Raw genomic sequence first — 115,343 nt, forward strand, 5'->3', positions numbered from 1 at the left:
TTAAATAGACAGTTTATTATTGATAATAAAGATAATTTTAGAAGTTTGAAGAAAATAAAGTATTTTGAAGAAGGCAAGGATCCTTATTTTTTGGCTGAGAATTGTGTAGATAAAAAGCCCAATTTTGCAATGGAGATTCTGCTCAATAGTAAGGAAGAGAATGGTTTAGAGTTTTCTAATTGGGAGATTCCATTATACATAAAGGAAGGTTTACTATGGTTGAAGAACAGTTAGAAATCGAAGTTAGAGAAATATTTGAATGCGTTAAGGATAAAAAAAATTTCCTCTTAAGTGGTGGAGCTGGTTCTGGAAAAACATACTCATTAGTTCAAGTTATACGGAAAGCAATAAAGGACAATCCATTAGCTAAAATTTCTTGTGTTACTTATACAAATGCAGCAGTGAAAGAAATTGAAGAAAGAGTGAATCACCCTAATTTATGGGTATCCACTATCCATGATTTTTTGTGGGATAATATTAAAAATTATCAACGCGATTTGAAGAAAGCATTAATAAGCCTTTTGAATGATGAAGAGTCAAGTATAATAAGTCCTGACGGTGCAGTTGAAATGTCATATTTTAATAATTTAAAAGAAGGCATTCAGTATAAAGAATATAATCGAATCAAAGAAGGAATTATTTCTCATGACGAGATGCTTGTTTTAGCAAATGTTATGTTTAAGAATCATTCATTACTATGCGACATTTTAAAAGATAAATATCAGTTTATTTTTATTGATGAATACCAAGATACAAGTCCTTTGGTTGTAGAGATATTCTTGGATCATTTACGGAAAAGTAAGAAAGAAAACATAGTGGGCTTTTTTGGAGATTCAATGCAGTCTATTTACGATGGTGGCATCGGAGATCTAAATAAATATATCGAATCCGGTTTTATAACTGAAATTCGCAAGAAACAAAACAGAAGAAACCCCAAATTAGTGATAGAATTAGCAAATAAACTAAGACTCGATGGCTTGGTACAGGAGCCTTCTATTGATCCGAAAGCTCCTAACATGGTAAATGGTGGAATCAAGCAGGGTAATATAAAGTTTCTATATTCTGAAAATATAAATTTGGAGGAGATAAAGCAGACAGTTCATTTTATGGGGTGGGATTTTAACAATCCGAAGCAGACAAAAGAATTATATTTAACACACAATTTGATAGCATCAAAAGCAGGATTTCCAAATTTGATGGAGATTTATGATAAGGATCCTATAATAGGTTTAAAGAATGAAATTAAAGCCAAAATCAAAAAAAATGATATTTTAATAGATGAAAGTAGTTCATTTGATCAAATAGTAGATTTGGTTGCTCTAAAAAATAGACAGAGACAACTGAAAAAGGATCTTATAACTCAGGATTTAGAGCTAAATGCACTCTATAATCGATTAAAGGATAAACCTTACTCGGAGGTTAAAAATATTTATTTGGATAAAGAAGCACTAATTGACGACAAGAAACAAGATGAAGAGGATGAAAACAAAAAAGGCTCAAAGAGAGATCCTTTAATAAAACACCTTTTTAAAATTCAATCAATTGTTCATCTTTACAATGAGAAACGTTATAATGAATTTATTGGTAAAACAGAGTATGCTATTACATCAGTAGGTAAGAAGAAAGAAATTAGTGAAATCATTTCGGAAATTCACAAATTTTCGAGTAAAACAATTGAGGAAGTTATTGACTATTCTGATTCTAAATTAATTTGTAGAAAAGATGATAAATACAATAGATTTATTCAAGAGAATGACTATGTTTTTAATAGAGTTAAGGAAGTAGAATATAGAGAATTTCAAAATTTATTTTATTATCTGGAGGGATACACCCCATTTTCTACACAGCATAAGATTAAGGGTGCTGAGTTCGAGAATGTATTTGTAATATTAGATAATGGGAAGTGGAATAACTTTAATTTCGAGTACTTATTTTGTGATAGATCAGACAAAGAATCAATATACTTTAGAACAAAGAAAATTTTTTATGTGTGCTGTACGAGAGCTAGAGATAACTTAATTTTATTCTTTCATAATCCTAATGAAACTATTATTAATCAGGCGAAAAATTTGTTTGGAGAAGTAAATGTGCATAAAATTTAAATCTCTACGAATATATTAATCCCTAAGTTAGAACTATTTAATGTTTAAGATTTACTAACCAAAAGCAATATTGTAATAACTTAAGCTGGTCAAGGGTAGTTCACACTTTTTCTTTTCCGAGCGCCGCGGCGCACTCGAATGTAAAGAATATATATTTCAAGAAAGCCTTGTCTCGCAATGTCCCACAAGGCTTTCCTCTCTTCTTTTCTCTGGCCTTGATGAGATCGATTGTGATACAAAGAACCGCTGAAGTGAAAAGTTTCTGCCCTTAATATTGCTAACATATTTGCTAACATGCCTCCATATGCAAGTTCCTGAACCTACAAGGAACTGAACACAAAAAATAGCCTTTAACCCGCTTAGTTAAAGGCTTTTCGTCCGGTATTTCCGCAACGTAGAAGAACACCTATTAATGCCATTTCAGGACTTAAAATCCTGGGGTGGGTGACCACCGTGCGGGTTCAAGTCCCGCTCTCGGCATAAAGCAAAACCTCGTTCCTTTTTAGGAGCGAGGTTTTTGTATTCTTTGGGACTACTTCATCCTATCGGTGCTACCGTTGATCACTTATTGTGGCGCTGTTATTGTATTGTGACAGTGCGGTGGTCGGATCGTAAGGGGCTCCGGTCACGGTACCCACCAATAAGGCAATATCCACCGCATTTTGCGGAATACCCCATGAATTATCCGAAAAGACGAAGATTGCCCGGTCCACTACCCAGCCCCTTGTGTTGTACACCACATTATTCATGATCGTGCCTGTGGAGTTGGGATTGAGGTAGGCCGCCTGCCGAAGGGAATAGAATACATTATTGACTGCAATTAAATTAGTGACGTTGCCCTGGGTGAGAAATCCGCGGTTAACCACCCATCCAGAGGATGGTCCCGCTTGAGGCGGACCAAAGATGACACAATTCTCTATACGGTGATTCGAGCCGGCCAATTGGATGAACTCTACGGCATACGCCAAATTGCTTGTGATGGTCAGACCATCTAGAATCACACCGGTCCCGGTTACCAATAATGCAATGACCGCAGCCTGGAGCTGCAGCACCGTATTAGCATATCCACGGATGGTTACATTCGCTTTGTTCACCGTTATGGTGGTTGTAATCGGATAGGTTCCTCCCAGGATATTGACAATGCCCGTCGGCGAAACGGCCGCAATGCCCTCTTGGATTGTGCCGAAGGGACTGGCTTGAGTCCCATTGCCTCCGGTTGCTCCTGCCTGGACAAATACATTAAACGGGTTCGGCTCAAAAACCCCTGTAGCGCCAGTCGCTCCTGTGAAGCCCGTGGCACCTGTGGCACCTGTTGGCCCTGTGGGCCCTGTCGCACCCGTTGCTCCTGTAGCGCCTGTTGCTCCAACTGTTGCACCAGTGGGGCCGGTTCCCCCAGTCGTTCCTGTCGCTCCGGTTGCTCCGGTAAAGCCTGTTGCCCCGGTTGCCCCCGTCTCTCCTGTTGTTCCCGTATCCCCTGTTGCCCCGGGTTCCCCCGGTAATCCTGTTATCCCCGTCATGCCTGTAGGCCCTGTGGGTCCAGTTGGTCCGGTCAATCCAGTTCCTCCTGTTATTCCAGGCTGTCCTGTAGGCCCTGTCCCTCCCGTTGCTCCGGTGGATCCAACAGTTGCTCCCGTAGGTCCTGTCCCGCCAGTTGCTCCTGTTACGCCGGTCGCTCCGGTCACTCCTGTGGTTCCTGTTCCTCCCGTTGCTCCAGTTGCTCCGGTAATTCCCGCAGTTCCTGTCCCCCCAGTTGCACCGGTTGCTCCTGTAGCACCTGTTGTTCCTGTTCCCGAATCAACAGCCTGCATTAAAACTACTTCATCCAGCAGTGTGCTGCTTGTGCCCGCCACAGCAGCATTGCTGAAGGAAACCTGGGCGAAGGCAGCATTATTGGGAACAATGGATGTCACTCCTTCATAACTCTGCCAGACTGCATTGGACAAAGTGTTTGCGGGAACCAACAATGTAAGGCCCGTCATCAAAAAGACAAAACCCGCATTATAAAAATTGACTGTTGCCGCAATCTGCTTACTGGGCAAGGCCTGGGCATTTTTGAGCGAAAACCCCAGGTAATAGCCTTGCCCCGGAGTCACCGGTACAGCCTGCTGTAATGATGAAGAAATAGTCCCTCCTGCCATTTCGGCACAGAATGCCCCATCCTTAGCCCCGGTACTGATCGAGCAGTTCACGGGAAACCAGCCGCTGAAACCTGCTTCAAAATTAGGATTGACCAGCATGTTATTCAGTTGAACAGCCATCTTGCCCTCTCCTTTCTCTTCCAAATGGAATGATCCGTACTCATCATTTTGATATATTCTAGATAGGATATTCATTTTCTTAGAATGTTCTACAGAAAATAAGCATCTACCCCAGCACAAAAAATCCCCCTGGGACAGGTCCCAAGGAGATGTGGATTATGTTCCCTCAGCGCCTTAGCGCACACGAAATTCATAGGTTTGCCGGGGATAATGCTCCCCATCGTCATAACCGATGAAGACCTCGTCCTCTGTAATCTTGGTGATAGACCCGCCGCAATCGATAAACTTGCCGTCCTTCCAGATTTCCACCGCGACCGCAAAATATAAAGCATTGTCAAAATCGACGGACGCCGTCAGGACATCTCCTTTTTTAAACATAAGCCCCATACTCCCCTCGCAGAATTTCTCTAATCATAGAACAGAATGCGCATGTGATCAATCGTTCCGGCCAATATTCCCTAAAGCTCACCGGATCATAGTAGGCGGTGTCTGTCCCTGTACGAACGCAGTCAGATTCTCAGCCGCCAGCATGGCCATCTTCAACCGTGTTTCCCCTGTGGCCGAGCCGATATGCGGCGCCAGCACCACGTTGTCCAGCCGGGTCAACGGATGGTCTCCGGGCAGCGGCTCCTCCACGAACACATCCAGTCCCGCGGCATGGATGGTTCTCTTCTCCAAAGCCTCCACCAGCGCCGCTTCATCTACCGTCGCTCCTCTGGAACCGTTAATGAAGATGGCTGACGGCTTCATCAGGCTGAGCTCCCGCTTACCGATCAATCCGGCTGTTGACGGAGTCAATGGCGTCATCAAGCATACAAAATCCGCTTCCCCCAGCAGCTCATCCAATTCGAAGTACCTGGCGCCAAACCGCTCCTCCGCTTCCGGCTTCCGGCTGCGGTTATGGTACAGAATGTTCATGCCGAAGCCGAATTTGGCCCGCTGGGCGATGGCATTGCCGATGCCGCCCATTCCGATGATGCCCAGCGTTTTGTGATGCACATCCACCCCGTACCAGCTGTCGGAGGGCTCCGTCCCCCACAAATCCTTGCGGACGGCGGCATCCAGCTCCGGAATTCTCCGCGCTGCTGCCAGCATCAATGCGATTACTGTATCCGCCACGGTTTCGTTCAGCACCTCCGGGGTATTGGTGGCTACAATCCCCCGCCGCTTCAGCTCCTCTATATCCAGGTTGTCATAGCCCACCGAGGTGTTGCAGACAATCCGAAGCCGTGGAGCCTGTTCCAAGAGCGCCCGGTCCACCTTGAGCCCGGCACCCAGAAGGCCTTCTGCCTCCTTCAGGGCATCCAGGAAGCCGGGATACACCACATCCGTCAGCTTTTCAAAATAGGTAACCGTACAGGTTTCGGCCAAATACTCCAGTACCGCGGGCTCCACTTTTTTGTAAACGATAATGTTGGGTTTGGTCACACTCTCCACTCCTTCTGGGGTTTGCATGATTGTATGTAAAACAAAAAGCACCGGCTGCCACAAGGCGCCGATGCCTCTTATTGCTGCAGTCTAAAGTTTAATGCCGTCCCGAGCCGTGAGTGTCCAATGCACCTGCATGGATTTCCGGATAGGTAAGCAGGTTGTCTTCGTGAAAATCGCGAACTTCCGCCAGCTTATAGTCGCTCCACTGGTCCACAGCAAGCTCGTACAAGGGCAGCAGTCTGCCTTCGATGCTGGAATCCGCCTTGGCAATAAAACGGGCGCCGAACTTGCGGTAGAAGGACTCCGCATGGGGATCGGCGAAAAAATACAGCCGCGGAATGCCAAGCTTCCGGCATTGCTCCAGGGCATGCTCCATCAGCTTGGTGCCGATGCCTTGCCCGATATATTCCGGCCGGATGTAGTTATGCTCCAGCCAATAGCCTTTATGGATAAACACTCTTCCCGCCCAGTAATCCTCGTCGGCCTTCACAATTGCATAATAACCAAGTATCATGCCGCCGGTCCGAGCGGTGTAAACCAGATTCTTGCTGATATAATCTTCCGTAATGTTCAGTTCATCCCGCCAAATATCGTAATACCGGTCAGGATAGTTGCAGTACCGTTTCGAGCGAAAAGTAAGATCCGTCAATTGCATATGATCCGCTGCATGGGCTTTTTCAAAGGTTATCGTCATAAGAGCTCCCTCTCTATTATTTTCCCTTTAAGCTTTCAGCGCCAACTCCAAAATGATTCATTTTCAAACACAGTTGCATGTTTAAGAGGTCATTGGCTTGTGATAGGTATGAGGTTTTGGTGAAACGGATGAAAAGGGTGAGGTTTTTCGTGAAAGAGAATTTGGAAGAGGAAAAAGAAATGAGATTGTGAAGCTTAAATCCCGGGTTCCCCTATGTCAGCTCCTTTCTTTTATGAATAACAGTATTCCCCAGGCGGGGTCGTGCGCGGTTTTTTTCGAGTCTCCGGCGCTAATGGGCCGAAAGCTCCTTACTCCATTATATGCCGGAGACAGCGGAGAAAACCCTTCCGGATTGGTGCTTTCTGTGAACAAACTCCCCCACAGCGCACCCTCCATGTCTTACTCCTTCTCCACCAGAGGCGGGTTCTCCTCTATTTTCGTGAAAAAAGCTTCATACTTTTATTATAACGGAATATTCCGAAAATTAGCAAATGAAGTTTGCTGATTCGGTATACCCATTTTTTCCGTTCACCGGCAGGGCGGCAAAGGGTTATAATGGAAGTTACTGAAGAAAGGATGACTGAGCATGTCAACACCAAAAACCAATGCACTTCGTATGCTGGACAAGCATAAAATCGCCCATACTGTTCTGGAATATGACCATGAGGACGGACAAATTCATGGAACGGCGGTGGCCGTGAAGGTCGGCCGCCCTCCGGAAACGGTATTCAAAACGCTGGTGGCCCATAGCGGGAACCGCCTGTTGGTGTATGTGATTCCTGTTGGGGAAGAACTGGACCTGAAGAAGGCCGCCCGGGCAGCCGGGGAAAAGAAGATCGAAATGCTGCCCATGAAGGAGCTGCAGCCCATGACCGGTTATATCCGCGGCGGATGTTCGCCGGTAGGGATGAAGAAGCTGTTTCCCACTTTTATTGATAAAAGTGCGGAAACGCTGGAGCGGATAGCGGTAAGTGCAGGCCAGGTGGGCCTGCAGATGGAGCTGGCCCCCAAGGAGCTGGCTGGACTGGTGCGCGCATCATTCGTGGAGCTGGTGAAAGAAGCATCGGAGCAGGAGCAGGTGTGGGAGGAGTAGCTGGCGGGTAACTGGTAATGCTGAAAACCGTTGTTGGGGGACCTTCTTTCACTAATCTAAGTGGTCTCGTGACCGTATAGGTTGAAGTGGTGGCAGGTGGAATACAAATAGTGCTAGGCCCCTGCTTGTTCAAATAACGGAAACCTGTTTCCGTTATTGCGGCGGCCACCATCCCCGCTGCTCCAATAGCGGAAATCGGCTTCCGCTAAAGCCCTCCTTTAGACACTCAAACTCGCATTATCGGAAAATTGCTTCCGTTATTTCACAAGAGACTAGTTTGAGCCCCCCGCCCCTATCACATCGGCTTCCGGTAAAACAGTGGCGGATGCCCCGTCACCTGCCGGAATACCCGGCCGAAGTGGGTGACACTGCCGAAGCCGACCTTCCGCGCGATGAGACTTGCCTTCAGGTTGGTTTCCTCCAGCAGCTTCATGGCCTCCTTCACCCGTACGCTGTTTACATACTCCACAAAGGCGAACCCCGTCACCTCCTTGAAGAAGCGGCTCAGATAATACGGGCTAATAAAAAACCGCTCCGCCAGCAGCTGCAAGGACAGCTCCTCCATATAGTGCTCGTTGATATGCCGGACCACCGCGGATATCCGCTCATGCATCGGGCTGGGGTACTCCGGCTGCTCCTCCCCCTTCTCCGCCATCCGCCGGCAGCTGAACAGCAGCAGCTGCTGCGCCAGCGTCAGCGCGAACATCTCAAACCCCGGCTCCTTCCGCTGCACCTCCCCGATTATCCCCCGGGCCAGCTCATCTGCATACAGCCTCTCCTGCAGGCTGCACCGGACAATCCGGTAGTCCGCCCCGGACAAGGGGGCCAGCACCTCCCGTCCCCCCTCCTGTCCGGGCAGCATCAATTCCCGATGGATATTCACGATGAGCCGTTCATGCTGGGGCTCTGCCGCGTTGGTGGTGCGGTGCAGCACATTGGGAGACACAATCATCACATCCCCCTCCTGGATCACCAGGGTCCGGTCACGGATAAAAAACTCTCTTTTGCCCGAGAGCAAATAATAGATTTCATAAGTCGGATGAAAATGGCTTTTGGCCATATGATGGGATAACGCCTGCCGGTGGGTCAGGGAAAAGGTGCCCTCCCGATTCTGGTACGTCAAATCCTCCACACCGATCCCTTCCTTCTATAAACGGATAACCAAGCACTTGCTTCATGGTATAATTTTGCACACAAACCCGCAAGATATAAGAAGATTTCTGTCCGTTTCGCAAATAATGTGCATTTTCATATGGTATCATCATGAAAGAAGAGAATCAATCTCAAGGAGGAACATTCACACATGTCAGAAAAAACAGCTTTGACCCCCATCGGCTGGGCAGAAAAAGCCTGCGAAGCCCTGATGAACAAATTCGAGCCGGAGCAATTGCCTCCGGACCGCTTCCACTACCACCAAGGCGTCTTCCTCTCCGGCATGGAGAAGGTTTGGCAGCAAACTCATAAGAAAGAATATTTCGATTACATCAAACGTTGGGTGGATTCCCAAGTGCAGCCGGACGGCAGCGTTAAGAAGTTCAACCGCGACGAGCTGGACGATATCCAACCCGGCGTATTGCTTTTCAATTTGTACAAGGAAACCGGCGACGAACGCTACAAAACCGCTCTCCACACCCTCGTTCCCCTCCTGAAGGACTGGAATGTGAACGAAGAAGGCGGCTTCTGGCATAAGGGCCGTTATCCGAACCAAATGTGGCTGGACGGGCTTTACATGGCCGGACCTATCGCGACCATGTTCGGCAAAACCTTCGACCACCCGGAATACTTTGACATGATGACCTTCCAGGCCTTGCTCATGCACAAACATACCCATGACGAAAAAACCGGCCTGCTGTTCCACGGCTGGGATGCCAGCAAACAAACTCCTTGGGCCGATCCGGTTACCGGGCGTGCACCGGAGTTCTGGGGACGGGCTATCGGCTGGTATCCGGTTGCTCTTCTGGAAATGTTCGAATATATGCCCGAGGACCACAAGGACAAGGCCAAGCTGGTGGAGATCACCAAGGATCTGCTGATCGCCCTGACCAAGTTCCAGGACCCGGCTACAGGCCTGTGGTATCAAGTAATCGACAAGACAGACCGTCCGGACAACTGGCTGGAAAACTCCTGCACCGCCCTCTTCGTCCATGCCATCGCCAAGGCTGTCCGCTTCGGATACCTGGATGAATGCTACATGGAGTATGCTTGGAAAGGCTATCAAGGCGTCATCGACACCCTGAAGTTCGACGACAACGGCTTCGTGCGCATCGGCAATATCTGCATCGGCACCGGCATCGGCGACTATGCCCACTACATCGCCCGCCCCACCAGCGAAAACGACCTGCACGGTGCAGGCGGCTTCCTGCTCATGTGCGCGGAGATGAACCTGGCCAAGCCCCGCGGCTAAGCTTAAGGCTATATAAGGTAAGAGACAGACCTCTTGAACATCGGAGGTCTGTCTTTTTTATTGCGTGTTCATAATCCGGTACGCCTCCAAGGCCCGTTCCCTGGCAAAAGCATGGTCCACAACCGGCTTCCGGTACGGGCTGTCCGGGGCAAGCCCACACTGGTCCAGCACACCGGAAGCGACTTTCCACGGTTCATGGATAAGAGCGTCCGGAAGCTGCCTAAGCTCGGGAACCCATCTGCGGATATAGCTCCCCTCCGGATCAAACCTCCTGCTTTGGGCGCCAGGGTTAAAAATCCGGAAATACGGCGCCGCGTCAAACCCGCTGCCCGTTACCCATTGCCAGCCCATGGCATTGTTGGCCGTGTCCGCATCCACCAGCGTCTGCCGGAACCACGCCGCCCCTTCTGTCCAGGGAAGAAGCAGATGCTTCACCAAAAAGGATGCCGCCACCATACGCACCCGGTTATGCATCATTCCCGTCTCCCACAGCTCACGCATCCCCGCATCCACCAGAGGGTAGCCGGTCTGCCCGGCTTTCCAGCGGGCCAGCGCCTGAGGATCATCCGCCCACGGAAAAGCGGCATAGGCCTTCCGCATAGGCGAATCCACCATATGCGGGAAATGGACCAATTGATCATAAGCAAATTCCCGCCACACCAGTTGCCTCAAAAAAGCCCCGGTATCCGCCTCACAGCCATCAGCACCGCCAGACCTGCCAATACCGGACGATAATGCTTCACCGGCTTCACGCAGGACATGCCAAACCCTCCGCGCACTTACATTCCCCCAAGCCAGGTACGGAGACAGCCGGGAGGTGCACCCGGAATCCGGATAATCCCGCCCCTCCGCATATCCCGTTACATGCTCCCCTGCAAATTCCTCCAACTGCCGCAGCGCTCCCTGCTCTCCCGGCTGCCAATGAGCAGCCAGCTTGCCGTACCAGTTTGGGCCCTTCAATAGCCCCAGCTCCTCCAGGCTCAAGGAATCTCCCTGGACCGGACTGGGGGCAAGGGCCGTTGGAGGAGGCAAAGGCGGATACACCTGTTCCTGCGCCAGTCTCCGGTGAAACGCGGTAAAGACCCGGTATGGCTCACCGGCCCCGTTAACAATAGTCCCCGGCTCGAACAGCAGCCTGTTATGGAACCACACTACTTCCAATTGTATGGCCCCCAACCGCTGCGTAAGCTCATCCTCCATACGCTGACTGTCCGGCTCATAGCTCCGGCTTGTATAGATTTCCCTGGCCCCAATCCCTGCCGCAAGCTCCTCGAGAACTTCGCCAGGCTCTCCCTGCCGGAGAAAAAGTGGAGCACCCAACCGCCCCAGTGCTGCCGACAGCTCCTTCAGGGACTCATGCAGCCACCATCCCGAGGCCGTACCCGATAACCTCTGGTGCTCCTCTGCCGAGAGGATAAAAACAGGCACGACCCGGCCTAGGCTGGCTGCCCAAAAAAGCGGATCATAGTCCTGAACTCTCAATTCCTGGCGGAACCAAACGATTACTGTATTTTCACTCATGCTCCCATGGCTCCTATTTAAAAATTTGCATTAAAAAAGCATCCGTGCTATTGACCTTTTGTATAACTTTTGAGTAATATTTGTATAAGATTATACGGAGTTTTGTATAACTTGTCTATGCACCACAACCGATCCGTAAAGGAGAATCCGCTTCATGAAGAGAAAGGTTGCCATCGTCGGAGCAGGACCCGGAGGACTGGCTGCGGGCATGCTGCTTTCTGCAAACGGTTATGACGTCTCCATATACGAAAAACAGCCCTATATTGGCGGAAGATCCTCCCTGCTCCAGCTGCCCTCCTACCATTTTGACCGGGGCGCCACATTTCTCATGATGCCCCAAAAGTGGGAGGAGCTGTTCCTCCTTGCCGGGCGCCGGCTTGACGATTATGTCAAGCTTCTCCCGCTGGACCCTATGTACCGTCTCCAATTTGGGGAGCTCAGACTGGAGGCTACCACAGACCGTCAGGAGATGCGCAGCCGGATCGAATCGCTTTTTCCCGGAGAAGGTGCAGGTTATGAGCGGTTTATGAAAGAGGAAGCGGTGAAGTTTTCCCGGGTTGCCCCGCTGCTGGAGCGCCCCTTCGGAAGCTGGCGGGATTACCTGGGCGGCGATCTGTTGCGGGCCCTCCCCAGGCTGGATGCCACCACCACTGTTCACGGGCGGTTGTCCGGCTACTTCCGCGACGAGCGTCTCCGGACAGCTTTCTGCTTCCAGTCCAAATATCTGGGTATGTCCCCCTGGGAATGCCCCGGCACCTTCACGATCCTCTCCTATCTGGAGCATGCGTACGGCCTGATGCATCCCATCGGGGGCATCAACCGCCTCTGCGAGGCGATGGCCGAGGTTATCCGGGAGCATGGCGGAGCTCTATACACCGGTACAGGCGTAAGTCAGGTGCTGGTAAATGGAGGCCGTGCCCATGGGGTGCTGCTGGAGAATGGAGAGAAGATCGAGGCGGATGAGGTGATTATCGGGGCGGATTTCGCCCATGCTGCTGCAAATTTGTTTGCACCCGGCGTACTGAAAAAATACTCACCACAGAAGCTTAAGGAAAAGAAATATTCCTGCTCTACGTTTATGCTGTATTTGGGTATCGAGGGCAAGGTTCCACTCCCCCATCACACCATCCTGTTCGCAGAGGATTACCGCAGTAATGTGGATGACATCACCAAACATAAACGGTTATCCGAAGAGCCGTCCATTTACATTCATAACCCTAGTGCGCTGGATCCGACCCTTGCTCCGTCCGGCCATTCAGCCCTGATGATCCTGGTGCCGGTCCCGAATACACTGGCTTCGATCCCCTGGGAGGATGAGGCGGCAGCCTTCCGCCGGCGGGTGCTGGACCGGCTTCATACGATGCCTGAGCTTCAAGGGCTGGAGGGCCGCATCCGCATGGAGCACATGGTGACTCCTTGGGATTGGCGGGATCAGATGCACGTGTATAACGGCGCAACCTTCAGTCTGGCGCATTCTCTTGATCAGATGCTGACTCTTCGTCCCCATAACCGTTTCCAGGAGGTGGACCATTGCTGGCTGGTAGGAGGAGGCACCCACCCTGGCAGCGGGCTGCCCACCATTCTGGAGTCGGCGAAGATCAGCTGTGCGATGCTGATGAACGCCCGCAAACCCCATTTTACCGGCCTTGGCAGAAGCATCGGGAAAGGAGCGGCATCATGGGCGGCGCCAGAGCGTTGAATATTGCCGTCGCAGGCGGCGGGATCGGCGGAATCACCACTGCCCTGATGCTTGCGAAGAACGGCCACCGGGTTACGCTGCATGAGAAGTCGGACCGGCTGGGCGGACGGCTTTGCTTCGAGGAGCTGGGACGCTTCCGCATTGATCAAGGCCCGACCATTGTGCTGCTGCCCGACATGCTGCTGAAGCTCCTCAGAGAAGCGGGGATCGATACAAGCCGCATCAGCCTGCTGCCATGCGACCCCATGTACAAGATCCATTATCCCGACGGAGCCGTATTTGAAAAGTGGCACAACGAAGACAGGCAGCTGGCCGAGCTTACAAGGCTGTTTCCAGCCGATACCGACGGTTATCGGCGGTATATGCAGGAGCACGATGAATCCTTCCCGCTTGGCAAACGGGCTTTCCTGGACCGTCCGTTCCTCTCTACCCGCCAAGCGTTCACCACAGCGAATATACGGCTTTTGCTCAAAATGCGGGCCTACCGCAGTGTGCGCGCCAGAGCGGCTGCTTATTTCCAAGACCCGCGTCTGGCGGATGCCTATTCCCTGCAGACCTTGTATATTGGAGGAGCTCCGCGGCGGACGCCTGCACTTTATTCCTTTATACCTTACGCAGAGCAGCGTTTTGGCGTGTGGTACGTCAAGGGGGGTTACGCCTCCCTGCTTCCTGTTCTTCAGGAGGCCATGGCGGCAGCCGGTGTAGAGATGAAGCTGCGCAGTACCGTCACCCGCATTGTGGTGGAAGAAGGCTCCGTGAAAGGATTGGAGACCCAAGATGGCTTTTTACCCTATGATAAGGTCATATATAACGGCGATCTGCCCCTTCTGGCGGGACTGGTACCCGGTTACGGAGATAAGCTGAAGAAGCGCCGGTTTACCCCCTCTAGCGGCTGCCTGTTGGTCTTTCTCGGCACCAACCGCCGATGGGATCATTCCGTTTCCCACCAGTTTTTTCTTCCGCCTGACTTTGACCGGAACCTCCAGCGAATGTTCCGCGAGGGAATCATGCCGCAGACTCCCTCCTTCTATACCTTCCAGCCGACGGCCATTGATCCGGAGGCCGCCCCGGAGGGGGAGAGTATCCTGTATCTGATGATTCCTGCCCCTCCCGCCTGCGCTCCTTTCTGGCAGCAGAAGGATATCGAGAGCCGCATTCAATCGCTTGCCGATTGGGTAGTGGCGGAAGCGGAACGGCGGGGCTTTCCGGGCCTCCGCGCCTCCATCGTTGAGCAGCATGTGCGCACTCCGTTGGATGCGCAAGCCTCCGGCTTGTTCCAGGGCGGCAGCTTCGGCATTGCCCCCGTTATGGGCCAATCCGGATGGATGAGACCCCAGTTCAAACCTCTCCCTGTTCAAGGCTTGTATGCCGTAGGGGCATCCACCCACCCCGGAGGGGGTGTGCCGATTGTCATGCAAGGGGCAAAGCTTCTGGCCGATCACATACGAATGGAGTTGGAATTATGATGGACCGCAGCTTTCTGGACCCATGCGAAGACATTATCCGCATGTATTCATCCACCTTTTATAAAGCGTTCCGCTTCCTGGCCAGCCCCCAGCGGGAGGCCGTGTATGTCACCTATGCCTTCTGCCGGATGATTGATGATTCTGTGGATGAGCCGGAGCGCTCTTCTTACACGGTTGCAGAGCTGGAGGCCAATCTGCGCTCCCTGGAAACAGCCGATGGGCATTTTATCTGGCCGGCCCTGCGTTGGCTTTTCCGCAGCTTCCCGGTTACACCCGAGCCCTTCTACCGCCAAATGGAAGGCCAGCGGATGGACCTTAGTCTCAACCGGTACAATACCTTCGAGGAACTGGAACGGTACTGCTACCTGGTTGCCGGAACCGTCGGCGAGATGCTGGTCCCTATTTTGCAGGGGGATCCGGCGGGCAGAGAAACAGTGGAATCAGCGGTTCAGTTGGGCAAAGCGATGCAGATTGTCAACATTATCCGGGATGTGGGTGAGGATCAGCGGCGGGGACGCCGTTACATTCCCCTAGAATTGATGCAACGCTACGGGTATTCGGAAACGGAATTCGAGCATGGGCAGGTTACCCAGGGCTTCTGCGATACCGTGGATTGGATGATGACCGTTGCGCGGCAATGGATGCTTCAGGGGCTGCTCGGGCTGCAGGATTATCCGGTATCCAGCGCCTTCTGTATGGAGCTGGCCGCCCATTCCTACATGGCTATTCTGGATGAGGTTGTCCATAACCAATATGAGGTTTTTACGAAGCGGGCTATGGTTAATCCCTCCAAAAAGCTTGCTATCCTGCACAAAACAGTAAGGCGTTACCCCCATCTAACGGAAGAAGCCGCAAATCACGCCGTACTCTGACCGCTTCTCGAAACAGGGAATTGCAGAAAGCTGTCCCGCTTGATAAGATGGGTATTGATTTCTATGAATGACGTTACAAGGAGGTGGACGTATCTGTTGTATACCATCAGGAAGGTTTCCGAGCTCGTTAATATCCCCACGGTGACCATACGTGCTTGGGAGAACAGATATGGAATCGTCCATCCTCTCCGCACCGAAGGAGGCCACCGCAAATACAGCACGGCCGACGTAGAAACGTTAAAATGGCTGAAACGGCAAATCGAGGAAAACGGACTAAAAATCAGCGAAGCCGCCCGGCTCCTGAAGCAGCATAAGCGCGAGCAGCCCTCTCCGCCGGTACAGCTTATAGAGGAAACAATTGCCCCGGGGGAACGCCATACCGAGCTGGCTGAGGGTTTATACCGCCGACTCATGGCGTATGACCGTTTAGGTGCCAATGAATGGATCAATCTGGCCTTTTCCCTTTATAAGACCGACGATGTGTTCCACCGGATTATGGTCCCGGTGCTGCACCGTATCGGTGACGAATGGGAGCAAGGCAAGATCGCCGTATCCCAGGAGCATTTCGCCAGCGAGGTTATCATGAGCCGATTTCATTTGGTCATGCGTGCGCAGCCGGCCGGCCCTCACAAGGCCCGGGCTTTGGCATTCTGTCCGGAGGGCGAGCTTCACCAGATGGGACTGATGCTGTTCGGCCTGTTTATGCAGGGTAAGGGAATCGACGTCATCTATCTGGGCCCCAATACCCCGTATGCGGGATTGACAAGCCTCATCACGGCCAATGATGTGTCCATTGTTGCCATATCCGCCTCCCATGCCCGGCATCTTCCCGCTTTGAGTGAATGGCTCTCCGAATGCAGAGCGCAGTTTCCCCATTTGACCTTCGTCCTCGGCGGCAAGGCCTTTCTCTCTTGTCCGGCCCCGCTCCGTCATTTCGTACTGGACGGCAGTCTGGCAGCATGGAATCAGTGGCTGGAGGGGTTGGCGCTTACATCATCTACCGGTGATCGAGTATAGCCCTCACTGCTTGGTCCTTCAGTAAAATAGGATTTTTTGCTGTGTTCACCCCATATATAGTTATATTTTTTACAGAAAAAAAACCAAGTTCCCTATAACCGGGAACTTGGTTTTTATTAGCATTTATAGAAGTATAAAACGGCAATTCGTATGCCTGTTTTTGGACCCACGATTACAATATAATACTACGCCGGTCATTATAAGTATGAAAGACAACATCTCGGCAGGATCATTGGCAAGCTGGATGAAGCAAGCCAGGTTCTGGAAAATAAAGCAGCCAACCGGGTGGATATCTCACTGGCCATTGATCAAGGGGAAAAGGTTATCATCCCGCTTGCAGATGCCTCCACTTATAGTAACGAGATGGACAGAAGCCTGCTTTATATTGCGTATACCAGGGCGATGCATTCCTTAACCCTGACCTGTCACGGCGAACAGTCATCTTTTTATGTATAAATCCTGCATAATACTCCTAATTTGTGTTGAACATTTGAAGAGTTTGCTGCAATTCCCCTTGTAACGCAAATATGGTGACAAACAAGATGAAGATGAAAAAAACGCCTACCATCAATAAAACCGAACCTAAAATTTTAAAGAATACACTCTTTGTCAGACCTAATAATGTCTTCACGATTCATGACTCCCCATCGGTATTGTTAGCTGCGTCGGCAGCCGCCCTTCCGCTAATTGGCACCATTTCTAATTTGATCATAACCTGTGCAGGAAAAGTTGATAATGTCCGGAAGGGCATACCCTTTTGGGCAAATCAAAAAAGAAACCAGGCTCTGCCTTTAGGGGCGGCAAGCCTGGTTCCTTCGGAAAGAATTTATTTATTTCAACCACTTATGATCAGGATCATCATAGGGGTTGAGCTTGCGGCCGGATTCTCCTGCCATAAACCACAGGTAATACACTTCATAACCGCCCGCCGCGCTTACCGGATGGTAGCCCTTGTCGATGGCGAAGCTGTCGCAGTGCCGGATGATATGCGCATCGTCGATGCTGCCGTCCTTGGTGTAATGAACCTGGATGCCGAAGCCTTGGGAAGGATTGGTCTGGTAGTGGTAAACCTCCTCCAGATTGGGCTCCTCGGGAGCGAACTCACCGTCATGCTTATGCGGGGGATAGCTGGACCAATTGCCCGCTTCATTGAAGGTTTCACCCAGAATCATACGGTGCACCCGGCCGTCGGCATTGTCGGCGATAATATCATGCACCTCCCGCTTCCAGGAGTCCTTGCCCCGCTGGTGAACCACAACCTCGCCGGGGCGCACCACAAAGGGTCTATGCTTTTCCTCCGCCTTCACCTTGCACACGGCAATCACTGCTTTCCCTTCGGCGATCACCGTATAAGAGGATCGGCACGGGATGTACACCGTGGTTGCTTTCCCGACAAACACACTGTCCCGGCTGTCCAAACCGTCGAAGGTTACCCCTTCGCAGCTAACGGACATATGGCCGGACAACAGGACCAGCGCGGTTTCGTATGCGCCTGTGGATGCCGAATACTGTTGGCCTCCCGCCATAAACAGCTTGCCCAGCGCCAAGATCTTCAAATACGGATTATCCTCCGCAATGATATCCACATACCCTTGTTCTTCCTTTGCTTTTACAAAACGTGACAACGCCTTCACCCTGCTTTCGGAGCAATTATCGGAATTTGGTGCAACACCTCCTAAGCATAACAAATATCTGCATACGTGTGCAAAGTCTACCTCCACAATCTCCGGTTTTGTCAAAATACGCGATTGCCCAAGAAATATTTCCTGCAGAGCAGTCAAAAGCCTTTTTTGGAGCCGTATACATTGCCGGATAAGGTGAAGCCTGTGGTTCCGTTCAGCCAAATATCGTAGGAAACATTCTCCACAAGAGGGTTGCCCTGGGCCGTATTGTTCAAAAGGTAACCGTTCTTGCAATTCACCAGGTTAATGCCGGATTTCTGATTATTCAAAGCCTCGTTCCGCTCAAGGCGGATATTCTGCATGTGGTAAACGGCTATCCCCCGGTCGTAGTTGTTATTGAACTTGCTGTTGCGGATAATGATGCTTGCTTCATCATTAACATCATAAAAATCCGTCAGCTTCAGTCCCATCCCCGTTTTGGTGTTGGAGGCCTCCAGGCCGTCAATCAGGACATTGTCCACAATGCTGAGGTATAAACCGTGATAATATTTCTTCACCGCCCCGTTGTTGGTTACCAGGGCATTGAGGATGGTGACCCCTTTCGTGCGTCCCACATTAATACCCATGGAGCTGTTTCGGACCAGAACATGATCCACAACCGCTCCGTTGTTTTGTACATCCGAATGTTTATCCGAAAAATCGATCCCCAGCACATTCAGCCTGGCTGCTTCGATCTTAGCGTCCAAGGATTTCTTGGATTCAGCTCCGCTGGCAATCCGCTGATTATATTCATCCCCGCCCTTGTGGTAATACTCCGGATAATTCAGCTCCAAAGCGGATAATCCTCCGTCTATAATCAGATTCCGCGCTGCCACATTCGTAAACGGGACAGACGCGTTGGTCACAACCGGCTCATCCTTGCCGGAGGCCAGCTTCAGGACAGGCCGGTCTGTGGAGGATGCCCCTTGGAGCGTACAGTTATTGTAAATCTTGACGCCGTAGCCTACAACATAGGTTCCCGGATTCAAATACAAGGTGCCCCCACCCTGATTCTTAAGAGAATCCATAGCCTGCTGAATGCTTTGCCCCGGAGATATGGTCAGTGTTGCGGCTTTCGTTTGGAGTGACGGCAGGAAGGCTGCATAAACACCTGCGGCAATCAAAACCTTCATGAACAAGAAGGATTTACTCATTCCATATTGCTTCATCGCAGGAACCCCTCCAATTAGTTTATTTGCAGTACCCGGAACATCATGACGGCGGCCTGAGCGCGGTTCGCATGCAGGTAAGGGGCGAATGCCCCGTTTTCCATTCCTTCCACAATACCGTATTGCCCCAAATTCCGGATGGCCTCTTGTGCATAGCTGCTAATGGATGCCTGGTCTGGAAATACCACAGGGTTATGAGTCACGGCAGGCTCGGCAGGCTGCAGCTTCCTCACTTGAAGGGCGCGCTGCAGCATAACGGCCATATCCTGGCGGGTAATGCTTTCATCCGGACCGAAGGTATGATCCGGCTTGCCTTCCACGATTCCCCATTGTTGTGCACCGGCAATGGCGCTGTAATACCATTGATCCTTACGGATATCCTGGAAGGTAGAGTCAGCAGCAGCATCCTGCCAATCCAAGGCATTCATCAGCAAGGCTACAAACTCCGCCCGGGTCACATTCCGTCCCGGTTGGAACAATCCCTCACCCGTCCCTTCGGCTATTCCTCGGGCAGCCAGGCTTTCTATGGCCTCCTTGGCCCAATCCACGCTTTGCAAATCCTGGAAAGTGGAGTTTACATAAGCAGCCGTGTACAAGCTGAAGTGTTCCGGCCGGAATGTCAAGGCTCCTGCTTCCGGTTGGTACATCGCATTTTTGACAATTTCCAACCGCCCGTCATCCCGGATATGGTACAGAATCACCTTAGACGGACTTTGCCCGGGCTTAAGAGAATACGGAAGCTCAACCTCCACTTCATGTCCATCCAATGAGCTTTTGTGAATGCCATTAATAGTTAACTGCATATCATAAATGGCCGAACCGTTCTCCAGCTTCTCTCTGATGCCCGAAGGCAATGTCCGTGCATCGGCTTTGGCGATGACGAATTCCATAAGACCGGTGTTGTTCTTAAGGAATGCAGGAGTCAAATGAAGCTTGGCGAAGCCCGTATCCAACTGCAAGCCGTTGGGACTTTGCTCCGACCAAACCGCAAGCCCCTGCAAGGGAACAGAAATCCGGATTTCCTCCGTCTCCTCCCGGGGTTCTGCTTTGATGACGATGGGGCCATTTCCGCCGTAGGATACGGCTTGGGCAAGTTGATCTGCATGGACGGCGATCCTCAGGGACGGTGAATCCAAGACGGCCTTCATGATGATTTGTTTCCCCTCCACAATGCCGGCCGGCCCCTCAGACTTGCCTGAATCAACCGGATTAGCAGGAACAGACGGTGCCGTCTCTTCCTCCTCCGGTTCAGTGGGGGCAGCTGTTACAACAACCGTTGCGCTGGCTTGGAAACCTCCGTCCACGGAGCTTGCCGTAATAATGGCAGTACCCGGGCTAACGGCCGTTACCTTCCCGGTTGTGTCCACCACTGCTGTACCCGGATTGCTGGTAGTCCAGCTTACCTCCCGGTTGGTTGCATTGGCCGGTGTGATCGTGGCGATGAATTGAAGGGTTTGCCCTGCCGTAAGCGAAACCTGCCCGTGGTCCAGTTCTATTCCCGTCACCGGGATAACCTGCGGCTCTTCCGGTACTGTAACTGTAATGGTATGAGTTCCGCCGGGAGTCAAGGAAACCCAGGTTCCTGCCCCATCCGTTACCCCTGTACCTGATAAATATACTGTCCCGGTTACCGTAGAAGAGGGCAAAAGCGCTCCAAAACGAAGCTGCAAAAGCTCCATCGAGCCGGAATAACCCTGGCCCTGGCTTGCGGCTGCCAGCCTAACTTGACCGGGGGAAGCGTAGACTTCACCGGTTACAGAGAGATGCTCCGCTAAAGGAACTGCACCCTTATAGCTGAACAGGGAAGGGTCATAATGGACGGCTAAAGAGGTGGAATATACGCTGCCTGTCACTCCTGTGAACCCGTAAATCAAATCGAACTCTCCGCCTGCTGCTGTCTCATTCACGCCTCTGAGATAAGCCACGGGCTGCGTGGACGGAATGACGGTCACCGTTGTCCGGACTGTGAATCCGCCGTCCGCCGTCGTCGCCGAGATAACGGCCGTTCCTGCCGCTGCAGCTGTTACACGACCTTTGCTGTCCACAGCTGCCACATCCGTGTTGCTGGACTCCCAGCGGATCTCCCGGTTTGTCGCATCCGCAGGTGTTACGACAGCGCTTAATGGGTGCACTTCTCCCTCCGTTAACTGAAGGGTGGTTGCACTCATCTCCACTCCCGTCACCGGGACATGCTTTTCTTTTGCATGCAGCCTCAGCTCAGCCATATTCCCGAACCAAGCCCCGGAATTGTAGATGCGGAGGTAACGGTAGGATACTGGATCACTGACCGGGAAGGTTTGCCATTCCATTGTGGAGGCTGCTTGAACCGTAAGATCTGTCCACGCTTGAAGATCATTGGAGCCTTGAACCCGGGTTCCCTTAATCCGGGTATAATACTGGTCCTGCCGGGCCAGAAGCTCCACACGTGACAGCTGTACAGTGTTCCCCTCCTTAAAATCAAAAATAATGGAGCCTCCGGTTCCTGAGCTGCTGCCCAGCCTGAAATCCGAGCTGGTGGCGGCATCCCCGTCAAACAACCGGTTGACCTGATTGCGCGTATCGGCTGCCGTTCTTCCCGTGGTGGAATCAATCAGTTCCGTCATCTCTGCCAAATGGGACAACAGACCGATTTCATCGGCAATAAATAAAACGCTGGAATCTGAGGTAGCCGTAACCGGACTACCGGCCCCTCCATCCTCCCGCTTATATTGAATAGAGAAGGTCACCGGTCCTTCTGTAGCATCCGGTCCTATTACGGCTTCAGCTGTATAATGTATTCCATCTGTCGTGTGGACGGTTGCCGCCTGCCCCTGGATAACCGCCGTAACATCACGGATTGTTGTTTTTGCCGCTATATCCAGGGTAACGGTATTACCGGCCGTAATCCTGTTCTTTACACTTTGCTCCGAACGGATGGAAACGGACTGTATCTGGTTCAACGACACCACCGCTCCATGAAACTTGATTTCGGCCATATTGCCGAACCAGGAGCCTGAGTTGTAGATACGGAGGTAGCGGTAAGCTTGCTGGGATATCCCCTCTATATACTGCCATTCCTTGGTAGAGGCAGCGGCTTTGGTGAGGGTTTCCCAGGTCGCCAGATCATTGGAGCCTTGGACCACCGCACCTCTTAACCGGGTATAATATTGATCCTGTCTGGCCAACAGCTCCGCTCCGGTGAGCACTGCCGCATTGCCCTCCCGGAAGTCAAAGATAATATAGCTACCCGCCCCGCTTCCGTTGATGCGGTAATCGGAAAAGGTATTCGGCAGGTTATCAAATAAATATCCGGTTTGCTTCAATGTTTCCGCTGCTGTCCGCCCCGAGCCGGTAGTGGAATCAATTAATGTGGTGATTTGCAGCAAATTAGGAATTTCATTGGAGTTGTCTGCCAAATAAAACTTTGAGCCGTCGGTAGTCAAATAAACGGTATCTCCCCGGCCTCCGTTCTGATCCAAATAATCAATGCGGAAGGTGATATTGCCCACGGGAGTTTCGGCAGTGGTCTTGAGCTCCGCCGACCAATTCAGTCCGCCGTCTGTGGTTACCGCTGCTGCTGCCGTGTCCAAAATGCTGACCGCTACTTGACTAATGGCCTCTTTGGCATGGAACGATAACCGGATGGTATCGCCTCTGGCAATTCTGCCGTTAATCCCCTGCGGAGAGCTGAGCGATACCGATTCCAGCTTGTTGTTGGTCTCCTGCCGTTGACCGGTTATGCGGAATTCGCTTAATTCCAGCATATTGGAGATGTTTCCCCGGAGCACATCCGGCTGCGGATCGATCATCTGGATTTTTATCATCCGAAACGGCTTTTGCTTAAGCTCATCAGCCACTTCCAGCACCGACATGTCTGCAGTAAACTCCGTTTGCCCGGGAGTAAGCCGTTCCCAAGTCACACCGTCGTTAGAGCCGAACACAGTCGTTCCAGCCATCCGGTCATCAAAATTCATCCGCCCTTCCATGGCGAAGGCATCCGCTATAATTTTGTAATCGGCCCCAAAATCCAGAATATGAACCAGGTCAGGATAAGGCGCCAGGGAATACACGGGAAAGGTATTGTCGTTATCATCCACCAGAAGGGGCAAGGACGTGCCAAAGGTGGAGGTCACCAACTGGGAATAATCCATGGTGCCGTCCTTCAACAACGGAGTCAGCGGTTGAAGACGTTCGGCGGCATTCCGCAAGGCAAGCAGCTGCCGGGAAAAATCCTCGTTGGAAGCCGTACCGATTTGCTTCACGGTTTCCTCGTATGCAGATTCAAAGGCCAGACGCGATGCGGTGACATAGGGGGTATCCGGATTGTACAGAGAAGCAATGGCCGCTACCGCCCCGCTCCGGTCCGGGGCTACCGCGATGCGGATATTTTTCGTTTCCAGCGTGGTGCCATCCTCTGCCGTTACAGTAAAGAAGTAGATTCCCGCCCGGGCGGGCTGCCATACGAAAGCCCCGGTCACTGCATCAAGCCGCGCCTCTTCAGGCAATTCCGCAATCGTATAGCGGAGACTCTTACCGGCAGCGGAAGCGGATAGGTCCAGGCTAATGGAAGCACCGGCAAAAACGTCAATGCTCAAATCCTCTTTACCTTCTTTGAATACGGGAGGCGTAAGCTGCTCCTTGGCCAGCACGTTGAAGTGGTCCACATCCACCAGGGCTCCGTTTCCGGTTACATTCATATAAACCAAACTGAAATCCGTATCCAGCTGCCCATAGCTCACATGATTGATGCCCATATCGAAGGTGATATATCTCCACAGCCCCTCTGTATCCGGCAAGGTCAGGGTATGGTACGGTATTCCACCCAGCCGGGTGCTCAATTCCAGTGTGGCCGGACCGTCCGACCGGAACAGGAGTCCGACTAGTCTGGAGCTGCTGCGGTCGGCGAAAGAGAGATTCTGCACAGCAATATTGCTGCCGGAGGGAGTGGTATTAAATCTGACGTAGGAGGCGCTCCCTTCCTGCCGGGTTTCGCTCCGGCTGTCAAAGGCGGTATACCGCTCCTCCAGCTCCACCAATGCCGGGTTAGTCTGCTCCTTGGGAAGGTACTTGGCTCCTTCGGCAGCCGCCTCCCCGGGAATATAGATCCAGAAATCCCCGCCTCCGTCCACACTCTCCCAGGCCTGTGTCAGGACGCCTTTATAGTAATAATTGGACGGGCTCCGTTTGGTGAAGGCTTCATGGAAGTACGGGGCTTTCTCCTCCAGATTGAAACCCTTCGTATACGTATAGTAGTAATACATATCCCAGAACAGAGCGGTATTGGTCCTGCCTTTGTAGAGATCGGAAATTTTATAGTAGATGCCCTTAACCTCTCCATCCCGAATGGAATGCGCTACAGGCGTCCAGGGGGTATCGTAGCCCAGCATGAACTGCCAGAAGTAGTCGGTTGCCGCTAGCACCCGGTCATTCAGGAACTCATAATAGCCCACTGCATCGGCCTGTTCGGATACGGTTCCCTCTACAGGGTCCACCTTGGTATTCTGGGCCAGGAACATCCGTGCCAATATTGCAGAATTGGTCAGATCACCGGCGCCGTGGGCTTGGTCACGCCCCATCTCCACATGTTGAACCACCGGTTTGTCCAGCCTTTCGCCTGTTGCCGCGTTGGTATCCACCAGCCTATAAAGCTGTTTGATGGAGCCGTTAAAACCCTGGTTCAAGGCTGTTTTATTAACGGTGGCCCATTCCACTGCCTCTTCATACCGCTCCATGTTCCCGGTAAAAATATAACCCGCCATAGCGCCCAGCAGCGGATAATTATGCTGGTTCATGAATTGGTTATTGTCATGCAGGAAAGTCTCAATGACCGGATTGATCAGATTGGTGGTGAAATTGGCCGTATCCTCTTCCGTCCATTGAAGCGAGGCATCCTGGTAGCTCGAATAACGCAGAATCTCTGCGGCCGTCACCATCCGGTTCAGCGGAATTCCCGTATGAATATGGGCATCCGGGAAATAAACATATTGGGCCGGATCCATCTGGGACCAGATGCGGATGATATGCATGGCATTGGCCCGGTAAAGCTCTTCTCCGGTGATATAATACATCAGCGTTTGGGTATACGCCTTCAGCCCGTCCTGAATAAACCGCTGATTGAAGCCCTGGCTGTTAAAAGCGGTTGACGCAGGCACCTCCGGATTCGTGGAGCTTTGGTTGCTGGAGGTGACCGTTTTGGCGGCAGCCGCCGACCCTATCATGGCCTTGTAGTAGGAATACCAAGGCTCTTTGCCGTTTAAAACCTGGTTCCTCATATTTTCCAATACCGGTTTCGTCAGCCCCACTCCCGGATGGGTAAAACCATTGCTGAAGCTTTCCGTAATCTCCACCCGGTAAGCTGCGCTGCTGGTTGGGGCGGCTGCGGCCGGACTGACCGGAGCAGCTGCGGCCACTATCTGGATACACAGGAATAGGACAAGCAGTCTTTTGCACAATATTGCGGTTGATCCTGAAGAACTCTTCCTTTCCATCATACACCTCCGATATGAATAAATTACAAGCTTTACCCGGTTTCCTGAAGCGCTTACATAATCCCTTTGTAAAATACTTCCTCTGCCGCTTGCCAGATTAGTATAGCAAGAACCCGCATCATTCAGAATGCGGTTATTTAAGATGTTCATACGGTTTTTTAAGCTTTATGCCTAACAAATACCGGTCCCGCCACAGCTTTGCTGTGACAGAACCGGTATTATGCTGCCGCGGCAAGCCTGTTAAGGCTGAGGGAGCTTTTGTACGTACCATTTGGCCACGGGTGTATTGAAGGTTCCCCGCGGGAAGGATACCAGACTGTTTAGGGTAATACGGTAGACGCCAGGCTCTTCCGGGAGCGGTACATCGTACGCAAATGTGTTGTTTGCAACCGGGACATCGTATGTGCCGAGGATCTCATCCGGGTTGTCTTCTCTGGTTAACTTCACACTCAAGCTGCCTGTAGTGTCAGCAGCCGTTTTTCCTTTAATGGTAAAGGTACGGCCGGAGGTTTCTTCATAGGCTTGGGAAGGCGTAACTCCGCTGATCTTCACGAAGCTTCCCGATACATTGGTGGTATTCACTTCCGGCTTCACATTGCGGTAGGTCAGGTCTGCGGCGAAATTTTTCACATACAACGGCCGATTGCCCACCTCCACTCTAACCTCCAGCTCATTCCTCCCGATATCCGTACCGGTGTAGCTGATATACGAATATTTGTACTGCTCCTGCAATCCCTTAATATCTACTACACCCATGGATGAAATAGCATAGGCTTTTTTTGTGCCGTTAATACGGTTTTCCGCCAGAATCATAGGATTTTCATATCCTGTAAAATTCGCCACCATACGAACCGTATAATCATAATTGTTGATGGCCTCCGGTATCCCGTAATCCTCCACCTGATAGATCCTATAAGTAATATCCAGATCCCGGGTTTCCGGACTCCAGACGGATTCATAACCCAGTATCTCCTTCAGTGCCATTTCATCCGCATACAAAACTCCGCCTTGGAGAAAAGGTGCACGATACTGCTCCACAGACCGCAGCGGCGAACCGAAGCAGCTTCTTTCCGCATCGGCTTGGTCCGGACGCAGGGTAATCCCGTAGCCTGCGCTGTTTAAACGTACAGCACCGTCAGCTTCTTTTACTGTTTCGTATCCGAGCTTCCCGGCTATCCATTCCACCTCCAGATAAGGCATCCCGTCCTTTACCGTGCCCACCTGCTCTCCTTGGTAGGTAACACTGGCTGCGCCAATGGCGATGCCGTTCACCTTCACCGCTTCCTGCTCCTCAACGGCAACCAGTCCTTCCATGGACAGCGTCTTGGCCTTGGCCAGGTCCGGTTCAAAAGTCAAGGAGCGTGCCGTTTCGCTCCAATCCAGTTTGCCGAAGGGGGCCAAATCGTTGAGCACAATGGCAGTTTTGCCGCCAATATTGAAGGAACGAATAGACCCGCCTTCATAGGTAGCGCGGATATCGGTATAAAACACATCACCGAGCTTCTGTCCAACGGGCAGCTCCTCCCGCGGGGCAGCGGCAGCCGGACGCACAGGTTTCCCGGCAACAGGCGTGATCGCCACCTCCTTGCGTTGGGGAATCCAGGCCACATCAAACCCATACCCGCGCAGATCTTCAGCCACTACGGCGGTAAGCCCGTCAATATTCATAGATGTAATGGTGCTGCCGTTTACATGAGCCTGAATGTCCGTAGCCAGAACCTGTCCGACCACATCACCAACCTGCGGTGCCGCTTCAGCCTGAACCGGGCCGGTTACGCCGTAACCTGCCAGCATCCCACTAATCGCCAATCCCGCAGCCAGCTTTTTAATAGAAGGAACCATGGTAAATCACTCCTTGTTTTATTGGGCGCTGTTTATTCATTATATAGACGTTGGATTTGGAATAAAGTTACCAATTAAGGATCATATCTGCCGCCGATTTCTCCACTAGCGCTGGCGGCCAGGCTATGAGGGGATTCTAACGGCGGTGAGAGCTTCTATTTGGGCAAAAACCCCTTTTCCAAAAATCTAACGGCGGCTACAGCCTCTATTAGGACAAATTGTTACGCCGCAAGGCCCATTTTAGACCAATAGCGTCTCCTGCTTCCGTTAGATTCCGCAGACCCCGGTTTTGGAGCAAATAGCGTCTCCTACCGCCGTTAGGATTTTCGCTGCCGTAAGTATGTTATCCGCCGTTAGGAATATAGCGGAATAACCAAAAAAGCTGCCCCACTATGGGAAGCAGCTTTCCGAAGCCAAATTCTATCTACCGTCTAAATGTCCGCCGCTGCGCTACAAACTCCGTAGCTAGGAAGGCGCAGCCTGCAACAAGCGAAGCCGCCGCCGCGAACCAGTAGATGCTGGTGGCGCCGAAATGGTCGAACAGCCAGCCCCCTACGGTTCCCCCCGTCATCCCCGCCAACCCCAGGTACACCATAGACAACAGGGATTGCCCGGTGGAGATCAGCTGCTTGGGCAGCACCCGGACCGTGTAGTACACAGCCGTAAGCCAGAATACCGCATAGGTAACGATGGCTCCCGCCTGGAGCAGCACCATCACCCAAGGCTCGGGCGCCAGCGCATAGCCGGTCCACCGCAGGGTGTACAAGAGGCAGACGATACCCAGGAGCGTAAGCTCCCGGACCTTATGCAGATATTTGTTCAGCAGCGCAAACGCCGGGATTTCGAATAACGCATGCAGTGCCCAGGAGTACCCCACCAAGGCCTCTGAACCTCCGGCATTGCGAAGATACAGGCTGAACATCACATCATGCATCCGGTGCGGCACCGACATAATGAAAACCAACAGCAGAAACCAGAGGAAGGATTTGTTTTGCAGAATTGGCTTCAGCGAGGCGAGCGTCATCCGCTCTCCCTCTGTCGGCTCATCCCGGAGCCGGAGCAGAAGCAGCAGAGCAGGAATCCACAATGCCCAGAAGAGATAAGACAGGTTCCCGATTCCTATGAAGGAACCGAACAGCACCCCGGTCCCGATCAGGATAGTCATGTAACCCATGGACCCGAACAGCCGGATGCTTCCGTAGGTAACGCCTCTTTTTTCCGTGGCTTTAATGGTAATGCTGTCCATTAGAGGCAGTGTGGGCAGCCAGAAGAAGTAGACCGCCGTGGCGAAAAACAGTGCACTTCCGTAGCTAGAGCTTTGGAACAGACCGATACTCGACAGAATGGACATGGCCCACAAGCCTGCGATGATCTTCTTGACCGTGCCCAGCTTATCGCTCAGATACCCCCAGAAGGGCTGGAACAATACCGCAAGCAGCGGGCCCAGCATCATCATGGTGCCAATCTGTGAGGAGGTGTACCCCTTAGCCGAGAAATACACGGGCAAATAGGGGGACAAAATATTGGTGGCATACAGCCAGAACTGCAGTCCCCGCAATGTGGGAAGCTGCTTGTCCCCGGAGTCGGTCCGGGAGTCGTGCTCTGTGATCTTCGTGGGTGTTTTGCTTGAATTATGCGTTGTCATTGTGATGTGGCTCCACCTTATAACCGGATGACTTCAGTATAAGAGCCGTTTGTCCGGAATACCATATCCTTTTATGCTCAATTCCGGGCAGATTGTGTCTTTTTTCTCATATAATAATACACAGGCAATCCAATCAGGGTGATCCCGATTCCAATGAAGGAACGCACCGGCTCCGCCATGATGGTGCTGACAATAATGTATCCGCCTCCGATAACACCGATTAGCGGTGTAATGGGATACAGCGGCACCCGGTAACGGCCGGGTTCGGCTTGATGGCGGCGGCGGAGCAGAAACACACCGAACACACCCATGGTGAAGAAAATCCACAAAACGAAAACCAGCAGGTCTGTCAGGGTATCGAAGGTACCGGAGAAAATGTACAGCACGGCCAGCGCAGCCTGGAAGATCAAGGCGTTGGCCGGTGTTTTGAACCGGGGATGAACAGCGCCCAGCACCCGTGAAAAAGGAACCCGCCCCTGCTCACCCATGGCCTGCGGCACACGGGCCGCTGTCATCAGGTAACCGTTCAGCGCACCCAGCACCGATATAATAATGCCAGCGGTGATAAAAGCGCCGCCGCCATTCCCGAAGAGGGCATCGGCTGCGTCGGCTCCCGGCGTTTTGGAATTGATAATGGTGTCAAAGGGAAGCGCGCGGAAAATCGCAAGGTTAAACAGGATATACACCACCATCACAAACAGTACACCGCCCAGAATAACCCGCGGCAGCGTTTTGGCCGGATTGCGGATTTCTCCCGCCATATTGGTAACGCCGATCCAGCCGTCGTATGCCCAGAGAGTGCCCAGTACCGCCGCACCGAAGCCCGCAGCAGTTGCCCCCGCCGTGATACCGGCGAAACCCGGTGCATCACCGCTGATCAGCCCCACCGCAATAATCCCGATTACCGGCACCAGCTTGCCCGCCGTGGCAACCGTCTGGATGATGCCGCCGTATTTGGTGGAGAGCACATTCATGAGAAGAATAAACAGCAGAATCCCTACAGCCACCAGCTTTTGTACAAAGCCGCCCATAGGCAGGAAGTATCCGGAATAGGTGGCAAAGGCAATGGCCAAAGCCGCAACGGACGCCGGGTAGGAAATCACCGCCTGCACCCAGCCAAGCAGAAATCCGAACACACCGCCGTACAGCTCCTCCAGGTATGTATACAATCCTCCCGACTTGGGAATGGCTGCCGCGATTTCCGCCACAGTCAGAGCAGAGGCCAGCGTAATCACACCGCCTACCACCCACGCCAGGATGCTCATCCATTGGGAGCCGGCATGCCCCAGTACGATGGCGGGCTTGAGGAATATCCCTGACCCGATGATCATACCGACCACAATGGCCAGCGCTTCAATGGTTGTAACCGATTTCTTCAATGTTTCCTTTGACATACGACATTTGACCCCTCTACGGTTAATTGACCCAGCAATTGACAGCTAGTCAAATTATACGGTAAGGGGTTTTAAGTGTCTATAACTTTTTGTGTAGGATGAAGGTGATTCAATAAATAATTTTAATATGGTAATGAAAGTTATTTTATACTGTCTCTTACTTAATCCCCGAATGGATGAAGCTGTTGATAAACTGGCGCTGGAACAACAGGAACAAGATCATCAAGGGTGCAATGACCAGCAAAGTAGCAGCGCTGACCTCTGTCCATTGGGCACCCACCTCGAAGGATTGGGCGAAGATCGCCAGCCCTACGGTCAGGGGACGGTTCTCCACGGAGTTGGTCACAATGAGCGGCCACAGGAAATTATTCCATTGGTAGCTAACGGAAACCAGGGCAAAGGCCAGATACGCCGGGCGGGACAGAGGCACATAGATGGTCCAGAGAATCCGCCACTTGGAGGCTCCTTCCACAACAGCGGCATCGTCCAGCTCGGAGGGCAGCGTCTTAAAGGTTTGCCGGAGCAGAAAAATACCGAAGGCTGAAGCGTAATACGGCAGCATAATCCCCAGCTTTGTGTCCAGCAGGGAAAGCTCCTTGAGCACACTGTAATTGGGGAAAATCAGAACATCCGCCGGCACCATAATCTGCACCAGGAACAACAGGAATACCGCTGTTTTCCCCCAGAATTCCAGTCTTGCAAACGCATATGCAGCCATCGTGACAGTAAGCATCTGTACAGCGAATACGGCAACCACCAGCAGCACCGTATTGACGTAATATTGGGCAAAAGGAGCTGCTTCCCACACCCGGCCGAAGTTATCCAGGGTAAACTGCAGGGAAAATAAGGAGTCCAACGCCACCTGCTTGGGGCGGAAAGCCGTTACCGCCATCCATATCAGCGGAACCAGCCACAGCACAGACAGCAGCAGCATGAGCCCGCGTTCAACTTTCCATTTTGTCGGGAGCATAGAATCGCCTTTCCTATTTAATGATAATGAATCCGCTTGTCCATACCGAGGAAGTTCAATGCGGCCAACAACAAAAGCACCGCTACCATCACAACCGTCAACGCCGCTGCCATCCCTTGATCCCAGAAGCTGAACGCCGTTTCGTATATATAGTACAAGAGCAGACTGCTGGAATTGTTGGGGCCGCCCTTGGTCATAATCAACAGATGGTCTACCAGCTTGAAGGAATTGGTCAAGGCAATAATGGTCACAAACAGCGTGGTTGGCATCAAAAGCGGGAAGGTAATCTTCCGGAACATCGTCCATCGCCCTACTCCGTCCACCTGGGCGGATTCATACAGCTCCGGTGAAATATTCTGCAGCCCGGCCAGATAAAAAATCATGAAATAGCCGGCTTCCTTCCATACGACCATAGCAATCAAAGCCCACATAACCGTTCCCGGCGAACCCAGCCAATTAATGTTGGAAGCATTGCTGAACCAGCCGACGGCACGGCTCAAGAGCCCATATTGGGGCGTATAGATGAACAGCCACACGTTGGCGGCGGCGATCATGGGCATCAGCGTCGGATAAAAGAAAGCCACCCGCATAAAGCTGGTCCCCCGCAGGGCTTTGTTGGCGAACACCGCCATCAGCAGGGCAAGTCCGATGGAAATAGGCACAGTGCCCAAGGCAAACCACAGGTTATTCAGCATCACTTTTTGGAAAATCGGGTCCTTCACCATGTCTACATACTGGTCTGCCCCGGCAAAAACCGGCTCCGGATGTGCCAGATCCGCCCGGAAGAAGCTGAGCCGAATGGTTTTGGCGATGGGATAAAAGGTAAACAAAAACAGGAACAGCAAGGAAGGCAGCAGAAGCAGCCAGGCAAAGGCGTTTGTTTTGAAGCGTGGGGATATCAGTCTGCCATTCAAGGGGGAACCTCCAATCTGGTAATAACTTGGTCCAAGCCAGGGGCCGGATAAGTTATGGACAGCTTCGAAATTGGCGAAGCCAATTTGAAGGATCATCTGGTAGTAACATGGTCCATAATGGTCCTCTCCACAAGCTGCGGCGTTAAGCCTACCGCTTCGGCCGCAGCTGTGGTGAAAACCTGTGTTATTTGTTGTACGGCTCCAGCACCTTGTCCGCATCCTGCTGGGCTTTCTTCAGGGAGTCGGCAGGTGTCTCGGTTCCGGTGAGTACGGCCTGCACCTGGTCATTCAGGATCTTCATCACCCTGCCGTTGTTATGAGTGGACAGCTCAGCGGCTGCATATTGCAGTTGGTCCCGGGCCACCAGCGTCTGCGGGAAGTCAGCTGCATATTTCTTCATGCGTTCCGTTTCATAAGCCGACTTCTTAACCGCCACATATCCGGTGTCCATGCTCCACTGGGCAGCACGTTCGGTTTCGGTCATGAACTTGACAAACTTCCAGGCTGCGTCCTGCTTCTTCTTGTCAATATCCTTGAATATGTAGAAGTTGCCGCCGCCTGTTGGGCTGCCGTAGCTTTTCTGCTGGGGCAGGTAGGTCACGCCGAAGTCAAACTTGGCATTGGTTTTGACGTTGGTCAGGTTGCCGGTGGTATGGTACATCATCGCGGTTTTCCCTTGGATAAAGTCCGAGGGCACCGTCCCCCATTCGGTTGCACCTGTAGGCATAACCTTGTCCTTCTGGGACAGGTCGTTCCAGAACTGCAGCCCCTCCACATTTTCAGGAGTGTTGAACATCACCTTTTTGCCGTCCTCGGTCATCAGGTTTTTTCCGTTTTGCAGGGCGAAGGTCTGCAGCATCCAGTACCCGTAGCCCGTTACCGGAATCTCCAGGCCCCAGCGGCCTTCCTTGGTCAGCTTTTTGGCGTAGTCGCGCATTTCCTCCCAGGTTTTCGGCGGCTTCTCCGGATCAAGACCGGCATCCTTGAACATTTGTTTATTGTAATAAAGCACAATGGTGCTGCGTTGGAACGGAATGCTCCAGGTTTTGCCGCCGGTTTGGGAATTGGCCATAAAAGCAGGATAGAAGTCGCTCAAATAGCTGCTGCCTTCCTTGGCAATATAATCATCCAAAGGCAGGATGGCGTTCATATCCAGCAGGCTGAACAGCTCGGTGGATTGGAGCACGGCTACATCAGGCGGACTTTTGCTTTGCACACCTGCCTGGGTTTTGACCGCCGTATCGGCATAGCTGCCGGTATAAACGGGCTTGACGGTAACATTGGGATTTTCCTTGGTAAATTCCTTGGCCATATTCTCGATGGTGGTGGTCAACGGGCCGCCTACAGCAATGGGATAATAGAAGGTCAGCTCCACCTTCTCGCTGCTTTCGGCGGAAGGGGCCGTGCTGGGGGCACCGCTGGCTGTTGTGCCGGTTGGATTTGTGCTGTTTGCAGGTGCTCCGGTGGTAGCCGTACCGTTGTTGCCGCAGCCGAACAATACCGAAAAACAGAGGGCTGCACTTGCCGCTTTCAGAACATGGGAACGCATGATTTTCTCTCCTTTGTTATACTGGATTGTGATTATGCTTCCGCTTCTCCTGGCGCCCGCTTGCTGCTACCACTCACACTCTAGCAAATCAGCAAACGAATAGAATTATCGCAATGTGAAGCGGGTGTAAATATTGCTTGTCCCTACAAGGAGGCCGACATGGCGGTTAACAGCTCCTCCATGGTGCTCCACACGTAATCCGGCCGGAGTCCCGATTGCTCCAGTTCCTCCCGGGATGCCGCCCCGGTCAGCACCAACGCTGTGCCGAAGCCGTGAACAATGCCGAAGCGCACATCCGTCTCCAGCCGGTCCCCTACCATCAGACAGCGCTCCGCCGGAAGCTTCGATTCCTCCAATACCTTGGCGGCATAATAAGCGGAGGGTTTACCGATGACCATGCCGATATGGGCGCTGCCTGCTGTTTCGATCGCCTTGACCAGCGGCCAGGTATCCGGCAGCAGATCGTTCTCCACGGGGCAATTGGGATCCGGATTGGCCGCGATCAGCTGGGCGCCGTTGCGCAGGGCCCGGGCTGCCTGATGCAGCTTGTGGTAATCAAAGCGGGTATCCATACCCACCAGCACATGAGTGGCAGCCAGCGGATTCCCAGTGCAGTCCACCCCGGCCAAGATGAGCTCCTTCAGCAGAGCGGGCTCCCCGATGGCATAAACCACCGTATTGGGAGTTACATCCTTCAGATAAACGGCCGACGCATACCCTGCGGTAATAATTTCATGCTCGTATGCCGCAAGCCCCAGCCGCCGCAGACGGTCCGCACATTCCTGGCGTGTCCGGGTGGTGGTATTGCTCAGGAACATGACCTTTTTACCGGACCGCCGCAGCAGGTCCAGACTCTCCGGGACACCGGGCAGAAGCCGTCCGCCCAGATAAATGGTCCCGTCCAAATCAAAAAAATAACCCTCGTACTTCCATACCTCCGGCAATCTGCCTGCAGCCCCTTTCCTGAGGAAACCAAAAAACCCTTTATGCGGCTTCAAACAGCATACACGAATACACGCATGTGTATGTGCTTGCTTGCTGGCTGCATAAAAGGGTTTTCTCCTCGACTCTACCCTATGCGTATTCAGTTGAATCACTCTTGCTTGTCCTGCTTGTCATTATATTAGCCCGCCATTGTTAACCGCCGATTATCTCCAGATGAAGAGTTTGTAAATCCCGGAGCAGGCAACCGTCATACCCAAAGCCGCTTATCCCCCATGGACACCGCCATGGCCCCGGCCTCCAGCGCCGTATGGATTTCGCTGTGGTCGCGGATCAGCCCTCCCGCAATAATCGGCACGTTGACGCGGGTTTTCAGCTCCCGGATGACCCTAGGGATGAGACCCGGCATAATCTCCACCGCATCCGGTCCGCTCTGTTCAATATTCTGGATGCCATGCTGCAGCGCTCCCGTATCAATAAGAAACAGACGCTGAATGGCCATCAGCCCGTTCCGTTTGGCATGTTTCACGAAATGGCTTTTGGTGGAAATGATTCCCGTTGGACGGACCTTCTCCGCGATATACTTCATCACGATGGGGTCCCCTCCCAACCCCATAATAAAATCCACATGGAGAAACACCTGTTTGCCCGCACTCAGGGCTTGTCCCACATAGTGCTCAACGGTCAGTAAATCTCCCGTCAGCAGAAAAATAGCGGGCCATTCGCTCCTGCAAGCCTCCTCCAGATCCTCCGGGGTACGCACCGCGGGGATAATCTTTTTTTCCACCCAATACTCATGCAAACCCGGTTTCACAAGCCACCACTCCTTTTATCGTATCTCCTCCACCTTATCAAATGAACATTCGGGGAATGTTAACGGAACTTAAGAGACGCTTACAGGGGAATTTCAGGCTCCAAAGCCCGCTTTTCCCACTGTAAGCGCTCCGCAGTTCCGTTAGCGGTTCCCCAGACCGGAATTCCGGTGGTAAGGGTTATACAGTTCCGTTACAGGTACAAGCAGCAGCCACAGCCTCCGCCCATCATTCGTTGATAAACCGCGCCTTGGCCAAAAGACGCTTCAGCATAGCTGCAGACTCGGCACGGGTGGCCGTTCCTTGCGGAGACAAGGTAGTGTCCGTGGTGCCGTTCATCAGCCCTAGCCCGATGGCGGAAGCAATCTCCTCCTTGGCCCAAATAATCTGCGCAGAATCGGTATACGGCTTCAGTACGTTCAGATCCTCTACTGCACCCTTGCCTGTGCCGGTAACAGCCAATGCCCGCATGGTCATTGCCGCCAGCTCCTCGCGGGTAATGACCCGGTCCGGCCGGAAGGTGCCATCGTCGTAGCCGTTAATGAGACCTGAGGCTACGGCTGTGGCCACATCACGGGAATACCAGGCCTCGGCTGCCACATCCTTGAAGGTAGAGCTTGCTGCCACAGGGCTTAAGCCCAAAGCGCGAACCAGCAATGCCGCAAACTCAGCGCGGGTAATGGTGCGGTCGCCCTCAAAGCTCCCGTTCCCCGTTCCTTCCACGATGAGCTTGTTGGCCAACAGCTCCACATCCTTCGCCGCCCAATGTCCGGTCATATCGGCGAAGCGGAAGTCATGCTCCACTATCGTGTAGACGCTGTTGCCCGGGCGTTTGATCTCCACCACAGACTTCCCGTCCTTCACCGAGAAAAGGGACGGTACAAACCGCAGCCCGCCCCATTCCGGGGAATACCAGGCGGCAGTGGCTTTGCGCGGATCAACCGTCTTTTGTACGGTCATCTCTCTGGTGATATAGTCGGAGCCAAAGGTGAGCTTGACGGTTTTCCCGTTGGATGCGGAGGCCTTTACCTCAAAGTCCAACGGCTCTACCGCCAACATGCCTCCTGTTAACGCCAGCGCTTGGTTCAGTCCGGTTGTTTCCGCTTCATTCAGCTTGCGGATCGACACGTGAAGGGTAACATCATCTACATTGCTGCCCAAATCCCGTGCCAGATCGTCCAGCTTCAATACGGACAGCGGCAAATGGTATGCGGCGTCCGCTCCATTAATTACCAGTTGTTTGCCGGACTGGTTCGCAGCCTCAAGCAGGCCGCTGGCGGGAATAGCCAAGCTGCTTCCATCCAGCTTAATCTCCACTTGGGAGTGGGTAGCTAAAGCCTTTTCCAAAGCGGCTGCTTCCACCTTACCATCCTTCGCCTCTACCGTATTAGCAGGCTGCACAGGCGGTGTTGCTTCGGGTGAAGGAGTCCCGGACGGTTGTTCCGGAGAACCCGGTTCTTCCGGACTGCTGTCATCCGGCGCACCTGCCACCTGGATTGTCACCGGAACACTATACAAGTCATAGGTGCTGCTATCATCCAGCGTTGCAGTGTAACGGAGCAGTACATGGGCGGTGCCCGAATTCAGTGCCGTCACTTCGGTGCCGTTAACGGCAACATGCTTTTGCCCGTCCAGCCAAACCAGTTCCGGCACAATTTCGGTTTGTGTACCTTTGTAGGCGGTGAGGATTGCCGACAGGTTGGCCTTGCCGTTTACATCCAGCTTATAGGTCTCCTGCTCCGGCTTGATGGAGTCCGCCCAATCTCCGGCCCAATGGGCATAGTCGGTGGTGAGGCCAAACACACCCAGCTTAAACAGATTCATCAGATCATTCTTGGAATTGATGGTCCAGGGGGAAACAATCAGCCCCCGGTGCTGGGCAGCTTCCAGGAAGTTCTTGCCGATGCCATAATACCCCACGTCAAAGGTAGCATTTAACCCCTGCACCTGAGCCAGCGCATCCCGCACGGATTTGGTGGGATTGGATTCATTGGAGCTGATGCTGTTGACCAATAATCCGGTAGGCATGTCCGGCATGATCTGGGACAGATAAGCCAGACGGTCCGGGCTAAAGGACATGGAATCGATATACGCCTCCGAATCCGTTTTTTCAATTAACTTCACATAAGCATCCACAACCGCATTGGTATCCGTTTGTTTGATCTCAGCCATGAGCATGGCATTGCGTTCCTTCACCAGTTCAATCTGCTCCAGGAAGGTGGGAATCTGCACATAGTCATAGCCCACCGGGAACGACTTGTTGGCATTCAGCTTTTTCAATTCCTCCAAGGTATATTGGGTGACATTACCGCTTCCGTTGGTGGTACGCTCCAAGGACCCGTCATGCAGAATCACCAGGTGGCCGTCCTTGCTCAGATAGATATCATTTTCGATAAAATCCGAACCATAGTCCAAAGCCAGTTTGTTGCTTTCAATGGTATTCTCCGGTGACATGGTCGGCAAACCGCGGTGGCCGATAATGTAAGGCTTGCGAATCAAGGTTGTTCCATGGGAATACACCTTGTATGCGCCATAAGCCTGCTCCGGTGAAGCGGTGACGATGCCGTTGACCCCTGCGGTAATCAGCTTATGCATGGGCAAAGCCGGAGCTGCCGCCGATGTTTCCGCCGCTCCCCAAACCACAATAGCCCGGAGCTGGAGATAGTTGGTACGTTCTTTTGTAATGAAGCTTTGCGGCATCAGCGCAATCTTGGCGCCGTTCCGTGTGGTTTCCTTGCGGATGTCCATCAACGCCTCATCCGATAACCCGGCAGCCTTCCTGTAGTCGATGACACCTTGGGTCCTTTTGTAGCGCTGGCGTGCCTCCTTCACCAGCTCCTGATGGCCGGCATCGGCTATGATGAAGGAGTCCTCAATCTTGTGTGCTGTCAGATAATCCGTCAGTTCAACAGCAGTGTCCGCATCATGGACATAAAAGGCGGGAATCATCCTAAACTGGAGGGATTCCAGTATGGCCGGCAGCTCTCCCAGCTCCTGTGTCCCGGTTGGGTCCGTCACCTTCAAACCTTTGCCCACATGCAGAATGACGGTAGCCGGAAGGTTCGGCTCAGCCAACGCCGCCAATTGACCGGCGCCAGTAATTTCCGTTACCACGGACGGAGCCATGGCAATACCGGTGTCCGGGGAGGCAATCCGGGCAAACCGGTCCGCCGCCATAGGAGGGAGCGGGTCCAGCTGCAGCGTCACCTTCACATTGTCCAGCTTCATTTTGCTGCCGTTGGCCTGGATGCCGATACGTCCCTTGGAGTACAGAGTCGCCACATCCGTATCCACGATAAGCTTGTCGTCGATGAACTGCTGGACCCGGCTGTCCTTGGCCTTCACGGTGTAGTGGTACAGCTTCCCGCTGTCCAGACTTTCCTCAAAAGAGCCCTTCTCCATCACATTCCACCCGTTAGCTGCTGTGCGTTCCGCAAACTCTACGCCATTAATCGCCGTAGCGCCTTGACGCACCGCCATCTGGTAATACGGATAGTCGTTATTTTGCACCCGGTACATGATGGAGCTCCAGCGGGCTGCATCATTGGCGGCCAGGTGGGTGGTGTCGGCCTCTATCTTGTAGTTGCCGAACAGTCCCAGATAGTCCGGCAGCAGCACCCGGGAAGGATTGTCCGGCGCTGCCAGAGCATCCAGCACAAAAGCCCCCTGCTGCACCGCCGCCTTGGATGCGGTAGTGCCTTCCTTACGGCTCCAGCCCTCCGGCATGGTGCCATCAGCGATTCCGTCGAAATTCTCCTCATAGAGAACATATTCGCTGTCCCCCGGATTTTTGACCACCAGAAGCACTTGAGTGCTTGCCGCATCCTTCTTTACCGTCAAAGGATAAACACCTTGGGAAGCCGCCGTAACGGTGCCATTGGTGATAGTGACGCCGCTGTCCTGCGACGCCGTCCAGGTTGCCGCATCTCCCCGGATATCCTTGGTGCTGAAGTCGGTGAAATCCGCGTTGAACACCATATCATGCAAGGAAAGCGATGTGCCCGCATCGGCAAGCACATAACCCGGGGTATGGCGGATTGCCGTTGCTTGGGCGCCAACCGTCGATGGAGTAACCGCAACCGTCCGGGTCAGCTCCAGATTCTCATACACCAGCTTCAACTCCGCAGATCCGGCGCCTACCGGATAGGCAAGATTGCTGCGTACTGCCAGCACACTTTCATCGGAGGAGTAAAGCTTCAGCTTGCCGGGCAACGGACTCTGGAGGATGCCATCGGAATAATACACGGCTCCCGTTACGGTCAACGGTCCTGTTAACGCTTCAACAGAAGCAGGCACCGAGAGGTCCAAACGGTCCGCAGTAATCCGGGTTACCTTCAGATTATCGAAGGAGACCTGGCTTTGATCCACCTGGAGGCCGACCTTGCCGGCTTCGTTCAGATAGGCTGCATTAGCGCCGGAAACGTTCATATCCAGCAGCTTGGTGTATTCGGGATCATCCTTGGCTTTGATAAACTCCTGAATGTTGCTGCCATATACCCGCACCTTCAAGGTATAATCGCCGCCCACAGCCAAAGCCTGGCTCCAATTGCCCTTCTCCGGCACCTGCCAGCCTCCGCTTGCCGTCCGGTAAGCGAACTCGTATCTGCCGTCCTGGCGCACAGCCATCTGATTATACGGCGGTTTCCCCTCAGAGGGCACACGGAACATCAACGAGGCCCATCTGGCGCTGTCCAGCACCTTTTCGAACCGCAAATCCGTTTCAATCATATAATTATCGCCTTGCACAGGCGCAATGGCCCTGCTTTGTTTGCCCGAAGCACTGCCGCTGAAGGCCAAACGCCGGTTGCCGTAGGTATCCTCCACTACACTGAAGGCAGGGCTTCCTGCGTTGACGTCGGAGATCCAGCCCACAGGCAGTTCTCCGGCCGGAACTTGTTCAAAATCCTCCTCCAGCAGCACCTGACTCACCGTTCCCGCTGCCGGAGTTTCCGACAGAACCAGTGTGCCGTAGCCGGTGGTATCATTCCAGAAGGTAGCGGAGCCGAAGGCGCTCCAGTAGCTGTTGCGGCTTTTGACGGCCTTGGCGGAGCCATCGTCGTACCGGTCGGTCACCCCGATGTTCATGCCCAGCTGCTTGGTGGTGATGGGATCGAAGCCCAGCATATCCCATGGAATGGCCACCTCCAGATTCCAGCCGGTGCCGGTCTGGCGGATAGCACGAAGGATCCGCTTCTCATCCTTACCGCTGTGGTTGTTCAACGCTGAACCAAAGTGGAATTCCGGTGTCATAGAACCCGGCCGGTAAACAAAACCAAGCTGCATATCCCCGTTCACAAAAGGCCCCGATCGGTGCATAGTCGGATCCAGGAAAATGTTAATATTGTCCTGGTCAAACCAATACCCTGCGGACGGGTCATTAATCAGGGTGGAGTCATCCGCTTTTACCCCGACGTACAGATAGGTGTTGTCCCAAAGCACGCCGAAACGGGCATCCTGGAAGGCGCCTTCTCCGGCATGGACCGGCAGAGGCTGGCTGACGCTCCAAATGGACTCGTCCAAGCTGCCGTCAATCACAGGAGCATATACCGTCCTGCTTACTGTCAATTCAGGTCTGGCCTCCGCAGCATGGACTTCCGGCAGGCTCAAAGCAGGCTCTACAAGCCCCGCCAGCATTGCCGTTACCAGGAACAAACACATCAGCCTGGCCAATCTCTTCATCATGGAATCGCTCCTCTCGTTTTTGGGAACAAAAAAATACCCCTTATCCACCCGGCACGGCACAAATTCACGCACGTCCGTCAGGCGCATAATCAGGGTATTCTCCTCGTCTCGTACCCCGTATTCAGTTGTTCCTTACGGTTACACTTTAGCACCGGTTTGTTAACGCTTGATCAACACAATTTGAATTCCTTGTTAAGATGCAAGCTTTAACGAATCTATGGAGCGCTATTTGGCTCCACGTGTCACAGTTTCGTTAGCTGGTAGGGGTAGAAAAATCTACTATCTAGATATAATTTGGTGTATGATTTAACCAGGAAACCGCTTTAACTTCAATTTTTTTGACTGGAAGGGGATGGAATATGAAGAACGTTACGTTATTCACAGACGATTTCTCCGGCTTTGCCATCGGGGAATTCCCGTATGACCGCGATCATTCCGCCATGGGCGAGTACCAATATGTCACCGACCCGGGGGAGCACGGGGCCTGGACCGACCAGATTTGCAGCTATGCCTACAACGGCACCGGACCGTCCTGGATCATCACCGAGGCCGGAGGCAAACACTACATGGAGCAGATGCGTATCGAAAAAAACCGGCCCCACCGGATTTTCCCCACGCTCCAAACGGGCAAAACCGCCTGGCACAGCTACCGGCTGCAGACCGTCTTGAGGCGCCTCTCCACCAAAGGCAGCGCCGGGCTCGCCTTCTGTATGCAGAACAGCATCAATACACTGGTTTTTGTGCTGGAGCAGGACGAGGCTGTGTTGGCTTACCGTCACAAGGAAGAAGTAGTGATTCTGGCCAAAGCACCTTACCCGCATAACTGCGACACGTATTACACCCTGGAAATCGACTGCAATGGCGATATGGTGGAGGCCAGTATTAACGGCAGCAAAGTGCTGAGCTACTCCTCCCCTCTCGTCGCCCGCGGCGGCAAAATCGGGATTACCGCGGACTGCCCCACCCAATTTACGGATGTGCGTGTGGAGGTTTGTCAGGACACCTTGAAGGATATTGAGAATAAGGAAACCGCCGAGCAGCAAAAAGCTGCCCTCCTTCAACAGCAGTATCCGGCTATGAAGCTGTGGAAAACCATTGACCTGCAAAGCTTCGGTACCAGCCGCCAAATCCGCTTTGGTCACCTGAATGGCTCCGGCGAATGGTTTATCGTGCTGGCCCAGGCGCAAAAACGGGTCAACCGTGACGCCTACGCCCATATCAGCTGCCTCACGGCTATCGATCTGGAAGGGAATGTGCTCTGGCAGCGGGGGACCCCCTCCGACCAGGCGGATAAGCTGGGGAAAATATCAGCCGACCTGCCTCTCCAGGTCTACGATATTGACGGCGACGGCGTGGATGAGGTGATTACCGCCTTGAACTTCGAGCTTCTGATCCTTGACGGCCGGACGGGAGAAGTCAAAAAAAGCGTCAAAACTCCCCTCTCCGATGATGACGACACCACCCTGTTCGGGGTACCCTACCAACTCTATGCCTTTGACCGGATCAACCCGGACGGCATCCGCATTGCCAATTTCTCCGGTAAGGAGCGCCCTTCGGATATCCTGATTAAGGACCGTTACTGCCGGGTCTATGCCCTGGATGCCGATCTGAACCTGCTGTGGAAGTACAAAAGCGACAAAAATACCGGCCACTTCCCGTTAGCTCTGGATATAAACGGCGACGGCCGGGACGAGCTGTTATGCGGGTATACGCTGTTGGATTCCCGCGGCAAGCCTATCTGGACCTATCCCATCAGCGCTGACCACACGGATGAAATTGTAGCGGGCAAGTTTATGGCGGGCAGCGACAAGGGGTATTTCGCCTGTGTATCGGGAACCGAAGGTTTCTTTATTGGGGATTTCCAAGGGAATATTGTAAAGAGAGATTTCATTGGCCATGCCCAGCGGGTCAGTGTTGGTAACTTTTGCCCGGACCGGGAGGGTTTTGAGCTGGTGGTGAGCAACTTCTGGGGCCATCAGGGAGTGATTTACATGTATGATTGCTTCGGTAACCCGCTCTGGGAGATGGAGAATGAATTGAACGGCAACCTACTCACTCCGGTGAACTGGAAGGGCGACGGCACCGACCTGATCCTCCTGAATGCAGACATGGAACACGGGGGGCTGATCAACGGGGAAGGTGTGCAGGCGGTACGTTTCCCGGATGACGGGCATCCGGTACTGTGCTGCGAAGCCATTGACCTGTGCCACGACGCCCGGGACGAAATTGTGGTATGGGATTACAAACGGATGTTCATTTACACCCAGGCGGATGCGCCGCTGGCGGAGGTATATGCTCCAGTGAAATACCCCCACCACAACGCATCCAACTACCGGGGCGAATATTCCTTCCCGGACGAGTCTTATCTTACTTTCCGGGAGGACCCGGAGGAAGCTCTCTAGTCCCAACCTGCAGCTGGGCTTCAACAGCAGCACTTGAAGGAGGCAGCTCCATTCCCTGCTCCCAGAGCAGAATGGGGTTGTCTTTTTTCGCCCCATAATAAATCGCTTTAACCTTGGGGGCGGAGCTTGAACGGTTGGCGTTAAATTGTTCAAGATTAATGGCGGTATATCCATTCGCCAGGCCACGCTCCGCGTCTGCTTTGGATTTGATCACCGGCCGTTTGGGAGTCATGTACAGGATTCCGTCATCTCCCATTCTGCCGGATATCTGATTCACCCGGTATCCGTCTGTCAATTTTACATGATAGGCAATTCTCCCGTCCTTCATCAGGCTTACATCTGTAATCTTTATGACACTGGAAGGAACCTCCGTACTGTTCCAACGGAATAAACCGTAATATCCCGTAATAATAACGGTGCATATGGCAGTGGCCACAAGCAGGCCTTTGGCAAAGGAGGCGGCCTTGGAGCGTTTCCAGTATCCCTTGAAGCTTACCAGCGCGGCGCTTTCCTGTTTGTTTTCCCTGAAGACCTCAAAAGGCAGGCTGCTGTTTTGCCGGAGCTTCTGCAGAGCGGCCTTACAGTGTTCGCAATCAGCCAAGTGGGCTTCAATGGATGCTCTGGTCTCCGGACTGCATACTTCATCATGGTATAGCGGCAGCAAATCCTGGACAATCTCACATGACAGCTTACTCATTGGTTTTCCTCCCTTATCAGGTCTTGGATCATATTCCGTGCGCGGTGGAAGGTGACTCTGGCCCAGCTTTCCGTTTTGCTGAAAACCTCCCCGATGTGCAGAAACGACAGTTCCCCGAAAACTCTCAGGGTAAAGACCTCTTTATAGGGCTCCTTCAAACTGTGCAGCAGTTTATGAATCCGCAAGGCTTCCGTTTTGTCGATCAAGCCTTGCTCAATGGACAAGCTGCCGCCCCCCATTTTTTCGGAAATCTTCTCAGGAGGATCACTTAGGTGGAGGCGCTTTTGTTTGTCCATATGCTTGAAGTACGTATTTTTTGCGATTTGGCACAGCCAAACGCTGATTTTGCATTGACCCTTAAACTGGTCTATGCTTTTTACTGCTTTCACAAAGGTTTCCTGTGTGATCTCCTCCGCAAGCTGCCGGTCTCTGCATAGGGATAACGCAAACAGATACACATCCTGAAAATATTGCTCATAAATCTGCTCTACATCGGCCACATGTTCACCACCTTATGGATAAGACCCGGTTGCGGGAGTTTCGTTACAAAACAGAAGTATTTTACATGAAACTTAACGTTATACGATGGTTTATAGTAAACTTGAGAGAGCCTGATCGTTGGCCAAAGGCGATACAATACATTTTATATTGGAGGAGAATCGTATATGGGGAAGCTTGTCTTGTTCATGCATGTGTCATTGGACGGGTATGCGTCGGATTCAAACGGTGGACTGGATTGGATTCCGTATAACGAGGAACTCGAAGCATACGCAGAAGAGGTTGTAGCCGAAGTCGGCTCCCCCGTTTACGGACGCACAACATACCGGATGATGGAGGGTTATTGGCCCTCGGTGCTGAACGAACCGAATGCATCAAAGCATGATTTGGAGCATGCCCAATGGCTGCAGGATGTCAAGAAGATCGTCATCTCAGGTACAATGGACAAGACGGAATGGAACAATACTATGCTGATCAAGGACAATATTGCGGAGCAGATGAAGTCGCTTAAGGAGCAGTCCGGCAAAAATCTGGTGATCTTCGGCAGTCCGGGAGCGGCGAAAGCACTGCTGGAGCTGGGTTTGATTGACGAATTCTGGCTTACCATCTGTCCGGTGGTCCTGGGCGGCGGAAAAACCGTATTCGAAGGCTGTGAGAAAATTAAGCTTAAGCTGCTGTCGAGCCGAACATTCAAGTCGGGTGTTATCGCCACCCGCTATGAATTGGAGCAACTCAGCGAAAATTGATATTGACAAAATAGTGTTTTTATGCTATAATTTACATATTATAGCTTTCGGTTTATAATAAGATTCTCCTGGCCAGGGGGAATCTTATTTGTTTATGGAGGCGGATGTATGCCGCAAAAAGAGTCCGGATTAACTGCCCTTATCGCCGCTTTTGGGCGGGCGTATCACAGTCAGTATGATTCTCCGAAGATCTTCGATGACTTCCTTGCCAAGGAGCTGATCTCCCCGGAGGAGTTCGCCCAGATCAGCGGTCACATGGTTCAGGGTTTTTCCTTTTTCTGCAAGGAAACAGATCAGTCGGTTCATGATACCCCGGAGCAAAAATTACAATGGATCACCCAGGTTCACCTCTCCCCCACTCCTCTGGCGCGTGCTGCCTATTGTGAGGGCGTTCTGCTTCATGAGCTCGTGTTGGGTGTTAACCAGTATGTTATTCTAGGCGCGGGACTGGATACCTTCTCCTTCCGGCATCCGGAGCTGAAGGATAGCTTGGACATTTTCGAGTTGGACCTTCCAACCGCACAGGATTTCAAGAAACAAAGGCTGTCCCGCGCAGAGCTCACCGCTCCTGCCAATCGGCATTGGGTTCCTGCTGATTTTACCGGTGCTGCTTTCTATCCGGCGCTGCTGGCGGAAGGGTTTAACCCTAGCCGTCAAACCTTTTTCAGTCTGTTGGGCGTATCCTATTATCTAACGAAGGCGGATATGAAGGGGCTGCTCCAGCAATTGTTCGCCGACGCTCCGGCAGGCAGCTCCATTGTTTTCGATTATGCGGATGAAGCCCTCTTCGACACAAAAGGCAAATCCAACCGGGTAGAGAACATGGTTCATATGGCGGCTACTGCCGGCGAGCCGATGAAGGCTTGTTATGCCTATGAGGAATTGGAGAAGCTGCTGGAGGAGGCGGGGCTGCATATTTACGAGCATCTGTCCCCTGCTGCCATCCAGGAGCGATACTTCGCCAACCGGACGGACGAGCTGTCCGCCTTCGAAACCATCCACTATATCCATGCGGTGAAACGCTAAAACTCCCCCAGAAGTGACGAGATGATTCCCCGGGTACAGGGAAAACCCTCTTTTCTTTTTTTCCTGGTTATGGTAATGTTGTAGGAACATTAGTTCTTACGGGATGCGAAGGAGAGTCCGGACATGCCTTATTGTCAAACACCTCAAGCGGAAATGTATTATGAGGAAATTGGAGAAGGACGCCCCATTATGCTGATACACGGCTACGGCGTGGACCATCAGATCATGAAGGGCTGCATGGAGCCTGTGTTCTTACAACGGAGCGGGTGGCGGAGAATCTATCTGGATCTGCCGGGTATGGGTTTAACCCGCAATTATAATACAATCACCGATTCCGACGGCATGCTTGATGCGGTACTGGCGACGGTGGACCAACTGCTGCCGGGGGAACGCTACTGCGTAGCCGGACAATCCTATGGCGGTTACATCGCCAGAGGTATGGTCCAGAAACGTCCGGATCAAATAGACGGAGTTGCACTGATTTGCCCGATGATCGTCCCTCAATTTGCCGAGCGGGATTTTCCTAAGCACCAGGTGCTGCGCCAGGATGAGGCCTTTGTCCGGGCACAAGGTGGAAAAGATTTCGATGAATACTGCCAGATGGGAGCTGTGCTGAATGCTTACACGTGGCAGCGGTATATGGAGGATATTGTACCGGGATGCCGGTTGAGTGACGGAGCGTTTCTTGAACGGGTGAAAACCCGCTACGGTTATACGTTCCCGCTGGAGACATCCCCCTTCAATAAGCCGGGACTGCTCCTGACCGGCCGCCAGGACACCTCTACAGGTTACCGGGATGCCTGGCCTGTATTAGAGCAGTATCCGCGGACGACCTTCGCAGCCTTGGATACAGCCGGCCATAATCTGCAGGTTGAACAGCCGGTGCTGTTCAATGCCTTGATCCAGGAATGGCTGGATCGGGTGGAGTTGGATTGATCCGTGACCGATGAATTCCCGGATCGGCTTTCGTCTAAATAAACGAAGTGATCAATGAAAACAAACTAATTGACGACGAGGTGTTTAAAAATGGCATTAATGTCCACATTCACGAGCATCAATCTGCCTGTAACCAACGTAGAACAATCCAAGGCGTTCTTCACCGGACTCGGATTCGAGCTCAACCCGCAATTCCCCGACAACGAGAATTCGGCAGCCATCGTAATCGGTGACAACCTGCAGGTCATGCTGATCAATCAAGCATTCTTTAATACGCTTACGGAGAAGGAATCCGTCGATACGAGCAAGTATGCACAGATGACGATCGCATTGGCCTTCGAGAGCCGGGAAAAGGTCGATGAAATCGTGAATACCGCGGTCTCCTTGGGCGGGAAATTGCACGCTGAACCGGAAGACTATGGATCCATGTATCATTGGGGCTTCGTGGACTTGGACGGCCATCTGTGGGCCATTAACTTCATGAACATGGATGCGGCACAAGATTAAGGATAAACAAAGAATACTATATGGAAATTAACAGAGCCGCGTGGATGCGGCTCTTGTTCTGTCACCTTGGATTTTATTTTGACTCTTACTTCTACCGAAATGACATGTCAAAAGGGGATGCATGGCCATCGTAAGAAAATCTATACTTATCTTTAGTGTGGCATTGTTTATCGTAGGGTGTTCACAAACAAATGAACCGCAGGTAAGTACCAACAATCAAACCGGTTCTTGGAATATTACATTTATTGATAGTCTTACCGGCCAGGAAGTTCCTGAAGGAAAAATCATTATTAACGAAACAAAGCAAGCTTTTGAAATCCGGGAAGGGTCACACAGTGTTTCTTTACCTGACATAGCTTCTCTGCATTCCAACGGAGAATTTCAAATGGGTTATACCGTCCTTTCATATGCAAAAGGGTATCTCCCCCGCATCGACCATAATCTGCTTATCAACAGCAACGACACTGTCGCCCTTCAGTTGGAATTGCAACGAATAGGAGGGAATGAAGCTTTTACAGAATTCTTTCATCCCAGTTCCATGAATGCTGCCACGGATTTTATTAACCATTACCTTGGAAGCATACCCTATGAATAAAATTCAAAAAAGACAGCCACGCCCCCAACCGGAGCCGTGACTATCTTTTTCTTCCATCCTGCCGTTTTTACCTGAACTGATTGGCGTCAATGGCCTTTTGCTTTTCATTCAGGATTTCCTGGTAACCTGCATCCAGGAACTTCTTCTTGGCGTCCGCATATTGCTTGTCGAACTGGTCCGCCGGGGACATGACAATCTTCAGATAGAGCTCCTGGAAGAGGGCGTTCAGGTCGGCCTTGTGCTCACTGACCTTTTTCAGCACCACAGTGAACAATGGGTCGGGGATACGGTATTGCTCGCCGTCCTTCCAGTTTTTCAGCAGCTGGTCGGTTAAACCCTCCTGACCTGCCACCGTCCAGTTGATCCGGTTTGCCTTGTCCGTCAGCTCCGGAGTGGAGAATTCGGCAATTTCGGTAACCAAAGCCCAATAGTCCTTGTTGTTGTTATTGGACAGCTTGGATTCACCCTTAAAATCGGGGGTTTTCTTCGGCAGACCGTTGGCGTCCAGCGTATAGTTTTGGCCTTCCACCCCATTCTGCAGGAAGAACAAATTCTTGGGCTGGCTCAGCCATTCCAGGTACAGCCAAACTGCCACCCGCTCCTGCTCGGAGGACTTGTGGTTAATGCCCATGATCAGGCCAAAGGGCCAATCCGCACGGCCCGGTGCCTTGCCTCCCTTCGGGATTCCCGCTTCCGGCGGAACAACAGCGAAGGTTGCTCCCGGATTATTCTTTAGTGTGGCATTGAAAACATCGGAATTGCTAGTGAGATAAAGCCCGTAGGTCCCGGTTTTGCCTGCAACAAACTCCGCCTTCAGCTTGTTGTCATCATCCCGCAGGTAAAATTCCTTGTCAATAAGCCCGTTGGTATATTGATAGTTCAGGTTCTTCAGCCACGCTTCCGTTGCCGGAGAGGTGAAGTCAGCTACTGCCAGGTCTGAATACAGGGCGTGCTTCTTGGCGTCTACGGGCCACTCGCGGAATGCAAAGCTGTAGTTGAAATTGTTCCGCGTCAAACCTGCTCCACCAACACCCAGCCCGGCCTGCTTCCATTTGGCCAGCATCTCATTGTATTTCTCCAGAGAGGTAAGATCCTCTACCTTCATACCGACCTTCTCCACCCAATCCTTGCGGATAATGCCTACCCAGTTGCTGTAGTTGGGGCGCTTGGCGAACACGAACATATTTTTCTTATCTACATTGCCGTACTGCTCGATGGTTTTGCTCATGCTTTTCCAATAGGTCGGGGCATACTTCTGAATTTCGTCCAGCTTAAGGGGCTGCAGGACTTCTTCTCCGTAATAGGTCAACGCTTGAGGCATATCATAGTGGAAAATAATATCCGGCGCCTTGGCGGCAGAGAGCAGCTGTTCGAAATCCCGGACCTCATTGGTTCTGGATATCGGCACAAAATTCACTTTCACATTATGCTTCTCCCCGAATTCCTTCTGGACCCAACGGGTGTAATAGTTGTCCGCTACATTCCAGCCCTCGAATGCCCGGTCATATACCGGGATATCCAGGGTAACCGTCTGAGCAAACTTGTTGTTTGCATCCAAAATCCCTGTGCTGGCAGGTGCGCTTGCGCCGGGACTGGCAGTGCTTGCTGCTGCGGAGGGTGATGCTGCACTTCCGTTGTCCTTCTCATTACAGCCGGCCAATAAGCCCGCACTGACCGCTCCTGCCAGCAGTACGGGTACCCATTTCATTTTGCTCATTGAATCTCCCCCATAATCAATTGTTTGTATGGACCTGGGTGGCAAGGTTATTCCTTGACCGCCCCTAGCATGGACCCTTTCACAAAATACTTCTGGATAAACGGATATACACACACAATCGGCAGTGTGGCAAATACCACAACCGAAGCCTTCAACACCTCGGGATTGCTGAGCTGTACATTCACCGCCTCCAGCTGGAAGCTTTCTGAGGCCTGGATGACCAGATAATACAGCTTGAGCTGCAGCGGACGCAAGTCGGTATTATGCTTAATGTAGAACAGGGCATCCCCATACGCATTCCAGCGCCACACCGCATAATACAGAGACAAGGTGGCCAATATGGGCTTGCACAAGGGAAGAACAATATTGAACAGAATCCGGAAATGACCGGCTCCGTCAATCCGGGCAGATTCCTCCAAGCTGGCGGGGATGCTGCTCATAATGGAGCTTTTCATAATCAGAAGATTAAACGCGCTGAAGGACACCGGCAATATCAGGGACCAAATGGTATCCAGCATGCCCAGATTGTTCATCAGCATGTAGTCGGGAATAATTCCCCCGTGGAAGTACATGGTGAAGATAAAAAGGAAGGTAAACACGGTCCTGCCCTTCAGCTGTCTCCGGGATAAGGGATATGCCGCACATATGGTGATGATCATCCCAATTACGGTATATACGACCGTCACCAGCACCGAAATATAAAGCGACCGGAGGATACTGGCATCGGCGAATATCTTCTCGTAGGCTCCCAAGGTGAAGCCGGCAGGCCACAGATATACTTTGTTAGCGATTACATAAGCATCTTCACTAAGCGATTTGGCTACAACATGCAGAAATGGCAGCGTGCACACCAGAGAAGCGAGAATCAGCACCAGGTGGATCAGCACATCCCAAATGTCGAAGCGGTGTCTGCGTTTTACGGCGAAGATGCCGGCAGATGGTTTCATGGTACGCCTCCTTGCTAAATCAATCCGTCCTCACCCAGCTTCTTCGCAATCCGGTCTGCCGTCAGAACGAGGATCAGGCCAATGACGGATTGAAATAACCCCAATGCCGTAGCGCGGCTGAAATTGCCGCTTTCAATCCCCCAACGGTACACCAATACCGGAATGGTTGTGGTGAATTCGGTCGTTGCCTTGTTCTGCAGCCCCATAATCCGTTCGAAGGAGCCTCCCATTACACCTCCCATGCTGAGAATGAGCAAGGTCACAATGGTCATCCGAATAGAGGGAAGCGTCACATTCCACATTTTGCGGAACCGCCCTGCTCCATCCACGATGGCGGCCTCATACAACTCCGGATTAATGGCGCTCATGGCGGCGAGGTACAGAATCGTGCCCCAGCCCATGCTTTGCCACACCCCAATCGCCAAGTAGCTGATCAGCCAGTTCATATCCTCCTGTAAAAACGGGATTCGTGTGCCTCCCAGCAGTTCAATCACATTGTTTACCATACCGCTGCCTTCGCTTAGCAGCTGGTATGCGATCGCCCCGATAATAACCCAGGACAAGAAGTGCGGCAGATAAAGCAGGGTTTGATTGATCCGTTTGAAAATCAAATTCTTGACCTCATTAATGAGAAGCGCCAGTATGATGGGCATAGTGAAGCTGAAGATCAGGTCCAAGATATTCAAAAGCAGCGTATTCCGGACCGCTCTTCCAAAATCCGGCTTGGCGAAGATATCTTTAAACACCTGGAGGCCAACCCAGTCGCTCCCCCAAAAGCCTCTTGCCACCTTATAGTCCTTAAAGGCAATGGTTAGCCCAAACATGGAGGCGTACTTAAATACAAGAACCATCATCAAAGGAAGCAGCAGCAGAACATACAGCTCCCAATCCCGGCGGAGATAATGGAATACTCCGTATTTTCGTCTTCTGGATAAAGATAAAGCGGTTTCATTATTGGGATGAGAAGCAGCCGTTCCTTTCACAGTTTCACCTCCTTCCGGGATAGCCCCATCATAACGTCCCCTGGGCTTTTCCGTAAATCATGAGGTTTGATTATACCCGTCATTTTTGATAACGCTATCATAAACTGCTTCTCCATTCACCCCTCCATGATCAAAAATGACGGGTAGGAGCAAAAGTAAGCTGTCTGCCCCAGCTTTTGCACCGGAGCAGACAGCTTATAAGATACGGGTATGTCAGTCCTTCCTCACATTTCTAGCGGACGGGATTTCCCCGCTTTATAGCTGCTGGGAGGCATTCCCTCAAATTTGCGAAAGAACCGGTTGAAGCTTTGGGTATTCATGTATCCAACCTCCAGCGCAATCTGCGAAATACACAGATTGGATTCAAGCAGCAGCCTCTTAGCGTGCTCGATCCGCAATTGGTTCAAATAATCGATCAAGCTCATACCTGTCATCTCGAAGGCAATCTTGCGCATATAGGAATAGCTGATACCGATTTCCTTGGCCATATCCTCGAACACAATATCCTCCCGGTAATGCTCATTCAAATATTGGATCATCCGCTCGCCGTAATTGGCGGCTTCCCCCGGCGTACGGTTCAGCTGCTGCACAATGTCGCTGTAGAACCGGTGCAGATATTTATCCAGTTCATCCAGCGTATCAATAGAAGCGAGGGCTGCATACACATTGCCCCGTCCCACAAAAATCCGGGCGGTATTCACGTAATTTTCCCGCAGATGCTTGATGGTCACCCCTGTCAGCTGATGATAAATAAACAGGATATTGTCGTAGGAAATATAATCCGCAGAACGGATTTCGGTGCTGATCACGTCCAATTCCTTAATGATATTGTCCAACTGCCCGTTATCCAGGAAATTCAGAATCCGGCGTTCACTGTTAGCGGGATAAATATAGCGTTTTTCGAAGCCTTCCTGCTCCCTCCAGTAGTGAATGCCACCGCTTCCCGCTATCATCCTGTGCTTGATGCCCTCCATGGCCTCAATGAAGCAATCCGCCACCCGGTCGCTGGATTGCGTCTGGCTGCTCACCCCGATCGTTACCGACTGGCACAGAATCCTGCCTGCTTGGTCCCGGATCTCCATCAGGGCAGCGTCAAGCCCGGTGCTTTCGCTTTCATACTCCTGCCGGGAGTAGTTAACCACAATGGCGAAGCAGCCGTTCCCCTGATATACACAACGGCTATGCACCTCCGGCGGGAACAGGGCTTCACAAAAAGCAATCAACTCCTGGCGGTGATTATGCCGCTGCTCCGGCTCATTCCCGTTTACATACACTCGGTATCCGTCAATGGATATAACCGCCACCAGGAAGTACCGGGAGGGAAACATCACCGCCGCCTGCGGCGTCAATTCCCCTCGGAGCAGATTATGCACGGCCAGGCTGCGGGCATCCTTTTCCCGTACGTTTAGCAGACCATGAAGCGCTGCCTCCTCCTCCTGCATCCGCTGGAATGCCGCGTTCAGATAAGCCAGCTCATTCCGGGCTTTTACCCCCGGGTGACCCCGCTTGCGCAAGGTCCGAACCAGCTCCCGCGCGGGTTTGGACAGCCAGGTGGCGAAGAAAACCGTAAACACCGTACCTGCAAAAATAATAATCACCGTTAACAGAATGATATTCCTCTGCATGGAATGGGTGGTGCTCAGCAGCTCATTAACGGAGGTAATGTTCACATACATCCAGCCGTAACGCTCAGACCGCGACCAGGTGTACAGCTGCCGGTCATTGTTTTCCTGCCGGAACGCATAACCCTCCATCCGGTTCTTCGCCATTAGTCCGGCGATATAGGAATCATCCGTTCCGTTGGTCAATAGCAGGCTTTTGTCCTGGCTGGAGACGATAGTCCCATTGCCGTTCATGAACATATAGCGGTGGTCGCCCCCATTGGAGGCGCGCATATCGTGCTCCATTTGCGTTTCCCGCACATTCACTACAATTGTGCCGCGGGTTGTCGTGGACAGCCGGTTAAGAGGCAGAACATAAGACACCACGTGAACGCCGGATTCCAGCTTGCGGGGGTACCAGATCCCCATAATACCGCTGCGTTCCATCAACGCCTCCTTCATCCACTCCATATCCTCATACCGCTCCAGGGTGGTAATACCCTTGTCGGTAGAGACCACATAATCCGAATCGCTCAGGTGAAAAAAGGAGGAGTAGATCCCGTCTCCAATCTGGTTCATGTTCCGCAGATCATTCTGGACCGATAAGGCGTTCACCACATTTTCGTAGCTGGAGTTCATCTCATCGAAGGTCTCGTAGGACCGGATTTTGTCAAAAATCTGCGTTGCAGCCAGCCGGATCGTATTCTCCGCCATAATGTCCAAGGTATTCTCGTTCAGATTGCGGCTAGCGATTAAACCGGCCAGGGCTGATTCCGCAATGGCATGCTCCGAGTTCTCCAGAATCTGCGCGCCGCTGTACCAGGTCAGGGTCGCGGTGGGAATCGCCATTACGCAGAACAGAATCAACGCCAATTGAAGCATCATGGGAAACCGCTTCATAAAGCCCCTCCTATAATCTACACACCCAAATGTTAGCGCTTGCAGGTTGCTGCATCTATATAATTCGCTTTCCTGGGGCAGAGTCCTTTTTGGTGGATGTAAAAAATAGAGGCTCCGTTCATCCGGCATGATGCCAGTGACTAAGTATGATAGAATCGAAATAAAACTGACTTTGGGAGGGAATCCATGGAATTTTACAGATTCGGCCAAGAGACTGGCAAGCAAATTTCAAAATTTAACTCGGATTTTATCATGTCCCGCATTATCCAAACCGAACATGCTGCTCATATTGGATGTATGCATCTGGAAGCGGGTGGTCTGATTGGTTATCACCAGGCGGTGACGCCTCAGTTACTCTTGATTCTAGTTGGGGAGGGCACGGTCAGAGGGGATAAGGACGAGTATGTGAACGTGCAAGCCGGTGATGCTGTCTTCTGGAACAAGCAGGAGTGGCATGAAACCAAAACGGCAACAGGATTAACGGCCATCGTCATCGAAAGTGAGGAATTACGTCCTTCGTTGTATATGAGTGTAAAGGTGACCGTAAATGCACCGGAATGAGCCTCCCGGCGATAAAAACATTATTGGAAGCAAAGTTGTAGCCACTCGAAAAGCCAAGCGGGTGAAGCAAAAGGACTTTCTTGCCCGATTGCAAACCTTTGGCCTGGACATCAGCCCCACCAGCCTCTCCCGTTTGGAAGGGCAATACCGGCTGGTCCAGGACTACGAGCTCGTTGCCATCGCCAAGGCATTGGAGGTTTCTGTGCAAGAACTGCTAGGGGAGCAACAGAGCTGACCCCTTATTCTCCACCTCCCCATACGCCGAACGAATAGCTCAAATGCAAAAGTGCATCTATTTTTGGCCTACCGTGGCTTTAGGTGGCCCTATCCTGCAAAACTGCAGTTATTTTCTACCAGTAAGCGCTACCGCGGCATTTGCAGCGTTAATAGATGCACTTTTGCAGGATGGGATCCCCCTCTCCCTCCACACCTTAAAAATAAATGCATTTTTGCATTTTACGTCTGTGTTTCACCCGGCATCCCCCACCCTTAAGGTCCCTTCACAACAATGCTTACACTCCCTTTGGCTTTTTTACCTGTTACCGAGCATGTATAGGTGCCGCTTTCGGCAATTTTTACTTGAAACGAACCTGTAGGAATATCTGACCCTTGATATACCGGTTCATCCCTGTCTTTTTGTAAGACAATATCCAGCTTGCCTGCAGTGCTGACGATCTCGAAGCTCACCGAATCCCCTTGCTTCACCTCCAGCAATTGAACATCCGTTGTGTTCAATACCTTGTACTCCATCCTTAACTGATGCGCATCTCCTATCCGGCTCCCATCAAAATCCGATGAGGAACAGGCTGTCAAGATAAGTACAAAAAGCAATACCGACACCACGATTTTCCTTTTGGCCATCGTTTACCCTTCTTTCCATTCTCTTTTTCGGTTACAGCAATTCTACCACATCCTCTAAATCCCAAGTTCTTTAATTGACACAAATAAAATGTACTGTACACATTTTATCCGTCCACTCTCTCTACTACAATAAAAGCATCATCTCGCCAGTAGGGGGCTATTATTATGATTCGTGTTGCAATTATCGGAACCGGGAATATTTCGGCCGCCCATATTAATGCATATCTTGCATTTCCGGAGCGCTGCAAAATTGTGGCTTTGGTAGACATTTATCCGGAGAAGGCCCAGGCCAAAAAAGAACAGTTTGGTCTGGACGCCGACGTATATGATTCCCATAAGCTGTTGCTGGGATCAGAGGACATTGATTTGGTCAGCATCTGTACCCCGCCCTTCAGCCATGCAGAAATTGCTGTGGACTTCCTGAACGACAGCAGACATGTCATCGTGGAAAAACCCATGGCTGCTTCGTTGGAGGAATGTGACCGCATGAATGCCGCTGCCGCAAAAAGAGGAACGGTGTTTTCTGTCATCGCCCAAAACCGTTTCCTCAATCCCATTATGAATCTGAAGCATGTATTGGACAGCGGCAAAATCGGCCGGGTGCTTCACGCACAGGTAGATTCCTTCTGGTGGCGGGGGCATTGCTATTACGATCTGTGGTGGCGGGGGCTGTGGTCCAAGGAAGGGGGCGGCTGCACCCTGAACCATGCCGTGCATCATATTGATATGCTAGGCTGGATGATGGGTTTGCCCAACAAGGTATCCGCCCTGTTAAGCAATGCCGCACATGACAACGCGGAGATCGAGGATATTTCCATAGCGGCGCTGCAGTATGAGAAAGGTGCAGTTGCCCAAGTGACCAGCTCTGTCATTCATCATGGTGAGGAACAACAGCTCATCTTCCAGGGTGAAAATGCGCGGATTTCTGCTCCGTGGAAGGTGCATGCCTCCACCTCTCTCGAGAATGGGTTCCCCAAGAAGAATGAGGAATTGGAGCAGGAGCTTAACGACCTCTACAGCACACTTCCGCAGCTCACCCATCAGGCACATGAAGGCCAAATTGAGAATGTGCTTACAGCCATCGAAACGGGCGGCGCTCCTTTTATTACCGGAGAAAGCGGCCGTATGACCATCGAGCTTATTACGGCGATTTACAAAGCGGGTTTTCAGCAAAAGACGGTTGAGCTTCCCATTACCAAGAGCGATCCCTACTATACTGTTCAAGGGATTATGGAGAATGCACCACACTTCTACGAGAAGACCAACTCGGTGATCAATCTGGGCAGCAGCCAGGAGATTACGCTAGGCGGCAGCTACAGCAGCAAATAACGCAGTAGGACGCACTCTTATTACAGAATGCGTCCTTCTTTTATCCTATTTATGTTGAACCTCATGCTGAGATATTTTATAGACATCTGCGTTGTTCCGGTACATCTTGGGGCTAACCCCCATCAGACGTTTAAAGGTGCTGCTGAAATAATAAATATCCTTAAAGCCGGTTTTCTCCGCTACTTCTCCCACATTATATTCTCCGGATTCCAGCAGGGAAGCCGCTTTGTTGATGCGGACCTGATTAATAAAGTCCGAGATGGTGCGTTTCTCCAGCTTTTTGAATAGGGCTCCGCAATAAACGGGATTGATATTGGCCGCAGCCGCCAGAGACTTGACGGTCAATTCTTCATGGTAATGCTCGATGATATGCCGCTTGATCAGCCCTACGTGGACATTGGCCTCTTCCTTCCCTTTTTCAAACAGAAGCTTGTGCAGTATGAGGCTAAAGAGGGCGTGGCATTTCATCAGGTAACCATCTTTTCTCTGCAGCCACTCATAATTCATTTCATTATATAACCCCTGAAACTCCATGATGTCCTTCCACTGGGTTACTGGAGGCAGATCCAGCTTTTCCCCCTCCGGCAGCACAAAATCGATGGCTACACAAACCATACCCGGGGTAGTGGCAGTGCGGACGCTTTGCGGCCGGATACACAGAATGTCACCCTGCTGCAGTTGGCAAGGGATGCCGTCGATAATATAATCCGCACTCCCCTCCAAAACAAAAACCAGGTCGTAGCAGTGAATTTTGTGATTCACGATCCTCCAGTTGGAGTCACATTCCTTCTTGACGAAATAGATAATCTGCGGGTGGAAGATGTCGTTCATGGCAAGCACTCCTCTACAAATCGATGACCTGCCCTGTTTTCAAGCTGCTGATCTGGTTTCCCAAAGCTTTCCGTAATAACTCGAATGCTTTTGGCCCTGTACAATGACAGGTATATATTTCAACATTTTTGCTGTGCAATTTGGCTCCCAATTCGTTAATAAAACGGGTGCCCTCCGTTTTTTTGCTAATCGGATTGTAGAGATGCAGGCCGCCAACGACACAGTCGATTTTTAACCCCGCTTTCTCTTCGCATTCCTGGAGAATATTTACGATTCCCGTGTGGGAGCATCCCGAAATTAATATCGTTTTTCCCTTCTCCTGCAGCAGGAGATGCTGCTCATGCTGAAAGCCATCTAATGCGTATGTATGTTTATCCTTCACCAGCAGGCTCCGGTTGCCATTAGGAGTTAATTCCCCTCCAGTAATATTTGATACCAGTGTTAACTCTTCATCGATAGGATGAAGATCCTCGGTAAATACCATCCGGTTATGAGCCCTCAGTTCCGGCTCTAACCCAACATATACCTTCAGATACTTGAAAAGGGACGCGTAATATGCATCGAACGCCTGGCGGCGTATATAGATTTTGGCTTTGTCGTTATGCGCCAAGAAGGCCTTTAATCCGCCACCGTGGTCCTTATGACCATGCGAGATAATGACCAGATCCACAGCCTTGATATCAATGTGAAGCCTCTCTGCATTGTGGAGAAAGGTATCGTCCGGACCTACATCAAATAGAATGTTATGCTTGGCAGTTTGTATATGAAGGCATAAGCCATGTTTATGAATGTATTCCTTGGAAATGGACGAATTCTCCACTAATGCCGTGATGATCACGTGATTTCCTCCTTTTTTGAGACCAAATCTCCCAAGAACCTCTGTTAAATAAAGGGTTTTCTACGTAAACCGAGAAATAGATGGAGACCCTATCCAGTATACTAAAGGAGAATAAGAATGAGAAGCATCTATGTGTTTCTGGTTGCCGTAATCCTGTTTGGGCTCGTTCCGGTTCAGGTGTTGGCGGAGGATCAGCCCATTCATGTGATTCTGAACGGAAAAGAAGTGGTTTTCCCGGCACCGCCGCGGATTGAAAACGGTACCACTCTTGTGCCGTTCCGGGCTCTTTTTGAAGCGGTTGAGATGGAGGTTTTATGGGATGGGGAGACCCAGACCATTACAGCGGAAGGCAATCAAGAGAAGCTTCAACTGCGTATCGGGGATGACAATGCCACTAATAACGGACAGACCGTTGAATTGGAAATTTCACCTCAGCTCATCGAAGGGATAGCGTATGTGCCTCTCCGCTTTGTCGGGGAAGCCCTGGATTATCTGGTGGATTTCCAGCAAAGTGAAGGGTCCGCTTCTATCCATCTCAGAACCTCCGCTTTGCGGCTTCCGTTAAGCAGGGACCCATACTCGCTGGACCCAGCTGTATCCAATGATAACATTTCGTACGAACCTCTTATCGGACTCTTCGAAGGCTTGGTACGCAGCACTGAGAATGGCGGCATTGTACCTGCAGCAGCATCTTCTTGGGAGATATCGGAGGACAAAAAAAGCTACACATTCCACATCCGTTCCGACGCAGTTTGGTCAAACGGAGATCCGTTAACCGCCCAGGATTTTGCAGCCTCCTGGAAACGGGTCGCCGATTTGAACGCATCGTTAGGCGCCGATTTCTTAAGTCATATTGACCAGGTTAACTGAAGCACAAAGACTCCTAAAGGAAGGATTGAAGGAAGAAGGTGTAACCACACTTTCACCAATTACGATCACAGTCAATGAAGGTGTGCATTACATAATTGCAGCTAATATAGCGAAGATGTGGAAGGAAAACCTGGGAATCGAGTCCCGAATCCTTATTGTGAAATCCGAGGCTTGGCTTAACAGCCAAAAAACATTAAAGTATCAAATTATCCGTGCAGGATATTCCGCTGATTATAATGACCCAACCGCTTTCTTGGACATGTGGGGTTCTGGGAGCAGCCTAAACTATTCAGGATTTAAGGATGAATCCTACGATCAAATGCTTCATAAGGCAAACGTCACAACGGATACCCATGAAAGAATGCGCATTCTTGCCGAAGCAGAGAAGTACCTTATTGAAGAGCAGGCGGTCATTATGCCTGTCTATTATTATCCAAATGTATGGGTCCAAAAGAAAAGCATCCATAACATCAAGATGAATTATAATGGAACGATCGACTATACCAGAAGCTATTACAAACCCGTTATCCCATTGCTTTGAATGCTACAAAGAATAAAAAGAGACCCAGAATAGTGTAAAATACTCTTGCTCCGGTTCTGCCAAACATCTTCAAAAAAATACGCGCCTGCCTGTGGTTAAAGAACCAGTCCCAATTCAGAATGGACGCCACGATACTAAATAATCCTGCTCCAAAGCCAATTATGACCGCGAAAGTATTGTTCTCCATTGTATCCCCCTCTTATTAAAAATTAGAAAAAACAGGAATTACGTCGAATTATAGGGTAGATTATTCCTTTTTACAAGAAAAAGATTCGCTGACAACTATTTTAAAGGAGAATAGAGTAAAGATGAGAAGCATCTATGCATTGCTGGTTACGGTACTTCTGTGTGGGTTATTTCCGGTACAAGGACATGCCCAGGAAACTCCCATTCATGTGATTCTGAACGGAAAAGAAGTGGTTTTCCCGGCACCGCCGCGGATTGAAAACGGTACCACTCTTGTGCCTTTTCGGGCTCTTTTTGAAGCGGTTGAGATGGAGGTTTTATGGGATAACAATACGCAAACCATCACGGCTCAAGGCAATCAAAAGAAGCTTCACCTGCGTATTGGGGATGACAAAGCTACTAATAATGGACAGACCGTTGAGTTGGAGACTCCACCTCAGCTTATCGATGATGTTGCGTATGTACCTCTCCGCTTTGTAGGGGAAGCCTTGGATTATCTGGTGGATTACCAAAGGGGTAACGACTCGATTCGGATCAGTCTTAGAGTTTCCGCTTTGCGGTTTCCGTTAAGCGGAGATCCGGTTTCGCTGGATCCGGCTGTGTCGACTAACGTCAATTCCATGCAGCCACTCATCGGCCTGTTCGAGGGACTTGTGCGGACGGACGAAAAAGGCAACATCTTGCCTGCCACGGCATCATCTTGGGATATATCAGAGGACATGAAAACCTATCGCTTCAACATCCGCCCCGATGCCGTCTGGTCCAACGGTGATGCGGTAACCGCACAGGATTTTGCTGCCTCCTGGAAACGGGTCGTTGATTTAAATGCTTCGCTTGGTGTTGATTTTCTGTCTCACATTGACCAAGTAAACGCCTATCGCCAGGGAAAAGTAGGCTGGGAGGATACCGGAATCCGGGCAGAATCAGACAAGGTTTTGGAAATCCGTCTGGAGAACCCGATTCCCTACTTCTTGCAGCTTCTAGCTGATATTACATTAGTACCCGTCCATTCTACTGCGAGAAATCTGTCCCTGTGGAATGATGACCCTCTCCATTTTGTATCTAATGGACCGTTCATTCTTGAGAGTTGGGATCTTGGGAATTACATTGTATTACAGAAGAATCCCGCCTATCACAGCTCTAGCGAAATCTTTTTTCAGCAGGTTCACTTTATCATTACAGATTACATGGATCATAACCCAACATCCTTATATGTGAAGGGTGAGTTGGATTGGACAGGTGCTCCATTTACAGACTTGAATATTCCTGATTTAGGGCTGCTTTATCAAGATGAAACAAATGAGATGTACGTAAAATCTAAAGCGAATACATATTATTACTTATTTAACCTGACCCAGAAGCCCTTCAATAACGTAAAGGTGCGCAAGGCATTAACTATGGCAATTGATAACGAAACTATCGTCCAAGAATATTTCCAGATAAAAGTTCGTCCAGCTCATGGCATCGTTCCTCCTCTTATAAAAGGAGAAAAGTCTGATTACCGGGATGAATACCCCGATCCGTCTATTGAATTTAATGTTACAGAAGCCAAAAAGCTGTTAAAGGAAGGGCTTCAAGAAGAGGGATTATCCACCTTCCCGGCAGTTACAATCACAGTCAATGAAGGTATGCATTATTTGATTGCTGAGAAAATAGCGAAAATGTGGAAGAAAAATTTGGGGATACAACTCAAGTTGCATGTTGTTGATGCTGAAACTTGGCGTGCGAGCTTAAAAACATCAGACTACCAAGTCGCACGTACGGGATATTACGCTGATTATAACGATCCGACCACATTTTTGGATATGTGGAGCTCATGGAGCAGCAAAAACTACTCAGGGTTCGATGATGACTTTTATGATCAATTACTCCAGAAAGCAAATTCCGTAACAGATACTCATGAAAGAATGCGAATTCTCGCAGAAGCGGAAGCCTACCTAATTGAAGATCAAGCCGTTATTATGCCGCTATACTATACTCCAAACCTATGGGCTCAAAAGAAAGAAATTCAAAATATCAGTATGGGTTATAACGGATTGATCGATTATACCCGCAGCTATTACAAACCTTAAAAACGAAAAGGAGCCCGCCTTGCCGCGCGGCTCCTTTTTGTAATTATCCGCTTTATCCCTCACTCTTTACACTCACCGTCACTCTCCCCCCGCCGGAGGATGCATTTTCCAGCGTCAAGGATCCTCCGTGCTCCTGCGCGGCGGATTCAGCGATGTAGAGGCCCATCCCATGATGGCGGCCGGAGTTGCGGCTTTGGTCGCCCATGTAGAACTGGGTAGCGGCTTCGCGGAGGTCAACGGGTGAGAAGCCGTCTCCCGTATCCGTAACCGTGAAATAGACGGCTGAAGCGTCACCCCGTACATGAAGAGTCACACTCCCCTGGGGAGGCGTGTGTCTCACGGCATTGGCGATGATATTGACGATGCCCCGCTGGAGCAGCTCTTTATCCATTGCGATGGATTCAGGCAGGGGCTCCTCAGTTTGAACCTGGGCAGTGATGTTCTTCCCGCTGGACAAAGCCCGCAGCTGGTTCTCCAATTCCCCGAGGATTTCCATCAGTCGGACTTGCACTTTGCGCTGCCCCGCGGAGGATTGCAGGCTGGACAGGCCGATGACCTCCTGCACGAAGGCTTCGATGTCCTCCGCACTGCGCAGGATGTACCCGTTGTACTCCTGCTGGTCCCTATCCTGAACGGTCTCCTGCAGCAGCTCCGCATTGCCCCGGATGATGGTCAGCGGAGTCTTGATGTCATGCGCCAGCGCAGAAATCTGGTCGCGGCGGGAGCGCTCCAGCTCCCATTGCCGCTTCAGCGACAAGCGCAGAGCCTCCTTCATCTGCTCAACAGAAGCCAGCACCTCATCGATCTCGAAAATGCCGCTAGGCTGCACGGCAAACTCCAGGTTCTCGCGCCGGATATTCTCTGTAGCCTCCTGGAGACCGGCCATCTTCTGCGCCAGCTTGCGTCCGAAACGAGCGGCCAATACGGCGGCCAGCAGTAGAATACCAAAGATAAAGAGAAGAATACCCAGCAGCTGCGGATTGGGAAGATGGCCGCGCATCCAGGCTGAATGATATTGCGGCGCTAAGGTATACCGGAAGATCCAGATATCCTCTCCGCTTTGAATGGTGGTATAGAAATACCGCAGGATCCAAATCTTATCCCCGCCTCCCACGGTAGTGTATGAATCCGGGCTGCGAACCTTTTCCTGCTGGATCATCTCCCATGCCCGGCTGGTTTCCCGGTCGTTCAGATTGCCCAAGAGACGTTCGCCCTCAGGCGTGAACACCGCATAATCCGCCAGCTTCAGCGTGGGACCGGCGGGGAAGCTGACGCCTGCTGCCAGCTGATCCTTCACCGCCTCGATTTCCTTCTCGGCATAGTTGGCAGGCAGCACAACATTGAACGTAAACGCTGCTGTGAACAACCCCAGCAGCAGTCCCAGCAGCAGAATCGTACCGATGCTGAAGACCAGGAGATATTGCAGAAAAAAGGTCCTCAGGTGCATTTTCCGTCCTTTTGCTACTGCTTCCATTTGTAACCAATCCCCCAGACCGTCTCAATGGCTTCGATGCCTGCTTTGTTCAGCTTGGCGCGGATGTTCTTGATATGCTCCGTAATGGCGCTGCTGTCGCTCTCCCCGTCAAACCCAAAAACCGCTTCATAAATATGCTCCTTCGAAAAAACCTGTCCACGGCTCCTTGCGAGGAACTCGCAGATTTCGTATTCACTCTTGGTCAGCGGCAGCTTGTGGCCGTGAGCAAGCATCTCCTTGCCGGAGAGATTAAAATGGACATGCTCCAGGTAAAGCACATTCCTCCGCTCCCGGGTCTCCCTTCTGAGATGGGCGTTAATCCGTGCCCGCAGCGCACCGATCCCGAAGGGCTTCAACATATAATCGTCAGCGCCCAGTCCAAGGCCGTACATCAGATCACTCTCCAGCGTTTTTGCCGTCAAAAAAAGAATCGGGCAATCCACCGCTGTGCGGATTTCCCGACAGAGCGTAAACCCATCGATACCCGGCATCATCACATCGAGGAGAATCAGGTCATAGGAACCCAGATCCATCTGACGTACCTGAGCCGAATCGGGGATCGTCGTGACCAGATGGCGGTCCGCGGTCAGCGCACTTTTGATCAGCGCAAGGATGGCGGGTTCGTCGTCGACGGCGAGTATGTTAGCCATATGCACTCCCTCAGTTTCCAAGTTGTAAATTAATTATCTGCCGATCGTCCCTCCCACCGCTGGAACCAGAGGAGTGAAAGGGCGAGAGCAACTACCGTTGCAATGATACACACAAGGATTCCACTATCTGCCTGCGATACGGCAAGCGTAAGCTGGGTGCCACTAGCGTGAACAGTCCAAATCGAAACCAGACGGACTCCCCAGGCAAAAGGCACATACGGCCAGATCCCCTCACCCAATCCGGTCAGCAGCAGAGCAGCCACCAGACTCCCCACAATGCCAATTCCGATAGACGGACCCCGGCCAAACCGCAGGCCGACGAAGCTGAAGAACAGATAAAGAAACAGATTGCTTCCGAACAAAATACCTGCACTGCTCCAATAAAAAGCCATTCCCAAGCTGTTCTCCCCCAGCACCTCACGGAACCCGAGCCCGAACAGGATAACCGCCAGCAGGACGGCGCCAAGACTGTAGATCAGCAGCATCTGCAGCTTGCTCAAGTAAACCTTGATCCGCTGGGCGGGGAGTGCCAGCAGCCCCTGAAAATGACCGGCCAACGCCTCCTGCTCCGCCGTCATTGAACATACCAAGGCAGTTAGGGTAGGAAAAGCGCAGCCCAGCACCTGGAGGTACGCCTGCACTTTGTCGGTTGTGCTCCAAGGAGAGTAGGAGTAGTACGCCAGGAATAAAGCCCCCGCGATGAGTGGAGCCAGCAGATGGAGGAGCAGAAACGGCGTGCGCCGGGTTTTGAGCAGGTCTGCCCTCAAGAGTCCATATAATGATACCATGTTACTTCGCCTCCTGCTTGCGGAAGCGCCGCCCCGTCAGGAAGAACAGGATTCCGAACCAGGCAAGCGAAACGAGAACATCCAGCAGGACCGTGTCTGTGCTTCTCAGCGGACTGCCCTCCGGAACCGGAAGACCGTTCGGCAGAATATGGAGCACCGGGCACATGAGCCGGGGCGTAATCGTATAAGGCATGAAATTCCACAGCCCGCCGATGTTAAATGTGACCACTCCTATGATGGTGAGAGCCATATGGAGCAGCACTGCGGCAAACAGTCCGAAGCGTGCGGACAGGAACAGACAAAACGGGATTTGCCACAGGAAGGTAATAAAGATCAGCAGACTGCCATTTACACCGTCCATAAGCGGAATCGTAGGGTCATATAGCATACCGCCCAAGGAAATGCCGATGAAGAGCAGCAGCGTGCTCAGCAGGAGCCAGCCTGCAAGGGCTGCGATTTTTGCGGACCAGAGGGTCTGCGGCTTCAGCGGCAGTGCCAGCAAGGCGCGGTATTTCATCTTCGTTTCCTTCTGTATGGCCAGCGAGCAGGCCAGCGTCAGCGCACCGGGCAGCAGCATGGTGTACCACCAATTATACGCTCCGGTCTGAAAATACTGCCCTCCCATGAGAAGGCCGCAGAGCACCAATGTAAACAGGGGTGCAATCCAGACCAGCCATGGGATAAAGGTTCGCCGCCATTTCAGGCGTTCCGCGCTAATGAGTGGAAGCACTGGCTTCACCCGCCCTTCGGTTCGCAGCAGCCACCTGCATGAACAGAGTTTCCAGCTCTGCTCCATGCGGCGCAGTGCCCTGGTACCCCAGCCGGCCACCGGCGATAATCCCGATCTGATCGGCTACCTGCTCCACCTCGGATAGAATGTGGCTGGATAGAATGACGGTAATCCCTTGCCGTGGGAAAGAGCGGATCAGTTCCCGCAGCTCTTGAATCCCGATCGGGTCCAGCCCATTGGTCGGCTCATCGAGAATGAGCAGCTTCGGCTTGTTCAAGAGCGCAATCGCAATGCCCAGCCGCTGCTTCATGCCCATGGAGAACTGCCCGGCGCGTTTCTTGCCGGTATGCGTGAGATCCACCATCTCCAGCGTTTCCGCGATCAGCGAATCCGGCAGCCCAAGGGCCAGCGTCCGCACCTTCAGATTCTCCCGCGCGGTCAGATTCTCATACAGCGGGGGGGATTCAATCAGAACGCCAATCTCGCTCAAGTCCTTCCGAACCCATTCATGATCCTGAAACAAAATCCGTCCCGAATCCGGCCGCAGCATACCCGCCATCATCTTCAGTGTCGTCGACTTCCCCGCCCCGTTAGGCCCAAGCAGCCCATAGATGGAGTTCCGGGGTACGGACAGCGAAACATGGTCCACCGCCAGTTGTTTTTTGAAGCCTTTACAGAGGTTTTCAGTTTGCAAAATGATATCAGACATATAAGAAACTCCCCTTTCCACATAGACCAGTGTAAAGGAGAGTTATAAGGAAATGATAAGGGAGGCAATCAGTCTGTGCTTTCACTTAATATTCCAGTAACTAACAATTGGATATTTTGCAATCCAATTATCGGTTAGTTTGGATAAAATATCTTCTTCACTCAACCCCGAATTTTTTAGTGGTGTATACCATTCCTCAAAATCACTTTTCATTACACCGATCCACCACAAATTATCCATAGCGGGCCGTCTTGTTACAGCAGTGCAAATTAAATCAACTGGTATTGATGGTTTACGAGTATCAAGATATATCCATATTCTCATGGCTTCCTTAACTGAATGAGGTTTCCGGGATAATGGTCCGGATAAGCCTGGAACAGTACCGATAATGCTAATTGCAGAGCCAGTATGTTGATCCATTTTAAAATCTTCAGTTTTTGGGTTAAAAGGATATTGACCGTTATGCCAAAACTCCACATATTTAAGTTTCATTGGTTTTTGAATAAGCACCTTTATATCCCGGGTTAATTCTTCCTCGCCTACGGTAGCACCCTCAGGACTTATTTTGCTGCCATTAACTTGTTGGATAAAAAAGAAACTCAAAATAAAGATAATTAGAATGCCACCTGCTATAAAAAAGAGCAGCTTTTTAGACATAGCTTCACTCCTGTTATTCCAATGGATTTATGACCTAAAGAGTAGGTTCAAAAAAGCGCCAGCACGCACTTACCGTTCCCGGAATATGCACGCTGACGCGTATATTCTATTTAAGTAAATCAAAATACAACCCACGACACAACAATAAACTGTACGGAGCCGACTATCTCCAGAATCCCGGCCTTCATGGGACGCATTTGTTTGCCGGCAAATAGAAGTGTTCGGATCAACGGGAAGATGAACGGAAGAACCATCCATGGATACCCAAGAGCCCATGGCACAACCAAAATCAACACGTGGTAGAGGTTTGCCGCGGTCTTCCACTTCGAATTGCCCCGTTCACGGAATATGGTTTTCACAAAAAAGGCTGTCCCCAGAAAGTATATAGAGTTAAACACCGTCACCGCCAGCATGGTCCAATCCCAACCGCCGTCTCCGAACAAGTATGCCGCGGCCCCGCCCAGGGAAAAGATCAAGATCGCGCATAAGTCATTAATAATAGCCCGCTCGGATTTCTGCTTCACATGCCAGATGTTCACGATCAACAACAGCACGAAGGGGATACCAAAATAGAATAAAGCCGGTTTCTGGATAAGCGGAGCGAGCACCGCAGCTAAGGCAATAATTCCATAGATTGCCGACCATTTCAGCAGATGAGCACGCTGCTTGCTTCTTTTCAATGCCTGCAAGAATGGATACGATGCCAAATATAAGAACAGCCATGCCACAAACAATAACCCATGGCTCCACTGGGGCGTTCCTGCCATCATGCCGAACAGAAACGGCACACTGATCATCGCCCAGCCCCCGTGCTCGTGGGGAATCACAATGCCTTTATTTTTGGTGTCCACTGTATTACCTCCTTTCCTTCGGTGTGTGACTGATGCTTTAGAAAACTCCTATCCCCCGATTTGCGACATTCTGCGGGCAGTCGGCGTGTGGGATACCGACGCGTCATCCAGCAGGAACTGCGACATTTCATGCCTTTCAGGCTTTGTGCCCAGCGCCTCCAGCAGCATCCGGCGCATGGCCTCATCATCTCCGACCACGCGGCGGATCTGGAACTGCTCCGTCCAAGCCAGGCAGGGCTTGATATATCCGTCTGCCGTCAGCCTTAACCGGTTGCAGGTTTTACAGAAATGCTCGCTGACCGGGTGGATCAATCCAAAACTCCCTCGTGCTCCGTTAACCCGGAAATTCTCAGAGGGTCCTGCCCCTGGAGCAGTATCCGCCGGGTTAATCCCCCAGCCCTGCTCCGAACAAACCTCCATCACCCGTGACAGAGGCTGGTACAAGCTTTTCCATCCCGCATCGTTATGCCCAATGGGCATGTATTCGATAAACCGGACATGCAGCTCACGATCCCGGGTCAACCGGATAAAATCCGCGATTTCATCCTCGTTTTGCCCTTTCATCAGCACCACGTTCAGTTTGATGGGACTTAATCCTGCATCCGCACAAGCATCAATGCCCGCCAACACCTTCTTCAGGTCTCCGCCGCGTGTAATCTGCTTGAACCGGTCCGGCTTCAAGGAATCCAGGCTAATATTGACGCGGGTAAGCCCGGCATCCTTCAACAGCTGTGCCTTGGGTGCCAGGAACATCCCGTTGGTGGTCATGGAAATATCCTCAATCCCCGGAACAGCTGCAATCATAGCCACCAACTGCTCCAGGTTCTTCCGCACCAGAGGCTCGCCGCCGGTTAAGCGGATTTTGCGGACTCCCATCCCGGCGCTGACACGAACCACCCGGGCAATTTCGTCGAAGGTCAGGATGTTCTCCGCCGCCTCGAACTCCATCCCTTCTTCGGGCATGCAGTATACACAGCGCAGGTTGCACCGGTCCGTTACCGATATCCGCAAATAGTTATGCTCCCGTCCAAAGGGATCGATTAAGCGGGGAATCTTCATCCTTTTGCCCCCTCTCGGTAGTTATGCCATATCCGCAAGCAATGGCCGCCCTTCCGGATAGGCCTGCCGGTTCAGCTGGTCCCCGATCCACTCGGAGCCGTCCTCGCCATGCTCTTTTTTCCAGATGGGCACAATCTGCTTGATCCGTTCAATGACATATTCGTTGGCTTCATAAGCCGCCTTGCGGTGGGGGGAGGAGACCGCGATGACTACGGCGATATCGGATATCTCCAGCCGGCCGATGCGGTGGGTTACCGCAACCACGGTATCCGCCCAGCGCTCACGAACCTCCAGCCCGATCCGCTCCAGCTGTGCAACAGCCATAGCCGGGTAAGCCTCATATTCCAAGTATAAGGTCTTTTTGCCAAAGGTCAATTCGCGCACAGTGCCGAGAAATAACGTAATGGCCCCGGCTTCCCTGCGGCTCACCTTATTCGTAAGCTCCTCCGGATCAATCGGCTGATCTGTTATCTCAAATAGCGGGTTAGTCATAGGCAAACTCCTGCCTCCATACATTGCCTTATTTTCACACATGATTATCTGCGCTTCCGGTACACCACATAGCTTCTCGAGAGATACTTGATGGGCAGGCTCAGCATGTGCACCAGTCTTGTGAAGGGAAAGACAGCGAACAAGGCAAGACCCAGAATAATATGCACCTTAAAAATTGGCGGCACTGTCTCCATGAGAGTGTAGTCCGGCATAAAACGGAGCACACCGCGCGTCCACGGGCCAATGGTCTCCCGGTAATCAAAGTCAGAGTGTCCCGACATATTGAAAAGTGTCGCAGCCATACCCACCACCACGATCAGCGTTAGCAGGATGATGGACAGCATATCCCCGAAGCTGCTGGTTCGGCGGACCCGGGCATCCGAGAACCGGCGGATCACCAGAATGATACAACCGATCAAGGTCAATAATCCCGCGATGGAGCCAACATAAAGCGCCATGGTATGGTACAAATGATCCGATACACCCAGCGCTTCAAGCCACTGCTTGGGGATCAGAATACCGCCCACATGACCGAAGAAAACAAGCATGATTCCGATATGAAACAGATTGCTTCCCCACCGCAGCTTCTTCTTCTCCAGCAGCTCGCTGGATTTGGCTGTCCATCCGAACTGATCCGTCTGGTAGCGGTAATAGAGACCTACAAGGAAGATGACGAGGATCAAATAAGGGTAAATCACCCAGAGAAACTGGCTTCCCCACGCCATTACGCATTCCTCCCTACGTTTCCGTACCCGGCAGCAGCCCACATGGGTCCGCAGCCCAGTGCGGGCGGCGTGCTTCCGGAACCGGCCGCTCCCGTCATATCAAAAGACCCCTCTGTGATGCCGGATTCATCGATGATCCACAGAATCGCATCCAGCACATGCCGGTATGGGCTGTCTGAGCGGTAAAGCGCCTCTTGAATGGTCACCATAGCTTTCCGGAAGGATACCAGCAGGCGCAGCCCCCGGTCCTCCCCGGCAACCGCAGCATATTCCAGCACCAACGGAAGATAATCCGGCAATTCATCTGTGGCCAGGACAATCTCCTCCTGCTCAAAAACTTGCTTCAGCTGCAGCAGCACCGGACCGCGTTCCCGGTCATCGCCAAGCTGTCCGTAGGTCAAGTACAAATTGGACTTTTTGCCGAAATCAAAGGTTTTCACATAACCCGCCCGAATTGCCTCCGCATCCATTCCCGTCAATCCGGCCAAACATTGGCCGGCAAGCTCCTGAAGAGGACCGGCTATCTCAGCCTCTTCCTCGCGTTCAAGGAAATGGCACCAATTCACGTACAATTCATCCGATGTTTCCTGCCAATCCGAATCCGGGTATTGCAGGAGCTGCGAGAACAGCATCCAGCTGGAACGCTGCGTCATTACCTTCATTCCTCATCACTCCCATCCGATGAATAATTAGCTTAACCGCCGCAGGGTCCCGGGCCGCCCATCATATTGGTGAAGCCGCAAGCTCCCTGCTCCGAATACAGATCCGCAAACTCCTCGCGGTGCGCTGCCGGAATGACAAACCGGTCCTCATACTTGGCAATGGCCAGGAGACGGTACATCTCCTCCATATCCTTGGCTGACATCCCGAATTGCTCCAGCAGATCAAGGTCTGGCGCCTTCTTCAGGTTCAAGGAACGCATATGGGAGCGCATGACGGCCATTTTTTTCAGTACATGGGTAATGACCTCCGTATTCCCGGCCGAGAGCAGATTGGCCAGGTATTGTACGGGAATCCGCATATCGTCAATGGCGGGGAAAATATCCTCCGGCGACGCTGTTGCCCCCTTGCCCTCCACCATGTTGGTAATGGGGCTAAGCGGCGGAACATACCAAACCATAGGCAGCGTCCGGTACTCCGGATGAAGCGGAAGGGCAATTTTCCAATCGACAGCCATTTTGTAAATGGGAGAGCGCTGAGCATATTCGATCCAGTCCTCGGGAATATTCGCTGCACGTGCTGCGGCAATCACCTCAGGATCGCTGGGATCGAGGAAAATATCCAGCTGCGACTCATAAAGATCCTGCTCGTCGGTAACGGAGGCCGCTGCCTCCACCCGGTCCGCATCATAGAACATCACGCCAAGATAGCGGATACGCCCGACGCAGGTTTCCGAGCAAATGGTGGGCAAACCCTGTTCAATCCGCGGAAAACAGAGGGTACACTTCTCCGCCTTATTGGTCTGCCAGTTGAAGTACACCTTCTTGTACGGACAGCTGGAGACGCAGAACCGCCATGACCGGCACGCATTCTGGTCCACCAGGACAATCCCGTCCTCCTCCCGCTTATACATCGCGCCGGACGGACAGCTGGAAACGCAGGGGGGATTAATGCAGTGCTCACAAATTCTCGGCAGATACATCATAAACACCTGCTCGAACTCCATACGGACGGATTCTTCAATCCCCGCCATATTGGGATCGCGGTAGCCGGATTCGTGCACACCAGCCAGGTCATCCTCCCAGTTGGGACCCCATTCCAGGTTCATATATTCACCGGTGATCTGGGATTTCGGACGGGCCACCGGCTGATGCTTGCGTTCCGGGCTTTGCTGCAGCTTCTCGTAATCGTAATCCCAGGGCTCGTAGTAGTCATCAATCATCGGCTGGTCGGGATTGAAGAAGATATTCTTAAGCCGGTTAGCGCGGCTGCCGGAGCGCAGCTCCAGCTTTCCTTTTTTCAGCACCCAACCGCCCTTATATTTCTCCTGGTTCTCCCACTGCTTGGGATACCCGATGCCTGGCTTCGTCTCAACATTATTGAACCACATGTATTCGGCGCCCTTACGGTTGGTCCAGGTGTTCTTGCAGGTAACGGAGCAGGTATGGCAGCCGATGCACTTGTCCAGGTTCATGACCATTCCAATCTGCGCTTTAATCCTCAAGCCAGTTCACCTCCTCAAGTTTACGGATCACCACATACAGATCCCGCTGGTTTCCTGTAGGCCCGTAGTAGTTGAAGCCGTAGCTCAGCTGTGCATATCCGCCGATCATATGGGTCGGCTTCACATGAATCCGTGTTGGGCTGTTATGGGTCCCGCCGCGGGTTGTTGTTACATCCGTTGCTGGCACGTTTATCGTCCGGTCCTGGGCATGATGCATATACGCCATTCCCCGGGGCATCCGGTGTGTGACCACCGCCCGTGCCACTACCGCACCGTTTTGGTTGAAGCATTCAATCCAGTCGTTATCCTTAATGTCCGCATCAGCGGCATCGTCCTTGTTGACCCAGACGGTAGGTCCGCCCCGGAACAGAGTCAGCATGGGCAGTGAATCGAAATACATACTGTGAATCGACCATTTGCTATGCGGAGTCATGAAGTTCAGGGTAATTTCCTTGCCCTTGGCCGCCGGACGGTTCTTGTTGGTATGGAAAGGCGCATGCTTCATGGTCGGCTTGTAAACCGCCAGATTCTCGCCAAACTCGGTCAGCATCTCATGATCCAGGAAATAGTGCTGGCGCCCGGTCAATGTCCGGTATGGAATCAGCCGCTCCACATTGGTGGTGAAGGGTGAATAACGCCGTCCATGCTGCTCGGAGCCGCTGAAGGCAGGCGAGGTAATCACCGTCTTCGGCTGGGTGGTAATCGCATCGAAGGTGAAGCGCTCCTCCGTCCGGTCCTCCGCCAAATCCTTCAGCTTAAGCGCCGTTTTCTTCTCCAAGGCCTCCCACGCTTTCACGGCCATTTTGCCGTTGCTTGTAGAGGATAAGGTGAGAATCGCCTCCGACATGTGGCGGTCCGTCACCAGCTTCGGACAGCCTTGGCTAATGCCGGGTTCATCCACAACACCGTTTACCTTCTTCATCAATTCGTATTCGTCAGCCGCAGACCAGCTCATTCCCTTAATACCATAAGGCTTATCCTTAATGTTCGGCCCCAGGGAGGTCATCTTCTTATACACGGCAGCGTAATCCCGCTCCACCACCACAAATTTGGGCATGGTTTTGCCGGGAATAGCCTCAACTTCGCCTTTGCTCCAGTCGAGAATCTTACCGAAGGGCTGGGCCAGCTCATCCGGACTGTCATGTTGAAGCGGGACGGCTACAATATCCCGTTGCGGGGTGTCAAATTGCTGTTCAGCCATCTCCGAGAAGGTCTTAGCAATGGCCTTGAAGGTTTCCCAGTCCGACTTGGATTCCCACAATGGCGGTACCGCCGGGTTAAACGGATGGATAAAGGGATGCATATCTGTGGACGAAAGGTCGCTTTTTTCGTACCAGGTTGCCGCAGGCAGGACGATATCCGAATACACAGCCGTTCCGGACATCCGGAAGTCGATATCCACCATCAGGTCCAGCTTGCCCTCCGCCGCTTGATCATGCCATTCGATTTCTTCGGGACGAAGCGTCTCCGAGTCATCATTCAACAGACCGTTATGGGCACCCAGCAGGTATTTCAGGAAATATTCATGCCCCTTGCCGGAGCTGGAGATCAGGTTGGCCCGCCAGACGAACATCACCTTGGGGTGATTCGTTTCCGCATCGGGATCTTCAATAGCGAACTGCAGCTCCCTATTTTTGAGTTGATCCGCCACATACGCCGCTACCGCCTCAGGAGACTGATGCCCTTGCGCCGCCGCTTCCTCCGCCAGGTCAATGGAATTCTTATTAAATTGCGGATAGGAGGGCAGCCAGCCCAGACGCGCCGCCAACACATTGTAATCCGCATAATGGGCATACCGGGCTTTGCCGGTTAAAGCTGACGTATGACCGTCTACAGGATTGGATTCGAACCTCCATTGATTGGTGGCAAAATAGAAGAAGGAAGTCCCGTTTTGCTGCCGGGGCGGCATGGTCCAGTCTCTGGCAAAGGCCACATTGGCCCAGCCTTCTGCAGGACGCAGCTTCTCTTGGCCGACATAATGCGCCCAGCCCCCGCCGTTAACTCCCTGGCAGCCTGTCATCAGGACCAGGTTCAGCACACTGCGGTAGATGGTATCCGAGTTGTACCAGTGGTTAATCCCTGCCCCGACGATAATCATCGAGCGGCCTTCACTGTCTACCGCATTCTGCGCGAACTCCCGGGCAATCTGAATGATGGAAGCCCGGTCCACGCCGGTGATTTGCTCCTGCCAAGCCGGAGTATAGGCGATGCTGGCATCATCATAGTCGCTGCCCTGCTCTGAATCGACGCCATATTGGGCCAGCATCAGATCGAACACACTGGTGACGCGGTGCTCTACGCCGTTAGCGTCGGTGACAGTGCGGTATGGAATCAATCGGGAAACGGCGGATTTCCCCTCATCGGAGAAATAAGGCAGCCTGACCACCAGCTTGCCTGCTGCGGAATCCCGCAAGCCCAGCTGCGGCTCAATCTCTTCCCCTGTCAGCGTGTCAACCATCTGCAGATTCCACTTGCCCTCTTCCCCCCAGCGGGAGCCGATGGTGCCGTTGGGGATACGCAGCTCCCCTGTCTTTTCATCTATGAGAACCGTCTTCCATTCGCTGTTATTCGTGGTGACCCCCAGATCATGGGCTGTGAGAAACCGGTCTGCCATATATGCCCCATCCTGCTCCTGGAGCAGCACGAGGAACGGGAAATCCGTATATGTTTTGGAGTAGTTTTCAAAATAAGGCGTATGCTGCTTCACATAAAACTCATTTAATATGACATGCCCCATGGACATCGCCAGAGCGCCGTCGGTTCCCTGTTTGGCGGGCAGCCATTTATCCGCAAATTTCACAAACTCCGCATAGTCCGGGCTGATAGAAACGACCTTGGTTCCACGGTAACGGGCCTCCGTCATAAAATGGGCATCCGGCGTTCTTGTCATCGGCAGATTGGAGCCCCACACCAGCAGATAGCTGGAGTTGTACCAGTCGCTGCTTTCAGGAACATCCGTCTGATCGCCCCAGATTTGCGGGGAGGCAGGCGGCAGATCTGCATACCAGTCGTAGAAGCTCAGCAGGGGCGAACCGAGAAGAGACAGGAACCGGGAGCCTGCCGCATAGCTGACCATGGACATAGCCGGTATAGGGGAAAACCCGATGACCCGGTCAGGACCATACTTTTTGATGGTATATAACATGGAGGCGGAGATAATCTCCGTCACTTCATCCCACGTTGCCCGGACCATGCCGCCTTTGCCGCGGGCTGATTTGTAGGTCAGCTTCTTCTGCTCATCCTGGACAATGGAGGTCCACGCTTCTACGGGATCATGATGCTTGCTCTTGGCTTCGCGCCACAGATTCAGCAGCTTGCCGCGGATATAGGGATATTTCACACGGAGGGGACTGTAGAGATACCAGGAAAAGCTGGCTCCGCGGGGACAGCCCCGGGGTTCGAATTCCGGCATGTCCGGCCCTGTGGTGGGATAATCCGTCTGCTGGGTTTCCCAGGTGACGATTCCGTCCTTCACGAAAATTTTCCAGCTGCAGGAACCGGTGCAGTTCACACCATGTGTAGAACGAACCACCTTGTCATGCTGCCAACGGTTGCGGTACATATTCTCCCAGGAGCGGTCGGCTGTGGATTCTTCACTCCACCCTTCCGCATTGGTTTCACGCTTTTGGAAAAACTTCAGCTTTTGGATTAGAGGATTGAACTTGTTCATCGTTCCAGCTCCTTGCACCTTATGATACTTCTATTGTAGATGCTGGAGCGTGGGGATAAGAGAGGGGAACTCCCCCATTCCACAGGAGGAATTCCCCGATTTCGCGGAAAACTATAGATGGAGTCGTGCGGGGGAAGGAATGCCGGGAGACCGCAAAGCAGCCTTGCCGGTTTCAGAGGCATCGATTTCATTGAAAACGCCTACATAATAGGCCGTCTCTCCAACGTCATTTTGGATCGCATTAATGGTGATATGCTGCAAATATACTTCACCGTTGCGCTTTTTGTTCCAGATGCTGCCCGACCATGCCTGCTCCTCAGCCAGCTGCTTCCACATAGAGTCGTAGAACTTCTTATCATGCAGCCCCGACTTCAGAAAACCCGGCTTCTGCCCGATAGCCGCTTCCTTGGTGTAGCCTGTAATGGCTGTGAATGCAGGATTGACGCTTAGGATTAGTCCCTTGGAATTGGTCACCAATACCGCCTGGGAGGTGCTCTGGATCATTTGCTCCGCCAATTTAACCCTGTCCTGCCAGTACATATAGAGGGCAAGCAGGACACTGCACAGGGCAACCATCCCTAACGCCATGAATCCGATGGCATAATGTCCGGTTATGGCTTTCAAGGAAGCTAGCATCAGCGGCGGGAAAAAACCGCCCAACCCGCCTATGGCAGAGATTAAACCGTTGGCAATCCCGGATTGTTTGGTGAAGTAAAGCGGAACCAATTTGAAGATCGTACCGTTGCCCAGCCCGGCACAAAGTCCGATCAACAGACAGCCCACCGTAAAAAGCGGAATTGACGGGGAAAATGCCAGCAGAATGCCGCCGATGGTCAGACCGCTGAAGACCAGCACCAGGATTTTGAAGGGATTAAACCGGTCCCCAAGCCACCCGCCCGTTGGCCGCATGAAGGTGGCCAGGGTAACGAATCCGGCGGTCCGCAGTCCCGCATCCACCTTGCTGATCCCGAAGGTATTCACCAGATGATTCGGCAGGAAAACCGTAAACGCAACGAAGGAGCCGAAGGTAATAAAGTAGAAAAAGCAGATCAGCCATAGCTTTTCATTGCGGTAGATGCCTTTGATCTGCTCCATCAGCCGGACATTGAGCTTGGATTCCTTCCGGTCTCCGATGAGGAAGTTTGCCAGGGCAAAGGCTGCCAGCAGAATCAAATACATCTGCACCGTGGAGCGCCATCCGATCTGCGAAGCCAGCACCGGAGCAAAAAAGGTACTTATTGCTGATCCTAAATTGCCCAGTCCATAAATTCCGTTGACAAACCCGTGTTTATCCTTGGGATAATACTTCGGCAGAGAGGTGACCCCTACGGAGAAGGTGGCGCCCGATATACCCAGGAATAACCCGCCGATAATCAGATCGGTGAAGCTTTGGGCCTGGCTGATATAAAATACCGGAGCGAGCAGCACGATGAAGCTGACCAGGAACATATTGCGGGCACCGAATTTATTCGTCCAGTAGCCGAAGGGAATCCGCAGAATCGAACCAAGCACAACTGGCACTGCTGTAACGAGAGATAACTGCCCCGGGGTTAAAGCAATCCCGTCCTTGATAAACACGATCAACGATGACAAGATCCCCCAAACCGCAAATCCCAGGATCAAGCTGAAGGTCTGCAGCGGTAAAATCCCTTTGGGTGGTTTCATTCCCATTCCTCCTCATGACATCAACTGCCTCTCTCCATTATCCGTGGAGACGCTCATGAAAAGAATTGGGGAAATCCCTCATTTGCTTCGCAGGAATTTCCCCATCTCGGGTTGCCGTTATTCAGTTCCAGTGCTGCTCATCCAGCAGTATCCGCGTTGGTATCGTAAACCGTACGGTTTGACTGCTGCCTTCCGCCAGAATCTCCAAATCGCATTTTAAGGCAAACAGCTCTTCCTTAACCGGGTCCAGAAGCTCGCGGGATACCAGGGTGTCTTCTTCGCTTTCGAATTCAACCAGGGTATTGCCTGCTTCGTCCTGTCCTAGTACAACTCCCGCTGTGGCATGAGCCTCGATGCTATGGCGCACCAGCAGCTCCAGAATGGCGGCGATCTGCTCCTGCCGTTCAAGAGGAAGCCGCGTCATCCGCTGATCCAGCAATTGGCAGGTAATGCCCTGTCTACGGAACTCCTTCAACCGGAGCAGCAGCGGGCTGGCCTTCTCCTCCTGGAGCGTTTCCTGCGCTTCGGGCTCCTGGGCAGGGGTTGTTATGCTGTCATACCATACAGCCAGTCTCGCGGCGGAGCGTTTCACCGCTTCAATATCCGATTCGCTGAAAATCCGTTCCTCCCGCTGCCCTACCAGCAGGACACCATAGGCTTTTTTCTGCTCGGGCCGGACGGAATCCACCGAAACCCCTACTCCGGAGCGCAGCGATTCCACGAGAAATATCGGATAACCCAACACCTCATCCTGGACCTCCTCCGGGAAATACGTCACCACATGCGGCCGTCTGGTCTGCAAGACTTTGCCTGCCATCCCGTTGCCCATACGCACTGTAATTTTTTTGTACCGTTCGGATTGGGCGCCAAGCGCAATTTTCCAATGGATATCCCGGTAATTGGCATCCGCCAAGGCCAAAGCGACAAAATCCAGCGCCATATCCGACTTCAGCTGCTGCAATTCCAGCTGAATCTGCTGCTGTGTGGTAAGCGGTTGGCCGCTATCGTTAATCAAAGTCAAGCAGCCCCCTTCGCAGCGCAAATTTCATCAATTCGCGGCGGTTATTCAATTGCAGCTTTTCCATAATATTCGCTTTATGGTTCTCCACCGTTTTTACACTGATGGTTAGCAGCTCGGCGGCTTCCTTATTGGTGTATCCCTTGGCTACTAGTGTGAGAATTTCCTTCTCCCGCTCGGTTAATGTCTCGAAGGTATCTGTCATCTCCTTGGTCTGGCCCTGCAGATAACCCTCTATAACCTTTTTGGTGGCGTTCGGATGCAGGTAAACAAGCCCTTGATGAACCTGCAAAATCGCTGTGATTAGCTCCGACATAGGCGCCGACTTCAAAATATATCCTGACGCTCCGGCCTTCAGCGCACGGAACAAATATTGGTCCTCGTCATGCATGGTCAGAATGATGACCTTCACCTCAGGCATGGATTGCACCAGCTCACTCGTGGTATACAATCCGTCACGGCCATTAGGCATACTCAAGTCCATGAGCACCAGATCAGGGTGCAGCTCGAGAGCCTTCCTCATGCAGGATATGCCATCCTCCGCTTCGCCCACTACCTTGATCCCCGGCTTCGCATCCAGCACGGCCCGGAGTCCGTCCCGGACTACAGCATGATCGTCCACAATCAATACCTTAATATCCATTACGTATTCATCCCCCCGTTACCTGGTATGCTGGCCGGTGATGGGCACCTTGACCCGGATAACCGTCCCTTGACCCGGCGCGGATTCGATCTCGAATTCCCCGCCCAGTATGTTCACCCGTTCCTCCATACTATACAGCCCAACGCCCTGACGCAATTCCGTCGTGATCACGAATCCGGTTCCATAATCGCGGATCTCCAATTCGGCAAACTCCGGATGCAGCTTCAATTTCACATCCACCACTTCCGTTTGGGAATATTTTGCCGCATTGGTCAGTGCCTCCTGCACGATACGGTACAGCGCGATTTCGTGGGCTGCAGGCAGACGGCCGCTGTCCCCTTCCATGGTAAACAGCACTTGAATGCCGAATTTCTGACCGTACAAGCGCACATAATTCCGCAAGGCCGGCACCAGTCCGATATCATCCAGGGCAGAAGGGCGCAGCTCGGCAGACAAATCGCGGATATCCTCAATGGTATGGCGGATCGATTCCTGTAAAGCCGTCATCGGCTTATCCTCTGCTGCTTCCTCCTCGGCCTCCTGCGAAGCTTTAATGATCTCCGTCTGGATGAGAATGCTGTACAGGGACTGGCCGATGCCGTCATGCAGCTCGCGGGAAATCCGCTTCCGTTCGTTTTCCTGCGCGGACAGAATGGAGTGTGTGATCATCCTGGCAATCTGGTTCTGCTCCTCCTGGCGCTGTCCCTCCACCTCCTGCATCCGAAGAATATTCAAAGGACCGTAAATCGGGTCCTGGTATTGCGACAGGCTGGCATTCATGGACTTCTTCATTCCGCTTGGCGTCGTCAGCTGCAGCGTCATCACCTGCGCCCCCGGCTCCGTAATAAAACAATTCTGGTACGAGCAGAGCTTATGCAGTCCCGGATAATTGGAGCACACACTGCAAAAATTCAACACAGCCGCTTCCTCGCCGATCTGCATCATCTGCCCGGCCACCGGATTCATCCGGATAATATTCAGCTCCTGATCCAGCACCAGAATCCCGTCGGGACTATGGGTAAACACATTCGCCAGCAGCTCCTGCTCCGACCGCAGCTTATGGCTCTGCCAATAGATCATAAAGAAGAACAGCGTAATAATCATCAGCACAAACAAGAAAATCGGAACATATTCCAGCCAGCCCCGCTCCTGCTCATGCAGAATCGCCCGGATCGCCAGCACAATAATCAGGGTTGTCGTCACGGCCAATATTCCGTTCTTCACCATAAACCGCGCGAAGGTTTTGGTCTTCTGAAACGTTGTCATTCCCGTTGTCATCCCGGCGCCTTCCCTCCGTTACCTCGTCTTATTGGAATTATAGCATTGATTGGGGGGGAAGGTGGTACGACAAATTCGCTACGATCCCTTCACTTCTTTATGCTTGCAGCCGTGGTCGAATGGATCAGATACAGAAGCGCAATTGTACTGAACGATATGTCCGTTATCCCGCATGTAATAATAGATCTTTTGAGGCTCATCTCGAAAAGTCACATCAACACTAAACGTCGGCAATTTGGAAAATTGTCCTTTCAACGTGGAAATATCCGCTTCTTGGTAACCTTTTTCCTCCACCAAATAAGATTGGACATCTTTCTCTAACTGATAGACGGTTAACTTGATCCAACCAAATAGAATCGCAATTCCTACAAAGAACATTATTAGAAGGATACTGAACGTTTTTTGGATAACATTCACCGAAACGGCCTCCTTCCTTCAGTAAATATATGGAACATTCCTTTTATACTATACCATCTTTACTCCGCTCCAAAATAGATAAGCAGACTGTCGGGAAAATCCTTAAGGTAATGTTAAGGTTCATCCTAGTTAACTGAAAGATAGGCCCGTTATAATGAACGTACAGCTTGAAGATGCGATGATTAGAAAAGAGGTGAACCATGAACAAAACGATTCTGGTCGTGGATGACGACAAGGAAATCCGGGAGCTGCTTCGGTTATACATAGAAAAGGACGGCTATACCGTCCTACAGGCGGAGAATGGATTAGAGGCCCTGAAGCAGGCAGCATCCGCACGGATTGATCTGGCGGTGGTCGATATTATGATGCCGGAGCTGGACGGTTACCAGCTTATCAAGGGTCTGCGGGCACACAGCAATCTTCCGATTATTGTGGTAAGCGCCAAAACGCAGAATCACGAGAAAATCCTGGGACTGGATCTGGGTGCCGACGATTATGTAGCCAAACCCTTTGACCCTCTGGAAATTGTGGCCCGGATCAAAGCCCAATTGCGCCGTTACGACGGCGTTGCGGCAGATGCCGAAAGGGTTATGCTGTGCGCAGGCGGGTTAAGCCTGGATGTTACGGCTTGTACGCTTCGCTTTGGTGCCGGGATCATCCCTCTTACCGCCACGGAATTTAACATGATGAAGCTGTTTATGCAGCAGCCCGGACGTGTATACACCAAGCAGCAGATTTATGATGCGGCCTGGCAGGAGTCAGCCATCGTCGACGATAATACGGTGATGGTGGCCATCAGCAAGCTGCGGGGCAAGCTGCCTGGCGATAGCGCGGTATCCATCGGAACGGTCCGGGGTTTGGGATACCGCCTGGAGGTGGGGATATGAAGAACAGACGAAGCTTCAAAAGCCTTATCATGCGCAGCTTCATCGGCTGTATCCTCGGCATTGCACTGTCGCTTCTGCTGCTGGAGTTTTTGTTCAGCCTGTTTACCTGGAAGAACGGCATGAACTTCTCGGAGCTGGCCTCCTCCCCCTTGGAGGAAGGAACGAAAAAGCTTCAAATCATATTGTCGGCCTCCTGGATACTCATAACCGCTGCCGTGTATGCTGCAGGGATTATCCTGTTTGGACGGGGAATGAACAAGAAGCTATTGGTTCCTGTGAGGAAAATGGAACAAGGCTTTAAGGCAGTAACCGCCGGCCGTTTGGACACCACGCTGGATTTTGAAACGGAAACGGAATTTAAGGATATGCGGGATGGCTTCAATCTGATGGTACAGAAGCTAAAGGAGTCCGAGGAAAAACGGATGACCATGGAAAACGAGCGGATGCAGCTTTTTTCGTACATCGCCCATGATTTAAAAACCCCCATCACCACCATTTCCGGCTATGCGCAAGCCTTGTCCAGCGGTTTGGTGGAGGAGCCGGACAAACAGCAGGAATACCATCTGGCGATAAAAGCGAAAGCCGGGCAGATGAACCAATTGATTGACCAGCTGCATTTTTATTCCAAGCTGGGTACCCCCCAATACCGGATGAAGGTGGAAAAGGTTGATTTGGCCGAGCTGCTTCGTGTTTCCTGCGCCGTTATATTCGGTGAAATCGAAAACAAGCAGATGACATTGGAGCTGCAGCTCCCGGACACCCCCGTATATTGTATGGCGGATTCGCTGGAAACCAACCGTGCCATTAGCAATCTGCTCACCAATGCCATCCGCCATAACCCTGCGGGCAGTCTACTGTCCGTGGGCGTGACAGAGGAACCCGGCTGTATTGAGATCCATATCGCCGATAACGGACCTGCCATCCCGGAGGCTATCGCCGGGAATCTGTTCGAGCCTTTTGTTTCCGGCAGCGATTCAAGAAGCGCCAGCAGCGGGACAGGACTGGGGCTTGCCATTGTGAAAAAGGTGATGGAGCAGCATTCGGGTGAGGTTTTCGTATTGGCTGCCCCCTCCCCTTATACCAAGAGGTTTGTCTTAAGGTTTCCGAAATTGTAAAGGCACAGAAGGATAGAGGGATGGATATGTATCGGAGAATGATTCAGAACGATATGCGCCGAAGCAAGCTGACTACCGCGACGGTGACAGCATTTATCCTCATTTCCGCCATGCTGACCGCGTTGGCCGCTTCACTCTCCGCCAACCTGATGGGCGCTATCGACCATATGCTGCTTTCCGCTAAGTCGGTCCATTACATGCAGATGCACACAGGCGATGTAGATATGGGACAGCTGCGGCGATTCGCAGACTCCAACAGAAGTGTAGAAGATGTTCAGGTGCTGGAGTTCCTCAACCTGGAGGGTGCAGATATTGTCATCGGGGAGGATTCCCTTGCCGGAAGCATACAGGACAACGGCCTTTCCGTGCAGGGGGACAAATTCGACTTCCTGCTTGACCTGAACGGTGAGGTTATCCATCCTGCCAACGGCGAAATGTATGTGCCTCTCTACTATAAGGAAGAGGCCGCGTTGGGCGATCCGGTGGTTATCCATGGCGTTTCCTTTACCGTTGCAGGATTTTTAAGAGATTCCATCATGAACCCCGCATTGATTAGCTCCAAGCGGTTTCTGGTGAGCCCGGCGGATTTCGAGAAGGTCAGTGTCTTCGGACAGGTCGAAAACCTGATTGAATTCCGGCTGGCCAAGGACGTATCCTTCCAAGCCTTCGAGGCGGCCTATCTGGAAGCGGGGCTTCCGGCCAATGGCCCGCCCCCGATCACGTACACGCAGGTGAAGATGATCAACGGCCTTACGGACGGCATCATGATTGCTGTGCTGGTGCTGATCGGCCTTCTGGTTATCATGGTGGCGTTCTTGTGTATCCGCTTTACCCTGCTGGCCAAAATCGAAGAGGATTACAAGGAAATCGGTGTCCTGAAGGCGATTGGCATACCGTTGCAGCAGATGAAAAAGCTCTTCCTTGCAAAATACGGCGTCATGGCCGGGGCGGCGTGTGTATTGGGCTTTCTGGCCTCCCTGCCCCTCCAAACTCCCTTTATGCGGAACATCCGTCTGTATATCGGGGAAGGCGGCAGCCCATTACCTGGTTTTGTCTGCGGACTTTTGGGAGCGGCGGTCATCTTCGGGATGATTTTGCTGTATGTGAACGGCGTGCTGCGGCGCTTCCGCAGGATATCCCCGGCACAGGCGGTCCGGTTCGGCGCACCCCGGGACAAATCCAGATCAGCCAGACTCCTCAGGCTGAGCCGGAACCGGCTTTTTTCGCGGAATGTGTTTCTCGGTATCCAGGATGTCCTTGTCCGGAAAAAGCTCTACCTCACCATGCTGATGGTACTTATCCTCTCCTCCTTCCTGATGATCGTTCCGCAGAATATCAGCAGCACCATCTCGAAGGAAAGCTTCATCACCTCCATGGGGATGGGCATATGCGACGTCAATATCGGAGTGATGCGAACACAGGTGGAGGACGTTCCGGGGAAAGCGGCGGAAATTGCCGGTATGCTGGCGGCGGATCAGAATGTGGAACGGTACGCTTTGTTCACCGGCCTGATGCTTAACCGGAGGACAGATGACGGAAGGACAGAGCGGCTGCGGGTAACCGTGGGGGATTATGCCGCCTATCCCATCACCTACTCCAAAGGACACGCGCCTCGATCAGAATCGGAGCTGGCCCTCTCTGTCCTCAATGCCAAGGATCTTGAGAAAACCATTGGGGATGAAGTGGTATTAATCGTGGACGGTGCTGAAAAACACCTGACAGTATCCGGCATTTATTCGGATGTCACCAACGGGGGACGGACGGCGCAGGCTACTTTTGACGCAAAGCATGAAGAGGTTTTGCATGCGGGCATTGCGGTGACCTTCCGTGACCGGCAGAATGTGAAAGCAGCCATATCACAGTACAGGGAGCAATTCCCCTTCGCCAAGGTTACCGGCATTGACGAAACCATTAGGCAGATGCTTGGCCCTGTACGGAATGCCATCCAAAAAGCCTCCGTCACCGCCATCGGAGCAACCGCCCTGCTGATCCTGCTGGTTACAATGCTGTTTATGAACATGCTGGTGGCGAAGGACCGTCATCCCATCGCCATCCTGAAGGCAACGGGCTTCACCGGCATGGATATTCGCAGACAATATCTTACGCGGTCCGTCACTGTCCTGGTGCTGGGAGTTACCGTGGGCACCATACTGGCCAATACGCTGGGAGAGCTAGTGGGCACAGCGATTATCTCCTCCTTTGGCGCAGCAGCCTTCCATTTTGCGGTAAACCCCTGGTTTGTTTACCTGGTTTGCCCTCTGCTGATCGTTGCCTGCGTCGTCACCGCCACCATGTTAGGCATTTCCGGCATTCAGAACATCAGAGTTTCCCAACATCTTAAGGAGGCGTAAGCAGATGAATACCATCCTTTCAGGAAAAAATGTCGTGAAGACCTTTGGTAAGGGGAACGACTTGGTCAACGCGCTCAATGGAGTAAATGTGGACATCGCCAAGGGGGAGTTTGTTGCCGTGATGGGGCCTTCCGGTTCGGGCAAATCTACCTTGCTATTCGCGCTCAGCGGCATGGACGGGATTACAGGCGGGGCGGTGAAGCTGGGGGATATCGAGCTGTCGAAGCTTCATGAAAAAGCGCTTGCCAATGTGCGCCGGACCCAAATGGGCTTTATCTTCCAGCAGCCCACTATGCTGAGGAACTTGAATATTCTGGACAATATTATCCTGCCCGCGGCAAGTAAGGGTAAGAAGGATCGGGAGAAGCTCACCCAAAAGGCAGCCGCTCTGATGAAGCAAACCGGGATTGCCGGACTTGAAAACAGGGATACAACCGAGGTTTCGGGCGGCCAGCTCCAGCGGGCCGGCATCTGCCGCGCCCTGATGAACGCGCCGGAGATTCTCTTCGCCGACGAGCCCACCGGTGCGCTCAACTCCAAATCGGCGGAGGACATTATGAGCTTGCTGGTGACCATCAACCAAGAAGGCACCGCTATCTTGCTGGTGACCCATGATCCGAAGATCGCAGCCAGGGCCGACCGAGTTTTGTTTACCAAGGACGGAAGCATCGTCTCCGAGCTGCCGCTGGGTAAGTTCAATCCCCGGGATATAGAGGCCCGGGGTGAACAGGTACTCGCCGGCATGGCGGCAGTGGGGATTTAAGTTATTTCTCAGCTGCATCCCATTTTTTAATTCGTTTAAAATCCTTATTCATAGAGGAAATCTTCAATTTTCTACTTCTGAACAAATTTTTAATATCAGAGAAATTATCGTATGAGAGTTGAATGTAAAAGTAGTTTATAAACTCCAAGATTGCAAAACCATATATGAAGAAGGTGATGGTTAACCCCCCTAATGGCAAAGCTGGGTACCATTTAATGAAATCAAAAGCAAATCCAACAATGGTAGTAATCATCATAACAACGTTCACCGTTTTTGAATGATGTAACTGACGAAGAACCTTCAACAGAGTTTTAGGGTTATTCTCGTTTCTTAGTCTCTTAAGTTTTACATACCAATAAATCGTTCCTTGTAATAAAAGAAACTCTAGTAGGATAAAGGATACCCAAAATGAATAGAGAGAATACAATTGCAGCTTGGGGAATGTAGAATTTACTATAAAACTAACGGGTACAAAAGTGATTATAGAAAATAATTCCCCCGAATATAAATAAGCCATTCTTTTTTCTAATGTTCTTTTCAAAATTACCGCGCACCTCCTTACCCAAGATTTTTATGGGAGCTTTACATTGGAGCCAATCCCTTGCGTACGGTTTCGGCAAAAGCCCGCACTACATCCCGGTCAAATTGGGTTCCGGCGTTATGTCGCAGCTCCCCCAACGCTTCCTCCGGCGAAAAGAGGGGTTGGGTGCCCCGCGGGGAGGTCATGGAATCGTAGGCGTCGGCAACAGCCAATATCCTGGATGGCAAGGGAATAGCCTCACCGGACACCCCTTTTGGAAATCCCTTGCCATCCATACGTTCGTGGTGGCACAGGATGATCGGCGCCAATGAGGCGTATTCGCTGGCCGACTTCAGAATCTGGTAGCCCCGTTCTGGATGCCGTCTGAATTCCATCCATTCTTCCTCGGTGAGAGGCTCAGCCTGAAACAGCACCCTGTCGCTCAGACTGATTTTGCCAATATCATGAACCAAAGCGGCTGCCGCCGTTTCTTGCACCAGTTCCTCACTTAGTTCCATTGCCACTGCTATAGTGCGGCTGATTTCACTGACCTGCCGGTTATGAGCTTCCTCTGCCGGACTTTTGGCGTATAAGGTGCGGAGAATCCGCCCGACCGTCTCGTTGTGCACCTGGTTGCTGTCCCGAAGCTTACGGGTGTACATGGCATTTTCTGCTTCGAGAAAAATGTCTGTCATCTTCTGCTCCACTGAATCCTTCGTGGCGGATCCGAACGAAACGGAAAAAATCATAAATTCGTTCTGCTCCTCCGCAAGTGTCTGCTCCAGTTGGCGGATGATCCCCTCTGCCTGCTCCCGATCCGTGCGGGGAAGCAGAATCACAAATTCATCCCCGCCAATCCGTGCTAAAACATCGTCTGTTCGGCAAGCCCCCTGCAATAAGGAGGCAATGCGGATCAGCATCTGGTCACCCGTCATATGGCCAAAAGCATCATTCGTCAGCTTCAGACCGTTGACATCCGCCAGAATGAAGGAAACGGGAAGATGCTCCTCTGTATTCAGCCGCTGAAGCTCCAATTCATAAAATCTGCGGTTGTGGAGACCCGTCAAGTGATCATGATAACTCAGATACAGAATTTCCCGTTCTGCACGTTTGCGCTCTTCAATATTGCGGGTTACGCCGACGATCTCAACTTCACCGTCTGCATTGTACCGGTACTTGGAGGATGTCTCCACCCAGATAGGGTGGCCGTCCCGGTGGAGGTTTTGGATCTCGGCAATGTATGGCTCATCCATGCTTGTCCCGCTCTGAAGAGCCTGGAGCCGCTGGGGAAACCGCTGTTTAATCTGCTCCAGAGATTCCCTGGCTACCAGAATGTCAACATTCGTTTGCATTGCCTCTTCAGGACGGTAACCAAACAAGGGATAGACAGACGGACTAATGTAAGTGAAGGCCCATTGGGTATAATTAAAGACCCAGATGACATCGGAGGCAAAATCGGTGATCAGCCGGTATTTTTCCTCACTCTCCCTCAGCATCTCCTCCATGCCTTTTCGCTCCGTAATATCATGGTGGGTGGAAAGGGTACAGGGTTCGCCCTGGTAGTCGATCATCATCGCGCTGCCCATGGCCCACAGCTCCTTGCCCCGCATGGTGCGGAGATGCATTTCCCAGTCCTTGATCAGACCGTTTTGTTGGACAGCTTCAATGAAGCGAAGCCGATCCTCCGGGTGAATCCATATGGGCAAAGTCGTTTGGTTTGAAAGATCGGTTTCCTCCAATTCAAACAGTTTAAAGCCCAACGGGTTGGAGTAACGGATGGTTCCATCCAGCGCAACGATGCTAAGTGAAAAGGGGAGATTATCGATGATCCGGTGGAATTGCAGCTCATTCTCCTTCAGAAGCCGCATCAGCCGGGCATGCTCCTCCACCTGCTTCCGTTCCTTGGTCACATCCAGAAAGTTCACTACAAAGCAGAACTTCTCCGGTGAATACACCTGGATGCGGTACCAGCGTCCCAGAGCCTCCAGATATTCCTCGAATTCGGCAGTTCCTCCGTCCAGCGAAATTGCACCATAAGCCGCGATGTAATCGAATGCCTCTCCGCGAATGCCGGGGAGAACCTCCGTCACCCGTTTGCCAATGATCGCAGACGTTAATCCTGTCATTTTCTCAAACGCCGGGTTTATCCGCAAGAATTCATAATCGCATGGCTTCCCTGCCTCATCGAGTATGATCCGGTGGTAAGCAAAGGCCATAGGTGAATGGTCAATCATCGATTCATACGGCAAAGTCTCCATACAATCCCTCTTTCTGTTCCGTTCAATGGTAGTAGAATTTACAACCATTATGTCATGCCCATTCTTTTTTGAAAATAGAAAAAATTATTATTTCCAGAACATTCCCCACTGGAAAAACCCTCCGCTGTGCATCAAAAAGACCGGCAGCCACAATTGAATTACGCTTGCCGGTCTTGGTATAGAGAAAGATGAATCTTTTCTACAGTAATACATTCAAAAGGTGAATATTGTAAATCAATACAGCCGCCTCAGCTCGGGTGGTCAAATTCTTCGGATGAATGCCCTGTCCATTGCCGTGAATAAGGCCCATTTTGCTCAGCTCCACGACACTGTTCAGTGCATAATCCGAAACCTCCGCCATATCGGCAAATAAAGCTGGTTCCTGAGCTGCCGTTGTTTCGCCGGAAGTCCGTTTTACTGCCTTAAGCGCTCTATGCGTCATGACGATCATATCTTCCCTTGTAATGGATGCTTGCGGATTGAATGTATTGTCTCCGCTTCCTTGTACAATGCCCAGGCCTCTGGCAATACGCAGGGCTCCGTCGTAATAATCCTCCGCCTGCACATCAGTGAAGCGACTTCCCGGAGTTCCTTGCAGCTCCAGAACTCTGGCCAAAAGCAGCAGGAAATCCGCACGGGTCACTTGGCGGTCCGGATCGAATTGCGTCTCCGAGATACCGTTAATAATACCTTTGGAGGCAAGCACTTCAATCTGCTTGGCCGCCCAATCCAGCGAAGCGGTGTCATCAAATGTCTTCTTTACGAAGGCAGCTGCATACATGCCAAAATGGGTTGTCGAGAATGTCACTTGCCCCGTCTTTGGATCAAACTTACCGTTGGGAACGGGGATGACTTGGCCACTGCCGTCCAGATACCAGACTACAATATGCTCCGGCTCAAGCAGCTCATTTGCTGTTGGTTTGTATGGGATGCTCACTGTCACCGGCGCGTTAGGATTGCTCCACGCAATCGTCTCAACGCCTGCCTGAATGTCCAGCTCGATAACGGGATGGTTGCCGATTCCCGCCTTTATACTCTCATTAAGTCCGTTGATGTCCGCTCTCCCGACATAAAGCCCCACATACGCAGGCAGATTCGCTCCCGGGAACATGCCGTTAGGAAGAACGATTGTGGCCATCGGCGTTTCTATTTGAATGCGGATGTCCGTTTTCTTCCTGGAAATCGCCTCCGAAGGCAGCTCCAGAACATAGGCTTTCGCCTTCGGGACGTCCCCAACGATAATGTGGATATCTTTATTCCCGCTACCGGCTTGCTCCAGTGTTTTGGTCCAAACCGCTGAGTCGATAGCGGCGGTGGCGGTCAGGCTCACAGGATCAAGCTTTACCGTCGGCTTTACGAACACACTATTCCCGTCACCGGAACCAGGTGTAGCTGCCGGGACTGTACCCGGGTTTGGTATCGGGGCTGATGAAGTTGGCTCTGACGTAGGCGTCGGTGTTGGTGTTGATGTAGGCGTTGGAGTTGGCTCCGTATTTGTATTTCCAATGACCGGAGTCACCTTCGCACCGCTGGTTACCGATCTGGACACCATTTGTGAGTCCAGCATTTGCAAGCTTGTTAATTGAATGGGGGCAGGTCCTGTGGATGTTGCTTTGAAGGTCAAGGTATACAGCGTCAAGTCCCCGCTTCGGCCGGGTATGGCACCCACCAAGGTATGAGCCAGCTGGATCGTATTCTCTTTTACGATGGGCGTGATCGCGTATCCCCCGGGACTGCTAACCGCACCTTTAAATTCAAGTCTGCTGGAATCGAACGTCACATTCACTTCATTCCCAAACAGATCCGTCAGCTGATTGCCCTTGACCTCGACGCGAATCTCCTCACCCAAAGCGGGTGAAGGTTTGTCGACGGACAACGAAAAGGAAGGGGAGCTTTCCGCAAAGGCAGCTATCGGCAGGATTCCGGTAATACCCAGCATGAGAACGATACAAAGGGTAAGAAGTCGACGTATCATGGAGCCATTCCTCCAATTGGTCAGATGGGGGATGACTTTCTGTTATCCCCCACCCGATCTCCTCTTTTTTAATGAAGTATGCGCCGCGCCATAAAAACAAGATCGAATAGATCCAGCCTGCCGTTGCCGTCCGTATCATACAGGCGAAGGGACTGCCAATTGGCGGAGCTGCTGGTGGCGTTGTAGTTTGCCGCAATAATAGCCAAATCCCCGATACTTGCCAGTTGGCTGGCCTCAGCCCGGAACTGTATCAACGCCTGTGAGAGGGCGTCGCGAGCCTGATCCACCTGAGCTTGGGTGGCATCAATCTGACCGGATACCGCAAGGGCTGCAGCGATGGCATGCTTCAAGCCGTCGATGGCACTTTGCGGATAATAACCAAAACGCGGCGCATCCAGATTCAGAACCTTCGCGTTGGCAGCAGCTTCTGAAGCCTCGGCGAGGATTGCCGACAACTCAGTCTTATCCGGAGCAACAATGGTAATCTGGTGGGAATTCCCATTGCTTACGATCTGCTCATTGCCGAGCTGGTCACCCAGCACGATTCCACTCATATAAACACTCGTCGTAACCGACTGATTCATAGCCTTGAAGGTCAATGAAAGAAGATCCACTGTACCGGTCACCGGAGACGGGCCTGTGCTTGCCTCGATAACCCGGTACGTTCCTGGACCATACACACTTCCCACTACGCTGAAGCCGTCCAGCAAGGAGCTCACGTCTACAAATTCCAGCTCCGCAGGATTGTAATGGACCGTTACGGATTTGGCATATACACTGCCGGTTACATTGGACAAACCATAAATCAGTTGGAAGGCTTCTCCCGTCTGTACGGATCCTGGCCCGCTCAGCCGGTATGAAAGCGACTTCTCGCCCTCTGGAATCACAACCTCCTTATCCGGACTGGCCTGGAGTATACCCGCCTTCATGTACCGGACATAGTACTTGCCGGCAGCAAGATCAGTGACCTCCTCTCCAGTAACCGGAGTATATTCTGCGGTGCCTTCCTTTCTATACTCCATTTTCACCGTCACACCAATGAGCTTTCCATCGCTGCCGTTGAAGGCTGCCGGTGCAACCCCTGCCGGTGTCACAGGTGCCGGTTGGTTCTGGTTGGACTCCCCAGAGAAAACCTCCCATTCCCACAACCCTACACCATTACCGTCCCGTACTTGCTTGGTCAACGTAACACGCAGCGACTTCACCTCCAATGAAGGGGTAAATGTATAGCTATTGTTGGCCCCCACCGGAGTATCCTTCACGACGATGCCGGTGGTTACCGTTCCTGCCGTAACCCATGCATTCGTTGCACTATCCTTAGGAATGTACGAATACGTGATTTTGGAGGGACCAAGGATGCCGCCATTATCCGTCCACAGCATCAAATTTGAACTTTGGAGGGTCGCCCCCTGCGGCCAATCATACTGCACCCATTCCTCAGAGCTGGTTACGCCCCATGTACCCCAATGGGGGATATTGGCAGTGTCCTTTCTGCCGTCATTGACTGCAGGGAGACTTTCCCAGGATGACGTGTAGCTGGCGGAAGCACTGGCGGCAAACGCCATATTATGCTCGCGCGGAGTGAGCAGCCGCAGATCGGTCAGCAGCCTTGTAATGGCCTGGGCAACCTGCTCCTCTGTAGCAGCCTTGTTCCCCATCACGGCGGATGCGTTGGCCTTGGCGACAGCTATGGGCGCCAGACCTTCGCCGGTAAAGTTAGCCGCCTTTAATGCATCCGCATAGCTGTATAGCTTTGCCAGCTCCGTTTTGTCCACACCGCTTGTATAGCCGTTGACTTTCCATTCCAGAATACCGGTGCCCACGGCAACGGGCTTCATATCAAGGCGTGCTCCAGTAATATAAGCAGGCTCAAAGGTGGTTATGTTGTATTTGTTCAATGCATTTCCGAGCCCGCTCACAGCTCTTGGCGTATACCAATTGCCGTTATTATCACGAAGCTGGAGCTTCATGTCGGTGGGCTGGAAATTTCCGGAGCCGTCCCGGAACACATACACATCCATAGACGACACCAGGAACGCTTCATCCCATTGATACATGATCCATGCAGGGTCCCCTTCTTTCCCCCAGTTATGCCAGGCGCTGTTCGCCGCTCCCTTGGTGGGAGAAAAATCAGCTGAGCTCTTGGGATCGAAGCCGTTGTTCAATGCCTCCGGGTAGCCGTCACCGCCGGAGAAGCTGGCCGTAGGTCTTGCAGTCAGCGCATTATTATTAGGCTGTGATTTCACCACATATACGGTGACGCGTGCCTGCGAACTGATGCCTGTAATATTACCCGTGACTACGAATTCACCTTCATTGGCATAGCTGGCCGGATCATATCCGTTCCACGAAACGTTAGCTTTCGTGAAGCCGTTATCGAACAGAACATCCACCTGATTGGGAAGGGACGGTGCTGTACCTTTTTGAGTCACAACACTGATTGCCCTATAGGAACCATCATGGTCTTGTGCAATCCGGATCGTAACATCCTTACTGGCTACCTTGTCTTCGTCAGCCGCCGTAAAGGTGAATACATAGGTCCCTGCCTTGTTTGCGCCACGGGCATATGCTTGCGCTTTATCCCCACCTACAAAAGTAATCGGCCCTGCGCCAGCCGGACTTTGCTTAAGCGTCCACCCGTACGACATACGGGGTTCGGATACTGCGCTGTACAGCGGATCCGGGGTCGCCGCACCGGATAATACAAGAATACTGCCATTCGATGCATCTTGAACCGCCGTCACCTCGCCGATGACTGGAGGCTGCTTCTCAGGCGCTGCGGCAATCTGAACGGCCAGCTCAGCGGAGGTGCTATACTGCCCGTCGTTGGCAGTAAGCCTGACAGTATAAGCGCCGCCTTTGGTCACGACAGCCCGTGTGGTGGTTGCTTTAGGATTGGTGAAGCTTAGCGTTCCGCCTTCCGGGGTACGGACAACCTCCCATTGGTAGGCCAGCGAACCATTCGGTGCTCCGTCATCGGTTACCATACCGTTTAGAATAAGGGGTAGCAGCGCCTGCGGATTGGGAGTCGTAGTTTCCACCGCTACCTCCGGAGCTTGATTTTCACCGGTAGCTGCCTTAAGAATGCTCAATTCAGCCGTAGGGGCAGCGCTCATGTAATACAGGGCCACACCCTTATTGTCCTTGACATAGAACTGCCCGGCATCCGCATTGTTCAGCTTCATGGTATAATAGCCGTTTTCCAGTCCCGCCCCATCAAAAACAATTTTGGAAGTATGCTCTTTTTCATCCAGATTCGAGAGCTGCAAATGAAAGGCTTTGCCGTCTTTTTGAATCTGCGCGCTTTCGATTCTGTCACTCTCCGAGGACAAGTAGATATTTTCACCGATCAGGTTAATGCGTTTGCCAAAACCATCCTTGGGTGTGATATGGTAGCGGTTCCCTTCATCTGTGACTACAGCTCCATACCCGAATAGCCCAAATACCGGATCGGTGACAATATCCGAACTAATGCGCAGCAGCGAACCATAGAGCCCTTCCTCCGATTCGCCGGAGAAGTCCTGCCAGCCGTTATTCATCACGCGTGTACCGCCATCGTTTACGTTTTTGGTGCCGGTTCCACCCTTCTGGGCGTTATATCTCCAGGAGATTCCGCCTACAGATTGTGCCGCAATCTGCCCCATATTGATAGCATTGAAGTTGGATAGCTTCGCCGCATAGCTGCGCTGCTGGGCCACGGCTGTCTGGTCCTGGGACCTTCCGTCATTCTGATAACGAAGCCAGTCATCCATGATGGATCCTGCCAGAGAGGCGGTATATTGGAAGTTCCACCAGCCTTCTCCGGCACGGAATACTGGCACGGAATAATAGTACCAAGTGGGCTGAATGCCCCGCATGGCACGGGTCTTCAAATCAGCCATTCCCATACTTTTCAAAGCTGCGCCGGCCCGCGCATCTTGGGGATAGTAGGTACGCAGAGCCTTGGCTGCGGCATAGGCCCCTTCTTCACCGGTATTGTCATATTCAAATTCCGACCCGTAAGGATAAGCGGCATTGGTCACGTTCCGTCCTTTTGTTTGGGCAAACTTCATTTTCAAATTTTCATATTCGGTTTGCATTCCCTCTTCTTTCAGGGCCTCAATCATATCCGGAATCTGCTGTTCACCATAGAATCCGACAGCTCCGCTGGAGATGCGGTTGTAATAGATGCCATAAGCCTTTTCCAGATAAAATTGCGGTGTTTCGCGATACGTCATCAGATGGGGATACGACTTTTGGATCCGGTACATATTGAAGAATCCCGTTGCCTCCATGATTTCGGAGAAGGTGCGTGTATAGGGCTTCGTTGAATTCGTATAAACCCCGGAGTCCTTCAGATAGTTGGCAACGGTAAAGCTGCTTTGTGTATCTTTCATGAATGTATTCCACATAAAATCGATCAGGTAGTTTTCAATGGAACGGATTTCATCCGGATCCGGATCGAGGACATTTTTCTGGACCATAAAATTGATGTTATCGTGGCTCCAGTCATCTCCCCAATGATTAATTGATGTGTCCAGACCGGTTGTCAGATACCAGTCGCGGTAGATGCCGTAGGCAGGATGGCTGGGGTCCTTTTCTTGCGTGTTCTCTACCATAAATTCGGAATGGGCCTGCACCGTTTGGTCAAGCTCCGCCAGAACATTGAATTCAAACTGGGTGAATTTATCTGCCTGCTCATTGCCCGTCTTCAGCTTGTAGTTCACACGAACGCTATTATTGCCGATGCTGCCAAATGTAAGCTCGTAGATATGATGCTGTTCCCCGTTTATCAATTTGGTTTCCACAAACCGGACGGATTCTGAATAGCCCGGGTTTCCGTCAGGAAGCCCGCGCCCGGCGCGGGAATTGTTAACCATTCCCGCTCTGGTCTGCCCGGGCCTGATCTCGGGAATATGCGCCGCGTCGAACGGATCATTCTCGTGAACAGACTGAATCTCTACAGACTGTACGTCGATGAGACTATCATTATAGTGCAGATCTAGCTTTACGGGCATGTTGATAGCCGTTTGGAAGCCGGGCAGCGCCACAGCATCAATCATACCGGATTGGTACAGGATGGAGCGGAGATTGGCCTCCCGGTCTTCCATGGACGCAGAAGCGTTATTGGGGCTGTTGGCGTTAACCTGGGGACTGTTGTCGCCTGCGCGAACCGCAGAGAATTTGAACTTGTATGTTTTTTCCTGATTCGGCCCCAACACCAGGCTGGTGGCATCGGTAAAATATCCGCGGCCGGTTTTTTGGATATCCTTGGAGTGGATATACAGAACATTCAGTCCCGGAAACCAGCCGCCGCTGTCACCGACCCAGTTGGAGTACGCACTTCCGGCACGGAGCTCACCCGCGTCTCCTAACCAATAATCCACATATTCAATGCGTGCGCCGCTATCCGGCACAGGGGTAAACAGCATGAAATTGCCTTCACCGCTGGTACGGATGGCATAGGAATACCCACTGTCGGCGCCGGCAAAATGATGCACGGTAACCCGGTTGTCATAGGTATCTGATACGGATCTGTATTTGTTATTCCACGGCATCGGCAAACCGATATCGCCGAATTCCATGTATTTGCCGCTTTTATTTTTGAGCGTGATTTCCCACAGCATCGAACCGTCATCGCTATCCATATTAAATACTGACTTCACGTCAAAACCCTTCATCACCCGATTGGCAGTGGAGTTCAAGTCCTGTCCTTTGAAGTTAACCTCCACTTTTTTGCCGTCCGGCGAGACGGTCTTGGCAATATAAGGGTTATTCGGATTGATGGCTGAAAATTTGGTTGAACCACCGGCTGCTAATGTTTTGTTGGTGTCCACCTCCACGAAGCCGGTCCGGTTGTTGGGGAATTGATTGCTGTCACCAGTGCGGTATGAAAAGATCATTTCACCCATCCATTGGTGCTGGACATCATCCTGCGGGGCCGTATTGTTAGGCAGAACAAAGTTAATCGGATTGCCGTTTTTATTCACCGGGTTATTCTTGATATAAAGCTCCTCAATTTGCCCCAAGTCACCGATTTTGGCAGAAAGGCTTGCATTGGAGATACCATTCGCTGCAGCGGCTGCCGAAGGCACCGCATTCCTACTCCCCAAGGGCAGCACCCCTGAAAACAACAACATCGCGGCAGCAAGGGACACCAGCTTTTTTGTAGTCGTTTTCATCTTAACCTCCCGTTTCTTCCTTATTATCTTCTTGCCCTGCGTAAATGTAATCGCTTTCAATCCATGTTCAAAAAATGGGTTCCTATACAACCATCATAAGAACCCATTCCGGCAACCGTATGTTCTTAATCGCCACCCCCTTTCCGAGTTTTGGAGTAAGGTGCCTTACAGGATGCTATTATTTCGAGCGGATCCAAACCGTCATTTCTCCCGGCTCCCGGTTCCCCCAGTATGCGTAGGGAACGGCCAAAACGCTGACGCTTCTGTCCTCCCTGATGACAGGTCTGTACAGCTCATCCTTCCAGGAGGGATCAGAACGCAGCCCCTGCCCGGACAACACCACAATACCACCCAGAATATCGTCCCTGTAGCCCGCTTCGAATTCAGCATTTACGGGAAGGCAGATATCCGTAAGATCCGGGCCGTTATCCGCTTGTTCCAGGCAATAGACCAGCGGGCCATATTGCAAGGCGACTTTGCCTGCATTCTCGTGCACCTTGGGATTGGACTCGATACGCTCAGCAGCCATAGCAAAATGGAGCAAAATTTCGTCCTGATTCATCCACTGTCTGTTGATCTGGGCGTAGCCATGCTCTGTGATGGCGCTCAAATCCAGCGTCTCCCCGTTAACTGTTATCCGGGGAGTTCTGCACCAGGACGGAACCCGGAAGGAAAGGGTGCAGCTGACTGCCTCATCCAGCTCCAGTCCAACCCGGATCTCTCCGTCCCATGGATAACGGGTATCTGTGTGCAGGATCAGCCTTTTTCCTTGGACATCAAATGTACTTTCATTGGAGGCATAAAGATGCATCATCACCGTTGTCCCGTTTTGTGTAAAAAAGTAAGTATCTAACGATGTCAGGATCCGCGCCAGGTTAGGGGGACAGCAAGCACAGCCGAACCAAGGCACACGCTCGGTTTTGACATGCTGCATATCGTGACGGTATTGCGTGACTGCAGGATGAACCTCCAAGGGATTGACGTAAAAATAACGTGTACCGTCCAGCGACATCCCGCTCAGCATCCCGTTATATAAAACCCGCTCCATCACATCCCCGTACCGGCTGTCCGTCTCCAGCTGAAGCATGCGGAATGCCCACATGACAAGGCCGATGGATGCGCATGTTTCGGTATAAGCCGTATCGTTGGGCAGATCGTAGTCGATGGTGAACCGTTCGCCATGCCCTTGAGAGCCCAGTCCTCCTGTAATATACATCCGCTTGGAGGTTACATGATGCCAGAGCTTGCGAAGCGCCTCGGTCAGCGTCTCATCCCCGCAAGCCTTTGCCAGGTCCGCCATGGCCGAATACAGATACATGGCACGTACGGCATGCCCCTCCGCCGTGTGCTGCTCTCTTACAGGATCATGGGCCTGATGATAATCCAGCTCGAACCAGCGGTCCTTGGACGGGGCGCCGAATCCGGGGTCCTCCTTTAGGAAGCTGGGCTGTTTGCCCCGCTCCTCCACGAAATACCGGCTTAAATTCAAATACCGCAGCTCGTTCGTTATCCGGTACAGCTTAACCAGAGCAAGCTCAATTTCCTCATGGCCGCAGTAGACCCGCATTTTGTCAGGATCAGGGCCTATCACCCGGTCTATATAATCGGCGTAACGGCACATCATATCCAAGAAGGTCCGCTTTTGGGTGGCCTCGAAGTACGCAACCGCTGCCTCCATCAGGTGACCCGCACAATAAAGCTCATGCCCAAAGGCGAAATCATGCCAACGCTGCTCCGGTGCCGCAACCGTAAAGTACGTGTTCAGGTAGCCGTCCGGCTGTTGGGCCCGCTTCATCAAGTCCACAACAGCATCAATCACCCCTTCGAGCCCCGGGTCCGGAGAGTGTCTCAGGCTGTAAGCCGCAGCCTCGATCCATTTGGCCACGTCGCTGTCTTGGAAGACCATGCCATAAAAAGCCCCGGTTTTCTCCCCTGCCGTGATCCGCAGGTTTTCTATGGCGTGACTCGGCTCCGCACCTTCAATTTCGTCGTTCAGTGCTTTCCACTGGTACGGAATCGTTTCCTGAACGGTCTGCCTCACCTTGGGTTGCCAAAATTGATCATGCAGTCTAACTTTCATGCAGCTTTCTCTCCTTCCACTCGGTAGACAGCCTAACCCTTCATCCCCGTCATCGTAATTCCTTCTACAAAATATTTTTGGCCAATCAGATAAAAAATCACCCCCGGAGCAAAGGACAGGCAGGTGGCTGCCATCGTCGATGCCCAATCCGTCTTTAACTGGCCTCTAAAATTAGTAAGCCCCAATGCAATGGTGTATTTATTGCTTGAGTTAATATAAACCAGCTGCTGGAGCAAATCATTCCACAGACCAATGAAAATAAACAAGGCTACGACGATCATGGCTGGCCTGATGGCCGGTAAAATAATGTGGAACAAAATGCGGAAGTATCCGGCACCGTCGATGGTTGCGGCCTGGTCCAGCTCCCTGGGTATGGTCATAATAAACTGCCGGATCAAGAAGATATTAAAGGCTCCTCCGCCGCAGAAATATGGCAGAATGATCGGTAAATAGCTGTCACGGATCCCCAGCCCCTGCGTCCATGCAATGTATAGAGGAATGAGGGTCACCATGGTAGGCAAAAGCATGGAGCCGACTACCAACGTCCAGATGATCTTTTTCCCTCTAAATCTTAATCTTGCAAAAGCATATCCGCATAAGGTGGCCGTAAATGTTCCTGCCAAGCAGGAGGGGACAATAATTACCATGGTATTCCACAGATATTCCCAATACTTGAACACGCCTAATGTTTTTTCATAGTTGGAAAACAGCCATTTGCCGGGTATTAGAGATGGCGGATACCGGTAGATTTCGGCATTGGTCATCAGCGACGTTCGGAAAATCCACCAAATCGGAAAAAGCGCGAGGATGGCAAAGAAAATGACCGTCACCATCGTTATCACATTCAAAATGCGTTCATTCCGTTTTTTACTTTTTAGCTTGCCGCTTCTAAGTCTGCCGACTGCAGCTTCACTCATTTGTCGTCCCCTCCTTCCTGGAAGATCCACCGGTTCGAGGTTTTGAATAAAACCGCAGTAAAGAGCGCAATAATGATGAAAATAATAAAGGTCGTTGCACCTGCGTAACCCAGCTTGTTATTGACAAAGGCCTGATCATACATCAGGTAGGTCATAAAGCGGGAAGCATTGCCAGGTCCGCCATTGGTCAACACAAGAGATGGCGTAACCACCTGAAAATTGGCGATAAGGCTCAGCAGCAGGTTATAGAAAATAATCGGTGATATGCCGGGCAAGGTGATATGCCAGAAGCGCTGCCACCCATTCGCCCCGTCAATTTCAGCGGCTTCATAATAGATCCCCGGAACATTCTGCAGCCCTGCCAAAAAGATCACAATCAGGTTGCCCGACAGCCAGACCGCAATCAAGGAAAGGGAAGGAACAACGTACCGTGAATCCGCAATAAAGAGGATTTTATCCATCCCGATTTCAGAGAGAAGATAGTTGAAAAATCCGAAATTCGCCTCATACAGCCAGGACCATCCCACATATATGGCCACCGCCGGCAAAACATAAGGCACATAAAAGACCGCTCTGAAAAAACCTCTTGCCGGTATTTTACGGTTTAACAGTATCGCAATAAATAGGGAATAGATCATGCTGCCAATGACGGACAAAAAGGAAAAATAAAGTGTTGCGATAATCGAATCCTTAATATAGGGATCGGTAGTGAAGAGCTTGATGTAATTTGAGAATCCGATAAATTCCGGACTGGTTAAGCCCGACCAATTGGTCATACTGATGCCAAGCACCCCCAAAAGGGGCAAATATGTAAGAAAAGCCAGTCCGAGAAAAGCGGGAATTAAGCAAATGTAAGCAACCCGTTCCTCACTCGAAAACCTGCGGAAGCGTTGTTTCGGAATCTTTTTTACCGTTTCCATACCTAGCTTAGTCGTTTCCATCCCTGGCTCTCCACCTCAGCTTTGAAGGATGACCGCCGCCGGTTACGCGGCCTTGGCGGTCATCCTCTCTATCCATTTTTATTTTCCGATAACTGTCCAGTCGCTATTTCCCTTTATTGGCTGCCTTCAGCTTATCCAGATTTTTAGTGATGGCATCCTTGGCTGTAGTCTTCCCGGTCCAGACATCTCCCAGAACCGATCCCAGCAGGTTATTAAATTCCGTTGTGTAATTGGTATAGAACCAGGAAGCCGGCCTCGCAGCGGGGGATTGGGCATAATCGACTACCGCTGACTTGTATTCGGCGTACGGAGGGAAGTTGGGATTTTCAACCCACTTGCGGGTTAACGTTTCGTCCTTATACCATTTTTCAAGCGTAGGCATCCAGATTCCTTCTGAAATAAGGCCCCAGTTGTTTTCCTCAGCCGTATACCATTTGAGGAATTCCATGGCTTCGGCCGGGTTCTTCGTTTGGGAGAATACCACATTGGCGCCGCCTGTGTTAAGTGTTACTTTTTCCTTCATATAAGGCAGTACGGCCACACCGTATTTCAGGCCTTCTTTTTTGGCGGTATTCAAGCTGGTTCCTACATTCCACTGGCCGTTTGTGGCCATTGCAACCGTCCCCGCTATAATGGTACGTTGAATGCCATCGTCCGTCTGCCCAACAGACAGCGGAGCAACATGGTCCTTCAAATATAGATCGGCAACCTTCTGAATCGCTTCGATACTGGCGTCTTCTCCAACTCTTACATCGGTCCCGTCTTTGTTGTAGTAGCCGCCGCCATTGCTAATGGCCCAGGTTTCCAGCTGCCACGGCAGATTTTCCACGGATGCACCAAACTGGACGATGCTCTTCTGATCAAATCCGGCCTCGCCGGGATGTTTACCGTTCTTATCAAGGGTCAGCTTCTTGGCCGTCTCCACGAATTGGTCCCATGTCCATGCTTTGTCCAGAGAGGCCGGAGGATAAGGCACCTTCGCTTTGTCGAACATGTCTTTGTTGTAATAAAGAAGAAGGATTTCATTGGCAGCCGCATACGCTACAGGCTTGCCATTATATTTGTAGGCCAGGCTGTCCAGCGGTTTGCTGCCTGTTCCTTCATACATGGCACTTACATCCTTCAGCATCCCTTTGGAAGACCATTGGATGACCGCATCCTCCTTTAACATCCCCACATCCGGCAATTGATTGGCCGTTGCCATGGTATTCAGCTTGGTGATGTAGCTTTCCCACGGAATCGCTACCACTTCCACTTGAATGCGGTCTTGGGAGGCATTAAACTTATCTACTGCCTTCTGGGTTGTATTTCCTTCCTCCGCGCTTCCCCACATGGAATAAGTAATCTTGACCTTCTTCCCATTTGCCGCTGTTGTCGCTGATGCTTTAGGAGATTCTCCTCCGGATGGCGATGGCGATGTGTTTGTCTCATTCTCCCCGCAACCTACTGCACCAGCTACCAATAAAATGGAGATAAAACCTGCCCCCAGCTTCCGTCCCACTTTCATTTTTCCACTCCCCCTTCATAATTGAGCGAAAACATAATCTTGTGACCCAATCTCTTGGTAATTCCAAGTATCAAGCCTCTTCCATTTACTTACGGGCTAAGGAAGCGCTTGCTTTTAATGGAATTATACTTGATCCCACCTGAGTTGGAAACCAGAATCACAACCTCTTTTTTCAGATTTTCAACCTTAAAAAACCTGTTTAACAAAACACCGGAGGGGTCTGGAATATGCTTATTTTCTTTTTAAGGAAGCGCTTTATTTCTGAAAGGACTTGAAGTATGATTAGAATAACTTTTTCCAATTAAAGCCTATGGAGGGGTATTTGTGGTGAACTCAGCCATTCTTCACTTTATCTCGCCACCCATTCCCTACTTCGTGGACTGCGGTCATGCCTATTACGGAGTAGGAGACACCCATATTGACCGGAATTGCCTCGGCGTATTCGATCTCATTGTCGTCCGTAAGGGCGTCCTCCCCATCGGCGAAAACGGAAACACCTGGGAAATCAAAGAGGGAGAAGGACTTATCCTTCTCCCCAACGGTCATCATTATGGCAGTGCCCCCTGCAAAACGGATACGGAAATCACCTGGATTCACTTTCAGACCTTCGGCAGCTGGCAGATGTGCCGCGACACCAACGAATGCCTGGGCAACCAACTGGAGCTGATCGAAGCCCACAAAAAAGCAGTGTTTTTGAACCACGCCGATGCCTGCTCCATTTTCATCTCCAAATACATGAAGCTGTCCTTGAAGGCCATGGAGGCTTTGGATACCTTCTTTCAACAGGACCATGAGCCGCAATCCCTTCGGAATTGGAAAAGGCAAGCTTCCTTCCAACTCCTCCTGCAGTACCTGGACCGGGATCATGCTCCTCCCGCGGACGCTGCCGCGATACGGCTGGCTGAGCAAATCGAGCTATTTATCCGTCAGAATTATGCCAACGATATCACGAATTCGGTGCTTCAAGAACAGATGAACTACCATCCCAATTATCTGGCGAAGGTGATGATGAAGGTCTATGGGATGACTCCCATGGCCTATCTACAGTATTACCGCCTCGAGCAATCCAAACGGCTGCTGCTGCAAACCCCCTGGTCCATTGCCCGAATAGCAGGGGAAGTCGGGTTCCGCCATACGTCGCATTATTCCACCTGCTTCTCCAAGAAAGAAGGTTTATCTCCACTGAGCTTCCGCAGCAAGTTCGCCAAACAGCGGTAACAGATACATCAACATATACATACTGGAGGCGTGTGGCATGACAATAAAAGCAAAAATGACGGTGGATAAAGATTTTATCATCGGCAAGGTTGACGACCGGCTCTACGGTTCCTTCATCGAGCATCTGGGACGGGCTGTTTATGGCGGCATTTATGAACCCGGTCATCCCGATGCCAATGAACAGGGGTTTCGAAAGGATGTTCTGAAGCTTGTTCAACAATTGCGTGTGCCGATTGTCCGTTATCCCGGCGGCAATTTTGTATCCGGTTACGATTGGAAGGATGGCATCGGCCCGGTCAGCGAACGGCCAAGCAAGCTTGAATTAGCCTGGAGAACCGTCGAACCCAATCATTTTGGCATGAACGAATTCGCATCTTGGTCAAAAGCAGCCGGCACCGATGTCATGTGGGCCATCAATCTGGGGACACAAGGCGTCGATGACGCGCGGCAGGTTGTGGAATATGCCAATCATCCGTCCGGCAGCTACTGGAGCGATATGCGTATCCGTCATGGTTACAAGGAGCCGCACCGGATCAAAACCTGGTGCCTCGGAAATGAGATGGACGGTCCCTGGCAGATTGGCCACAAAACGGCGGAGGAATACGGAAGAATTGCCTTGGAGGCCGCCAAAGTGATGAAGTGGACCGACCCGGCCATTGAATTGGTCGCCTGCGGCAGCTCAGCTCTGGGCATGCCCACATTTGCCGATTGGGAAGCAACGGTGCTTGATCACACCTATGAGCATGTCGATTACCTGTCGCTGCATCAATACTACGGTAATCATGAGAATGATACCCCAACCTTCCTGGCCCGATCGCTGCAGATGGATGAGTTCATTCTTAGCGTCACTGCGATTTGCGATTATATGAAAGCCAAGAAGCGCAGCAAAAAACGCATGTACTTATCCTTCGACGAATGGAACGTCTGGTTCCACAGCAATGCTGCAGACAAAAAAATCGAGCCTTGGCAAATTGCCCCTGCCCAGCTCGAAGACATCTACACCATGGAGGATGCCCTGGTGGTCGGCTGTTTGCTGATTAGCCTGCTCAAGCATGCGGACCGGGTAAAGATGGCTTGTCTGGCGCAGCTGGTAAACGTAATCGCCCCCATCATGACAGAAACCGGCGGAGCCGCTTGGATGCAGACGATCTATTATCCCTACATGCATGCCTCCTTATATGGGCGCGGCCATTCGTTAGTCCCTCTCATTCAATCCACCAAATACGATACCAAGGAGATCACAGACATCCCGCATCTGGAATCCATTGCCGTACACAATGAGGAACAGGGAGAGGTGACCATCTTCGCCGTTAACCGGCATTTAGACGGGGAGTTACCCTTCGAGGCGGACTTGCGCAGCTTTGGAGCTTGTTCGCTTATTGAGCACCTTGTTTTGGAGCATGCCGATCTCAAAGCCGTCAATACCGCCGCACAGCCCGACCACGTCAAACCACACAACCGGGGCAACGCCACCGTCAACGGCTCCACTATCTCGGCCAGCCTGAGTAAGGCTTCATGGAATGTTATACGTTTGAGGGTTTTGTAGGCGATTAGTTAGTAGTCAGGCTGCCTTTTCGTGAAATACACCTGACCCTGCTAAACCGTAAAGCTGTCGATAGCCTCCCTTAAATGAATAGAAAGCGAGCTTTGATTTTCCATATTGTGGGCCGTCTCTTGCAGAACCTGATCAATATGCTCTACGCTTGCTTTTACCTCTTGAATGTAACCGGCATTTTGAGATGAGCTTGCCAACACGGAATCAATAACCGCTTCAATTTGGGTTACAGACGCTTTCATCTGATCTGCGGCACTGCTGACTTCCTCCGATATCGTATGTATCTTCAAGGCATCTTCTTGATATTTCTTACCGGCTTGGATTAATAATTCATAATCTGCCTTGACGTCCTTATTTATATAATCCAGCATATCCTGTGATCCCGCTGCCAGGTTGGCGAACGCATCGCGGACTTGTGTAAGGATGCCGTCCACATGCGCGATTGCTTCTGCTGTGCGGTTTGCCAATACTCTTACTTCTGCCGCAACCACCTCGAAGCCCTTGCCGTACTCCCCTGCCCTCGCTGCCTCAATGGACGCATTTAATGCAAGAAGCCCTGTTTGTGAGGAAATATCTTTTATATTATCTGAGATTTCATTAATCTCCTCGACAATTTCACCTGCCTGAATAGCTTGCTTCAGCTTGGCTTGTTTTTCGCTATATGTTTCGTTGGCCCTTGCTAAAGAGACGTTTACCTCCTGCTCCATTTGCATCGCTCTGGCCTTCATAGAAACGGATGTCAGAAGAGAAACCTCCACCTTCTGCAGTAAATCTTCGTTTGTACGATTAATATCAGCGAGGGATACTTCCGCCATCTGTGCAGACTGCGTTAATTTTTCCGCGTCCTCGGCAAGAATAGTTGAAGTAGAATGAATGAGATGAATATTAGCTACGGAGTTCCGGCTTGCTTCAAGAGTAGAAAAGCTCAATTTATGTAATTGGTCAGAGGTGTCATCAATCTTAACAATCAGTTTTCTTATATTACCCGAGCTTTTATCAAGGGCTTCGCCCAGGCGGCTGATATCATCACGACCCTCAAGCTGGAGTGTGCCGGCTAAATCCCCTTCGCCCAGCCTATCGGTGTGGAGCAGAACTTTATTTAATCTTTTTAGTATCAATCGATCATTAAGCAGCGCAATAATTAAAACAGAGATCAGAGTACTTAAACCTGATGAGACGTAAAACCCGACATTCCCATCCAGGTAAGTTGTGCTAATCCCTGCTTCCCCGAACGCCTCCCTGCTTTTTGTCAACGCCAGATTTACAATTTGTCCAATGTTTGTACTAAGAATTTGGACAAGCATAACCGGCATTATAAACTTGAACTTCATGGAATGGATGGTCCTTTGTTTGATCTCTTCTTTTATGTTCATTGGGTCTCCTTCATGATCATCTGCCTTTAATTCATTATGAGTTGTATATTCATTGGCATAATCATAGCTGATCTATCAAAATTGGATAACGTCCAAAAGGGCATGCCCTTTTGGGCAATTTGGGCTCTTGATAAAATTGAGCAAGTAAATTTGATTACCCTTTGCTATAATAAACAAGAAAATCAGGGAACCATCCGCAGCTCAGTCATTTAAGACATTAGGGAGTACGCCATGACACAACGAAAAACAGGCATCCGGCCTATCTTTATCGCCCGCTATCTGAAGGATAAGAATTTTCGAGTAAGGTTATCTCTCTATGCAGGAACGTGCATCAATCTTGCTTCAAGCATATTCCACCTTCTGGCATGTTTATTTTATTCATCCATTTGGTTTGGGGCGGTTGCCGTTTATTATATTATTCTCACAATTATTCGGTTCCTTCTAATTCGAAGCGTGAGGTTTGTTTCCATAATGGAAATAAAAGATGATAAGTATATACACGAAATTAGGCGATACCGTGATACGGGAATTTTGCTCTTTGGATTGAATTTGGCTATGATAAGTGTGATCGTCCAAATCATTTGGCAAAACAAGGGGTATCACTATCCGGGATTAGTGATTTACGCTTCTGCCGTGTATGCGTTTTACAGCTTAACCCTTGCCATTATTAATATGGTGAAATACCGCAAAATGGATGAGCCTGTTTTCTCCGCTGCCAAAATGCTTAGCTTTTCGGCAGCATTAATGTCTATTCTGACCCTGCAAACCGCAATGATTTCCCGGTTCGGAGAAGATGATTCCTTCCGGCAAATCATGAATGTCACTACAGGCACGATAGTTAGTGCGCTTGTGTTCATAATGGCCGCTTACATGATCGTTCGTGCCAATCAGGCATTGAAAAATCATTACACTATAGTGGACAATCAGTAGACTGCTTGAAAAAAGGCGCATTCCGGTGATGGAATGCGCCTTTTTCTATTTTTTTATATGCAATGTATTTGCTGATTTTTTTATTTTTTGGAGTTTTGCATAACCCATCATGCCTCCAAAAAGAATGAGCACAACTATACCACCAATTATCGTTAGCAAGACCGATAATATTTTCTTCCAAATGTTCTCTAAAAGTGTTGTTTTTCCACCTACTCTCATAACCTGCTCCAACAATTGGGGTTGGCCTCCTCTTCTCTATTCTTGTTTATAAGATCGCGTCTGAAATTCAAAGTAACATTGGATTTTCTTTCCTTAACCTCCGATGCTTCTTCTAAGATCCAACCTGAATTTTCGTAGTAAAAGATGTACAGTGGTTTCATGGTGTTGCTTACTGTAATCTGGATATATTCATAGCGGGTCCCCTTTACTGTGTGGTCCATTCCTTATGCTCCTCTCCAAACTTCGCTCCCGGATAGCTTAGAAATCAGCAGATTCCTTTAGCACCTTTAACTCGATTGGCCGATTGCTGTGGGGCTTGTCGTACTCCTTCATAATGGCCTCTCCTTCAATGTCAAAATTCGGAAGGAGCTTATCGAGCCATTTCGGGAAGTACCAGGCTGATTTGCCCATCAATGTCATAACAGCCGGCACAATTGCCAATCGCACGACAAAGGCATCAAGTAAAACGCCAGCGGCCAGGGTTAAGCCCATCTGCTTAATGATGGGATCGTGAGAAAAGATAAAGCCGGAGAACACGGCAATCATAATAAGGCCTGCCGCGGTTACAACCGTTCCATTTTCATTCAGACCCGCCAGAACGGCTTTTTTGGCGTCGCCTGTATGAGCATATTCCTCTCTCATCCTGCTTACCAGGAATACTTCATAGTCCATGGATAACCCGAACAAAATACCGATGGCGAGAACAGGCAGCAAGAACAATACCGCGCTCGAACCAGGGAAACCGAATAGATCCAGGAAATGGCCGTCTTGCACAACAAAGACCGTAAAGCCCAGGGTAGCACCGATGGAAAGAACGAACCCCAGTACTGCTTTTAATGGTACAAGGATGGAACGGAATACAACCATCATGAGCACAAAGGCAAAGACAACAATCAGAACAGCAAACACCGGCAAGGCACCCATGATTTGATCTGATACATCAATGTTCACAGCAGTAGCTCCTGTTACCATTAAAGACATGTTGTTCTCGTCGGAAAGATCTCTGATTTCTTTCACCAGCTCCTTGGTTTCCGGTGCATTAGGACCATCTTCAGGGGTTACACTTAATAAGAATAATTCACCCTTCTGGTTTGGCATGGCGGGAGAAGCCTTAACCACATGATCCAACTCATTCAACTTCTTGGACAGGGCTGCCAATTTATCAGGGGATGCATTTTGTTCATTCGCCGGATCCGCAATCACAACTAGCGTTGAATGGAACCCTTCTCCATAAGCCTCGGTTAACAAATCATAGCCTTGCCGTTCCGCCGTTTCATACGGCTTGTTGCCGCCATCAGGAAGTCCCAGGTTCAGATGAAAGAATGGAACCATCATAACGGTTAATGCCACAATACCAACTACTGACACGATAAGCGGTCTCTTCGTAACAAAGCTGCCCCATTTATTCGTACCGCTTTTCTTATCTGAACGGGTTACCTTAACCAATAACCGGTTGCTCTTCTCCGGCTTCATCCTATGTCCCATTAATCCCAGGATAGCCGGCACAACTACAATGGCCACGATAATCGATAATAGAACCACTACTGCAGTTGCGACCCCCATCACTGTCATAAACGGTATCTGAACAACCATAAGTCCCAATAAGGCGATGATGACAGTAATACCTGCGAACACAACAGCATTCCCGGCGGTACCGTTGGCAATGGCGATTGATTCCTGAACGGTATACCCTTTTTTCAATTGCTGCTTGAACCTGGAGAAGATAAATAAGGAGTAGTCAATGCCTACAGCCAGGCCGAGCATTGCAGCCAGAGTAAGGGATATGGACGGAATATCAAAGTAATTCGTACCTACCAAAATCAGCAGAACACCGGTTCCAACCCCGATCAGCGCGATCAGTATCGGCATTCCGGCTACCAGCAGCGAAACAAACGTTAGCGCCAATATGACATAGGCTAAAGAAACACCCAATATCTCGCCGGGGCCACCTCCTGCTTCGGTTTTCTCAAATTCCACCGTTCCTCCTAAACCGGTCTGCATGCCTTTATCTTGTAGGATACTTAAACTCTCTTCCACCAGTTCCTTGGATGCTTGACTCACTTCAGCCGCCGGCGAATGATAGGTAATGACTGCATAACCAATCTGCTTATCCGGATTTATATTAGCCAGTTTATCAGGAGCTGCAACAGAGTTAACCGCCGGGTCCTCTTTAATCTTCGCGAGCATTTCTGTAACAACAGCTTTATTCTCTTCTGCGTTCAAGGATTCATTGGGTGGTGCCTTCATCACGATGTATGCTTGACCAGCTTGTTTGCCCCCCGTAAATTCTTCCTCTAAAACCTTTAGGGCTTTCTCAGATTCCGTACCCGGTATGGATACGTCCTCTGTAAATGCGGTACCCATATTCATAATGACACCACCTAATACAGCCATAAGCAGAATGAAGGTCAAGATGACCTTCTTGCTATTGGATCCTGCCCATTTTCCCAAATGAAATAAAAATTTCGACATGGTCCCAACTCCTCCCGATTCCTATCTTTTCTCTTGATGTGATTATCATACCGCAAATACCAAAGCTTGAACTCGTACGTACGGGCATGCCCTTTTGGGCAAAAAGGGAAAAAAAATACTCGGAAATTAAATCCGAGTACTTTTCTCTCCGTAAACTATCATGAAAGTGTTGCAGAATTAATTAGAAAAAGGGGCTCTCAAACTCGCGTGGCTTCGTTTATGTAGTACGCTACAAACGCTACGAGACACAAAGTATCGAGGCAGCCGGGATTGTAGTCTACGGATTACCTGCTTGAATTGGTCTCCTTTACCCCTATACCACGCCCATGGTCAATTTCCGGACGATTTCGCTCAACGAAAACAATCAACCTTTTGAAATGAATTTTCTTATTAAAAAGTTTCTAATTGAAATAATGATGATTTCAGGAACTAAGACAATAATTACAAATAGTATGAAAATTAATGGTAATGATGAACTAAAAATAACTGCGGATTGACTCTCTCTATTCACTTCAATCAGAAAGTACCATAAAGGAACCGAAACAACCCACATGATCAATGTTGAAATCAGTAAGTATCGAACATTTTTCCATAAAAAACAAAATAGAAGGGATATGGCCATTGGTAAAATCCATGTGTCTATCTCTTTACGGAAGCTCAAAAGTACAAAAATGAGCAAAGGATATAGGATTAAGATAGGTAATTGAAGCTTCCTATTTGAATATAAACTCATAAATAGCTCCTCTTCATAAAAATAGTTTTAAATGAATAATTAAAACCATAGATAAAAGAAATTCTTTTATTATCCCGTTAAGATTGACACAAATTTTCGTCCCCCTCATCTAGTCTAGGGTTTTCATTGCAATACATATTTCCACTAAATACCAAGAAAAGCCGTCCCTTAACCTTAGGACGGCTTTTCTTTGCTGGTCTTATGATATTTATTTAGCCCTTTTTTTTTGCCAGACCTTAAAATTTTACTGCAATGCCTCAACTACACCGGCTATACCCGCAGCTGGTACAGGTTTTGCACCCGTCCGACGGGATCAGCGAGGCGCTGCCGCAGCTGGGGCAGATGTCCTTGCTGACGGTGCCCAGGTCCAGGCTGCTGTGGCCGTGACCGTGGCCGCCTTGGGCGTCGTGGCCATGATCCGCTGCCGCGGGAGCGTGGCTGTGGGCGGCGGCTTCGGCTGCTGCGGTGACATACGCTGAGCTGTTATGCGCGGCGGCGGCGGCGTTGGCCTGCACGTGCATTTCCAGCGATTTGGCGACAGCGTCGGCGATGGACTCCACTCTGTTGGCGCCGAAGCCGATGGCGCCGGAACCGCCGATGCCCTTCAAGTGTTTAATCAGCAGGGCTTCCTTGTTGCCATGATTGCCGTAGCGCAGGAACAGGGAGCATACCCGGCCCAGAGCCTCGGACATGGCGAACACGTCGGAGCCTGCTTTGCCTACGTTCAGGAAGATTTCGCTGGGGATACCGTCCAGATCGTTGATGGTGATATAGGCCATCCCGAATGGTGTGTTTACCTTATAGGTTGCGCCGCGGAGTACCTGCGGACGGCGTTTGTATTGATTATCGAAAACCTGCTCGGTTTTCTTGTCCACGTTGACGGCGAGGGCCGAGCCGATGGCTTCAAAAGACTCATTTTCCACTTTCTCTTGCTCCGGCTTCACTTCTTCTGCAACCGGCTCCGCTTCCTTCTTGTCCTCCTTCTTCTCGGTGGACAATACCTGCACATCGCGGCTGCCGTCCCGGTAGATGGTGACACCCTTACAGCCCAGATCGAAGGCCAACTCATACAAGCGTTCGGTTTCCTCCACCGTAAAGTCGGCAGGGCAGTTGGCGGTTTTGGAGATGGAGCTGTCCACCCAACGCTGGATGGCTGCTTGTGCCCGGATATGGTCCTCTGCGGACAGGTTCATTGCGGTGACGAAATAATCCGGCAGCTCCTCCCCGGGATGTGCATCCTTCCACTCCTGGGCAATCGGAACAAGCTGCTTGTCGAAGCCCAGGCGGCTTTGACGGAAATATTCAAAGGCGAAATACGGCTCGATCCCGGTGGAGGTGCCCACCATGGTTCCGGTGCTGCCCGTAGGCGCCTGAGTAATCACGGTTACATTGCGCATTCCCTTGGCCTGGATAGCGGCTCCCACTTCGGGGAAGGCCTCCACCATATTTTTCATAAAGCCGCTTTGCAGATATTTCTCCGCATCGAACTTCTTGAAGCTGCCCTTCTCCTCCGCAATCTCCGCAGAAGCCAGATAGGACTCCTTGGCCATAAAACCGTAGAGCTTGTCCAGGAATTCCAGAGATTCCGGGCTGCCGTAACGGATCTCCAGCTTGATCATCAGCTCGGCCAGACCCATGGAGCCCATGCCCACCCGGCGCTCGTTCAGCTGATTCTCCTTATTTTCTTCGAAATGGTAAGGAGTCTTGTCAATAACATTGTCCAGGAACCGGGCGGAATAGCGCACCACCCGGCCCAGCTCCTCCCATGCCACATCATGCTTCTCGGCATCGTAGAAACGGGACAGATTCACAGCGGACAGGTTGCATACGCCCCAAGCCGGCAGACCTTGCTCGCCGCAGGGGTTGGTGCAGATGATCGGGTTGAAATACCAGCTGTTGGACATCTGGTTATAATATTCCATAAAGACCACGCCGGGTTCGGCGGATTTCCAGGCTGATTCGATAATGGTATGCCAGATGTCACGGGCTCTGACGGTTTTGTAGACCTTGACGGCCTTGCCCTTGGCTTTCCATTCATCCAGATCGCCGTTCCATACGGCATCATATTCGCTGTCGGAGGTATCCGGGAACACCAGCTCCCAGTCCAGATCCTCCTTCACCGCTTTCATAAAACCGTTGCTAACGCACACGGAGAGGTTGGCGTTGGTGATTTGGTTCATGGTTTGTTTGACGGTGATAAAGTCCATCACGTCCGGATGCCAGTCATTCATCATCAGCATCAGAGCACCGCGCCGGCTGCCGCCCTGCTCGATAAGACCGGTAGTGTAGCTGAACAAACCGCCCCAGGATACTGCACCTGACGAGGAGCCGCTTACGCCACGAACAATCGACCGGCGGGGACGCAGAGAGGACAGGTTAATGCCGACTCCGCCGCCACGGGACATAATCTCCGTCATTTCGGACAGGGTGGACATAATGCCGCCACGGCTGTCATGGGGAGACGGAACCACGTAACAGTTGAACAGGGTCAGTTCATCGCTGGCATCCGCACCTGCGGCGATCCGTCCGCCGGGCACCAGCTTCCAGTCATCCAGTATGTAGCGGAATTTCTCGGTCCATTCCTGGCGTTTCTCAGGTGTGGCTTCTACAGAAGCCATGGCTTTGGCCAGACGGTCCCACAGCTCCTCGGGGCTCTGCTCCTTGGTCAACGTCAGCTTTTCGATGGAGGATTCCACCATTTCCCCGCTGCGCAGCTTAATGGTGACCTGTTTGCCGTTTCGGGCTACTACTGTCCCCACTTCCTTAGCGGGGAACTTCGGATCGTCCTTGGTCAGCACCAAAACCGCATCCCCTACCTTGGTATTGTTCGTGTCGGGGTCCTTCATCGCATAGCGGTCCAAAAATATTTTTTCGCTAAGCCCCTCCAATTTCGATTGCTTCAGTTGCATGGTTTCCACATGAACACCCTCCCGGATAGGTTTATTTCGACTTGACAAAACATCTGGAATATGTTCTATAAAGAGGCAGAACGTTCAAGATATAGTGCGAGAAGTCCATTATACACCACTATATGTAGTGATTCTAATAAAATAAAGACGAAATTGGCGATTCTGTGCCGACAGGCCGGGAAGAAGCTTTTATTTTCTCGGTCTGGCTCACTTTTTCGTGG

At 51.4% G+C, this 115,343-nt stretch carries 85 protein-coding genes (1 of these 85 only partly in view); 27 read left to right on the forward strand and 58 right to left on the reverse strand.

Features of this window, described 5'->3' with window-relative positions:
- A protein-coding gene (locus ACI1P1_RS14050) for an AAA family ATPase (protein WP_416217022.1) crosses the window boundary here: on the forward strand, nucleotides 1-234 show its 3' portion. It extends 1,980 nt beyond the left edge of the window; the window shows 234 of its 2,214 coding nt (coding positions 1,981-2,214); its start codon lies beyond the left edge, outside the window; its stop codon occupies nucleotides 232-234.
- A complete protein-coding gene (locus ACI1P1_RS14055) occupies nucleotides 216-2,102 on the forward strand; it encodes a UvrD-helicase domain-containing protein (protein WP_416217023.1) in 1,887 nt (628 codons plus the stop codon). The genes ACI1P1_RS14050 and ACI1P1_RS14055 overlap by 19 nt, the downstream gene beginning before the upstream one ends.
- Before the next feature lie 551 nt (nucleotides 2,103-2,653).
- Here the strand turns inward: ACI1P1_RS14055 and ACI1P1_RS14060 are convergent.
- The 4 genes from ACI1P1_RS14060 to ACI1P1_RS14075 form a co-directional block, all read right to left on the reverse strand.
- On the reverse strand, nucleotides 2,654-4,360 hold the full coding sequence (locus ACI1P1_RS14060) for an NTTRR-F1 domain (RefSeq protein WP_416217024.1): 1,707 nt from the start codon (nucleotides 4,358-4,360) through the stop codon (nucleotides 2,654-2,656).
- Nucleotides 4,361-4,534: 174 nt separating this feature from the next.
- Nucleotides 4,535-4,738 (reverse strand): hypothetical protein, encoded by a 204-nt coding sequence (locus tag ACI1P1_RS14065; RefSeq protein ID WP_416217025.1) that lies wholly within the window; start codon nucleotides 4,736-4,738, stop codon nucleotides 4,535-4,537.
- Nucleotides 4,739-4,825: 87 nt separating this feature from the next.
- Nucleotides 4,826-5,788, reverse strand: a complete 963-nt coding sequence (locus ACI1P1_RS14070; protein WP_416217026.1) for a 2-hydroxyacid dehydrogenase — start codon at nucleotides 5,786-5,788, stop codon at nucleotides 4,826-4,828.
- A gap of 97 nt (nucleotides 5,789-5,885) precedes the next feature.
- On the reverse strand, nucleotides 5,886-6,485 hold the full coding sequence (locus tag ACI1P1_RS14075; protein ID WP_416217027.1) for a GNAT family N-acetyltransferase: 600 nt from the start codon (nucleotides 6,483-6,485) through the stop codon (nucleotides 5,886-5,888).
- Between the two features lie 586 nt (nucleotides 6,486-7,071).
- Between ACI1P1_RS14075 and ybaK the strand changes: the two genes are divergently transcribed.
- The gene (gene ybaK, locus ACI1P1_RS14080) at nucleotides 7,072-7,578 is read left to right on the forward strand and encodes a Cys-tRNA(Pro) deacylase (protein ID WP_416217028.1); all 507 of its coding nucleotides are present in this window, start codon (nucleotides 7,072-7,074) and stop codon (nucleotides 7,576-7,578) included.
- A 295-nt stretch (nucleotides 7,579-7,873) separates the two neighbouring features.
- Here ybaK and ACI1P1_RS14085 read toward each other — a convergent pair whose 3' ends face one another.
- Entirely contained in the window at nucleotides 7,874-8,710 is an 837-nt protein-coding gene (locus tag ACI1P1_RS14085; RefSeq protein WP_416217029.1) for an AraC family transcriptional regulator, read from the reverse strand.
- 171 nt (nucleotides 8,711-8,881) lie between these two features.
- Here ACI1P1_RS14085 and ACI1P1_RS14090 point away from each other — a divergent pair, with 171 nt between their 5' ends.
- Nucleotides 8,882-9,982 (forward strand): glycoside hydrolase family 88/105 protein, encoded by a 1,101-nt coding sequence (locus tag ACI1P1_RS14090; RefSeq protein ID WP_416217030.1) that lies wholly within the window; start codon nucleotides 8,882-8,884, stop codon nucleotides 9,980-9,982.
- Between the two features lie 57 nt (nucleotides 9,983-10,039).
- Here ACI1P1_RS14090 and ACI1P1_RS14095 read toward each other — a convergent pair whose 3' ends face one another.
- Entirely contained in the window at nucleotides 10,040-11,503 is a 1,464-nt protein-coding gene (locus ACI1P1_RS14095) for a cryptochrome/photolyase family protein (RefSeq protein WP_416217031.1), read from the reverse strand.
- A 154-nt stretch (nucleotides 11,504-11,657) separates the two neighbouring features.
- Here ACI1P1_RS14095 and ACI1P1_RS14100 point away from each other — a divergent pair, with 154 nt between their 5' ends.
- The 4 genes from ACI1P1_RS14100 to ACI1P1_RS14115 all read left to right on the forward strand — a co-directional run bounded on the left by ACI1P1_RS14100 (nucleotide 11,658) and on the right by ACI1P1_RS14115 (nucleotide 16,557).
- Nucleotides 11,658-13,202, forward strand: coding sequence for a phytoene desaturase family protein (locus ACI1P1_RS14100; protein WP_416217032.1), 1,545 nt, complete (start codon nucleotides 11,658-11,660; stop codon nucleotides 13,200-13,202).
- Nucleotides 13,181-14,668, forward strand: a complete 1,488-nt coding sequence (locus tag ACI1P1_RS14105; RefSeq protein ID WP_416217033.1) for a phytoene desaturase family protein — start codon at nucleotides 13,181-13,183, stop codon at nucleotides 14,666-14,668. The genes ACI1P1_RS14100 and ACI1P1_RS14105 overlap by 22 nt, the downstream gene beginning before the upstream one ends.
- Nucleotides 14,665-15,540 (forward strand): phytoene/squalene synthase family protein, encoded by an 876-nt coding sequence (locus ACI1P1_RS14110; RefSeq protein ID WP_416217034.1) that lies wholly within the window; start codon nucleotides 14,665-14,667, stop codon nucleotides 15,538-15,540. Before ACI1P1_RS14105 ends, ACI1P1_RS14110 begins: the two co-directional genes overlap by 4 nt.
- 96 nt (nucleotides 15,541-15,636) lie before the next feature.
- Nucleotides 15,637-16,557, forward strand: a complete 921-nt coding sequence (locus ACI1P1_RS14115; RefSeq protein WP_416217035.1) for a MerR family transcriptional regulator — start codon at nucleotides 15,637-15,639, stop codon at nucleotides 16,555-16,557.
- A gap of 830 nt (nucleotides 16,558-17,387) precedes the next feature.
- On the opposite strand, the gene iolB is transcribed toward ACI1P1_RS14115, so the two are convergent.
- The 12 genes from iolB to ACI1P1_RS14175 form a co-directional block, all read right to left on the reverse strand.
- A complete protein-coding gene (iolB, locus tag ACI1P1_RS14120; RefSeq protein ID WP_416217036.1) occupies nucleotides 17,388-18,182 on the reverse strand; it encodes a 5-deoxy-glucuronate isomerase in 795 nt (264 codons plus the stop codon).
- Nucleotides 18,183-18,334: 152 nt separating this feature from the next.
- Nucleotides 18,335-19,387, reverse strand: coding sequence for a glycosyl hydrolase family 28-related protein (locus ACI1P1_RS14125; RefSeq protein ID WP_416217037.1), 1,053 nt, complete (start codon nucleotides 19,385-19,387; stop codon nucleotides 18,335-18,337).
- A 17-nt stretch (nucleotides 19,388-19,404) separates the two neighbouring features.
- Entirely contained in the window at nucleotides 19,405-25,818 is a 6,414-nt protein-coding gene (locus ACI1P1_RS14130) for an S-layer homology domain-containing protein (protein WP_416217038.1), read from the reverse strand.
- Between the two features lie 276 nt (nucleotides 25,819-26,094).
- Nucleotides 26,095-27,696 (reverse strand): hypothetical protein, encoded by a 1,602-nt coding sequence (locus ACI1P1_RS14135; RefSeq protein ID WP_416217039.1) that lies wholly within the window; start codon nucleotides 27,694-27,696, stop codon nucleotides 26,095-26,097.
- 424 nt (nucleotides 27,697-28,120) lie between these two features.
- Nucleotides 28,121-29,341: an MFS transporter gene (locus ACI1P1_RS14140; protein WP_416217040.1), complete on the reverse strand. Its 1,221-nt coding sequence runs from the start codon at nucleotides 29,339-29,341 to the stop codon at nucleotides 28,121-28,123.
- Nucleotides 29,342-29,418: 77 nt separating this feature from the next.
- Nucleotides 29,419-30,735: an APC family permease gene (locus ACI1P1_RS14145; protein WP_416217041.1), complete on the reverse strand. Its 1,317-nt coding sequence runs from the start codon at nucleotides 30,733-30,735 to the stop codon at nucleotides 29,419-29,421.
- A gap of 157 nt (nucleotides 30,736-30,892) precedes the next feature.
- Nucleotides 30,893-31,705, reverse strand: coding sequence for a carbohydrate ABC transporter permease (locus ACI1P1_RS14150; protein WP_416217042.1), 813 nt, complete (start codon nucleotides 31,703-31,705; stop codon nucleotides 30,893-30,895).
- Between the two features lie 17 nt (nucleotides 31,706-31,722).
- Nucleotides 31,723-32,619: a carbohydrate ABC transporter permease gene (locus tag ACI1P1_RS14155; RefSeq protein WP_416217043.1), complete on the reverse strand. Its 897-nt coding sequence runs from the start codon at nucleotides 32,617-32,619 to the stop codon at nucleotides 31,723-31,725.
- A gap of 184 nt (nucleotides 32,620-32,803) precedes the next feature.
- The gene (locus ACI1P1_RS14160; RefSeq protein ID WP_416217044.1) at nucleotides 32,804-34,168 is read right to left on the reverse strand and encodes an ABC transporter substrate-binding protein; all 1,365 of its coding nucleotides are present in this window, start codon (nucleotides 34,166-34,168) and stop codon (nucleotides 32,804-32,806) included.
- Between the two features lie 143 nt (nucleotides 34,169-34,311).
- Complete coding sequence (locus tag ACI1P1_RS14165) at nucleotides 34,312-35,112, reverse strand: HAD-IIA family hydrolase (protein WP_416217045.1); 801 nt, start codon at nucleotides 35,110-35,112, stop codon at nucleotides 34,312-34,314.
- A 248-nt stretch (nucleotides 35,113-35,360) separates the two neighbouring features.
- Nucleotides 35,361-35,924 (reverse strand): glycerol-3-phosphate responsive antiterminator, encoded by a 564-nt coding sequence (locus ACI1P1_RS14170; RefSeq protein WP_416217046.1) that lies wholly within the window; start codon nucleotides 35,922-35,924, stop codon nucleotides 35,361-35,363.
- 226 nt (nucleotides 35,925-36,150) lie between these two features.
- Complete coding sequence (locus tag ACI1P1_RS14175) at nucleotides 36,151-41,604, reverse strand: glycerophosphodiester phosphodiesterase family protein (RefSeq protein ID WP_416217047.1); 5,454 nt, start codon at nucleotides 41,602-41,604, stop codon at nucleotides 36,151-36,153.
- Nucleotides 41,605-41,963: 359 nt separating this feature from the next.
- Between ACI1P1_RS14175 and ACI1P1_RS14180 the strand changes: the two genes are divergently transcribed.
- Nucleotides 41,964-44,006: a hypothetical protein gene (locus ACI1P1_RS14180; protein ID WP_416217048.1), complete on the forward strand. Its 2,043-nt coding sequence runs from the start codon at nucleotides 41,964-41,966 to the stop codon at nucleotides 44,004-44,006.
- Here the strand turns inward: ACI1P1_RS14180 and ACI1P1_RS14185 are convergent.
- Together ACI1P1_RS14185 and ACI1P1_RS14190 are read right to left on the reverse strand one after the other, a co-directional pair.
- A complete protein-coding gene (locus ACI1P1_RS14185) occupies nucleotides 43,972-44,703 on the reverse strand; it encodes a zf-HC2 domain-containing protein (protein WP_416217049.1) in 732 nt (243 codons plus the stop codon). The genes ACI1P1_RS14180 and ACI1P1_RS14185 overlap by 35 nt on opposite strands.
- A complete protein-coding gene (locus tag ACI1P1_RS14190) occupies nucleotides 44,700-45,203 on the reverse strand; it encodes an RNA polymerase sigma factor (RefSeq protein ID WP_416217050.1) in 504 nt (167 codons plus the stop codon). Before ACI1P1_RS14190 ends, ACI1P1_RS14185 begins: the two co-directional genes overlap by 4 nt.
- 165 nt (nucleotides 45,204-45,368) lie before the next feature.
- Between ACI1P1_RS14190 and ACI1P1_RS14195 the strand changes: the two genes are divergently transcribed.
- The 5 genes from ACI1P1_RS14195 to ACI1P1_RS14215 all read left to right on the forward strand — a co-directional run bounded on the left by ACI1P1_RS14195 (nucleotide 45,369) and on the right by ACI1P1_RS14215 (nucleotide 49,011).
- On the forward strand, nucleotides 45,369-45,947 hold the full coding sequence (locus ACI1P1_RS14195) for a dihydrofolate reductase family protein (protein WP_416217051.1): 579 nt from the start codon (nucleotides 45,369-45,371) through the stop codon (nucleotides 45,945-45,947).
- 108 nt (nucleotides 45,948-46,055) lie between these two features.
- Nucleotides 46,056-46,973, forward strand: a complete 918-nt coding sequence (locus ACI1P1_RS14200) for a class I SAM-dependent methyltransferase (protein ID WP_416217052.1) — start codon at nucleotides 46,056-46,058, stop codon at nucleotides 46,971-46,973.
- 123 nt (nucleotides 46,974-47,096) lie between these two features.
- The gene (locus ACI1P1_RS14205; protein ID WP_416217053.1) at nucleotides 47,097-47,909 is read left to right on the forward strand and encodes an alpha/beta fold hydrolase; all 813 of its coding nucleotides are present in this window, start codon (nucleotides 47,097-47,099) and stop codon (nucleotides 47,907-47,909) included.
- Between the two features lie 90 nt (nucleotides 47,910-47,999).
- The gene (locus ACI1P1_RS14210; protein ID WP_416217054.1) at nucleotides 48,000-48,416 is read left to right on the forward strand and encodes a VOC family protein; all 417 of its coding nucleotides are present in this window, start codon (nucleotides 48,000-48,002) and stop codon (nucleotides 48,414-48,416) included.
- 121 nt (nucleotides 48,417-48,537) lie between these two features.
- Nucleotides 48,538-49,011: a hypothetical protein gene (locus tag ACI1P1_RS14215; protein WP_416217055.1), complete on the forward strand. Its 474-nt coding sequence runs from the start codon at nucleotides 48,538-48,540 to the stop codon at nucleotides 49,009-49,011.
- Nucleotides 49,012-49,078: 67 nt separating this feature from the next.
- Here ACI1P1_RS14215 and ACI1P1_RS14220 read toward each other — a convergent pair whose 3' ends face one another.
- From ACI1P1_RS14220 to ACI1P1_RS14235, 4 genes are all read right to left on the reverse strand, one after another.
- Nucleotides 49,079-50,728, reverse strand: a complete 1,650-nt coding sequence (locus tag ACI1P1_RS14220) for a type 2 periplasmic-binding domain-containing protein (protein ID WP_416217056.1) — start codon at nucleotides 50,726-50,728, stop codon at nucleotides 49,079-49,081.
- Nucleotides 50,729-50,775: 47 nt separating this feature from the next.
- Nucleotides 50,776-51,675, reverse strand: coding sequence for a carbohydrate ABC transporter permease (locus ACI1P1_RS14225; RefSeq protein WP_416217057.1), 900 nt, complete (start codon nucleotides 51,673-51,675; stop codon nucleotides 50,776-50,778).
- A 14-nt stretch (nucleotides 51,676-51,689) separates the two neighbouring features.
- Nucleotides 51,690-52,679, reverse strand: a complete 990-nt coding sequence (locus tag ACI1P1_RS14230; protein ID WP_416217143.1) for an ABC transporter permease — start codon at nucleotides 52,677-52,679, stop codon at nucleotides 51,690-51,692.
- Between the two features lie 203 nt (nucleotides 52,680-52,882).
- A complete protein-coding gene (locus tag ACI1P1_RS14235; protein WP_416217058.1) occupies nucleotides 52,883-55,159 on the reverse strand; it encodes an AraC family transcriptional regulator in 2,277 nt (758 codons plus the stop codon).
- Nucleotides 55,160-55,345: 186 nt separating this feature from the next.
- On the opposite strand from ACI1P1_RS14235, the gene ACI1P1_RS14240 reads away from it, so the two are divergent.
- Complete coding sequence (locus ACI1P1_RS14240) at nucleotides 55,346-55,720, forward strand: cupin domain-containing protein (protein WP_416217059.1); 375 nt, start codon at nucleotides 55,346-55,348, stop codon at nucleotides 55,718-55,720.
- Nucleotides 55,707-55,955 (forward strand): helix-turn-helix domain-containing protein, encoded by a 249-nt coding sequence (locus ACI1P1_RS14245; protein WP_416217060.1) that lies wholly within the window; start codon nucleotides 55,707-55,709, stop codon nucleotides 55,953-55,955. The genes ACI1P1_RS14240 and ACI1P1_RS14245 overlap by 14 nt, the downstream gene beginning before the upstream one ends.
- Nucleotides 55,956-56,209: 254 nt before the next feature.
- On the opposite strand, the gene ACI1P1_RS14250 is transcribed toward ACI1P1_RS14245, so the two are convergent.
- Nucleotides 56,210-56,455: a hypothetical protein gene (locus tag ACI1P1_RS14250; protein WP_416217061.1), complete on the reverse strand. Its 246-nt coding sequence runs from the start codon at nucleotides 56,453-56,455 to the stop codon at nucleotides 56,210-56,212.
- Nucleotides 56,456-56,746: 291 nt separating this feature from the next.
- Between ACI1P1_RS14250 and ACI1P1_RS14255 the strand changes: the two genes are divergently transcribed.
- Nucleotides 56,747-57,910, forward strand: a complete 1,164-nt coding sequence (locus tag ACI1P1_RS14255) for a Gfo/Idh/MocA family protein (RefSeq protein ID WP_416217062.1) — start codon at nucleotides 56,747-56,749, stop codon at nucleotides 57,908-57,910.
- Between the two features lie 45 nt (nucleotides 57,911-57,955).
- Here the strand turns inward: ACI1P1_RS14255 and ACI1P1_RS14260 are convergent, their stop codons facing one another.
- Together ACI1P1_RS14260 and ACI1P1_RS14265 are read right to left on the reverse strand one after the other, a co-directional pair.
- Nucleotides 57,956-58,741, reverse strand: a complete 786-nt coding sequence (locus ACI1P1_RS14260; RefSeq protein WP_416217063.1) for a helix-turn-helix domain-containing protein — start codon at nucleotides 58,739-58,741, stop codon at nucleotides 57,956-57,958.
- Nucleotides 58,742-58,754: 13 nt separating this feature from the next.
- A complete protein-coding gene (locus ACI1P1_RS14265; protein WP_416217064.1) occupies nucleotides 58,755-59,579 on the reverse strand; it encodes an MBL fold metallo-hydrolase in 825 nt (274 codons plus the stop codon).
- 117 nt (nucleotides 59,580-59,696) lie between these two features.
- Here ACI1P1_RS14265 and ACI1P1_RS14270 point away from each other — a divergent pair, with 117 nt between their 5' ends.
- Nucleotides 59,697-60,449 (forward strand): stalk domain-containing protein, encoded by a 753-nt coding sequence (locus ACI1P1_RS14270; protein WP_416217065.1) that lies wholly within the window; start codon nucleotides 59,697-59,699, stop codon nucleotides 60,447-60,449.
- A 25-nt stretch (nucleotides 60,450-60,474) separates the two neighbouring features.
- A complete protein-coding gene (locus ACI1P1_RS14275) occupies nucleotides 60,475-60,990 on the forward strand; it encodes an ABC transporter substrate-binding protein (protein ID WP_416217066.1) in 516 nt (171 codons plus the stop codon).
- On the opposite strand, the gene ACI1P1_RS14280 is transcribed toward ACI1P1_RS14275, so the two are convergent.
- A complete protein-coding gene (locus ACI1P1_RS14280) occupies nucleotides 60,974-61,177 on the reverse strand; it encodes an immunity 17 family protein (RefSeq protein ID WP_416217067.1) in 204 nt (67 codons plus the stop codon). The genes ACI1P1_RS14275 and ACI1P1_RS14280 overlap by 17 nt on opposite strands.
- Nucleotides 61,178-61,298: 121 nt before the next feature.
- Here ACI1P1_RS14280 and ACI1P1_RS14285 point away from each other — a divergent pair, with 121 nt between their 5' ends.
- Nucleotides 61,299-63,248 carry an ABC transporter substrate-binding protein gene (locus ACI1P1_RS14285; protein ID WP_416217068.1) on the forward strand — a complete coding sequence of 650 codons (1,950 nt, stop codon included), beginning with the start codon at nucleotides 61,299-61,301 and terminating at the stop codon, nucleotides 63,246-63,248.
- Between the two features lie 52 nt (nucleotides 63,249-63,300).
- Here ACI1P1_RS14285 and ACI1P1_RS14290 read toward each other — a convergent pair whose 3' ends face one another.
- The 18 genes from ACI1P1_RS14290 to ACI1P1_RS14375 form a co-directional block, all read right to left on the reverse strand.
- Complete coding sequence (locus ACI1P1_RS14290; RefSeq protein ID WP_416217069.1) at nucleotides 63,301-64,722, reverse strand: sensor histidine kinase; 1,422 nt, start codon at nucleotides 64,720-64,722, stop codon at nucleotides 63,301-63,303.
- Nucleotides 64,710-65,372 carry a response regulator transcription factor gene (locus ACI1P1_RS14295; protein ID WP_416217070.1) on the reverse strand — a complete coding sequence of 221 codons (663 nt, stop codon included), beginning with the start codon at nucleotides 65,370-65,372 and terminating at the stop codon, nucleotides 64,710-64,712. Before ACI1P1_RS14295 ends, ACI1P1_RS14290 begins: the two co-directional genes overlap by 13 nt.
- 29 nt (nucleotides 65,373-65,401) lie before the next feature.
- Nucleotides 65,402-66,160 carry a lantibiotic immunity ABC transporter MutG family permease subunit gene (locus ACI1P1_RS14300; RefSeq protein ID WP_416217071.1) on the reverse strand — a complete coding sequence of 253 codons (759 nt, stop codon included), beginning with the start codon at nucleotides 66,158-66,160 and terminating at the stop codon, nucleotides 65,402-65,404.
- 1 nt (nucleotide 66,161) lies between these two features.
- Entirely contained in the window at nucleotides 66,162-66,890 is a 729-nt protein-coding gene (locus tag ACI1P1_RS14305; protein ID WP_416217072.1) for a lantibiotic immunity ABC transporter MutE/EpiE family permease subunit, read from the reverse strand.
- Nucleotides 66,874-67,599, reverse strand: a complete 726-nt coding sequence (locus tag ACI1P1_RS14310) for a lantibiotic protection ABC transporter ATP-binding protein (RefSeq protein WP_416217073.1) — start codon at nucleotides 67,597-67,599, stop codon at nucleotides 66,874-66,876. The genes ACI1P1_RS14305 and ACI1P1_RS14310 overlap by 17 nt, the downstream gene beginning before the upstream one ends.
- Before the next feature lie 81 nt (nucleotides 67,600-67,680).
- Nucleotides 67,681-68,256, reverse strand: coding sequence for a hypothetical protein (locus tag ACI1P1_RS14315; protein WP_416217074.1), 576 nt, complete (start codon nucleotides 68,254-68,256; stop codon nucleotides 67,681-67,683).
- A gap of 119 nt (nucleotides 68,257-68,375) precedes the next feature.
- Nucleotides 68,376-69,107 carry a YwiC-like family protein gene (locus ACI1P1_RS14320; protein WP_416217075.1) on the reverse strand — a complete coding sequence of 244 codons (732 nt, stop codon included), beginning with the start codon at nucleotides 69,105-69,107 and terminating at the stop codon, nucleotides 68,376-68,378.
- 48 nt (nucleotides 69,108-69,155) lie between these two features.
- The gene (gene moaA / locus ACI1P1_RS14325) at nucleotides 69,156-70,166 is read right to left on the reverse strand and encodes a GTP 3',8-cyclase MoaA (protein ID WP_416217076.1); all 1,011 of its coding nucleotides are present in this window, start codon (nucleotides 70,164-70,166) and stop codon (nucleotides 69,156-69,158) included.
- 21 nt (nucleotides 70,167-70,187) lie between these two features.
- The gene (locus ACI1P1_RS14330) at nucleotides 70,188-70,658 is read right to left on the reverse strand and encodes a molybdenum cofactor biosynthesis protein MoaE (RefSeq protein ID WP_416217077.1); all 471 of its coding nucleotides are present in this window, start codon (nucleotides 70,656-70,658) and stop codon (nucleotides 70,188-70,190) included.
- Between the two features lie 44 nt (nucleotides 70,659-70,702).
- A complete protein-coding gene (gene narI / locus ACI1P1_RS14335) occupies nucleotides 70,703-71,383 on the reverse strand; it encodes a respiratory nitrate reductase subunit gamma (RefSeq protein ID WP_416217078.1) in 681 nt (226 codons plus the stop codon).
- Nucleotides 71,383-72,045, reverse strand: a complete 663-nt coding sequence (narJ, locus tag ACI1P1_RS14340; protein ID WP_416217079.1) for a nitrate reductase molybdenum cofactor assembly chaperone — start codon at nucleotides 72,043-72,045, stop codon at nucleotides 71,383-71,385. Before narJ ends, narI begins: the two co-directional genes overlap by 1 nt.
- A 32-nt stretch (nucleotides 72,046-72,077) precedes the next feature.
- Nucleotides 72,078-73,547, reverse strand: a complete 1,470-nt coding sequence (gene narH / locus ACI1P1_RS14345) for a nitrate reductase subunit beta (RefSeq protein ID WP_416217080.1) — start codon at nucleotides 73,545-73,547, stop codon at nucleotides 72,078-72,080.
- Complete coding sequence (locus tag ACI1P1_RS14350; RefSeq protein ID WP_416217081.1) at nucleotides 73,537-77,217, reverse strand: nitrate reductase subunit alpha; 3,681 nt, start codon at nucleotides 77,215-77,217, stop codon at nucleotides 73,537-73,539. Before ACI1P1_RS14350 ends, narH begins: the two co-directional genes overlap by 11 nt.
- 111 nt (nucleotides 77,218-77,328) lie before the next feature.
- On the reverse strand, nucleotides 77,329-78,882 hold the full coding sequence (locus tag ACI1P1_RS14355; protein WP_416217082.1) for a nitrate/nitrite transporter: 1,554 nt from the start codon (nucleotides 78,880-78,882) through the stop codon (nucleotides 77,329-77,331).
- 121 nt (nucleotides 78,883-79,003) lie between these two features.
- Nucleotides 79,004-79,897 carry a GAF domain-containing protein gene (locus ACI1P1_RS14360; RefSeq protein ID WP_416217083.1) on the reverse strand — a complete coding sequence of 298 codons (894 nt, stop codon included), beginning with the start codon at nucleotides 79,895-79,897 and terminating at the stop codon, nucleotides 79,004-79,006.
- Nucleotides 79,890-80,543, reverse strand: coding sequence for a response regulator (locus ACI1P1_RS14365; RefSeq protein WP_416217084.1), 654 nt, complete (start codon nucleotides 80,541-80,543; stop codon nucleotides 79,890-79,892). Before ACI1P1_RS14365 ends, ACI1P1_RS14360 begins: the two co-directional genes overlap by 8 nt.
- Nucleotides 80,544-80,561: 18 nt before the next feature.
- Nucleotides 80,562-81,809, reverse strand: coding sequence for a sensor histidine kinase (locus ACI1P1_RS14370; protein ID WP_416217085.1), 1,248 nt, complete (start codon nucleotides 81,807-81,809; stop codon nucleotides 80,562-80,564).
- Between the two features lie 90 nt (nucleotides 81,810-81,899).
- Nucleotides 81,900-82,238, reverse strand: a complete 339-nt coding sequence (locus ACI1P1_RS14375; protein WP_416217086.1) for a DUF3139 domain-containing protein — start codon at nucleotides 82,236-82,238, stop codon at nucleotides 81,900-81,902.
- 200 nt (nucleotides 82,239-82,438) lie between these two features.
- Between ACI1P1_RS14375 and ACI1P1_RS14380 the strand changes: the two genes are divergently transcribed.
- Genes ACI1P1_RS14380 through ACI1P1_RS14395 form a run of 4 tightly spaced genes read left to right on the forward strand, consistent with a single transcriptional unit; the run spans nucleotide 82,439 to nucleotide 87,354 of the window.
- Nucleotides 82,439-83,125: a response regulator transcription factor gene (locus ACI1P1_RS14380; protein ID WP_416217087.1), complete on the forward strand. Its 687-nt coding sequence runs from the start codon at nucleotides 82,439-82,441 to the stop codon at nucleotides 83,123-83,125.
- Nucleotides 83,122-84,240 carry a HAMP domain-containing sensor histidine kinase gene (locus ACI1P1_RS14385; protein ID WP_416217088.1) on the forward strand — a complete coding sequence of 373 codons (1,119 nt, stop codon included), beginning with the start codon at nucleotides 83,122-83,124 and terminating at the stop codon, nucleotides 84,238-84,240. Before ACI1P1_RS14380 ends, ACI1P1_RS14385 begins: the two co-directional genes overlap by 4 nt.
- 20 nt (nucleotides 84,241-84,260) lie before the next feature.
- Nucleotides 84,261-86,591, forward strand: a complete 2,331-nt coding sequence (locus ACI1P1_RS14390; RefSeq protein WP_416217089.1) for an ABC transporter permease — start codon at nucleotides 84,261-84,263, stop codon at nucleotides 86,589-86,591.
- A 4-nt stretch (nucleotides 86,592-86,595) separates the two neighbouring features.
- A complete protein-coding gene (locus ACI1P1_RS14395) occupies nucleotides 86,596-87,354 on the forward strand; it encodes an ABC transporter ATP-binding protein (RefSeq protein ID WP_416217090.1) in 759 nt (252 codons plus the stop codon).
- A gap of 1 nt (nucleotide 87,355) precedes the next feature.
- Here the strand turns inward: ACI1P1_RS14395 and ACI1P1_RS14400 are convergent, their stop codons facing one another.
- The 8 genes from ACI1P1_RS14400 to ACI1P1_RS14435 form a co-directional block, all read right to left on the reverse strand.
- Complete coding sequence (locus ACI1P1_RS14400) at nucleotides 87,356-87,895, reverse strand: general stress protein (protein WP_416217091.1); 540 nt, start codon at nucleotides 87,893-87,895, stop codon at nucleotides 87,356-87,358.
- Nucleotides 87,896-87,936: 41 nt separating this feature from the next.
- Entirely contained in the window at nucleotides 87,937-90,132 is a 2,196-nt protein-coding gene (locus ACI1P1_RS14405) for an HD domain-containing phosphohydrolase (RefSeq protein WP_416217092.1), read from the reverse strand.
- Between the two features lie 199 nt (nucleotides 90,133-90,331).
- The gene (locus ACI1P1_RS14410; RefSeq protein ID WP_416217093.1) at nucleotides 90,332-92,107 is read right to left on the reverse strand and encodes an S-layer homology domain-containing protein; all 1,776 of its coding nucleotides are present in this window, start codon (nucleotides 92,105-92,107) and stop codon (nucleotides 90,332-90,334) included.
- A 68-nt stretch (nucleotides 92,108-92,175) separates the two neighbouring features.
- On the reverse strand, nucleotides 92,176-98,268 hold the full coding sequence (locus ACI1P1_RS14415; protein ID WP_416217094.1) for a DUF5695 domain-containing protein: 6,093 nt from the start codon (nucleotides 98,266-98,268) through the stop codon (nucleotides 92,176-92,178).
- Nucleotides 98,269-98,446: 178 nt separating this feature from the next.
- Nucleotides 98,447-100,348 (reverse strand): glycoside hydrolase family 127 protein, encoded by a 1,902-nt coding sequence (locus ACI1P1_RS14420; protein ID WP_416217095.1) that lies wholly within the window; start codon nucleotides 100,346-100,348, stop codon nucleotides 98,447-98,449.
- Nucleotides 100,349-100,380: 32 nt separating this feature from the next.
- Nucleotides 100,381-101,265 carry a carbohydrate ABC transporter permease gene (locus ACI1P1_RS14425; protein WP_416217096.1) on the reverse strand — a complete coding sequence of 295 codons (885 nt, stop codon included), beginning with the start codon at nucleotides 101,263-101,265 and terminating at the stop codon, nucleotides 100,381-100,383.
- The gene (locus ACI1P1_RS14430; RefSeq protein ID WP_416217097.1) at nucleotides 101,262-102,206 is read right to left on the reverse strand and encodes a carbohydrate ABC transporter permease; all 945 of its coding nucleotides are present in this window, start codon (nucleotides 102,204-102,206) and stop codon (nucleotides 101,262-101,264) included. The genes ACI1P1_RS14425 and ACI1P1_RS14430 overlap by 4 nt, the downstream gene beginning before the upstream one ends.
- Nucleotides 102,207-102,309: 103 nt before the next feature.
- Nucleotides 102,310-103,713: an ABC transporter substrate-binding protein gene (locus ACI1P1_RS14435; protein WP_416217098.1), complete on the reverse strand. Its 1,404-nt coding sequence runs from the start codon at nucleotides 103,711-103,713 to the stop codon at nucleotides 102,310-102,312.
- Between the two features lie 327 nt (nucleotides 103,714-104,040).
- Between ACI1P1_RS14435 and ACI1P1_RS14440 the strand changes: the two genes are divergently transcribed.
- Both ACI1P1_RS14440 and arfA read left to right on the forward strand, forming a co-directional pair.
- Nucleotides 104,041-104,931 (forward strand): helix-turn-helix transcriptional regulator, encoded by an 891-nt coding sequence (locus ACI1P1_RS14440; protein ID WP_416217099.1) that lies wholly within the window; start codon nucleotides 104,041-104,043, stop codon nucleotides 104,929-104,931.
- Between the two features lie 37 nt (nucleotides 104,932-104,968).
- Complete coding sequence (gene arfA / locus ACI1P1_RS14445) at nucleotides 104,969-106,477, forward strand: arabinosylfuranosidase ArfA (RefSeq protein WP_416217100.1); 1,509 nt, start codon at nucleotides 104,969-104,971, stop codon at nucleotides 106,475-106,477.
- A 50-nt stretch (nucleotides 106,478-106,527) separates the two neighbouring features.
- Here the strand turns inward: arfA and ACI1P1_RS14450 are convergent, their stop codons facing one another.
- Complete coding sequence (locus ACI1P1_RS14450) at nucleotides 106,528-107,859, reverse strand: methyl-accepting chemotaxis protein (protein WP_416217101.1); 1,332 nt, start codon at nucleotides 107,857-107,859, stop codon at nucleotides 106,528-106,530.
- A gap of 231 nt (nucleotides 107,860-108,090) precedes the next feature.
- On the opposite strand from ACI1P1_RS14450, the gene ACI1P1_RS14455 reads away from it, so the two are divergent.
- Nucleotides 108,091-108,789 (forward strand): hypothetical protein, encoded by a 699-nt coding sequence (locus ACI1P1_RS14455; RefSeq protein WP_416217102.1) that lies wholly within the window; start codon nucleotides 108,091-108,093, stop codon nucleotides 108,787-108,789.
- 45 nt (nucleotides 108,790-108,834) lie between these two features.
- On the opposite strand, the gene ACI1P1_RS14460 is transcribed toward ACI1P1_RS14455, so the two are convergent.
- From ACI1P1_RS14460 to ACI1P1_RS14470, 3 genes are all read right to left on the reverse strand, one after another.
- The gene (locus ACI1P1_RS14460) at nucleotides 108,835-109,023 is read right to left on the reverse strand and encodes a hypothetical protein (RefSeq protein ID WP_416217103.1); all 189 of its coding nucleotides are present in this window, start codon (nucleotides 109,021-109,023) and stop codon (nucleotides 108,835-108,837) included.
- Nucleotides 109,024-109,266: 243 nt separating this feature from the next.
- Nucleotides 109,267-111,480: an MMPL family transporter gene (locus tag ACI1P1_RS14465; RefSeq protein ID WP_416217104.1), complete on the reverse strand. Its 2,214-nt coding sequence runs from the start codon at nucleotides 111,478-111,480 to the stop codon at nucleotides 109,267-109,269.
- Between the two features lie 990 nt (nucleotides 111,481-112,470).
- Nucleotides 112,471-115,122, reverse strand: a complete 2,652-nt coding sequence (locus ACI1P1_RS14470; protein WP_416217144.1) for an adenosylcobalamin-dependent ribonucleoside-diphosphate reductase — start codon at nucleotides 115,120-115,122, stop codon at nucleotides 112,471-112,473.
- Nucleotides 115,123-115,343 lie beyond the last annotated feature (221 nt).

The organism is Paenibacillus mesotrionivorans (assembly GCF_046098205.1).
Taxonomy (GTDB): Bacteria; Bacillota; Bacilli; order Paenibacillales; family NBRC-103111; genus Paenibacillus_AR; species Paenibacillus_AR mesotrionivorans.

Bases quoted from the DNA above. Each gene is read 5' to 3' on its own strand.
- ACI1P1_RS14055 (WP_416217023.1), top strand. From the start codon at position 216: ATGGTTGAAGAACAGTTAGAAATCGAAGTTAGAGAAATATTTGAATGC.
- ACI1P1_RS14060 (WP_416217024.1), bottom strand. From the start codon at position 4,360: ATGGCTGTTCAACTGAATAACATGCTGGTCAATCCTAATTTTGAAGCA.
- ACI1P1_RS14065 (WP_416217025.1), bottom strand. From the start codon at position 4,738: ATGTTTAAAAAAGGAGATGTCCTGACGGCGTCCGTCGATTTTGACAAT.
- ACI1P1_RS14075 (WP_416217027.1), bottom strand. From the start codon at position 6,485: ATGACGATAACCTTTGAAAAAGCCCATGCAGCGGATCATATGCAATTG.
- ybaK (WP_416217028.1), top strand. From the start codon at position 7,072: ATGTCAACACCAAAAACCAATGCACTTCGTATGCTGGACAAGCATAAA.
- ACI1P1_RS14090 (WP_416217030.1), top strand. From the start codon at position 8,882: ATGTCAGAAAAAACAGCTTTGACCCCCATCGGCTGGGCAGAAAAAGCC.
- ACI1P1_RS14095 (WP_416217031.1), bottom strand. From the start codon at position 11,503: ATGAGTGAAAATACAGTAATCGTTTGGTTCCGCCAGGAATTGAGAGTT.
- ACI1P1_RS14100 (WP_416217032.1), top strand. From the start codon at position 11,658: ATGAAGAGAAAGGTTGCCATCGTCGGAGCAGGACCCGGAGGACTGGCT.
- ACI1P1_RS14105 (WP_416217033.1), top strand. From the start codon at position 13,181: ATGGGCGGCGCCAGAGCGTTGAATATTGCCGTCGCAGGCGGCGGGATC.
- ACI1P1_RS14110 (WP_416217034.1), top strand. From the start codon at position 14,665: ATGATGGACCGCAGCTTTCTGGACCCATGCGAAGACATTATCCGCATG.
- ACI1P1_RS14125 (WP_416217037.1), bottom strand. From the start codon at position 19,387: ATGAAGCAATATGGAATGAGTAAATCCTTCTTGTTCATGAAGGTTTTG.
- ACI1P1_RS14135 (WP_416217039.1), bottom strand. From the start codon at position 27,696: ATGGTTCCTTCTATTAAAAAGCTGGCTGCGGGATTGGCGATTAGTGGG.
- ACI1P1_RS14140 (WP_416217040.1), bottom strand. From the start codon at position 29,341: ATGACAACGCATAATTCAAGCAAAACACCCACGAAGATCACAGAGCAC.
- ACI1P1_RS14145 (WP_416217041.1), bottom strand. From the start codon at position 30,735: ATGTCAAAGGAAACATTGAAGAAATCGGTTACAACCATTGAAGCGCTG.
- ACI1P1_RS14150 (WP_416217042.1), bottom strand. From the start codon at position 31,705: ATGCTCCCGACAAAATGGAAAGTTGAACGCGGGCTCATGCTGCTGCTG.
- ACI1P1_RS14160 (WP_416217044.1), bottom strand. From the start codon at position 34,168: ATGCGTTCCCATGTTCTGAAAGCGGCAAGTGCAGCCCTCTGTTTTTCG.
- ACI1P1_RS14175 (WP_416217047.1), bottom strand. From the start codon at position 41,604: ATGATGAAGAGATTGGCCAGGCTGATGTGTTTGTTCCTGGTAACGGCA.
- ACI1P1_RS14180 (WP_416217048.1), top strand. From the start codon at position 41,964: ATGAAGAACGTTACGTTATTCACAGACGATTTCTCCGGCTTTGCCATC.
- ACI1P1_RS14185 (WP_416217049.1), bottom strand. From the start codon at position 44,703: ATGAGTAAGCTGTCATGTGAGATTGTCCAGGATTTGCTGCCGCTATAC.
- ACI1P1_RS14195 (WP_416217051.1), top strand. From the start codon at position 45,369: ATGGGGAAGCTTGTCTTGTTCATGCATGTGTCATTGGACGGGTATGCG.
- ACI1P1_RS14200 (WP_416217052.1), top strand. From the start codon at position 46,056: ATGCCGCAAAAAGAGTCCGGATTAACTGCCCTTATCGCCGCTTTTGGG.
- ACI1P1_RS14205 (WP_416217053.1), top strand. From the start codon at position 47,097: ATGCCTTATTGTCAAACACCTCAAGCGGAAATGTATTATGAGGAAATT.
- ACI1P1_RS14210 (WP_416217054.1), top strand. From the start codon at position 48,000: ATGGCATTAATGTCCACATTCACGAGCATCAATCTGCCTGTAACCAAC.
- ACI1P1_RS14215 (WP_416217055.1), top strand. From the start codon at position 48,538: ATGGCCATCGTAAGAAAATCTATACTTATCTTTAGTGTGGCATTGTTT.
- ACI1P1_RS14220 (WP_416217056.1), bottom strand. From the start codon at position 50,728: ATGAGCAAAATGAAATGGGTACCCGTACTGCTGGCAGGAGCGGTCAGT.
- ACI1P1_RS14225 (WP_416217057.1), bottom strand. From the start codon at position 51,675: ATGAAACCATCTGCCGGCATCTTCGCCGTAAAACGCAGACACCGCTTC.
- ACI1P1_RS14235 (WP_416217058.1), bottom strand. From the start codon at position 55,159: ATGAAGCGGTTTCCCATGATGCTTCAATTGGCGTTGATTCTGTTCTGC.
- ACI1P1_RS14240 (WP_416217059.1), top strand. From the start codon at position 55,346: ATGGAATTTTACAGATTCGGCCAAGAGACTGGCAAGCAAATTTCAAAA.
- ACI1P1_RS14245 (WP_416217060.1), top strand. From the start codon at position 55,707: ATGCACCGGAATGAGCCTCCCGGCGATAAAAACATTATTGGAAGCAAA.
- ACI1P1_RS14255 (WP_416217062.1), top strand. From the start codon at position 56,747: ATGATTCGTGTTGCAATTATCGGAACCGGGAATATTTCGGCCGCCCAT.
- ACI1P1_RS14260 (WP_416217063.1), bottom strand. From the start codon at position 58,741: ATGAACGACATCTTCCACCCGCAGATTATCTATTTCGTCAAGAAGGAA.
- ACI1P1_RS14270 (WP_416217065.1), top strand. From the start codon at position 59,697: ATGAGAAGCATCTATGTGTTTCTGGTTGCCGTAATCCTGTTTGGGCTC.
- ACI1P1_RS14280 (WP_416217067.1), bottom strand. From the start codon at position 61,177: ATGGAGAACAATACTTTCGCGGTCATAATTGGCTTTGGAGCAGGATTA.
- ACI1P1_RS14285 (WP_416217068.1), top strand. From the start codon at position 61,299: ATGAGAAGCATCTATGCATTGCTGGTTACGGTACTTCTGTGTGGGTTA.
- ACI1P1_RS14290 (WP_416217069.1), bottom strand. From the start codon at position 64,722: ATGGAAGCAGTAGCAAAAGGACGGAAAATGCACCTGAGGACCTTTTTT.
- ACI1P1_RS14295 (WP_416217070.1), bottom strand. From the start codon at position 65,372: ATGGCTAACATACTCGCCGTCGACGACGAACCCGCCATCCTTGCGCTG.
- ACI1P1_RS14300 (WP_416217071.1), bottom strand. From the start codon at position 66,160: ATGGTATCATTATATGGACTCTTGAGGGCAGACCTGCTCAAAACCCGG.
- ACI1P1_RS14310 (WP_416217073.1), bottom strand. From the start codon at position 67,599: ATGTCTGATATCATTTTGCAAACTGAAAACCTCTGTAAAGGCTTCAAA.
- ACI1P1_RS14315 (WP_416217074.1), bottom strand. From the start codon at position 68,256: ATGTCTAAAAAGCTGCTCTTTTTTATAGCAGGTGGCATTCTAATTATC.
- moaA (WP_416217076.1), bottom strand. From the start codon at position 70,166: ATGAAGATTCCCCGCTTAATCGATCCCTTTGGACGGGAGCATAACTAT.
- ACI1P1_RS14330 (WP_416217077.1), bottom strand. From the start codon at position 70,658: ATGACTAACCCGCTATTTGAGATAACAGATCAGCCGATTGATCCGGAG.
- narI (WP_416217078.1), bottom strand. From the start codon at position 71,383: ATGGCGTGGGGAAGCCAGTTTCTCTGGGTGATTTACCCTTATTTGATC.
- narJ (WP_416217079.1), bottom strand. From the start codon at position 72,045: ATGAAGGTAATGACGCAGCGTTCCAGCTGGATGCTGTTCTCGCAGCTC.
- ACI1P1_RS14350 (WP_416217081.1), bottom strand. From the start codon at position 77,217: ATGAACAAGTTCAATCCTCTAATCCAAAAGCTGAAGTTTTTCCAAAAG.
- ACI1P1_RS14355 (WP_416217082.1), bottom strand. From the start codon at position 78,882: ATGAAACCACCCAAAGGGATTTTACCGCTGCAGACCTTCAGCTTGATC.
- ACI1P1_RS14365 (WP_416217084.1), bottom strand. From the start codon at position 80,543: ATGGATATTAAGGTATTGATTGTGGACGATCATGCTGTAGTCCGGGAC.
- ACI1P1_RS14370 (WP_416217085.1), bottom strand. From the start codon at position 81,809: ATGACAACGTTTCAGAAGACCAAAACCTTCGCGCGGTTTATGGTGAAG.
- ACI1P1_RS14380 (WP_416217087.1), top strand. From the start codon at position 82,439: ATGAACAAAACGATTCTGGTCGTGGATGACGACAAGGAAATCCGGGAG.
- ACI1P1_RS14385 (WP_416217088.1), top strand. From the start codon at position 83,122: ATGAAGAACAGACGAAGCTTCAAAAGCCTTATCATGCGCAGCTTCATC.
- ACI1P1_RS14390 (WP_416217089.1), top strand. From the start codon at position 84,261: ATGGATATGTATCGGAGAATGATTCAGAACGATATGCGCCGAAGCAAG.
- ACI1P1_RS14395 (WP_416217090.1), top strand. From the start codon at position 86,596: ATGAATACCATCCTTTCAGGAAAAAATGTCGTGAAGACCTTTGGTAAG.
- ACI1P1_RS14405 (WP_416217092.1), bottom strand. From the start codon at position 90,132: ATGGAGACTTTGCCGTATGAATCGATGATTGACCATTCACCTATGGCC.
- ACI1P1_RS14410 (WP_416217093.1), bottom strand. From the start codon at position 92,107: ATGATACGTCGACTTCTTACCCTTTGTATCGTTCTCATGCTGGGTATT.
- ACI1P1_RS14415 (WP_416217094.1), bottom strand. From the start codon at position 98,268: ATGAAAACGACTACAAAAAAGCTGGTGTCCCTTGCTGCCGCGATGTTG.
- ACI1P1_RS14420 (WP_416217095.1), bottom strand. From the start codon at position 100,348: ATGAAAGTTAGACTGCATGATCAATTTTGGCAACCCAAGGTGAGGCAG.
- ACI1P1_RS14425 (WP_416217096.1), bottom strand. From the start codon at position 101,265: ATGAGTGAAGCTGCAGTCGGCAGACTTAGAAGCGGCAAGCTAAAAAGT.
- ACI1P1_RS14430 (WP_416217097.1), bottom strand. From the start codon at position 102,206: ATGGAAACGACTAAGCTAGGTATGGAAACGGTAAAAAAGATTCCGAAA.
- ACI1P1_RS14435 (WP_416217098.1), bottom strand. From the start codon at position 103,713: ATGAAAGTGGGACGGAAGCTGGGGGCAGGTTTTATCTCCATTTTATTG.
- arfA (WP_416217100.1), top strand. From the start codon at position 104,969: ATGACAATAAAAGCAAAAATGACGGTGGATAAAGATTTTATCATCGGC.
- ACI1P1_RS14450 (WP_416217101.1), bottom strand. From the start codon at position 107,859: ATGAACATAAAAGAAGAGATCAAACAAAGGACCATCCATTCCATGAAG.
- ACI1P1_RS14455 (WP_416217102.1), top strand. From the start codon at position 108,091: ATGACACAACGAAAAACAGGCATCCGGCCTATCTTTATCGCCCGCTAT.
- ACI1P1_RS14465 (WP_416217104.1), bottom strand. From the start codon at position 111,480: ATGTCGAAATTTTTATTTCATTTGGGAAAATGGGCAGGATCCAATAGC.
- ACI1P1_RS14470 (WP_416217144.1), bottom strand. From the start codon at position 115,122: ATGCAACTGAAGCAATCGAAATTGGAGGGGCTTAGCGAAAAAATATTT.